At 59.9% G+C, this 112,046-nt stretch carries 105 protein-coding genes and 1 tRNA gene (1 of these 106 running past the window's edge); 60 read left to right on the forward strand and 46 right to left on the reverse strand.

The genetic code is table 11. From position 1 onward, the window contains the following. Positions 1-188: 188 nt before the first annotated feature. On the reverse strand, positions 189-329 hold the full coding sequence (locus tag ACQRA4_RS04540) for an IS1/IS1595 family N-terminal zinc-binding domain-containing protein (protein ID WP_427821904.1): 141 nt from the start codon (positions 327-329) through the stop codon (positions 189-191). 119 nt (positions 330-448) lie between these two features. Here ACQRA4_RS04540 and ACQRA4_RS04545 point away from each other — a divergent pair, with 119 nt between their 5' ends. Next, positions 449-682, forward strand: a complete 234-nt coding sequence (locus ACQRA4_RS04545; protein ID WP_427821905.1) for a hypothetical protein — start codon at positions 449-451, stop codon at positions 680-682. Here the strand turns inward: ACQRA4_RS04545 and ACQRA4_RS04550 are convergent. Beyond that, positions 679-1,059, reverse strand: a complete 381-nt coding sequence (locus ACQRA4_RS04550) for a hypothetical protein (RefSeq protein ID WP_427821906.1) — start codon at positions 1,057-1,059, stop codon at positions 679-681. The two genes, ACQRA4_RS04545 and ACQRA4_RS04550, sit on opposite strands and share 4 nt — an antisense overlap. Between ACQRA4_RS04550 and ACQRA4_RS04555 the strand changes: the two genes are divergently transcribed. Next, on the forward strand, positions 1,046-1,330 hold the full coding sequence (locus ACQRA4_RS04555) for a hypothetical protein (protein WP_427821907.1): 285 nt from the start codon (positions 1,046-1,048) through the stop codon (positions 1,328-1,330). The two genes, ACQRA4_RS04550 and ACQRA4_RS04555, sit on opposite strands and share 14 nt — an antisense overlap. 531 nt (positions 1,331-1,861) lie before the next feature. On the opposite strand, the gene ACQRA4_RS04560 is transcribed toward ACQRA4_RS04555, so the two are convergent. From ACQRA4_RS04560 to ACQRA4_RS04585, 6 genes are all read right to left on the reverse strand, one after another. Continuing rightward, the gene (locus tag ACQRA4_RS04560) at positions 1,862-2,632 is read right to left on the reverse strand and encodes an energy-coupling factor ABC transporter ATP-binding protein (protein WP_427821908.1); all 771 of its coding nucleotides are present in this window, start codon (positions 2,630-2,632) and stop codon (positions 1,862-1,864) included. Next, the gene (gene cbiQ / locus ACQRA4_RS04565; RefSeq protein WP_427821909.1) at positions 2,625-3,386 is read right to left on the reverse strand and encodes a cobalt ECF transporter T component CbiQ; all 762 of its coding nucleotides are present in this window, start codon (positions 3,384-3,386) and stop codon (positions 2,625-2,627) included. The genes ACQRA4_RS04560 and cbiQ overlap by 8 nt, the downstream gene beginning before the upstream one ends. An 87-nt stretch (positions 3,387-3,473) precedes the next feature. Beyond that, positions 3,474-4,124 (reverse strand): cobalamin biosynthesis protein CbiL, encoded by a 651-nt coding sequence (locus ACQRA4_RS04570; protein ID WP_427821910.1) that lies wholly within the window; start codon positions 4,122-4,124, stop codon positions 3,474-3,476. A 27-nt stretch (positions 4,125-4,151) separates the two neighbouring features. Next, positions 4,152-4,763: a cobalt transporter CbiM gene (cbiM, locus tag ACQRA4_RS04575; protein ID WP_427821911.1), complete on the reverse strand. Its 612-nt coding sequence runs from the start codon at positions 4,761-4,763 to the stop codon at positions 4,152-4,154. Between the two features lie 75 nt (positions 4,764-4,838). After that, positions 4,839-5,609: a DUF4198 domain-containing protein gene (locus ACQRA4_RS04580; protein WP_427821912.1), complete on the reverse strand. Its 771-nt coding sequence runs from the start codon at positions 5,607-5,609 to the stop codon at positions 4,839-4,841. Between the two features lie 315 nt (positions 5,610-5,924). Beyond that, a complete protein-coding gene (locus tag ACQRA4_RS04585; protein ID WP_427821913.1) occupies positions 5,925-6,380 on the reverse strand; it encodes a hypothetical protein in 456 nt (151 codons plus the stop codon). A gap of 634 nt (positions 6,381-7,014) precedes the next feature. Here ACQRA4_RS04585 and ACQRA4_RS04590 point away from each other — a divergent pair. Next, entirely contained in the window at positions 7,015-7,272 is a 258-nt protein-coding gene (locus ACQRA4_RS04590; RefSeq protein ID WP_427822033.1) for a hypothetical protein, read from the forward strand. A 251-nt stretch (positions 7,273-7,523) separates the two neighbouring features. On the opposite strand, the gene ACQRA4_RS04595 is transcribed toward ACQRA4_RS04590, so the two are convergent. From ACQRA4_RS04595 to ACQRA4_RS04605, 3 genes are all read right to left on the reverse strand, one after another. Further along, a complete protein-coding gene (locus tag ACQRA4_RS04595; protein WP_427821914.1) occupies positions 7,524-8,381 on the reverse strand; it encodes a DUF3298 domain-containing protein in 858 nt (285 codons plus the stop codon). 46 nt (positions 8,382-8,427) lie between these two features. Next, on the reverse strand, positions 8,428-9,270 hold the full coding sequence (locus ACQRA4_RS04600; RefSeq protein ID WP_427821915.1) for a DUF3298 domain-containing protein: 843 nt from the start codon (positions 9,268-9,270) through the stop codon (positions 8,428-8,430). 229 nt (positions 9,271-9,499) lie between these two features. Next, positions 9,500-10,720: a sodium:calcium antiporter gene (locus ACQRA4_RS04605; protein WP_427821916.1), complete on the reverse strand. Its 1,221-nt coding sequence runs from the start codon at positions 10,718-10,720 to the stop codon at positions 9,500-9,502. A 367-nt stretch (positions 10,721-11,087) separates the two neighbouring features. On the opposite strand from ACQRA4_RS04605, the gene ACQRA4_RS04610 reads away from it, so the two are divergent. Genes ACQRA4_RS04610 through ACQRA4_RS04620 form a run of 3 tightly spaced genes read left to right on the forward strand, consistent with a single transcriptional unit; the run spans position 11,088 to position 13,207 of the window. Next, positions 11,088-12,113: a YIP1 family protein gene (locus tag ACQRA4_RS04610; RefSeq protein WP_427821917.1), complete on the forward strand. Its 1,026-nt coding sequence runs from the start codon at positions 11,088-11,090 to the stop codon at positions 12,111-12,113. 9 nt (positions 12,114-12,122) lie between these two features. Beyond that, positions 12,123-12,467 (forward strand): hypothetical protein, encoded by a 345-nt coding sequence (locus ACQRA4_RS04615; protein ID WP_427821918.1) that lies wholly within the window; start codon positions 12,123-12,125, stop codon positions 12,465-12,467. After that, a complete protein-coding gene (locus ACQRA4_RS04620; protein WP_427821919.1) occupies positions 12,464-13,207 on the forward strand; it encodes a hypothetical protein in 744 nt (247 codons plus the stop codon). Before ACQRA4_RS04615 ends, ACQRA4_RS04620 begins: the two co-directional genes overlap by 4 nt. Positions 13,208-13,534: 327 nt before the next feature. Here ACQRA4_RS04620 and ACQRA4_RS04625 read toward each other — a convergent pair whose 3' ends face one another. From ACQRA4_RS04625 to ACQRA4_RS04645, 5 genes are all read right to left on the reverse strand, one after another. Further along, entirely contained in the window at positions 13,535-15,547 is a 2,013-nt protein-coding gene (locus ACQRA4_RS04625; RefSeq protein ID WP_427821920.1) for a DUF2207 domain-containing protein, read from the reverse strand. Positions 15,548-15,633: 86 nt separating this feature from the next. Then, entirely contained in the window at positions 15,634-16,083 is a 450-nt protein-coding gene (locus tag ACQRA4_RS04630) for a lysozyme inhibitor LprI family protein (RefSeq protein WP_427821921.1), read from the reverse strand. 2 nt (positions 16,084-16,085) lie between these two features. Continuing rightward, positions 16,086-17,036, reverse strand: a complete 951-nt coding sequence (locus ACQRA4_RS04635) for a tetratricopeptide repeat protein (protein ID WP_427821922.1) — start codon at positions 17,034-17,036, stop codon at positions 16,086-16,088. 68 nt (positions 17,037-17,104) lie between these two features. Beyond that, a complete protein-coding gene (locus tag ACQRA4_RS04640) occupies positions 17,105-17,824 on the reverse strand; it encodes a M949_RS01915 family surface polysaccharide biosynthesis protein (RefSeq protein ID WP_427821923.1) in 720 nt (239 codons plus the stop codon). A 33-nt stretch (positions 17,825-17,857) separates the two neighbouring features. Continuing rightward, entirely contained in the window at positions 17,858-18,295 is a 438-nt protein-coding gene (locus tag ACQRA4_RS04645) for a DUF805 domain-containing protein (protein WP_427821924.1), read from the reverse strand. 623 nt (positions 18,296-18,918) lie between these two features. Between ACQRA4_RS04645 and ACQRA4_RS04650 the strand changes: the two genes are divergently transcribed. From ACQRA4_RS04650 to ACQRA4_RS04705, 12 genes are all read left to right on the forward strand, one after another. Next, complete coding sequence (locus ACQRA4_RS04650) at positions 18,919-20,124, forward strand: extracellular solute-binding protein (RefSeq protein WP_427821925.1); 1,206 nt, start codon at positions 18,919-18,921, stop codon at positions 20,122-20,124. A 96-nt stretch (positions 20,125-20,220) separates the two neighbouring features. Continuing rightward, the gene (locus tag ACQRA4_RS04655) at positions 20,221-21,753 is read left to right on the forward strand and encodes a helix-turn-helix domain-containing protein (RefSeq protein ID WP_427821926.1); all 1,533 of its coding nucleotides are present in this window, start codon (positions 20,221-20,223) and stop codon (positions 21,751-21,753) included. 209 nt (positions 21,754-21,962) lie between these two features. Next, positions 21,963-22,811, forward strand: a complete 849-nt coding sequence (locus ACQRA4_RS04660) for a hypothetical protein (protein ID WP_427821927.1) — start codon at positions 21,963-21,965, stop codon at positions 22,809-22,811. A 51-nt stretch (positions 22,812-22,862) separates the two neighbouring features. Next, entirely contained in the window at positions 22,863-23,969 is a 1,107-nt protein-coding gene (locus ACQRA4_RS04665) for a hypothetical protein (protein WP_427821928.1), read from the forward strand. 89 nt (positions 23,970-24,058) lie between these two features. Beyond that, on the forward strand, positions 24,059-24,973 hold the full coding sequence (locus tag ACQRA4_RS04670; protein WP_427821929.1) for a hypothetical protein: 915 nt from the start codon (positions 24,059-24,061) through the stop codon (positions 24,971-24,973). A 103-nt stretch (positions 24,974-25,076) separates the two neighbouring features. Next, positions 25,077-25,544: a hypothetical protein gene (locus tag ACQRA4_RS04675; protein ID WP_427821930.1), complete on the forward strand. Its 468-nt coding sequence runs from the start codon at positions 25,077-25,079 to the stop codon at positions 25,542-25,544. 35 nt (positions 25,545-25,579) lie between these two features. Continuing rightward, a complete protein-coding gene (locus ACQRA4_RS04680) occupies positions 25,580-26,233 on the forward strand; it encodes a hypothetical protein (RefSeq protein WP_427821931.1) in 654 nt (217 codons plus the stop codon). 590 nt (positions 26,234-26,823) lie between these two features. After that, positions 26,824-28,449 (forward strand): bifunctional metallophosphatase/5'-nucleotidase, encoded by a 1,626-nt coding sequence (locus ACQRA4_RS04685; RefSeq protein ID WP_427821932.1) that lies wholly within the window; start codon positions 26,824-26,826, stop codon positions 28,447-28,449. A gap of 70 nt (positions 28,450-28,519) precedes the next feature. Beyond that, positions 28,520-29,773 (forward strand): TMEM43 family protein, encoded by a 1,254-nt coding sequence (locus tag ACQRA4_RS04690; RefSeq protein WP_427821933.1) that lies wholly within the window; start codon positions 28,520-28,522, stop codon positions 29,771-29,773. Positions 29,774-29,796: 23 nt separating this feature from the next. Further along, positions 29,797-30,039 carry a hypothetical protein gene (locus ACQRA4_RS04695; protein ID WP_427821934.1) on the forward strand — a complete coding sequence of 81 codons (243 nt, stop codon included), beginning with the start codon at positions 29,797-29,799 and terminating at the stop codon, positions 30,037-30,039. 163 nt (positions 30,040-30,202) lie between these two features. Further along, complete coding sequence (locus tag ACQRA4_RS04700) at positions 30,203-31,567, forward strand: hypothetical protein (protein ID WP_427821935.1); 1,365 nt, start codon at positions 30,203-30,205, stop codon at positions 31,565-31,567. A gap of 67 nt (positions 31,568-31,634) precedes the next feature. Continuing rightward, positions 31,635-32,195 (forward strand): LemA family protein, encoded by a 561-nt coding sequence (locus ACQRA4_RS04705; RefSeq protein ID WP_427821936.1) that lies wholly within the window; start codon positions 31,635-31,637, stop codon positions 32,193-32,195. Between the two features lie 11 nt (positions 32,196-32,206). On the opposite strand, the gene ACQRA4_RS04710 is transcribed toward ACQRA4_RS04705, so the two are convergent. Next, complete coding sequence (locus tag ACQRA4_RS04710) at positions 32,207-32,551, reverse strand: hypothetical protein (RefSeq protein WP_427821937.1); 345 nt, start codon at positions 32,549-32,551, stop codon at positions 32,207-32,209. Between the two features lie 212 nt (positions 32,552-32,763). Here ACQRA4_RS04710 and ACQRA4_RS04715 point away from each other — a divergent pair, with 212 nt between their 5' ends. Further along, entirely contained in the window at positions 32,764-33,609 is an 846-nt protein-coding gene (locus ACQRA4_RS04715; RefSeq protein ID WP_427821938.1) for a hypothetical protein, read from the forward strand. 132 nt (positions 33,610-33,741) lie between these two features. Here the strand turns inward: ACQRA4_RS04715 and ACQRA4_RS04720 are convergent, their stop codons facing one another. After that, positions 33,742-34,269, reverse strand: coding sequence for a hypothetical protein (locus tag ACQRA4_RS04720; protein ID WP_427821939.1), 528 nt, complete (start codon positions 34,267-34,269; stop codon positions 33,742-33,744). Positions 34,270-34,508: 239 nt separating this feature from the next. Continuing rightward, positions 34,509-35,204: a DUF6935 domain-containing protein gene (locus ACQRA4_RS04725; RefSeq protein WP_427821940.1), complete on the reverse strand. Its 696-nt coding sequence runs from the start codon at positions 35,202-35,204 to the stop codon at positions 34,509-34,511. 64 nt (positions 35,205-35,268) lie between these two features. On the opposite strand from ACQRA4_RS04725, the gene ACQRA4_RS04730 reads away from it, so the two are divergent. The 6 genes from ACQRA4_RS04730 to ACQRA4_RS04755 all read left to right on the forward strand — a co-directional run bounded on the left by ACQRA4_RS04730 (position 35,269) and on the right by ACQRA4_RS04755 (position 42,207). Then, entirely contained in the window at positions 35,269-35,493 is a 225-nt protein-coding gene (locus ACQRA4_RS04730) for a hypothetical protein (protein WP_427821941.1), read from the forward strand. Positions 35,494-35,557: 64 nt separating this feature from the next. After that, positions 35,558-36,664, forward strand: coding sequence for a nucleoside hydrolase (locus tag ACQRA4_RS04735; RefSeq protein WP_427821942.1), 1,107 nt, complete (start codon positions 35,558-35,560; stop codon positions 36,662-36,664). Positions 36,665-36,874: 210 nt separating this feature from the next. Beyond that, the gene (locus tag ACQRA4_RS04740) at positions 36,875-38,206 is read left to right on the forward strand and encodes a hypothetical protein (protein WP_427821943.1); all 1,332 of its coding nucleotides are present in this window, start codon (positions 36,875-36,877) and stop codon (positions 38,204-38,206) included. A 194-nt stretch (positions 38,207-38,400) separates the two neighbouring features. Then, positions 38,401-39,774, forward strand: coding sequence for a hypothetical protein (locus ACQRA4_RS04745; RefSeq protein WP_427821944.1), 1,374 nt, complete (start codon positions 38,401-38,403; stop codon positions 39,772-39,774). Between the two features lie 47 nt (positions 39,775-39,821). Next, positions 39,822-40,427, forward strand: a complete 606-nt coding sequence (locus ACQRA4_RS04750) for a hypothetical protein (protein WP_427821945.1) — start codon at positions 39,822-39,824, stop codon at positions 40,425-40,427. A gap of 124 nt (positions 40,428-40,551) precedes the next feature. Next, positions 40,552-42,207 carry a hypothetical protein gene (locus tag ACQRA4_RS04755; protein WP_427821946.1) on the forward strand — a complete coding sequence of 552 codons (1,656 nt, stop codon included), beginning with the start codon at positions 40,552-40,554 and terminating at the stop codon, positions 42,205-42,207. Between the two features lie 106 nt (positions 42,208-42,313). On the opposite strand, the gene ACQRA4_RS04760 is transcribed toward ACQRA4_RS04755, so the two are convergent. Continuing rightward, positions 42,314-43,906, reverse strand: coding sequence for a hypothetical protein (locus tag ACQRA4_RS04760; RefSeq protein WP_427821947.1), 1,593 nt, complete (start codon positions 43,904-43,906; stop codon positions 42,314-42,316). 453 nt (positions 43,907-44,359) lie between these two features. Here ACQRA4_RS04760 and ACQRA4_RS04765 point away from each other — a divergent pair, with 453 nt between their 5' ends. From ACQRA4_RS04765 to ACQRA4_RS04775, 3 genes are all read left to right on the forward strand, one after another. Then, positions 44,360-44,515 carry a hypothetical protein gene (locus ACQRA4_RS04765; RefSeq protein ID WP_427821948.1) on the forward strand — a complete coding sequence of 52 codons (156 nt, stop codon included), beginning with the start codon at positions 44,360-44,362 and terminating at the stop codon, positions 44,513-44,515. Positions 44,516-45,298: 783 nt separating this feature from the next. Then, on the forward strand, positions 45,299-46,126 hold the full coding sequence (locus tag ACQRA4_RS04770; protein WP_427821949.1) for a HEAT repeat domain-containing protein: 828 nt from the start codon (positions 45,299-45,301) through the stop codon (positions 46,124-46,126). A gap of 653 nt (positions 46,127-46,779) precedes the next feature. Further along, positions 46,780-47,649 (forward strand): hypothetical protein, encoded by an 870-nt coding sequence (locus ACQRA4_RS04775; RefSeq protein ID WP_427821950.1) that lies wholly within the window; start codon positions 46,780-46,782, stop codon positions 47,647-47,649. A gap of 175 nt (positions 47,650-47,824) precedes the next feature. Here the strand turns inward: ACQRA4_RS04775 and ACQRA4_RS04780 are convergent, their stop codons facing one another. Then, positions 47,825-49,090 carry a hypothetical protein gene (locus ACQRA4_RS04780; protein WP_427821951.1) on the reverse strand — a complete coding sequence of 422 codons (1,266 nt, stop codon included), beginning with the start codon at positions 49,088-49,090 and terminating at the stop codon, positions 47,825-47,827. A gap of 226 nt (positions 49,091-49,316) precedes the next feature. On the opposite strand from ACQRA4_RS04780, the gene ACQRA4_RS04785 reads away from it, so the two are divergent. The 4 genes from ACQRA4_RS04785 (at position 49,317) to ACQRA4_RS04800 (ending at position 52,320) form a co-directional block, all read left to right on the forward strand. Then, entirely contained in the window at positions 49,317-49,607 is a 291-nt protein-coding gene (locus ACQRA4_RS04785; protein ID WP_427821952.1) for a hypothetical protein, read from the forward strand. 37 nt (positions 49,608-49,644) lie between these two features. Continuing rightward, positions 49,645-50,520 carry a hypothetical protein gene (locus ACQRA4_RS04790; RefSeq protein ID WP_427821953.1) on the forward strand — a complete coding sequence of 292 codons (876 nt, stop codon included), beginning with the start codon at positions 49,645-49,647 and terminating at the stop codon, positions 50,518-50,520. A gap of 264 nt (positions 50,521-50,784) precedes the next feature. Then, entirely contained in the window at positions 50,785-51,330 is a 546-nt protein-coding gene (locus ACQRA4_RS04795) for a hypothetical protein (protein WP_427821954.1), read from the forward strand. 54 nt (positions 51,331-51,384) lie between these two features. After that, positions 51,385-52,320: a hypothetical protein gene (locus ACQRA4_RS04800; protein WP_427821955.1), complete on the forward strand. Its 936-nt coding sequence runs from the start codon at positions 51,385-51,387 to the stop codon at positions 52,318-52,320. A gap of 310 nt (positions 52,321-52,630) precedes the next feature. Here the strand turns inward: ACQRA4_RS04800 and ACQRA4_RS04805 are convergent, their stop codons facing one another. The 5 genes from ACQRA4_RS04805 to ACQRA4_RS04825 all read right to left on the reverse strand — a co-directional run bounded on the left by ACQRA4_RS04805 (position 52,631) and on the right by ACQRA4_RS04825 (position 55,390). After that, positions 52,631-52,870 (reverse strand): Arm DNA-binding domain-containing protein, encoded by a 240-nt coding sequence (locus tag ACQRA4_RS04805; protein WP_427821956.1) that lies wholly within the window; start codon positions 52,868-52,870, stop codon positions 52,631-52,633. 49 nt (positions 52,871-52,919) lie between these two features. Beyond that, a tRNA-Ile gene (locus ACQRA4_RS04810) sits at positions 52,920-52,995 on the reverse strand. Positions 52,996-53,116: 121 nt separating this feature from the next. Continuing rightward, on the reverse strand, positions 53,117-54,280 hold the full coding sequence (locus ACQRA4_RS04815) for a SufB/SufD family protein (RefSeq protein ID WP_427821957.1): 1,164 nt from the start codon (positions 54,278-54,280) through the stop codon (positions 53,117-53,119). Next, entirely contained in the window at positions 54,277-55,071 is a 795-nt protein-coding gene (locus tag ACQRA4_RS04820; RefSeq protein WP_427821958.1) for an ABC transporter ATP-binding protein, read from the reverse strand. The genes ACQRA4_RS04815 and ACQRA4_RS04820 overlap by 4 nt, the downstream gene beginning before the upstream one ends. Then, the gene (locus ACQRA4_RS04825; RefSeq protein ID WP_427821959.1) at positions 55,064-55,390 is read right to left on the reverse strand and encodes a hypothetical protein; all 327 of its coding nucleotides are present in this window, start codon (positions 55,388-55,390) and stop codon (positions 55,064-55,066) included. The genes ACQRA4_RS04820 and ACQRA4_RS04825 overlap by 8 nt, the downstream gene beginning before the upstream one ends. A gap of 458 nt (positions 55,391-55,848) precedes the next feature. On the opposite strand from ACQRA4_RS04825, the gene rfaD reads away from it, so the two are divergent. The 9 genes from rfaD to ACQRA4_RS04870 all read left to right on the forward strand — a co-directional run bounded on the left by rfaD (position 55,849) and on the right by ACQRA4_RS04870 (position 69,125). Then, positions 55,849-56,820: an ADP-glyceromanno-heptose 6-epimerase gene (gene rfaD / locus ACQRA4_RS04830; RefSeq protein WP_427821960.1), complete on the forward strand. Its 972-nt coding sequence runs from the start codon at positions 55,849-55,851 to the stop codon at positions 56,818-56,820. 259 nt (positions 56,821-57,079) lie between these two features. Further along, positions 57,080-57,475 (forward strand): NirD/YgiW/YdeI family stress tolerance protein, encoded by a 396-nt coding sequence (locus ACQRA4_RS04835; protein WP_427821961.1) that lies wholly within the window; start codon positions 57,080-57,082, stop codon positions 57,473-57,475. A 56-nt stretch (positions 57,476-57,531) separates the two neighbouring features. Continuing rightward, positions 57,532-57,891 carry a NirD/YgiW/YdeI family stress tolerance protein gene (locus tag ACQRA4_RS04840; protein ID WP_427821962.1) on the forward strand — a complete coding sequence of 120 codons (360 nt, stop codon included), beginning with the start codon at positions 57,532-57,534 and terminating at the stop codon, positions 57,889-57,891. A gap of 27 nt (positions 57,892-57,918) precedes the next feature. After that, positions 57,919-58,650, forward strand: coding sequence for a response regulator transcription factor (locus tag ACQRA4_RS04845; RefSeq protein WP_427821963.1), 732 nt, complete (start codon positions 57,919-57,921; stop codon positions 58,648-58,650). Continuing rightward, the gene (locus tag ACQRA4_RS04850; protein WP_427821964.1) at positions 58,647-60,068 is read left to right on the forward strand and encodes a sensor histidine kinase; all 1,422 of its coding nucleotides are present in this window, start codon (positions 58,647-58,649) and stop codon (positions 60,066-60,068) included. Before ACQRA4_RS04845 ends, ACQRA4_RS04850 begins: the two co-directional genes overlap by 4 nt. Then, positions 60,065-61,267 (forward strand): MdtA/MuxA family multidrug efflux RND transporter periplasmic adaptor subunit, encoded by a 1,203-nt coding sequence (locus ACQRA4_RS04855; protein WP_427821965.1) that lies wholly within the window; start codon positions 60,065-60,067, stop codon positions 61,265-61,267. The genes ACQRA4_RS04850 and ACQRA4_RS04855 overlap by 4 nt, the downstream gene beginning before the upstream one ends. 153 nt (positions 61,268-61,420) lie before the next feature. Next, positions 61,421-64,537, forward strand: a complete 3,117-nt coding sequence (locus ACQRA4_RS04860; protein WP_427821966.1) for an MdtB/MuxB family multidrug efflux RND transporter permease subunit — start codon at positions 61,421-61,423, stop codon at positions 64,535-64,537. Further along, positions 64,534-67,782: an efflux RND transporter permease subunit gene (locus tag ACQRA4_RS04865; RefSeq protein WP_427821967.1), complete on the forward strand. Its 3,249-nt coding sequence runs from the start codon at positions 64,534-64,536 to the stop codon at positions 67,780-67,782. The genes ACQRA4_RS04860 and ACQRA4_RS04865 overlap by 4 nt, the downstream gene beginning before the upstream one ends. A 71-nt stretch (positions 67,783-67,853) precedes the next feature. Continuing rightward, positions 67,854-69,125: a diaminopropionate ammonia-lyase gene (locus ACQRA4_RS04870; RefSeq protein WP_427821968.1), complete on the forward strand. Its 1,272-nt coding sequence runs from the start codon at positions 67,854-67,856 to the stop codon at positions 69,123-69,125. A 77-nt stretch (positions 69,126-69,202) separates the two neighbouring features. On the opposite strand, the gene ACQRA4_RS04875 is transcribed toward ACQRA4_RS04870, so the two are convergent. The 4 genes from ACQRA4_RS04875 to ACQRA4_RS04890 form a co-directional block, all read right to left on the reverse strand. Continuing rightward, positions 69,203-69,490: an HMA2 domain-containing protein gene (locus ACQRA4_RS04875; RefSeq protein ID WP_427821969.1), complete on the reverse strand. Its 288-nt coding sequence runs from the start codon at positions 69,488-69,490 to the stop codon at positions 69,203-69,205. Then, on the reverse strand, positions 69,487-71,619 hold the full coding sequence (locus ACQRA4_RS04880; protein ID WP_427821970.1) for a heavy metal translocating P-type ATPase: 2,133 nt from the start codon (positions 71,617-71,619) through the stop codon (positions 69,487-69,489). Before ACQRA4_RS04880 ends, ACQRA4_RS04875 begins: the two co-directional genes overlap by 4 nt. Positions 71,620-71,742: 123 nt before the next feature. Next, on the reverse strand, positions 71,743-72,012 hold the full coding sequence (locus ACQRA4_RS04885; RefSeq protein WP_427821971.1) for a hypothetical protein: 270 nt from the start codon (positions 72,010-72,012) through the stop codon (positions 71,743-71,745). Between the two features lie 374 nt (positions 72,013-72,386). Further along, the gene (locus tag ACQRA4_RS04890) at positions 72,387-72,635 is read right to left on the reverse strand and encodes a FeoA family protein (RefSeq protein ID WP_427821972.1); all 249 of its coding nucleotides are present in this window, start codon (positions 72,633-72,635) and stop codon (positions 72,387-72,389) included. 239 nt (positions 72,636-72,874) lie between these two features. Between ACQRA4_RS04890 and ACQRA4_RS04895 the strand changes: the two genes are divergently transcribed. Beyond that, a complete protein-coding gene (locus ACQRA4_RS04895) occupies positions 72,875-73,345 on the forward strand; it encodes a hypothetical protein (RefSeq protein ID WP_427821973.1) in 471 nt (156 codons plus the stop codon). Positions 73,346-73,519: 174 nt separating this feature from the next. Here ACQRA4_RS04895 and ACQRA4_RS04900 read toward each other — a convergent pair whose 3' ends face one another. From ACQRA4_RS04900 to ACQRA4_RS04910, 3 genes are all read right to left on the reverse strand, one after another. Next, positions 73,520-74,146: a Maf family nucleotide pyrophosphatase gene (locus tag ACQRA4_RS04900; protein WP_427822034.1), complete on the reverse strand. Its 627-nt coding sequence runs from the start codon at positions 74,144-74,146 to the stop codon at positions 73,520-73,522. A 67-nt stretch (positions 74,147-74,213) separates the two neighbouring features. Next, positions 74,214-74,774 carry a phosphodiesterase gene (yfcE, locus tag ACQRA4_RS04905; RefSeq protein ID WP_427821974.1) on the reverse strand — a complete coding sequence of 187 codons (561 nt, stop codon included), beginning with the start codon at positions 74,772-74,774 and terminating at the stop codon, positions 74,214-74,216. After that, the gene (locus ACQRA4_RS04910) at positions 74,774-74,980 is read right to left on the reverse strand and encodes a Trm112 family protein (RefSeq protein WP_427821975.1); all 207 of its coding nucleotides are present in this window, start codon (positions 74,978-74,980) and stop codon (positions 74,774-74,776) included. Before ACQRA4_RS04910 ends, yfcE begins: the two co-directional genes overlap by 1 nt. A gap of 276 nt (positions 74,981-75,256) precedes the next feature. Between ACQRA4_RS04910 and ACQRA4_RS04915 the strand changes: the two genes are divergently transcribed. Together ACQRA4_RS04915 and ACQRA4_RS04920 are read left to right on the forward strand one after the other, a co-directional pair. Further along, complete coding sequence (locus ACQRA4_RS04915) at positions 75,257-76,114, forward strand: PHP domain-containing protein (protein ID WP_427821976.1); 858 nt, start codon at positions 75,257-75,259, stop codon at positions 76,112-76,114. A gap of 131 nt (positions 76,115-76,245) precedes the next feature. After that, entirely contained in the window at positions 76,246-77,289 is a 1,044-nt protein-coding gene (locus ACQRA4_RS04920) for a glycoside hydrolase family 3 N-terminal domain-containing protein (protein ID WP_427821977.1), read from the forward strand. Between the two features lie 76 nt (positions 77,290-77,365). Here ACQRA4_RS04920 and secA read toward each other — a convergent pair whose 3' ends face one another. Further along, complete coding sequence (gene secA / locus ACQRA4_RS04925; RefSeq protein ID WP_427821978.1) at positions 77,366-79,930, reverse strand: preprotein translocase subunit SecA; 2,565 nt, start codon at positions 79,928-79,930, stop codon at positions 77,366-77,368. A gap of 252 nt (positions 79,931-80,182) precedes the next feature. Next, positions 80,183-80,548, reverse strand: coding sequence for a molybdenum cofactor biosynthesis protein MoaE (locus tag ACQRA4_RS04930; protein ID WP_427821979.1), 366 nt, complete (start codon positions 80,546-80,548; stop codon positions 80,183-80,185). Positions 80,549-80,624: 76 nt separating this feature from the next. On the opposite strand from ACQRA4_RS04930, the gene ACQRA4_RS04935 reads away from it, so the two are divergent. Further along, on the forward strand, positions 80,625-83,375 hold the full coding sequence (locus tag ACQRA4_RS04935; protein WP_427821980.1) for a hypothetical protein: 2,751 nt from the start codon (positions 80,625-80,627) through the stop codon (positions 83,373-83,375). A 73-nt stretch (positions 83,376-83,448) separates the two neighbouring features. Next, positions 83,449-83,793, forward strand: coding sequence for a DVU0772 family protein (locus ACQRA4_RS04940; protein WP_427821981.1), 345 nt, complete (start codon positions 83,449-83,451; stop codon positions 83,791-83,793). Between the two features lie 309 nt (positions 83,794-84,102). On the opposite strand, the gene ACQRA4_RS04945 is transcribed toward ACQRA4_RS04940, so the two are convergent. The 10 genes from ACQRA4_RS04945 to ACQRA4_RS04990 all read right to left on the reverse strand — a co-directional run bounded on the left by ACQRA4_RS04945 (position 84,103) and on the right by ACQRA4_RS04990 (position 94,725). Beyond that, positions 84,103-86,142, reverse strand: coding sequence for a methyl-accepting chemotaxis protein (locus ACQRA4_RS04945; RefSeq protein WP_427821982.1), 2,040 nt, complete (start codon positions 86,140-86,142; stop codon positions 84,103-84,105). Between the two features lie 334 nt (positions 86,143-86,476). Further along, positions 86,477-87,481 carry an ABC transporter ATP-binding protein gene (locus tag ACQRA4_RS04950; protein ID WP_427821983.1) on the reverse strand — a complete coding sequence of 335 codons (1,005 nt, stop codon included), beginning with the start codon at positions 87,479-87,481 and terminating at the stop codon, positions 86,477-86,479. 105 nt (positions 87,482-87,586) lie between these two features. Then, positions 87,587-88,462: an MlaA family lipoprotein gene (locus ACQRA4_RS04955; protein ID WP_427821984.1), complete on the reverse strand. Its 876-nt coding sequence runs from the start codon at positions 88,460-88,462 to the stop codon at positions 87,587-87,589. Then, positions 88,452-89,108 carry an ABC transporter substrate-binding protein gene (locus ACQRA4_RS04960; RefSeq protein ID WP_427821985.1) on the reverse strand — a complete coding sequence of 219 codons (657 nt, stop codon included), beginning with the start codon at positions 89,106-89,108 and terminating at the stop codon, positions 88,452-88,454. The genes ACQRA4_RS04955 and ACQRA4_RS04960 overlap by 11 nt, the downstream gene beginning before the upstream one ends. 1 nt (position 89,109) lies before the next feature. After that, positions 89,110-89,559, reverse strand: a complete 450-nt coding sequence (mlaD, locus tag ACQRA4_RS04965; RefSeq protein ID WP_427821986.1) for an outer membrane lipid asymmetry maintenance protein MlaD — start codon at positions 89,557-89,559, stop codon at positions 89,110-89,112. Positions 89,560-89,655: 96 nt separating this feature from the next. Next, complete coding sequence (locus ACQRA4_RS04970) at positions 89,656-90,471, reverse strand: ABC transporter ATP-binding protein (protein WP_427821987.1); 816 nt, start codon at positions 90,469-90,471, stop codon at positions 89,656-89,658. An 8-nt stretch (positions 90,472-90,479) separates the two neighbouring features. Next, a complete protein-coding gene (locus tag ACQRA4_RS04975; RefSeq protein ID WP_427822035.1) occupies positions 90,480-91,277 on the reverse strand; it encodes an MlaE family ABC transporter permease in 798 nt (265 codons plus the stop codon). Between the two features lie 14 nt (positions 91,278-91,291). Further along, the gene (locus ACQRA4_RS04980; RefSeq protein WP_427821988.1) at positions 91,292-92,083 is read right to left on the reverse strand and encodes an SPOR domain-containing protein; all 792 of its coding nucleotides are present in this window, start codon (positions 92,081-92,083) and stop codon (positions 91,292-91,294) included. A 5-nt stretch (positions 92,084-92,088) separates the two neighbouring features. After that, the gene (argS, locus tag ACQRA4_RS04985; protein ID WP_427821989.1) at positions 92,089-93,744 is read right to left on the reverse strand and encodes an arginine--tRNA ligase; all 1,656 of its coding nucleotides are present in this window, start codon (positions 93,742-93,744) and stop codon (positions 92,089-92,091) included. A 36-nt stretch (positions 93,745-93,780) separates the two neighbouring features. Next, positions 93,781-94,725 carry an ACP S-malonyltransferase gene (locus ACQRA4_RS04990; RefSeq protein ID WP_427821990.1) on the reverse strand — a complete coding sequence of 315 codons (945 nt, stop codon included), beginning with the start codon at positions 94,723-94,725 and terminating at the stop codon, positions 93,781-93,783. A 147-nt stretch (positions 94,726-94,872) separates the two neighbouring features. On the opposite strand from ACQRA4_RS04990, the gene ACQRA4_RS04995 reads away from it, so the two are divergent. After that, positions 94,873-95,592, forward strand: coding sequence for a 16S rRNA (guanine(527)-N(7))-methyltransferase RsmG (locus ACQRA4_RS04995; protein WP_427821991.1), 720 nt, complete (start codon positions 94,873-94,875; stop codon positions 95,590-95,592). Then, the gene (locus ACQRA4_RS05000; RefSeq protein WP_427821992.1) at positions 95,580-97,820 is read left to right on the forward strand and encodes an STT3 domain-containing protein; all 2,241 of its coding nucleotides are present in this window, start codon (positions 95,580-95,582) and stop codon (positions 97,818-97,820) included. The genes ACQRA4_RS04995 and ACQRA4_RS05000 overlap by 13 nt, the downstream gene beginning before the upstream one ends. A 184-nt stretch (positions 97,821-98,004) precedes the next feature. Here ACQRA4_RS05000 and ACQRA4_RS05005 read toward each other — a convergent pair whose 3' ends face one another. Continuing rightward, complete coding sequence (locus ACQRA4_RS05005; protein ID WP_427821993.1) at positions 98,005-98,478, reverse strand: 23S rRNA (pseudouridine(1915)-N(3))-methyltransferase RlmH; 474 nt, start codon at positions 98,476-98,478, stop codon at positions 98,005-98,007. On the opposite strand from ACQRA4_RS05005, the gene ACQRA4_RS05010 reads away from it, so the two are divergent. From ACQRA4_RS05010 to ACQRA4_RS05065, 12 genes are all read left to right on the forward strand, one after another. Continuing rightward, positions 98,477-99,169, forward strand: a complete 693-nt coding sequence (locus ACQRA4_RS05010; protein WP_427821994.1) for an L-threonylcarbamoyladenylate synthase — start codon at positions 98,477-98,479, stop codon at positions 99,167-99,169. The two genes, ACQRA4_RS05005 and ACQRA4_RS05010, sit on opposite strands and share 2 nt — an antisense overlap. 107 nt (positions 99,170-99,276) lie before the next feature. Then, a complete protein-coding gene (locus ACQRA4_RS05015; RefSeq protein ID WP_427821995.1) occupies positions 99,277-100,722 on the forward strand; it encodes a TolC family protein in 1,446 nt (481 codons plus the stop codon). 63 nt (positions 100,723-100,785) lie between these two features. Further along, entirely contained in the window at positions 100,786-102,444 is a 1,659-nt protein-coding gene (locus ACQRA4_RS05020) for a ribonuclease J (protein ID WP_427821996.1), read from the forward strand. 97 nt (positions 102,445-102,541) lie between these two features. After that, positions 102,542-102,802: a hypothetical protein gene (locus ACQRA4_RS05025; protein ID WP_427821997.1), complete on the forward strand. Its 261-nt coding sequence runs from the start codon at positions 102,542-102,544 to the stop codon at positions 102,800-102,802. Between the two features lie 558 nt (positions 102,803-103,360). After that, on the forward strand, positions 103,361-104,557 hold the full coding sequence (gene hflK / locus ACQRA4_RS05030) for an FtsH protease activity modulator HflK (protein ID WP_427821998.1): 1,197 nt from the start codon (positions 103,361-103,363) through the stop codon (positions 104,555-104,557). A gap of 1 nt (position 104,558) precedes the next feature. Next, positions 104,559-105,407, forward strand: a complete 849-nt coding sequence (gene hflC / locus ACQRA4_RS05035; protein WP_427821999.1) for a protease modulator HflC — start codon at positions 104,559-104,561, stop codon at positions 105,405-105,407. 33 nt (positions 105,408-105,440) lie between these two features. Continuing rightward, positions 105,441-106,133, forward strand: coding sequence for a LexA family transcriptional regulator (locus ACQRA4_RS05040; RefSeq protein WP_427822000.1), 693 nt, complete (start codon positions 105,441-105,443; stop codon positions 106,131-106,133). A 3-nt stretch (positions 106,134-106,136) separates the two neighbouring features. Next, complete coding sequence (locus ACQRA4_RS05045) at positions 106,137-107,315, forward strand: lytic murein transglycosylase (protein WP_427822001.1); 1,179 nt, start codon at positions 106,137-106,139, stop codon at positions 107,313-107,315. A 4-nt stretch (positions 107,316-107,319) separates the two neighbouring features. Next, positions 107,320-108,570, forward strand: a complete 1,251-nt coding sequence (locus tag ACQRA4_RS05050) for a beta-ketoacyl-[acyl-carrier-protein] synthase family protein (protein WP_427822002.1) — start codon at positions 107,320-107,322, stop codon at positions 108,568-108,570. Between the two features lie 106 nt (positions 108,571-108,676). Then, complete coding sequence (locus tag ACQRA4_RS05055) at positions 108,677-110,311, forward strand: class I adenylate-forming enzyme family protein (protein WP_427822003.1); 1,635 nt, start codon at positions 108,677-108,679, stop codon at positions 110,309-110,311. 433 nt (positions 110,312-110,744) lie between these two features. Further along, positions 110,745-111,404: an HD domain-containing protein gene (locus ACQRA4_RS05060; RefSeq protein ID WP_427822004.1), complete on the forward strand. Its 660-nt coding sequence runs from the start codon at positions 110,745-110,747 to the stop codon at positions 111,402-111,404. Continuing rightward, positions 111,367-112,046 carry the 5' portion of a D-alanine--D-alanine ligase family protein gene (locus ACQRA4_RS05065; RefSeq protein WP_427822005.1) on the forward strand. The gene runs 232 nt beyond the window's last position, so 680 of the gene's 912 nt are visible here — the first part of the coding sequence; it begins with the start codon at positions 111,367-111,369; the stop codon falls past the right edge of the window. The genes ACQRA4_RS05060 and ACQRA4_RS05065 overlap by 38 nt, the downstream gene beginning before the upstream one ends.

The following is a 112,046-nucleotide window of genomic DNA, read 5'->3' on the forward strand; positions in this document are numbered from 1 at the left end:
TTTGTCTTTTTGAATGCAAATAGTGCGGCATCTCATCAAGTTCCATAATGACAGCTTTTCCGAGAGAAGATTTTTCATAAATTTTTCAGCGAAATCCCGCGCCAAACGCATGACAGTCGATGCTGCGACTCCATAAACGCGTGCTATGGAATTAAATGAAAGTCATAAAGTATAAATCAGTATGGCCATTATCTTTTCCGTTGCAGGTCGTCCCCTGGGAGTTCACCGGTAAATTGAAAATCGCAGTTTTCGCAGCGAAATCTCTGACGATTCAGCGGTCTTCCATTTTTTACAATTCGCTCTGACGCACATTTGGGACGGCATTGCATGAAAAACTCCTTAACTGGATAATTTCTGTTTGTATTTTTTAATGGGGTCTGAGCCTAAAGCCGTCTTGCGAACCGCCGATGAAAACTGTAGTTTAGGGTCTACAGAAGGAGGCCGCGCTATGGAATACAACAGCGTCAAGCCAGTAAACATCACGGAAAACGTGCTGACCATGCTGGGGCGGAAAATGGGCAGCGGGCGGGATCTTACCCTGTCGGAGCGGCTGATGGCCATGACCGCCACGGCGCAGAGCACCAGCGATCGTTACGGCCCAGGTCCGGGGGATATGGTGTTGCAGCCGCCAGACCTGCCCGAAACCGTCAAGGGGGTGCTGGCCAATTACATCGGCGTTTAGGGGCGAACCACGCTGCCGGGCATGTGGCGGCCCGCGCAATGCCGCAATAATCCGCCCAAAACGGTCTTTTCCGCGCTGGCCGCGGCGGCGTGCGATTTTTGTCGGTCATGTGCCTGAACGCGTTCCCTCCAAAAGTCGCCATGTTCTTGCCGGCACGAAAAGTCTTGTTTTTCAGGGTTGTTGCGACGGCAGCCGCCTTTCGTTTCGAGCCGCGGGGGAAATTTTTCGCGTCGGCGGATGAAAAACAATCCAACATTTTTTAATGAAGGCTGAGTCCAGGCCGGCGAGGTTTGGCCGCCAGCGTCACGCGGGTTTAACTGCGCGGCCAAGACATGCGCCCAACGTGTCCATTGCGAGGAAGTCTTGAACGAATCCATCGACGATCTTACTGTAGAGTATGAGGAAAACGGCCAGATTCTGATCAAGGAACTGGACAAGGTGGTGTTGAGCAAGGGCGCGTGGACCACTATTCTGTTTCGCTATCAGCAGTGGCGGCCGGAAAGCGACGACTACGGCCCGGATAGGTATGTGATCCGGCGTTATAAAAAGTCGGGGGGCGAATACCGCCAGCAGTCCAAATTCACCATTTCCAGCGCTGACCAGGCCCGCAAGATTGTGGACGCCCTGTTGGCCTGGATTGAAAAATAAGCGCAGTCCACGTCCGCTCCGTCTGTTCGCGGCAAGCTTCACGGGCTTGCCGCGAACAGACGCTTGCATTCCGGGCCCGCCCTGACGCGATTTTGCCCGTCCGCCCGACGCGGGCCGCGCTTTGGGGCACGGGCGCGGCCCCGGCATTGCCGGGTTTGCCAGTATCTTTATTGGCTCATGACCAGCAGAGGGCTTGGTCTCTGAACATTTTGAGAACGAGCCTGCAAATTTTCTCTTGCCGGTGGTTCCCGGAGCCCGCGTTCTTTCATATGGAAATAAAAGGTATGCCTGCGCAGCCCCGGCAGCGCGAGCCGCGCTTAGGCAAAGGCGCGGAAGCTTTCATTCCGTTGATATGAGACTGCTTGTCGGGAAATTCATCAGGCGTCTTTTTATTGGTCTTCAATCTTATCGTCGCCCGGAGGCGAATTTTCGCGCCGCGCCACGTCCGCCCGCGCTTCACCGCGGCGGAACAAGGGCGGTTTCGCCATCTGCCGGCATATTTCGCATAAATGAAGGCTTTGGCCGGTCGGCTTATGTCTGCCATACCCCGTGCTCGTGAGGCTCGTTGCCCAGCGGGTGGGCGTGCATGTGGGCATGGGCGAAGGAGGGGGCGCAAGAGGTGGGGCGACCGTCCAGAATGGTCAGATATTCCGTGGAGGTTCGGGCCAGAAAGTCCCAGTCGTGGGAGATGGTGATCCGGGCCGTGGAAAGCCCGCGCAAAATATCAATGAGTCGCTGGCGCGCCTCGTTGTCCAGACCGTTGGTGGGTTCGTCCAGCAGCAGGGCTTCCGGCCGCATGGCCAGCACTGTGGCCAGGGAGATCAGTTTTTTTTCGCCGCCGGACAGACGGTGGGTGAGGCGTTGCTCAAAACCCGCGAGCCCGAGGGCTTTCAGGGTTTCCACAGCGCGCTGGCGCGCTTCGTCAGGCGTAAGGCCCAGATTGAGCGGGCCGAAGGCCACATCTTCCAGCACGGTAGGGAAAAAAAGCTGGTCTTCGGCGTGCTGGAGCACAAAACCCACCTTGCAACGCAGTTCACGGAAGTCTTTTTCACGGTGCAGGATACGCCCGTGAAAGCGGATCAGCCCCCGCCGGGGGCGAACCAGTCCTGTGACGCAGCGGAAAAAGGTGGTTTTTCCGCTGCCGTTGGGGCCGTACAGCCCCACTTTCTGGGCCGGAAAAAGAGCGAAATTCACATCGCGCAGCACAGTTTGCGGCTTGCCGTCGCGGGCATAGGCGAAGTCAACATGCTCCAGACTGAAAATGGCTTCTCCGTCGGTGCGGGAAATGGCGCGTTCAGACATGCGGGCCTCCTTTCCACTCCATCCAGACGATGCCCGCCAGGCAGAGCAGCAGGCTCAGGGCAAAGAGCGCATCCACAGGCCGGGCGCGAAAGACGGCCACCGAGCGGAAGCGGCCCTCAAAGCCGCGCAGCAGCATGGCTTCGCGCACGCGCAGCGAGCGTTCGTACGCGCGCACCAGAAGCAGGCCCAGCAGTGAGGCCAGGGTTCTGTATGTGTGCATATCGGTGCGCGGTCTGAAGCCGCGCAGGCGCGCGGCCACATTGAGCGTCTGCCATTCCGAGGCAAGCACATGCACATAGCGGCCCGTGAACAGAAAAAGAAAGACAAGCTTGCGGGGACAGCGCAGCCGCTCCAGCGCGTGCCCCACGGTGGGCGAATCCATGCTGGCCACCAGGGCCAGAAAGACGCAAACAAGGGCGTTGGATTTGATGCTCACCAGCAAGGACAGACGCACCCCCTCGGCGCTGACGGCAAATATGCCCCACTGCGCCAGAACCGTGCCTGGCGTGCTCCAGGGCGTCACGCACCAGAGAAAGAGAATGAACATGTTCACCGCCGCCAGACGACGCAGCAGAGGCAGGAGCGGCGGCCGCGAGATTGCCAGCAGCATGACGCCCAGGGCCAGGCCCAGCCAGCAGGCGGGCAGGCTTTTCAGCGGGGCCAGGCAGACGGCGCTCAGCGCGGCGAACGCCAGACGCACGCGGGGGTCAATGGCCTGCAAAAGCGAAGGGCGGACAAAAGGCTGCTCAAACACAAAAGGTAAGACTCTTATTCCGGTTTCAGACAAAAAGGCTCCGCCGCGCGTGCCGCGAAAGAGCGGCAGGCCGGCCCGGCACTGTCATTACCCGCGCCGCCCCTTGAAGTAAAGGCCTATGCCCGCAAGGCCCAGAATCCAGCCGATGCCGCCGATGACGTCTCTCAGGCTGGGGGCGGCGTTGACCTGAGTCGCCAGATCACGGCGAATCGGCCCAAGCTTGGCGTCCAGAGCCGCGTTGACGATGGCGCGCACCTCGTCCGGCGTGACGGAGGGGCCGGGCTGGGCCAATGCGGCGGCCGCCGGAGCGGAAGGTGCGGCGGTCGCGGGGGGGGGCGTCGCCTCCGCCATTGCCGTGGGCGCGCCCGCGCCGGAAAATTCTGAAGCGTCCATAATCCAGTCGTTCTGGTGCCCTTCGCCCGCGGCAATCTGAATGCGCAGGCCGTGACCGGCGCGCGCCGCGGGGGGGACGGGAAAGCTGAACCGCCCGTTGCCGTCGGTATGCCCTTGAAGAAGCTCCTTGCCATTTGTGAGGTCAAAAATTGTGATCAGGCCGTTTTTGACCGGCGAGCTGCGGTTGAAGCCGCACTCCACCATGATGTCGTCACCCTCCAGCCAGGCGAAAATATTGACCCTGTGCGCCAGGGTCGGAGCAGGGAGCAACAGCGTGACCAATAGGGCCAGGGCGGCAAACATGGCTGCGGGACAGCGCGGGGAAAGCGGAGCGGCATTTTTCATGGCGGGTTCCTTCAACCGCGGCGGCATTCAGGCGCGCGTGGTCTGAAGCATTTCGGGGCGTACCCGGTGGATAAAGGCCACGGTGAACATGGTGATCAGGCCCTCCGCCAGCATGACGGGCAGATGGGCCCAGAGCAGCAGTTGCGCGGCGGCCCGGAAGCCCTCGCTGGTAAAAGCCAGAGCCAGGGCGGTGAGCGCGGCGGCCAGGGCCACGCCCAGCGCGCCGCCGCAGAAAGCGGCCGCGCGAATGCCCGCCGGGCCGGGCCAGATGCGAATGATGGCCTTGTAGGCGTACCAGGCCAGCACACTGGAAAAACCCATGGTAAAGGCGTTCACGCCCAGCGCCGTGAGGCCGCCGAACTGAAAGAGCGCCGCCTGGAGCAGCAGTCCCGTCAGAATGGCGGGAAAAGCCGCCCAGCCCAGCACTACGCCCACCAGACCGTTGAGAATCAGATGGGCGCTGGAAAAGCCCACGGGGACATGGATCAGCGAGCCCACAAAAAAAGCCGCTGAAAGAATGCCCACGGTCATCAGGCGGTCGTAATCCAGCTTGCGCAGGCCGATGGCCGTGCCAGCCGCCGCCAGAACCGCGCCCGCGCCGAGTACGGCCGGGGAGAGAACGCCTTCCGCGATATGCATGCCGTTTCCTTGCGGCGGTTTCGCGCCGGGGCCGGGGAGGGGCCTTGCCGGTTCGGCGCGAAAGAGCGCCTGGTCTTACCTGGTTTGGGGCGCCGCAAATTCCAGCCAGAGCACCGCGCCCAGTTCCACGGGCTTGTCCTGACCCTCGCGGGTTATTTTTTCTTTGGCCGTATTCAGGGCCGCGAAGCCCCACCAGCCCGCCCAGGGCACGCCGTAGGAAAATACGCCGTTTTCGTCGGCCTTGACCACCTGGGTGACAAAATAGTCATTGGGCGGCACATGCCCTCTGGTCTTGTTGTAGGATTCCACCTCCACTTCCGCGCCGGGCACGGGCTTGCCGTCCAGCAGCACGCGGCCCTGAAAGACGTTGCCCGCATAGTTGCCGAACGGTCGTGTCAGAGGCACAATTTCCGTCTTCAGGCCCAGGGCTTCGTCCCAGCCTTCCTCATCGCCAAAGGCGGCCACGATGGTTTTGGCATAGTGAATGATGTAACAGTCTTCGGCGGGTTCAAAGTAGGGCGCAGGCTCCACGGCGAACTGGTAGACGCCGGGTTTCTGGATTTTGAAGGCGGCCTGCCAGGCCTTGCGCCCCATGATCGCGGCGGGTTTGAGGCTGGCCCTGAGATCTTCGGTTTTGCCGTTCAGGGTGACGGTGAACGCCTTGGGCGCGGCCATATCCATACCCTGCATTTCCATGGGATGAGAGAAGGAAATATCCAGTTTCAGGTCAGCGTCCTTTTTTTCCGTCACCGTCGCTGTGGCGGGAATGATCATGCCGAAATGCGCTTCGGCCTGCGTGACGGCACAGAGCAGCAGGGCCAGACTTGCGCAGATGATTTTCCACATAGTTTTGTCCTCTTGTGTTGGGATGGCGGCGGCTTTCCATGCGAAGCCGCCCTTGCGCGCATATGCGAAGCTATAGTAACACAAATTTAAAAAAAGTAGCAAGCGGTAATTGCGGCGACCCCGCATGCCGTGCCCGCGCGGCCGCCATTGCCCCGCCGTGGCTGAAGCGTTGAAAATGCCGTTGCCTGACGGCATCCGGCTGTTGAACCGTTGGATGTTGTTGTCGAACCGCTGAAAGAGGCGCAATCCGTTACGCGCAGGCCGGGCCGAACAGGCTTTTTTACTCCTTTGGCCGCCGGGGAAAGCGCATGAAGCCTACTGCGGGAGCAGCTTGGCGTAATCGGCGCTCTTGACGTTTTTTCTGATGAAATTCAGGGCTTCTTTCTGGTTGCCGGCCAGGGAACTGACCATGAACACGTCGTCCTGAACGGCCACCCAGGCCTGACAGGGCGTCTGCTGCTGGGTGAAGTTGAACATGTACTGGCCGTTCTTTTCCACCGGAGGTTTTTCCGCCTTGAACTGGGTGGCGAACATGCCGGCGATGGTTTTTGCGTCGGCGCCGCTGCTGGGGCCCACAACCATGGTGACGGAAACGCCGCTTGTGTTTTTGGCAAAGACGGCGCTGGTGATGCCCTGATTTTCCGTGGGCGGCATGATGACCTTCCAGTCGTCAGGCATGGCGACCGTGAAGTATTTGGTGCTCAGCTCCTCGGCCAGAGCGGGCAGGGCCAGCAGCATGATGAATGCGAAGGCCGCAAGTTTTTTCAACATGAATGTTTCTCCTGAAAATGGCGCGCCCGTGTAAAGGGCGGTTAATGCCGCGCGGCGACCGGCAAAACATGTCGCCCGCCGCCAGGGCCCCGGACGCCGGACCTGTTGCCGTTTTACCCAATGCCCGCTGAAAAAACAAGCAAGCCCTTGCGCGCGCCCGCAAAGGCCACTTTGCGCAACCCCCCGAACCGGCGGCGATGGCCACCGTCCGCCGTAGCGCCAGACGGAGAAAAATTCCCTTTCGGGTCGGCAGATGAAAAGTTTAGTGATTTTAGGCTCAGACCTCATCAAAAATGCGTTATGGCTTTTGCTTGTCGGTACAAAGGGCTACTTTTTCGCTCGCCGCCCGAAGCGGAGCGAAGGGACAAGCCTCCCAAAAACAGGAATTTTTTGCGCCGGCAAGAAGATGGGCCATTTTGGAGGGAGTGACCATGTTACATGACCGACAAAAATCGCACAGTGACGCGCCAACGCGAAAAAGGCCGTTTTTGACGGATAGGAACACCCCTGACCAACGGCGCATTAAAAGGGTCTGGACTCCAGGCGTTTTCAAAGCGGGATGTTTCAAGGCCGCGGTGTCCTTCAGAAAGGCGCGCTCTTGTGGAGCCGGTGCAAAACTGCTATCTTGCCTCTCATGAAAGAGCTTGACCCGCATACCATCCGCCCCTGCCTTGCCTGCGGGGGCACCAATGCCCACCTGGAATCCATGTTGCCGCCGGGCCGGCGGCAGGAAGTCTGGCGCGTTGTCTGCGCCTGCGGCCAGACCTCGCAGCAGTGGTCCGTCTCTCAGGGCGCGGCCATTCGCGCCTGGAACCGCAACCTGGCCCAGGAAAACGGTCCGGGTTTTCTGAGCAAGGAAAGCGCGACGCCGCAAAGGAACCTCAAGCGCTGATTCCGCCTGTTTTTTCCCGATGTTTCCGCTCGCTTCTCTCCGCTAGGCGGCCTGTACAGAGCATTTTCATATGAAATCGCCAGGCTCGGCCCATGGCAAAACGATGTCCGCGAACAGCGGAATTGTTTCAGGCGTAAAGGCGCAGGGCAAACATTGGGCGAATCTGCATCGGCCCCGCCGCGAGGCGGCCCCGCAACGCCGCCGGCCAGAAGAAGGCGGCTTTGCGGCGGGTAAAGTAATGCGCTCTGACTCTAGCGGTTCCAGAGGACAAGCAGAGGGCGGGCCTGAAGCAGCTCTTCCAGGGGCATGTCAACCTTTTGCGCGCCGGCGGTTCCGGGGGCGACCTGATAGGGCTGAAAGTTGATGCGGATGCCGTCGGGCGTGAGCGTCAGGCTGGAAAAATTCTCCACCAGGGGGGCGGTGCCGTCCTTGAGGGTCTGGGTCAGATAGCCGCCGCCAAAACGGCGCGTCAGTCGCTGACGGGACCAGGCCGACATCAGGTTGAGGGCGGTTTCCGGCGCTTCAAACATATCCACCAGGCCGAGCCGCTGCCCTGTGAGCAGGCTGTAATTGAGCGTCATGATGTCCAGATTGCCCGCGCCGCCGGTGTAGTTCCAGAGTTCAAAGGTGATGCTCACCGCCGCGCCGGACGGTCGCGACACGCTGTAGGCCCCCAGCAGCTCAAAGGCCGGGCGCGCGTTGTCCCGGATGTCGGGCAGGCCGAATGCGCTGATATCCAGATGCTCCTCAAAAGCGTTGGCGATGCCCGTGACCCATTGGCGGATATCCGCATCAATGTCATTATTGCCCACCGAGGGGTAATTGATGCTGATTTCGGCCTTGTCTTCCCGCTTTGCCGGAGCGTCCGGCAGGGGCCGCTGAAGCAGATGGTCAATGACCCCCGATTGTCGCGAACCGGAAATTTCAGCCGTGGCCGCCTCTTTGTCGGCGGGGGAAGCGGCCATGCCCCCTGGCCTGTCAGCCGGCGGCAGGGCGGCGTCGGCAAGCGCGCCCTCCAGCGCGTCAAAAGCGTCCGGCAGGGGCCGGGCCGTGGCCGGCGACAGCCAGAAAAACAGCGCCGCCAGAAGACAACAGAATACGCGAGGCATGGACAATGACCTCATCACAGGCATGGCCCGACCGAAAGGGGGCATGTCATTGGTTGGAAGCGGGGGCATGCGGCCAGATCAGGGCTTCGGGCCCGGCGGCGGCCAGCTCCGCCAGGGGCATGTCCACACGTTGCGGCCCGGCGGACCAGGGCGCGACCTGATAGGGCTGGAATTCGATGCGCAGCCCTTGCGGCGTCAGGGTCAGATTGGCGAAATTGCGCAGTTCCGGGGCCACGCCGTCGCGGATCATGTCTTCATCCGCATCTTCACCCAGCGTGCGGGCAAGCTCTTTCCGTGACCATGCGGACATGAGCTGCAGGGCTTTTTCCGGATTTTTGAACATGTCCGCCAGGCTCAGACGCCGCCCCGCGCGCAGGTCGTAGTTCAGGCAGGTGATTTCCAGATTGCCGTGAGCGCCGCCGCTATAGCTGTAGACATTGAAGGTGAGGCTGACCACGCCCTCGGATGGGCGCGAAAGCTCAAACAGGCCGGTAAGATCCCACATGCCGTAGCTGGCGGGCTTTTCTCCGTCCGGCTCTTCGGCGGCCCTGCCCACCTCCTCTTCGTAAGCGTCGGCCACGCCTGTGACCCAGTGGCGAATGTCCGCATCCACCACGGCATGGCGCAGAACCGGGTAGTACAGGCTGAGCGCCGGTTTGCCGTCGCCGCCGCGCTGGATGCGCTCATTGATCACATCGGGATAAACCGTTTGCTCAGGAGCGCTGTTTTCCTCGTCCGGCACGACGGAATCAGCCGGGGCCGGCGTTGCTTCGGCCGCCGCGCGCGCGGACGGAGACGCCGCAAGCCAGGCGCAGGCCAGCAGCGCGGCCAGCAGCCACCCCGCCAGGCTCGGCGGGATGGCCGTTATATTGATAGAAACACGGGGCATGACATATCCTCTCGAGAACGTTCTGGCCTTCGCCGGCCGCTGAAACGGGCGCAACGCGACTTTGAGGAGATATGTTCTCAAAGTCAATCCACGCTACTGTCTACTTGCAAAAGCAGGCGCTACAAAACCCGCAAGGGTTTTGCGGCGGCGTGGTCGGGTTCATTTGCGAAAAACCACGCCAACGACCCCGCAAAAATTCTTCGCGGAATTCCGCGCGGAATTTTTGCGATCAGACCCTGAAACCCAGACGCAACCGCCAGACCTTGCGCCAGTTTTTGAGCAGCAGCGCCGCGGCCAGGGCCAGATAGGTCTGGGCGTAAAAGTGATGCAGACGCAACGGGTCATGGGGCAGGCCCAGCATGGCCTCCAACTGCGCGTCATACAGGGGCGAGAGCAGTTGGGCCGTAAAGAGCAGCAGAAGCCAGAAGGCCTCGCGCACATGCAGGCGCAGATCCAGCAGCAGGGCCACCGCAAAGATCGACTGCCCGGCGGTCAGTAATATTTCCTGAAACTGGTGGCTGTCAAGATTTATGGAGGGCGAAAGCCCGCCGGAGGAAACCGCGTATACGCCGGGGATCATGCCCACCAGCAGCGTCCACTGATTGAGCTTGGAGGAGAGCAGGCTGCCCAGGGCCAGACCGGCGTTGCCCCGAAAGGCGAACATCAGGGCCACGATAAATTCCGGGGCTTCCGAGGCGATGGGCGCGAGCCATTGCACCAGCAAAAATTCGTTGACGCCCAGCAGCTTGCCGCTGGCCACCAGGCTTTCGCTGAATGGCTCGGCATTGCAGAGAATCACCAGGGCCGCGAAAAGAAATATGCCGATCACGGCGCGCAGCCGCGATCTCTTGGGCAGAAGGGCCAGCGCGGCGGCCGGGCCTTCGGGTTCCTCCTCCTCACAGGGACGGCGGGCGATGATCCAGATGTACCAGGCGTAAATGCACAGAAAAACCACGCCATCCAGCCAGGTCAGCGAGCCCTTGAGCGGAATCAGCAGGGCATAAAGGGTGGCCATGCCGAGAAAGAGCACATCCGTGCGCTTGTCGTCGGGCAGGGCCACGGCCGAGTGGTAGCGCCCGGCGAAAATCAGCACGATGACCGACCAGCCCACGCCGATAAGCAGCCGGTTGGCCCCGGTCATGTTGGCAATGGCGTAATGGGAGTAGGCGCTTTCCGGGTGCTGGCCCGCCATCCAGGTGAAGTACATGTCCACCGCGTATTCCGGCAGCACCGCAATAAAGGCCACCACGGCCACGGCCACGGCCTGGGGGATGTCCATCTGGGCCACCTCGCAGGCCCAGGTCAGCAGGAAGGAGGCTCCCAGAATGGCCAGGCCTGAAAGCAGGGCCACCCAGATGGGCGAAATGTCCGGGTGCGCGAACCTCAGGGCCAGGCCCGGCACGGTGAGCAGCGCCGCCAGAAGATAAGGGCGCAGGGCGCGAAGCGACATGGCGTCTCCTTGGGCAAAAGATGCGCGGCGCGCGGGCGCGGCGTCGCAAGACAAAAGCGGTTCTGAAACAAAAAAAGACCCTGGCATTGCTGCCAAGGTCTCACTGATCGGCATGGCCGACGGCGATACCAGGCCCGAAAGGCCATGCTGTTGATACCGCCCAGGTTTCCAGGAACCTAGTTACTCCCCTTGAGTGACGGCACTATAGCCATGACCGCCGGGCCTGTCAAGCCGGTTCGGGGCGGGCTTGCCAGCGGAACCGCCAGCGGCTAATAAAGAGAGGGCCCGGCCGCCGTCAGCGGTCGGGGCGTGCATGAGACGCGCCGGACCGGCTTCAGCGGGCCGGTCGCCGCGAGAGGAGCCAACAGTGAATATTATCTGCCCGCGGTGCGGCTTCAGCCGAGAGCTGCCCGCCGACCGCCTGCCCGCCCGCGCGGTTATCGCCACCTGCCCCAAATGCGCCTGCCGCTTCCGCTTTTCGGCCGAGGCGGGCATGCTGGAAATTCTTGATGCGCCGCCCGCGCGAGCCGCCGCGCCCGGACAGGACGACCCCCCGCCGCCCGGCGCCGTTGTGCCGGGGCGCGACCCGGAACATGCGGCGGCCGAAACCGCCAGCGCCGCAAAAAGCGACAGCGCGCGGCGGGCCGGGGCCGCGCAGGGCCAGCCGGAGCATTCAGGGCCGGAAGAAGAGGACATCCGCCGGACGGCCAGCCGGGCATACGCCCGTGAAGCCGCCCGCCTGGAGGCGGAGACGGTGCGGGACAGCGGGAGCCGCACAGGGGCCAACCCCTGGGAAGCGGCTCCCGGAGGCGACGGCTGGCTGGCCGCCTTTTATCAGACGGCCATGCGGGTCATGTTCGCCGCGCCGCGTTTTTTCGGCGCGCTCAATCCAGAAGCCCCGCACCTGCGGGCCCTGAGCTTTTACCTGATTGTCTGCGTTCTGCAGACGGTGGTGGAACGCTTCTGGGGCGGCATGTTTCTGTCTATCATGGCCCCCAGCGCGGCCACGGACCCGCAGTTGGAAAAAATGCTGGCCCTGCTGGCCCCGCAAACCAATCTGGCCATGACCCTGCTGCTGCGCACGGCGTTGCTGGTTCTGCAACTCTATGTTTTCAGCGCGCTGATCCACCTGGCCTACCGTTTCGTCGCGCCGGGCCGGGCCAGCTTTCCTCTGCTGTTTCAGGTCATGGCCTACAGTTCGGCCCCGGCGCTGCTCTGCGTCATTCCGGGCTTGGGTTCTCTGGCCGGCATGATCTGGGGGCTGGCCTGCATGGCGGTGGGCTGCCGCGCGGCCCTGCGCCTGAACTGGCCGCAAACCCTGCTGGGTTTTGTGCCTGTCTGCCTGGTGACGGCGCCCATGCTCCTGCAACTGCTTTCCGCGGTTCAATCCTGAGGTTGTGGCATGGCCCGGTTCTGGCGGCGGCTTCGCCTTCTCTGGCATGAATTTCGCAAACGTCGAAAATATGGCGCAATGATACGGCCCGAGGGCATTCGTTCCCAGGCTGAAGAACTGGGCCATCTGGCGGAGCTTGCCGGCAGAAGCGTGCCCCTGGCCGGGCTGGAGGCGCGCCGTCTGGCGGAACTGGCGCAGGCCATGACGCATCTTGTGGAGATGACCCGCAGCGCTGACTTCTGCCGCCTGTCGGCTGACAGACGGCTCGCCCTGCGGGACAACCTGCGCGAAGCGCGGGAAAAACTGCTCGCCTCCCTGCAAAAGGCGGGCCTAGCCTCGGAGAAGCCGCAATGAAGTTCTTGCCCTGGCGGAGCCGCGCGCTGCTGTCGGCCCTGTTTCTGATGCCGCTTTTCGCGCTTGCCGCCGGGTGCGCCACCAGCCCGGACGACAGCCGCTCCTCCATATCGCTGGCCGGAGATTTCAGCACGCCCATCCAGATTCAGATAGACAATTTCGTGCGCCGACAGCCCCCCGCCGTCTATGTATCCCCGCGCGGCAGGCTGAATCACCGCCCGCGCGCGCTTTTCGCGCCCCTGCGCGCCGTGCAGCAGATCAGCAATGCCGTGAGCTTCAGTGACATGCTCTCGCGTCAGGTCTGGCAGATATGGCTTTCGCTCAATGCTTTTGAAGCGCTGGAATACGCGCCCGAGGCCGGGCCCTATGAGCGCTCGCGCGCCCTGGCTCTGGCCCGGCGGCACGGCGCGGAACTGCTGGTGGGCGGCTATATCAACCATTATATGGACGGCGGTTCCGGCGGTGAAAGTTCCCTCTCGCTGTCTCTTGAAATTTATGATGTGAAAACCGGCGTCCAGCTCTGGTCTTTGGCGCAGGGCGGCTTGATGGAAGCCCGTCAGGTGCATGATTTTTATCTTTTCTCCATCAAGGAGCGCAACCCCGCTGACCCGTCGGGCCTCATCGCGCGCTCCCTGGCCTGGGATATGGGGCGGGTGGTGCTGGCCTGGGTGGATCCGACCGCCGCGCGCAAGAGCGAACCCTCCATGCTGGACAGCGTCTTCGGTCGAAAAGCCTTCTAAAGTCAGACCCTGTTAATACGCTGTCGGTTAAGGGGATTGCTGGTTGTATTCCGCCGCAATTATCCGTCAAAAACGGCCTTTTTCGCGCTGGCCGCGTCACTGTGCTGTCATGTCTCCTTGCGGGCGTCAAATTCCACCATAATTCTTGCCATCCTAACCGAACAAACTCAAATGGGATTGAGCGTTGTTTGGTATGGAGAAATCAGGCTGGGCACTGGCCGAATTATATACTTTCCCCTTTCTCAAAAAATTAAAGCGGATAGTGTTTGGGTGGGAAGGAGGCATGCAGGGGGACGAAGAGCGGTCTCTTTATCTACCTGACGCCTCTTACCATCCTCCGCCGCCGCCTCCGCCTGAGCCTCCGCCCGATGATCCGCCGGAATAGCCGGAGTCTGAACCGGAACCGGAGCTGCCGCTGCTGCTGAAAAAGCCTGATGTTGCGGCGGCATACTGTGAGGCCGCCGAGCTGATGGCGCTGGTTAGGTCAGAAGGCATGCTTATGGTTTTTATGATTGTGGTATAAGTAACGAAGTTAAAGCCGCCAGCCAGTTCTTCATCCTTCTCCATCCAGTCCGGCACATAGTCCAGATGACTTAGAAGCGGCTCGAATCTTTTCTGCCATGCGTCCGCGCACCCCAGCGCTGCGGCATAAGGAAGTATTTCCTCATACTTCTCAACGGTATCTTCAGGAGCGTTGATTTTTGCCAGCCTGTTCTTTTCCGCTGTGCGGATGTACATCTCAAGTCCGCGTATCATGGCGTCCATCTTGTTGCCCTTGTCTGTGAGTTTGACACAGGTCTTGAATCCGCTCCGGATCGCGAGCAGAATGGACACGCTGAAACAAGTATAAAAGACCATATCTCCATCAACAAGGACATACAGGACAAAGGCCAAAACAAAAATCATGCAAAGGGAAGTCGCCATGGCCGCGATGCGCCTGAATCCACTGAATGAAGCGCGGGACTTTCTGAACCCGTAACCGAACAGCACGGCTAAAGCGACAACGCCGCCAGGAACAGCCAGCATCGTTTCTGCGGAATAATATGCGTCTATGACCAGACCAGGATAAAAAATGCCCTTGTTCATTGCCAGATAGAGCAATCCGACTCCCAGTATGGCGCTGATGATGCCCGGTATCCTCGAAAACTTCCACATGGGTTCCAATGTATCTTCGTATTTTCCCTGCAACCTCAGGTAGCTTTTAAGAAGAACTCCCTTTTCTTCGTTATCATTCTTGTCTTTCTTGCGCTCCTTGTCCTTGCGCATATCAATGACAGCTGATGAGCCACGGAGAGTGAACAGGGCAAAGCTGACGTAATCAAGACCGTTCCGTACCCATTCGGCGAGAGGGCGGGAACGTTTCTTCTGAGCGGGATCGGTTTTGGTGAGAAGGATGGTTTTTTTGTCGCGCAGGGACATGTTCAGATAGCCGTTGACGGCGGCCCACAAAATATCCGCCTGAAGCAATAGCGCCGTAAAGCCGCGCTTTCTGAGGCAGGCGACAGCGCCGGGGGACATGCCGTCAGGAGCGGAGAAAAGCGGAATGACCGTGGTTTTTTTGCGGTGTGTCCAGACACAACTCAGCAGCAGAAAAACAAGCAGCTGTACAAGAGGAATGCCGAACAGTATGGGGAGCCTGTTCGCGCCCATGATGTTGGCAAGCGTTTCCGGGGGCTGTGGTATGAGCCCTTTTTCCCAGCCGACAACGACGGTAAGCCCTTCTCCGACGTCAAAGGGTCGCGTTGTTTCAAAGGAGGACGGGCCGGTCATCCGGTACTCTGCGCCGTTCACGCCTCTTTTGCCGGTATATGCCCCGGTCATGAGCGGCGCGCCGCCTTTGGGAAGCGCTAAAGAAAATGAGGCGTGGTCAATGGGGAACTCCCAGAAATTGCCGGTCACGTTGTAGTAAATCTCGTCGTGGTCCTCCAGAAAGCGCACATGACCCGTGGTTTTGTACACCAGCTCATAGGTATGTTTTCCCAGCGGGGCCATGACGTTGGGATTGCCGATGGCCACGCCGACCGTAAAGCCCTGATCGCTTTCCTTGTAAGGCACTGCTTTGCCGTCCAGGGTTGCGGACAGGACCTCAAAACCGTAATGGCGCAGTCCGTCTTCACCCACGCGCTCCTTGACGGGGTATAGTCTGTAAATGCCGTGCCGGATGGCTTCCTGCTCGATGTTGACGACAATGCGCTCCGTCACCACCAGAGAGGCGTCTTCTTCCAGTCTGGCGGAGACGGCATAATCGAGAATGCGCTCGTCAGCCAACGCAACGTCCGCGCGGGAGAGCAAAAACACAAGAGGCAAAAGCCATAGCGCTGTGAGGCAAAATCGCTTCATCGTTCTTCCCCCGTGACTTAAAACGTGGATCCCCAGGCTGGGGCCCCTCGTTGCTTTTTGCGAACTCATGGATGTCTGCGGGCCTTTTATTCGCTGTCTTCCGAAACGACATTGCGGTTGACAATGCGCAGGAAGGCGATGCGTTCCACAAAGAGGCGCAGTTTTGCACTGATGGACATGGTGATATACATCGTTCCGCCTTCGCCGAATCCATCCGCCGCTTTTTCGGTGAACAGCTCCGTGAACTTCAGCCATGAGCGCTGATCGTTACGCAGCGCTTCGGCAAGGCCGGCATCTTTCATCTTGAGATTACGGATGGTTTCCTTATAGGCGGCGTTCAGAAGGTCGTCGGCCTTTTCCATACTTTGCGTCAAAAGATCGCTGGCCTCAGATGTTGAAAGGGAAGCCGTCCTTTCAAAGCATTGCTCCATGAGCGCGCGGGCCTGTTTTTCATAGGCCGGCAAGGGATTTTCCCCGGCAACGGCAAAAGCTGGCAGCGCCAGCAGCAGAACAAGTGCGGACAATGCAAGACGCATGCTTACTTCCCCCGTGCTTTTTTAAGGATTTTTCCGGAATCGGGCACATAAAAGTTCATTACGGAACACTCGCTTGTGTGGATATCCAAAGACCGCTCGCTGGTAAATTTCAGCGTTACAGCGTCACCCTCATCTAATCCCGCAAATTCCTGACAGTCGCCATTTCCAATGATTACATCAATTTCTTCTCCATTGGCATTTCTGATTAAAAAGCCATAGGCGTCGGCGCTTCTGGGGTAGGTATACCGCAGGAAAGCGCCAGTAAGCTGGCGTGTGCCTGGCAATTTGCCCACATGGCAAACTGGCGGCGGGGCAGATGTTGTTCCTGCTGATACGGATTGCCCCATTTGTTTTAATTTGGATACGGCGCTTTCGCGTCCATGTTTCGCCGCCTTGCGGTACCAGAGCATGGCTGTTGCGCGCCGCTCATCGGGATCTGTCAGATTAAAGCCCTCCGCTATATCGGGACGCAAAATACTGTCCCCCACATCTTCATATCCCAGGGGCAAACCCGTGGCTGCCGCTTTTAAATAACAGTCAAAAGCAATATGCTCATCCTTTTTAACGCCAATGCCATCGCGGTAACAGTCGCCCAAATTGTGCAAGGCAAGTCCGTTGTTGGCTTTTGCCGCGACAGAGTACCAGTACACGGCCTGCTTCACGTCAACAGGCAGGCCGCGTCGCCCTTTTTCGTACCAGACGCCCAGCCTGTTCGCGGCGGGGGGATCTCCCGCTTCGGCTTTTGCGCGGGTTTCCGCCAGTTCTTTGTCTTCCCGCCTGGAGGGGGCCTGTTTTGTTCGCAAGGCTTCAGGGACGGCGCCGGCCAATAGCCACATCTCACCGCCGCTTTTTGAATCCGACGAGATCGGTTCCATCGAAACGGCCTGAACAGGATGGCATAGAAGCAGTGCGGCCAGTAAACCGGGGCACAGAAAGGTTTGACGCTTCTTCACATGAACTCCTTCAGCGTTTGAAAAAATTTGAAAAATGCGGCGTGACGCATTGTATGGAGGTCGGCCGCTTATCTGGTTCGGTATTCCAGCCACAGCCTGTCCGCGTGGTCGCGGAACACAGCCGGACCATTGATAAAAGCGGCATCCATCTTGCCTGTGCCTCCAAGACTTTCCTCCCCCGGCATACGAATCAGTGTTGTGCCGCGCATGGCATACTTTTGGCCGCCTTCATACATGATGATTTTCATGTTCGCCGGGCTGACATCGCCATGGCAGGCGAGTTGATAGCCTGTCCAGACTTCGGCCACGCCATTGTTGTCGAGATCAGTGACGTGCAAGGCTTCAGGAATAAAAGCGGCTGTCAGGGATGTTTCGCAGTCGCGCACGCCATCCGTGATTTGCCAGACAGGCTGGGCGTTCGCCTGATCTGCGCGGAAACGGCGGGCATACAACCGCTTGCTGAGGCCGGTTGTGCCATATTGATCAAGTTTTTGCTTGCGCACCCCGGTTTCCGCAAGCAGGATCACGTTGTCGCCTGTGGCGTCCGCATAGCGGAGCGCTTTGACAAGCCTTCCCTTGATGGAGGGGAAATTCTGGAGACAAGTTTCGGCGCTTATGTCCCAAGCCTCAATGCGGCCCTGCTCCAGCGGGAGCCGGGGGGGTGCAATAACCGGCGTATTTTCCCCGCCGCAAACCGGATTTGCCCGCGCGAAGCAGCAAAAGGACAGCATCATGCCGAAAACCATAAGCTGTTTTAACATGGCCTGCTCCCTGGTAAATACCGTCATGGCGTTATCGCGTGAACGTTGCCGCTCTCTTCTCTATGGCGCTTGGCGAGCCGCGAGAGGCACGTCACCGTATTTGTTGGGTGTCTGCTGTGAGCGGAGACAGAAAAAAATGCACAAGGGGAGAATGCCCACAAGGGTAAGACTGGCCAGCAGCCACCATCCGCTGCGCCCCGTATCGTGCAGTCTGCGCGCTCCAACGGTCAGTCCGGGAAGGAACAGCGCAAGCTGGAACAGGGCGGAAAGCGGTTCTCCATATTCACCGGCGTTCATGAAAACCGCGTTGACAGCGGTACTGACCAGTGAGGAAAAGAGCGTGAACCACCAGTATTCCGCCCGTGTGGCCCGTCCTCGAAACGTCGCAGCGTTTTTCAGGCAACTGGCGATGGCTTCCGTGAAGCTCATCCGGCGTTGACGGAAAACGGGCAGCGCCGTCCCGGGAGGCAGAGATTCTGCTCGCGCATCATGCGTCATGGCATGTTTCCTCCAAGGCGCCGTTGATGTATTCCGCGAATACATCAGCTCCATGCCCAAAGAGCCGTTCGCCTCTTTGGGAAAGGCGCGCCGGGTCATGCAGTTAATGGGAAAAGCACATTCCCCCTATTCACGACTTGCGGGCGGCCTTGCCCTGCACCACCCTCAACTGAAAACTGATGGCTTATGATGGCAGGGAAAATGAAAGGAGGCTTCATCCCCGTGATGATTTTGCCAGAACATAGCGAAAAAACGAAAAAATTCATCTTTGTGATGACATCAGGTTTTCCGGGTCAGGTTGACTCGACACGATTTCGGGAATAATTAGGGAGCGCTGAGAATACGGAAACAGCCTGTTTTGCCGGGAGAGCCTTGTGTATGGCTAGCGTGCACACGAGTTTGGTCGCGTCGGATGATATGGCTTCGTATCCCCTCTTTCATTTTTTAAAAATAAAGTTTTTCCCATATGTTATAAAAAAATATGCGGAATGAAGTCCCTGCTTGCTTTGTGGGTGGGAGCTTTCTGTTTACTGTTGACGGCCTGTTCCGATTCTCCGCTGGATCCCGCCCATCCTGTCACCTTGAGTCTGTGGCATGTGTATGGGGCGCACTCGTATTCTCCCATGAATGAGCTGGTGGAAAGGTTTAACCGAACCGTCGGGAAAGAACGCGGCATTATTATTGAAGTGACCGCTGTATCCAACACCAGCGCCATACATGAAGCGCTGGTGGCTGCCGCGCATCTGCAGCCTGGAGCCGGCGATTTGCCGGATCTTTTTACCTGCTATCCAAAGACGCTGAGCGCCATGGGCAGCGAGAAAGCGCTTGACTGGGGAAAATGGTTCAGCGAGGAGGAGCTGGGCGTCTTTGCCCCCCAGTTTCTGGAGGAAGGGTATGTGGACGGCGCGCTACGCCTTTTCCCCCTGCTCAAGTCAACCAATCTTCTTTACGTCAACGCCACCATATTTGACGAGTTCAGCAGAGATACCGGCATCACCTATGCCGATTTGAGCACATGGGAAGGCGTGTTTCGCGCATCGGAACGCTATCACCGGTGGTCTGGCGGCAAAACATTCTTCATGTACGACGAGTGGCTGCATTACGCCATGCTCAATGTGGAGTCATTGGGGGAAAGATTTTTCGATGGCGACCGCATCCGCTGGGATAGCCCCGCCTTCATAAAGGTCTGGAATGCCCTGGCGCGGGCCGGGCTCAAGGGGGAGATATGCCCCATGCCGGGATACGCCACCACAGCCATGATAATGGGCGAAGCCGTGTGCGGCTTTGAATCTTCGGCGTCTATCCTGTATTTCACCGATACCATTACCCTGCCGGACAATTCCATCATGCCCTTGCGTCTCGCCATTTTGCCTGTGCCTTTATTTGAAGGGGCAAAACCTGTGGTTCTTCAACGCGGTTCAGGTCTGGGGGCGCTCAAATCCACACCGGAGCGGGAATACGCCGCAGCGGTATTCTGCAAATGGCTGACTTCTCCAGAGGTCAACCTTCCCTTTGCCGTTCAATGCGGCTACATGCCTGTCAGAAAGGACTCTTTCAAGCGAATCATGGAGGGAAAGACGCCCCCCTACCCTGATGAGAGGTACCGCGAACAGTACCAGGTTCTTCAGAAAATTTATGCGAACTCAACTTTTTATGTTCCACCTGTTTTTAAAACGTATGATCCCATGGAACGCGGTTTTTCCGCCGTTGTGCGCGATATGTTCAAAAAGTCCAATGTGGTTGGCGTCGGTAAACCGGTGTCGCAGGAAGCCATTGACCAGACGCGTACGGAAATAGCCCGGCGTGTCACAGCCTTGCAGGATAAGTAGTTGTTTTTGCGCGCGGCTCCCTTGTTTTTTTCACGGCTCAGAAAGGGCAGATTCTCTTTACAGGGGCGTCTGCTGTGGTATTTTTCAGCACTGAGCGTGATTCTTTTTACCGCGATGCTGTTGCTGCTTTTCTGGTTTGGCTGGGTTCCCTTTCCTCAAAGGGCTCTCGGCAAAATTTTTGACGACTACCTTATCCGCTATGAGCGTAAACTTTCAGAGCATATAAGCCATTCAGCCGCGCAGGGCATTCATCTTGCCGCAATGCTGACGGATATGATTGAGCGGACGCTGCATGCAAGAAACTGTTCATTCGCTGCCGTTTCCGACAATCCAGAGCTTATCAGAACGCTGGAGAACAACTCTATCTATCTCTTGAAAGATACGTTGTTGCGCTCAAGGTGCAGCGGCAGTTTTATCATTCTTGACGCTACGGTGAACAGCGCCCTGCGTCAGTCCAGAGAGTCACGCTGCGGTGTTTATCTGAAAGCCAGCAATATTACCGTGTCAAATCCCGTGTTGCCGCAAATTTTTTACCTTCGCGGCCTGTCCGAGCTGGCTCTGAAATACCAGCTTGAATTTCATAACAAGTGGGACCTGGAATATGATATGGCGCAACTTCCAGACTATGCCGCTCTTTTGCGAAGCGCCGCCGCTTCGCCGGAATCCAGGTCATTTTTTCTGACAAAATCCTTTTTTATCCGTGGCACTCACGACAAGGTCATATTGCTTTGTGTGCCGCTCCGCGGCCGTGACGGGGAGGTGTATGGCCTGTGCGGTCTGGAAATAAGCGACATATTGTACCGGCTGACCTACCGGATGCCGCAGCACGACTTGCCGGACATGGTGATGGGCTTCGCTCAGCAAAGCGGGCATGGGGACGGCGCGACCCTGCATGCGGGCACGGGGCTTATGAACGGCCCCGCAACAAATCTGTTTGCCAGCCCTGTTGCCATGAGCGCCACAGGCATGACGCACTATAAACGCTATCAAAGCGGAACGCTGGATTTCGCCGGTAACGAGAGAACATTGCGTATTGCGCCACTCTCTCTGCCGGGGCAGGACGGCAAGTGGGTTGTGACGGTGCTGCTGCCCTGGGAAAAAGCCCAGATTTTCTGTTTGAAAAAATATATTTTTCTTGGTCTTTTTCTGGCCTTGTTTCTGGGCATTGCATTGGGGGCTTCTCTCTTTCTGACGCGGTGTTGTGTGGCCCCCGTGCTTCTTGGCATAAAAAATGCCCGCACGAACGGTGTTGCCACCACCAATGTTCGGGAACTGGATGAACTCCTTGAATTTTTGGAAGCAAAGGAACAATCGCTCCTGCGGCAACAGGAGGAGAATGCGCGTTCCCTCGGCCACATTCAGGAAAAAAGTGATTTACAGGCGGATATTACCGCCTACCGCACTTTTATAGAGCAGATTTCCACCCTGTCCAAGGCGGAACGCCTGGTTTTCGCGCTCTATATCAAGGGGCAGAAAGCCAATGAAATCGCCGCGAATCTTCACCTGTCCATCAATACCATACGCACGCACAACAGAAACATCTATGCCAAGCTCAATGTGTCTTCCTACAAGGAACTGATGGTTTATATACGCATGATGACCGCCGAAGACAGGGAAACATTTGTCTGACGCGGGGATATTCCCTCCCGGCCTGCTGTTCCCCTGGTCTCCGCTGTGAATGGCGCGCTGATTTTTCCCTCATCTCTTTGATGAAATTTTCAGAATTCAGGAAAAACTTTCTCGCCTCATCCTGAAGATGATGCTTCTTCCGTTTTTTTGACGCAAAAATTCTGCATGGCGTTCGTCATCCTCCCTGAGACAAAAATGCCGGAGTGATCATGAAACATTTTTCCATGCGCATCATCCTTGCCCTGCTTCTTGCTTTTTCCATCCCCGCTCATGCCGAAGGACTGCGATACCCTGGTCATCGACAGGGATGTGAAGGGGGGGATATCGCCTGCAATGCCCCGGAGCTGCATGCCCACATCCAGGGAAAGGATGCCGTCTCCCCAACGGGACGAGATATTTCTGCGAATGCCTATCTGTATCTTTACAAGAACAATCAACCCTTTGCCAGTATGCGTGTTTATGACGATCAATGCCATATCGCCACAAAACGCATCGGCAATGCGGACTGGTACAGCGTGAGATCCCGGCTGAACAAATCCGGACAGGAGAGGAGCGCCATGTCTCTGGTTTCTCCGAATGGACTTGTCTTGAACATCTTTGACGACAGTCGGGTGAGCGTTATTACAATCGACAACGAAAAAGATTGCCTTTTTTTGCAATGGACATCGGAATACGAGGAAGAACCGGGCAAGCGCAAGGAATATTCGCATGATGCCCTGGTCGGGAAAAACTTCATACGTCTCCGGGATGTGGAAGGGCTGGAAACAGCGTTTGACTGGAGTGAACTGCGTGCTGTGACGGCGAAGTATGAGGGTGGAGACATCGTGGACAACACTACCTGTCGGCTGTTTTTTGAGACGCGGAACGGAAGACGGCTGACTATACTTGCGTTGGGCGGAGGCTGGCTTGACTGGCTGGAAGGCAACAGGAACAACCTGCTGACCATAACCTATGGCACATGTCATTATGACAGGGAAATGGATTCCGGGAGCGGACTTTTTCTCTACAATGCCATCCCGCAAGACAGGGGGCGGCAACACCGGGAAGAGGGTGTATGAAAAGCGTGTCCATCAAGTCTTGTAACTTCATTATTTTCATAAGGATTCCATATGAAGCTCAGAGCACTGTGTTGCGGCGTCATGGCGGCGGCATTCCTGATCATGACTCTTTCCATTGGCGCGCGTGCCGAACAGAAGGAAGCCGTAAAGAAATTAAACGGCGACTATGCGCAAACATATAATGACATACTTGATCAGCTCTGCGATATTATTTCCATCGCATCATCAAATCCAGATTCACCGCCCGAGATGGAAGGTCTTGTCGGCGTGCTGGAAAGCTGTAAAACCGAAAATCCGGCCGAAACTTTCAAGCGTATTGGCTATGCCGTGCGGGATATCAATGCGGACGGCGCACCGGAGCTTGTCATCGGGGAAATTGAGGAAAGAAAAGGCGCTGCATGCTTTGGGCACACTCTGTACGCCGTCTATGCCCAGTCGAGGAGCAAAATATACTGTGTTGTGGAGGGGTGGGCCAGAAACAGCTTTCAGCTGATGGATGACGGCGGCTTTTTCAACCAGGGCTCCGCGGGCGCCATGTATTCCATTTTTGGAAGATATATTCTTCCTCCCCATAAAAATGCTGTCGCATGCAGTGATTTTTATTTTACCTATGAAAAGGACGAGACTCTTCAAATGGCTTATTACTACAACACTTCAGGGCAATTTGACAAAGCTGTTTCCCGGCAGATTGCAGAGGCGGCATACTATACCGCCCTCGCCGCGTATGGCGGGCGTGTTCAAAGGCTCCGTTTGATTCCGCTCGCCGCCCACGCGTCCCCCGTCCGTATCAGCCTCCCGTCCATTTCCGCGCAATGGGCCGAAGCGCTGGACCAAAACACGCCCCATCATGAGTTTATCGCCGACAAAACGGAAGCGCAGGTCAAAATCGCGTTTTCATCCCCAGCCGGCGTGAAAAATTTCAAGGTGTTGAAATTGAGCGTCACGGATGTGGATGATAACGGAAAGGCCACTTTCTCGACAAAGGAACTTTACACCCTCCCCGCTCTCACGCCGGAACGCCCTCTGGTGCTGGGGATGGCGTTTTATGGAAGCACGCCGCATTACGGAATTTCCTTTCTTGATGAAAAGGGCGAGCGCAAAAGATTCTTCATCAATAAGAGCGGCGAGGATGGCTCCATCCTGCTGGAAGCCTTCTGACGCCGCCCCCATGGGCGCGCCATGCCAAAAGGCGCATACTCTCCTGTGCAATGAGCAAACCGCGAAAATTTTACTGGAGGCGTCCGCTTATGAAAAAAATTTTTCTTTTGTGCCTGGCCCTGTTTTTTTGCGGCGGATCCAACCTGTGCCTGGCGGGGGAATACGTCAACGGGCGCTATGGCTTCGCCGTCAACTGGATGGACCCGGCGATTGGAGCCTTCACTGTGACGGAATCCGAGAATGGAGACGGCGTCACCGTGACGGACCCCACGCGCGTCGAGAGCGGTATGGAACTGCGCGCCTGGGGCAGCAGGGGATGGAGCGTCATGGGAATGGATTTTGAAAGCGGCCTGCGGGAAGCGTGCGGCAGGTTCAGCCATATAGATCTGAAGCGCGTCAACAGGGAAGAGGGCTGGTTTATTCTTTCCGGTACCGCAGAAAATGCCGTCCTGCATGTCAAGGGATATTACACGCCGGAAACGGTATGCCTGCTTTCCCTCCGCTACAGTCAGGAACAGCGGGAGATTTTTGATGATGCGTTTGCGCCGGGGGTGGTGCGTTCGTTTCGCAAATTAAGCGCAACCGGAGCGCCCGCTTTTCCGCCTTCCGGCATGCGCCTGTTGCGGGTCGGCCTTGAAGACGACGCCGCTGATGAACATGGCTGCCATTCCTTTTTGTTTACGGCCGAAGAAAACCTGAATTTTCTCATCCGCGAGGCCGAGTGGGATGACAAGGCATGTACCCTTAACCCGGGTGAAATCATAAGGAAAGTTGCCCTGAAAGAGGGCGAGGCCTGCCGGGTGCGCTTTCTGGTCCCCGAGGGCGTCCCGCAGATCATGATATGCGCTGATGAGATTTGCGACGCGCCGACATTCAGCGGCATGGATGGTTCGCTTGTCCTGGGGCCCGGCTTTGTGCGGGCCTCCCCCGACGATCCTCACGCGCCGGTGATGGCGGATATTCATTATATTTACGGAAGCGAGGGCATCAGGGAAGTGAAGTAGTCCCGTTTTTCATGCTGAAAGCGGGAAAAGCCGCTCTGGCGTCGGAGAAACAGGGCGGAACTTCTCCGGAGGGACTGCGCAACAAATGATGGAGGCCATTGCTGTGAAAAAAATGACGCAAAATCTGTTGACCCTGGCGATAATGGGATGCGTGCTGTTCTGGGGGCCGGGCCTGGCTGTGGCGGATCAGAAAAATGAGAGCACTTCTGTGGAGCAGGAGGAAAATGCCTCCATTCAAACCCCCGGCGACAGGCTGACTGGCATTGAGCTGCTTCTCGTACACAATGCCGTGGCGGCATTGTGGGGGAAGGGCAATATCACCGAACCGGGGCGGGAGGTAAATTGGGACGCGCTGTCCTCGCCTGAGCATGTGTTTGTGGAGCTTATTGAACTGTTTTGGCACAATAAAGCCTGGGTGTTTGAGGGGCTGGTGCGCCGCATGGCTTCCAGAAAAGACGGCATTGAGGTCATTGCGGCCAAGGAGCTTTTCAGTATGCGGTTTCATAAACTGTCGAATGGCAATTTTCACATTGATGAACTGGAGTTCAAGCCGCAGCCCAATCTGGAGTGAGGGACGTTATGAAAAAACTTCTTTTTGTTCTGTGTGTGGGCATGGTCGCCTTTTTGTTCGGCATTTCCTCTTCCCGGGCGGACTCCGGGGATAAAGCCGGTCTTTCCCTTCGCGATGAACTCAGCCTGGAGCATGTTATGCTCATGCTTTGGGATATGGGGTATACTTCTCCCCGCAAAATGGATTCCGCTGACTTGTGCCGTAGCACCATGACATATATGATGCATGGCCAATCAGAACTTGGAGAAAGCCGGGATGAAAACAATCCCGGCAATACGCATTTCACCAATATTCCTGACCGCTATTTCTTGTTTTTTCCGAAAAAGGCAGTGGAACAGACCGCACTGAATATCTTTGGCGGCTTTATGGATGGCAATACTTTGCCTGACGGGTATTTTTGCGGTTCCAATGGCTATTATATAGATATGGAAGCCACAGAGAAAGACAGGTTCATGATGCATGAGGGCGATATCTGGCTGCCAAGCTACGCGGAAATAAGCTCCGCGCACAGGGAAGCCAACGGAACCTGCATCATCAATGGCAGGCTGCGCCGGTTCAAAATGCTGGATGATTCCGCGGAGCGGGAAGAAATTCTCTGGGCAGCGGCGACCTTCATGGCGCGCTTTTCCCCCACCGAGAACGGCTGGAAGCTCGAAGCCTTCGTCATTACAGAAGAAGCCATGGGCTAATGGACGGCGCAAAGATATTCCTGTCAGGGAGAAGCCGCTTAATCCCTGCTTCAGGAACAGCCAGTTTACTGATGTTTGAAAAAATTGCTCAGGCGGGGAACAGGCATACCGTTTCGGCGTGCGCGAGTCCCTTTGTCAAACATTTCTGAGAAGCCCCTTCCCGAGAGGAAGGTTCTCCCGTAACCGAACCGGATAATCCCATTGAGGGCGTTACGCTGTCGGACAGTTTTTCGGGCTGTTCATGCGGGTACGCCCTCTTATAGTTATGTGCTCTGGCATCAGGGGGCGTACCTCTGACAACAGTAAAGCGGGAAATGCGCGTTGGGGAAAGCCTGCCGCACGCGGATGAAGATCTTTGAGGTTGATTATATTTATATAATAAAATTAATTAGTTATCTTATTATTTTGGAGTTTTTCATCTTTGAGATGATGCCTTTCAAGGGGAATCCTTCTTCATTTTCTGAATGAAAAAACAAATTTTACTCCGCGGGATGATTACAGACGCCGTGCTTCTGTCTACGCTGACCTTGAAATGCTGCCAGTATGCGGGCTTTCATGTCAGGGCGAAATTTTTTGGAGAGGGGGCGCATATGAAAAAGCGGGGGATGATGGGAAAGTGGAGTTTGCCGCTGGCTTTTTTGGGCATGCTCCTCCTGCTGCAGGGCTGCTCAGTCAGGCCGCTTCCCCAGCGGGACTCCGGCGAAGGCCTTGAACTGACGGTTCTGCACACCAACGATATCCATTCACACATCGCGGGTGTGGACAAATACGGAAACGCCTGCTTTGAGGAACCCGGCTGCCGGGGAGGCATGGGGCGCATCGCGGCCGCCATACGATCCGCCAAGACGAAAAACGATAATGTCATTGCGCTGGACGCGGGCGATCAGTTTCAGGGAACGCTGTTTTACAGCGTGAACAAGTGGCCCATGCTCGCTGAAGTTGACGCGCATATGCCCTATGACGCCATGACGTTGGGAAACCATGAATTTGATGAAGGCTGCGCGGATGCCGGGGCTTTCACCAGAAGCGTGCCCTTTCCGGTTTTGGCGGCCAATCTGGCCCCGAAACAGGAATGCCCGATGCGGCATGGCCGGACAAAACCCTATATCATTCGGAGGATACGAGGGGTTCCGGTGGGCATTATAGGCATTGCCAATGATGAAGTTGTGGAACTGGCGGCCGCCTGTCCGTTCACCGGCTTTGAAAAGGCGGAAAACGCTTTGTCGCGGGCGGTAAAGGAACTGGAAGGGCAGGGCGTGCGCCACATCATAGCGCTCACCCATCTCGGCTTGCCGGAAGATCGCCGTCTGGCCCGCGCCGTGGAAGGCATTGACGTGATTGTGGGCGGGCATACGCACAGTTTTCTGGGGCCCGGCTCCGAAGAAGGGCCGTACCCGATTGTGGAGCGCTCGCCGGAGGGAAACCCCGTTCTTGTGGTCACGGCAAAGCGGGCCGCCGTGTATCTTGGCGAACTGCATGTCGCGTTCGATACGTCCGGCGTTCCTGTGCGCTGGAGCGGCGGCCCCGTGGAACTTGCGCCTGACGCGCCGTCTGATCCCCGGATAAGCCCCTTGATTGCAAAATTTGCAGGCACGCTTGAGGAATATCGTCGCAGTGTTGTGGGCAGTCATAATCTCAGCCTGCCGGATGGGATGGATGCGTGCCGCGCAGGAGAGTGCCTGGGCGGCATGGTCATGGCAGACGCCATGCTGGCGTATGGCCGTCCCTATGGGGCCGCCATTGCCCTGTGCAACGGCGGTGGAATACGAGCCGCCCTCCCGGCGGGCAAGATAACGCGCGGCGATTTGCTGAGCATGCTGCCCTTTGGCGGCTCTGTGGTCGTGCGCAAGCTTGACGGCAAGCAAGTTCTGGAAGCGCTGGAACATGGCGTTTCGCAGGAAGGCGCCAAAGGCCCCAGGCTGCTTCAGGCGGCGGGCCTGCGTTATGTGGTGAACCCGGCGGGCCGCCCCGGTGGGCGGGTCAAGGAAGTCATGGTTGCGGATGCAATGGGAAAGAGCAGGCCCCTTGACGCGTCGGCTTCCTATCTCGTTGTTCTGCCTGATTTTCTGGCGCGCGGTGGGGATGGATACGCCATGTTTGCGAAAAGCGCCGTCGTTCCGTCCCCGGAACCGCTGGATGTTGATATTGTGGAATCCTGGATACGAAAGCATTCTCCGCTTCCCATGCCGGAAACAGGACGTATTGTGTACCGATGAACAAGGAGGGATATGCCGACTGTTTTACCCATTCAACAGGAATGCTCGTAAATAAAAAGGAGACGTCATTATGGCCGATAACTACACGGAAGTAACGAATACAAGCTGGTTTTCGCGTCTTGGAAATTCCTTTGGGGGGATAGGCGCGGGCATTGTTCTGATCGCTCTTGCCACTTTTCTGCTGTACTGGAATGAGGGGCGCGCCGTACGCACGGGCGACGCCATTGCCGAAGCGCAGATGCAAACAGTGGAGCTTCCCGGCGTCGGCGCGCTTGATCCTTCCTATGACGGCAAACTTGTTCATGCAACGGGGCGCGCTGTCACGGAAGATTCCCTCACCGACTCCATGTTCGGCATAACGGCGAAAGCCATCAGGCTGCGCCGCAAGGTGGAATATTACCAGTGGGTGGAAAGCTCCAAGCAGGAAACGCGCAAGAAGCTTGGCGGCGGTGAGGAAACCGTCACCACTTACAGCTACCAGATGAAGTGGGTGGGGCAGCCGGTTGACTCGCAGAGTTTCAAGCGGGTGGAGGGCCATGAAAACATGACCCGCATTCAGGCGGAAAACGAGGATCAGTATGCCGCGAACGTCACGTTCGGGGCATACAGGCTGCCGGATTTCCTCATCCGGTCCATCAGCGGGGAAAAGGCGATCACCCCCAATCTCAATGATGATCAGCGGTCGGAAATTCAAAAGGCCTTCTTTTCCAGAGCGCCCATACCCGACACGGTGAATGAGGCTCCTGAAAGCGGTGTGGAAAAAGTGACGCGCGGCCCGAACAGCATGGTTCATAACCAGGGCAATTTCCTTTACATCGGGCGTCGCCCCAACAGTCCGCAGGTCGGAGATGTCCGTATTTCCTTTTTTGAAGTGCCGCCGGCGGAAGTGTCCATCATCGCCAAAATCAGCGGCGATACCTTTGCGCCTTTCCGCGCTTCCAATGGCGAAAGGTTTTACAAGCTGGGCATGGGCGCGCAGGAACAGGCCGTCATGTTTGACGATGCCAAAAGTTCCAACAGTATTATGACCTGGATACTGCGCATCGCGGGCATCCTGTTGTGCGTTGCTGGCATACGGATGATCGTGGCGCCTCTTCAGGTCATTGCCGATGTGATCCCTCTGTTGGGCAGCATCGTGGGGGCGGGCGCCGGCCTGGTAGCGATGCTTCTTGGCTGCGCCTGGTCTTTTGTCGTCATCGCCATCGCATGGATTCGTTTCCGGCCTCTGCTCGGCGCATGTCTGCTTGGAGCGGCTGTGGCCCTGATCTGTTTCCTTTTTGTCCGGGGAAGGAGGCGCAAGGCTTCCGCTTCCGTCCAGGCATGAAACCATTAACAGGGAGTATGAACATGAAATCAGTAGTATCCATCTGTTTCCTGGCAGGCGTCTTGCTTTTGGGGACGGCGTCCGGCTCTTTCGCCCAGAAATACACGGTCTACTGCACCAACGGCAAGACAGAGGTTGATACCCGCACGCCACAGCAAATGAAATCGGCCAGGGGGGGCAACACATATGTGCTTGCCACCTTTGATTATAAGCTTGACGCAGACAAGTTTGCAAAGAAGCTGAATGGCCAGTGCCCCAAAAAATAGCCGTGTTATTGTCAAATTTCCATCAATTTGATCTGTCAGGAGAAGCGTGATGTATGGAAAAATAATACCAATGGCGCTTATCGCGTTTGGTCTCATGTTTGGTCAGGCGAACGCGGCGCCGTCTGTCAAGGTTTCGGGCAACAATGTTCAGATCAAGGAAGGCGTGGCGGACGCAGATGTTGCGCAGCTCCAGTCCGTCAAGAATGCGGCGACTGTGAAAGCCGAAAAAATCACGGACGCGGATCTGGAGAAAATCTGTTCGGCCATGCCCACCATGACGAAGCTTGAAATTTCTGACAGCAAGGCGCTGACGAATATAGCGCCCATAGCCGGACTTTCCCATCTGAAAGGCCTGAAAATAGGGGCCAAGCAGGTTAAGGACTTTAGCCCTCTGGCCAAGTTGACAAACCTGGAAAGCATAGATGTGAGCTCCGACGCCATGGGGCCTGATCTCACGTGGTTGAGCGGATTCACGAATCTGAAGACCCTCAGGGTATATGGCGGCAGCAATCTGACGTCGTTCAAGGGGCTTCCCGCGCTTGCCTCTCTTTCCAGCATCAGGCTTGGCGGGGCCTCACCCGCGGATTTGTCTCCGCTGCTGGGCATGACCGGTCTGAAGACGGTGGATCTCACCGGGTGCACCATTGCCGATCTGACGCCTTTGACGAAGCTGCCCAAAATGGAAGACCTCAATCTGTACGGCGCGCGCGTCAAGGATTTTTCGCCTCTTGCCGGCTGCCCCGCTCTGAAAAAACTCACCTACTATGCCGTGGAGGATGCGGATTTCAGCACGCTGGGCAAACTGACCCAGGTGGTGGAGCTCAAGGGCGGGCTGACCAAGCTGGATAACATCTCCTGGGTCGCGGAGCTGCCCAATCTGAAGAAATTCGACGTTTTCGCCGAATATGTGACGGATTACAGCCCGCTGACCAAAACCACCATTGAATCGTTCCAGATATGGAACATGCGGGCGCCGGTCGGCGATCTCGCCTCCGTGGGCCAGATGAAGTCGTTAAAGGAGCTGAAGCTGTGGAGCGCGGATGGCGCCACCAACTCCGCGAGCCTGAGTGGCCTTGGGAATCTGGAAAAGTTCACCATCACCACCGACTACAACAAGAAAAGCGGCGAACCCTTTGACTTTGCGGCTGCCTCCGGCTGGTCGAAGGTTAAGGAAATTGATGTGACCGGCGCCAAACTTGTCCATACCGACGGCCTGGCTTCGGCGGCCGCGCTGCAAAAGCTCACGCTGTCCAGGATCAAGGGGGATGAGCCGATCAGCCTGAAATTTGCGGGCAAGCTTGGAGCGCTGAAGACGCTCAGCCTTACGGAATGCAAAGTGAGCGACATGGATGCTCTTGCCTCGTGCGGCAGTCTGGAAACGGTCACGCTCAGCAAGGTGGAAGGCGTGAGCAGCCTCGCGGCTCTGAAGAAGCTGCCCTCTCTCAAGCGGCTTAACATCAGCAAGGGCGCCTTTGCCGACACCGAGCTGGAAGGCTTTGCCTCCGGCGTGAAGATCACCCAGCGCTAGCGCGTTTCACACCGGAACCGGAGGTTTTCTCCGGTTCCGGTGATAATACTGTTCCTCAGGAGCTGTTATGATAGTTGCAGCCGTTATTGTGGGCATAGTGGTCATCATCGGCCTTTACCTGATGGTCTTTTATAACGGACTTGTCAGGGGAAGAAACCTGGTGGAAGAAGCCTGGAGCGGCATCAGCGTGCAGCTCAAGCGCCGGCATGATCTTATTCCCGCTCTTGTCAATACCGTCAAGGGTTATGCCGCGCATGAAAAGGAGGTTCTTCGCCAGATTACCGAGGCCAGGGCGCAGGCCGTACATGCCTCGCCCGGCAATGTGGAAGCGGTGATGAAGGCCGAAAACGGCCTCAGCCAGGCGCTTCGCTCTCTTTTCGCCGTTGCGGAAAATTACCCCCAGCTCAATGCCAGTGAAAACTTCCTGCAGCTTCAGGAGCAACTGGCGACGCTGGAAGATGAGATTCAGATGGCTCGCCGTTACTATAACGGCACGGCCAGAGATCAGAACGACCGCGTTCTTCAGTTCCCCGGAAATCTGATTGCGGGAAATTTTGGCTTCAGCAAGGTAACATTTTTTGAACTGGATGATGAATCGGAACGCGCTGTTCCCCAAGTGAATTTTTAGGTATGCCGCGTTCACTTCACATCTGTTTTGCATGCCTGGCGAATCCGTTTCTGATGGCAGGGCATGCTGCGGCCACACCCCCCATAGATGTTTTGCAGTTCAACGCGCGCATTGCCAGCAGCGATGAGGATGCCATACGCGTTGTTGAGGATATTCTCATCAATGCCCCCACCTCCGGCACGAACAGGGGCTTCTTTCGGGATATTCCCGTCAAGTCCTCTTCTGTTTTTTAATGACCCCGACGCCGGCGCCGGCATGGTCGGCGGGTTGACCAGAAACGGCGTTGACTCCCGCTGGGGAGAGGCCAGAAAAGAAAAGGACAACTGCTGGGCAGGCCGTGATTTTCGTATCCGCATAACAGAGAATCGCTAACATTGGCATGTTGACATATGCTGTGGATAGGAAATGAAATTTTCTATCCACAGCAGCATATTCTCGCCAGTATTATGGAGAACAAGCCATGCGAAGAATGTTTATGATTTGTTGTTCCGTAACAGTATTGTTTTTTTTGCCCGTATTTTCTTGGGGAGCGGACAGGGAAGAGCTTGCTCCGGGGTATGACCGCTGCATGGAATCCGCAACTGGCGCTTCTGACATGCTTCAGTGCGGCAAGAATGCGTATCTTTACTGGGAAGAAAAACTTACGGAAAGCTATAAAAATTTGTGGGCGATCTGCAATGCCCTGGAAGGCCATTCATCTGAACAATGCCGGGAACATATCGCAAAAATAGAGAAAAGCGGTCAGGAATATCGCGAACAGGGAATGGATTTGATCCATCTGTTCTATGGCGAGGGCGATGACGTTCAGATGGCGCGGCTGGAGGCCCAGCGATTTAATATCGTGGCCGCTCAAAAACAGGCCAGCGCCATGGGCTCTCTGGCCTGTCCGGCATTGGATAATGCGCGGGCCATATTCGAGCGGCAGACGCTTTTGTGGGAACGCGGCATCGTGAAAAACTTTGATGTTCTGAGTGATGATATCCTGGATTCCGCGGTTTTGGGCGTGTACAACACGGGCGTCACACCGCTGGATGCCGGCTGTTATCTGCGCCGGGATGCCAATCCTGAGCTTTTCAAGGCCTCCAAACAAAATTTTGATTTGGCCCTGCACGCTGCCACCGCCGCTGACATTGCCACCTATTTTTTCGGGCGGCCAGCGCCGTTGCGCAACGTTACCGGGGAATATCTTTATGGCAATCAGGCCGATGGGCCGGTTATGTGCAGAGGAAAGATGACGGGGGTAAGCGCGGCGGCAAGCGGTATCGCCGTGCGGGGAGCCATTTTTTGCATGGAGGACCCTGTTTCGGAAAAAGAAACGCGCAATGCGGATATGGAAATACTGCTGGAAAAGAATGCGAAGGCTCCCCTTGGCTGGATCGTACACTCTGTTCATACCCATCCGGCCGGGGAATGAACGCGAAGCGGGTTTGCCATCAGTCTGAAAAACAGCTGATTTATTCACAGAATAAATCAGCTGTTCCTTAACCGGGGCTATATAAATTTAATCTTTCACAATTTTTTTGATTTTGATAAATTGTCTGTAATTTCAAAGATCAACTTTTAAATCGCCAGTTATTGTGCATCTTGAGCCTTCAGGGCATATGCTTAATATCCTTTTATAAATATATTCATTTCCTTCATATTCGTTTTGAATGCTATGAACAAATGTTATTGTATCAGAACTATCATTGATAGATAATAAATAATAGTCAGATTGTGTTCCAAAGTGTTCTATTTTGCATTTAATATAGCCTGTCATCTCAACATTTTTATAAAGTTTTATGCCAGTATCAGGGGTAGAAACAGCCCTGCTATTTGAATTGGTGATTTGTTTTGTTTCTTTAACGATATTTTTAATATTAACAAATTTTATAAAAGATTGCCGTTCTCTGGTTTCCAGATTGCCTGTAATGGTACAGCGGGAACCGGCGGGGCAGATTTTTAATATTTTTTCATAGTTCTCTTTGTTCTTATCGCTATCAGCAATAATATCCACAAGCTCTACCTGCTGTGTGTTGTCTGTAAGAGATAAACGATAAAATTCTGATCTATTATTATATTTTTCAGTTCGCATTTGATATAACCAGTTAAACTGATATTATCGTAATAATGTATATCATAATTGGGTACAGCACAGGCAATTTGTGGTAGAAAACAAAATATGGACAGCAAAAACAAATTTATAACAAAATAATTAATTTTTTTCATGTTAATTTTCTCATTTTTAAAAGAAGGTCTCAATTAAAAATTGTTCGAAATTTTCATTTTTTTGCAGTCATGCTCCCCTGTTTTGCGGGGGGCATGACTGCATGCCTAATATGCGTTGTCATAATCCGCATCATGGCTGTGTTCCGCGCGCGCGTCGCGTGGCGCGCGCACATCCAGATAGGTATCCGCGTTATTGATGACGTACCAGAGGCCGTCCTCATACTGCTTGACCCAGACTACGCGCTGCCTGTCCGAGCCTGACGAAATCAAAAATATCCGCATATAGTCCATTTCTTGAGATCGCTTGGTGAAGGCCAGCTGATAGTTCTGCGGCGACATACTGTATCCGTTTTCTGGGCTTGTGCCGGCGGCAAAGCTTCTGAAAATATAGTGAAATGAGGGATCCTTCATGCGCCCTATAAAGGTGACGTAGCGCCGGTTGTTTTCCAGGTTGACATCGGAATGCATGATATAGCGCAGCATTTTTGAAGCTTCCGCCCGGCGTTGCGGCTCAAGATAGCAGAAAACCGCGTCAAAATACATTTTGACAGCCCCTTCCGGGCTTGTGGCGGCGGACTTGCAGCGCGATTTGAACTCGGAAAAGGTTTGCGGAAGCCCTGTGGGAAAGTTCTGAGAAAGTCTTGCCGTGGATGATGCGGATGTTGCCGCTTCACTCAAAAGCGTCCGCCCAAGATCATAGAGTTGTGATGAACCCGAAGGATAGCGTGTATTTGATGGCACACACGCGGCAACCGGCAACAGGGAAAGCAGGGCGGTGCAGGTGAAGAGACGTCTTTTCATGCGGTTGTTCCTCCCATGACAAGTTTGATTTTCCGGTGTGGATGAAGGGGATGGAGCGTCGTATATGGGTGTTTTTCTAGCACAGACGCGTCTTCCACAGCATCATTCCGGTAATGAATTGTTTGAAAATCATCCCGAAGATGATGCCAGCGACAGGCCGCTTCAGCTACAAATGTCAGTGCATGCCGTCAGCCATGGCGTGACGGGAAGGCGAAAGAATGGCCGGGCATGCGCGCTCGGACGAGTCGCGGCATTTCTGTCGGGCATGTCGCTCTATGGCGGGGGATGAATTCATCATGGCCGGAAAAGCCATGGTGCAACGCGGCACTTTTCTGATTCAAGGAGGGAGGTCTATGGCTGCGCACTGGATGAAACGACTGATGGCCGGGTGTCTGGCGGGCATGATTTTTCTGTTTTCGGCGGGCGCTGGCGCTGCCGAGCGGAAAGAAAAAGTCATTCTTGATACCGATATGGTGGAAATGTTTGATGACGGCGTCGCTCTGCTTATGCTGGCGAAGTCGCCCAAGGTTGATTTGCTGGGGGTAACCTGCGTCACCGGCAACAGCTGGATGCAGGAAGGCGTTGCCTGTTCCCTCCGCCAGATGGAGCTGGCCGGCCTGAAGCATATCCCGGTTTATGAGGGAATGCGCTACCCCATTCGTCCGAATCGGCATACGCTGTTCGCCCTGGAGCGCCGGCAGTTCGGCATGGGACATGACGCGTGGCTCGGTTCGCTCAATCTTCCCGAACCCGCTTCATGGGAGGCGGCCTACCGCAAGCTGTACAAGGACGAACCCGCGCTCAGGCCCGCCGCGCAGCACGCGGTCAATTTCATTATTGATACGGTCAGGGCCAATCCCAACGAAGTCACCATCGCCGCCATTGGCCCGTGCAGCAATCTGGCCGCCGCCATACGCATGGCTCCGGACATCATACCGCTCATCAAACGTGTGATCTACATGGGCGGTTCTTTCTTTCAGCAGGGCAATGTGACCCCCTCCGCCGAGTTCAACTGGTGGATTGACCCCGAAGCGGCCCAAATCATGGTGCGGGCTCCCATCAGGGAGCAGATCGTTTTTGGTCTTGACGTCTGCGAGAAAGTGGTCTTTCGCAAGGCGCATTACGACCGGCTGCTGCGCAGCATCGGCGACAACAGCCTGTCCTCCATGCTGCGCGGCACCTTTGTCGGGCAGAGTTTTGAAAAGAACGCCGCATTCACGCATTTTGTCTGGGACGTTCTGGTTGCCGCGGCCATCATTGAGCCCGACATTATCACGGCAGAGCGCGCCTGCGCCATTGATGTGAATACCCAGTACGGGCTTTCCTACGGACAGTCCCTGGCCTACCCCAAAACCGCGCCCGAAGGTTGCCAGAAGGCGAGAATTGTCATGAGCGTCGATTCGGAACGCTTCTGGAATATGGTCAATGACAGGCAGTACTGGACAGTTCCGCAGAAGTAGGGGCGGCACGGCGCAAAATTTTTCGCCGTGCCGGCGGGGGCATATGACAACTGGGGGATGGCCCGCCTGAGCGGCGGGCCATCCAGGCTCAAGGGAAAATCTGATGACGCCCGATCCTTCCCGTCTCATCAATATGCTCAAAGGCTCGCGGGGCGTTACGCGCGGAGGCGGAACTTACACGAATTGGAGTTGTGAATGATGAGCTTGATAGTGTCCGCGTTGTTGTCCCTGTTCATTCCTTCCCAGGCATTGGCGGCGGCAGGCGAGGCCCCTTCCGCCGCGCCCGCCATAAGCTATTTTCAGTACTGGGTGAAATATGGAGACAAGGCCGCCCGCCCTGCTGAATACAGGGAACTCTCCTTTGAGCTGACGCGCAGCAGCATGAGTGTTTTTGTCCCTGCCCCCGGCGTCAACTTCTGCGGCCCTGTCGACAAATCCGTACACGAAGAGCTTTCGTTACTGGTAGCAGGGCTGGATTTGCGGGACTGGAAAGGCGTTCTCCCTGAAAACTCGTCCAAGGATGTCTTTGACCTGCTTCGTGAGAATGACGGAACAAAGTGCGTCTGGGCGTTGAGACTTGTTTTTATGGACGATCCCCGGGGAAATACCCCGGCACGCATCAGATTGTCCGGCATGGATGACGGTCGCAGCCCCAAACGGCTGCGGGCCGAAGCCGCACTGACGCGTTTTTTTGCCGCGCAAGGCGAATTGGCTCGGGCTGCAACTCCGCGCCTGATTGAGAATGTGGAATACCGCGCAGGGTCGGGAAAAAACGGGGTCCGGTATGGCCTTTATGCCCAAGACGGCAGGGTCATCCTGAATCGCACGCGACAGGGCGAACGGATATCGGAATACGTCAATGTGGGCGTCCTCTCCCGTCTTGATGCGTTGATACAAAACTATGAACTGGACAAGTGGCATGGCTTCAAAGGAGCGAATTTTGATTCGCGTGTGGCATCCGCCTTCGATGCGCGGCTGAAATTTGATACGCTGCAGGAGATCAACGCCAGAGGCAATACAGACCGGACGGGAGGGACGCCGCCGCATTTCGCCGAGGTGGACGCCGCGTTGCGCAAATTGCTGGACGATGCCCTTGGGGGCGATGCCGCTGGAACGCCCAATACCGAAAATCTGGGCAATCTGCGGGAATTTTCCTTTTCCACAGGCGAAATGTCAGCGGATTCGATGTTCAGCTATGAAATATATCGTCGGCGGGATGCCGCAGGGCCGCGCATGGTTCTGCGCCGCAAGCGCGGCATAGGTGGGGAACCGAAAGAGGCCATTCTGGACAAATCTTCCCTGGATGGCCTGGAAGCGTGTATCCGGGAACTGAATCTGTCGGCCTGGAACGGATTTCGGGGCAAGGCCAGATTCGTGCTTGACGGCGGGAGCTTCGGTCTGCGCATTGGCTATGCGGACGGCACGGTCATAGAGGCTTCCGGATCGAATGCCTTTCCGCCGGAATATGGCAAACGCACGGAAGCCCTTTTCCTGTATCTGGACGGGCTGCTTGACCAGCCCGGCAGCGTGGAGCCGCGATGAGGGGCGGATTGCTGCGGCTGAAGGAAGGAGAGCTGATGAAAAAAACAATAGCGTTTTGCGCCTGCTGTTTGGGCCATGCAGACGCCGTTGTGCGCCTATGCCTCCCCGGAAAGCGTATGTTCCGGGAGACTTGTGGAAAGTGGAGTCAGGGCGTGTACACACTGAGGCGGGATTAGCGCGAATTGGAGTTGTGAATGATGAGGTTGATACTATCAGCGTTGCTGACGTTGCTCACTCCTTCCCTGGCATTGGCCGCGGAAGGCGAGGCCGCTCCCGCCGCGCCCGCCATACGCTATTTTCAATACTGGGTGGAATATGGGGACAAGGCCGCCCGCCCGGGGGAATATCAGTCGTTCTCCGTTGAACTGAGTAGCGGCAGGCTGAACGTGTTTGGCCCCGCACGCGGCGTCAAGTTTGGCGGCCCTGTCGATGAATCCGTCTTACGGGAGCTTTCGACGCTGGTGGCCGGTCTGGATTTGCGCGGCTGGGAAGGCGCCCTCCCTGAAAACGCATCCAAGGATGCCTTTGATTTGCGCCGTGAGCATGGCGAAAAAAACTGTGTCTGGATGATGACAATCGTTTTCAGGGAAGACGAGTCGGGGAATGCCCCCGAAAGACTCAAATTGGCCGGCATGGATGACGGCCGCGCTTCCAAACGCTTGCAGGCCGAAGCCGCCCTGACGCATTTTTTTGTCGCGCAGGCCGAGCGGGCCCGGGCCGTGACTCCGCGCCATATCAAGCAGATGGGATACAGTGCAATGTCGGGAGAAAACGCTATATGGTATGGACTTTCCGCCGATGAAGGCAAGATCAGGCTGCAGCGTAGTCTGTGGAGAGCGCAAGGCGAATGCATGTCCGAATCGGAATACGTCAATGTGGACATCCTCTCCCGCCTTGATGCGTTGATAGAAAACTATGAACTGGACAAGTGGCATGGCTTCAAAGGAGCGAATTTTGATTCGCGTGTGGCATCAGCTTTCAATATGCAGTTGGAATTTGATACGCTGCAGGAGATTAACGCCAGCGGCAATACGGATAGATCGGGAGGGACGCCGCCGCACTTTGCCGAGGTGGACGCCGCGTTGCGCAAATTGCTGGACGATGCCCTTGGGGGCGATGCCGCTGGAACGCACGATGCCGAAAATCTGGGCCCCATACGGGAATTTTCTTTTTCCACAGGCGGCATGTCAATGGATTCTTTTATCCGCTACGAAATATACCGCCGACGGGATGCCGGGGGGCCGCGCATGGTTCTGCGCCGCCAGCGAGGCGTGCACGGGGAACCGGAAGAGGCCATTCTGGACAAATCCACCCTCGAGGACCTGGCGGCGTTTATTCGGGAGCTGAATCTGTCGGCCTGGAATGGATTCAACAGAAGCGCCAGAGATGTGCTGGATGGCGCAGGGTTCGGGCTGCGCATTGGCTATGCGGACGGCATGGTCATAGAGGCTTCCGGAAATAATGCCTGGCCTTCGGAATATGGCAAACGCACGAAAGCTCTCTTCCAGTATCTGGATGGATTGCTTGAGCCGAAGGCACGGTGGAAAAAGGGATCGGGTTCCCTGTGACGGCAGACAGAACGGTCGGATCGTTGCGGCTGAAGGAAGGAGCGCTGATGAAAAAAACGATAGCATGTTGTGCCCTGCTGCTTTGGGCCATGCAGGCGCCGTTGTGCGCCCAGGCCTCCCCGGAGGCGGAAGAGGCGAAAGCAGGAACCGATCAGGGGGAGGGAGAACTGTCCTTGCAGGAACTCAAGGGCGGCCTGCAGGAAGCTTTCGGCGGCATGGTGGGCGTCATGGGCGCCATCATGGGCGGGCTTTCTTCCGGCTTGCGGGAAGGAGCGAAGGATGCCCAGGCCCAACTGGACGGGGCGGACGGCGTGACGCTGATTCGGAATGCGGAGGAACTGGCCAGCGCTGTCAACGTCAGCGTCCTGTCCGCGGAAAAGCAGGCGGAGAAAAGCTGGCGCATTTTTCTGGCGTTCAGGAATCAGCGTGATTTTCCCGTGCGCCTGACCGGTCTTACCCAGAAGCAGAATGTGCTGCTGCAGGATGCGGAAGGCTTTGTTTACGAGCCCGCCGCCGGAGAGAACGCGCAGAGAGTGATAACCATTCCGGCTCAGGCCGCGGTTAAGGTTCCGTTTGATTTTGCGCGGGTTGACGCTGTGCCTCGTTCCATACGCCTGTATGGAAAAGATATACCTTTTCCTGAAGGGCTGTGAGCGTGTGCGGGAGAGAGGCAAACGCCACCGCCGAAAAATTTTTCCACTGGCGCGGGGAAGATAGTTTCACGCTTTCCCGCCGGATGACGCGACAGCGGCGCGAAGCTGTGGCAAGGGAGGGAGCATGCCTTCATTCTGGAAGATCATTGTTGCTGTTTTGATGGTTCTTGGCTGGGCGGCTGTTGCTCAGGCCGTTCCCGTTGTTCATCTGCAACCGGCTGCCCCTTCCGATGTCGCCTGCGACGGGGCTGTGGATGAAGCCGCCATGCTGAACACGGTTCAGCGCTGGATCAGGGAATGCAATACCGAACTGTCCGCCATTGGCAATAGCGATGAAAAACAAATCATACAGTCTTTGCTGGACATGGATGAGAGGCCTCTGGCCGCGCTGTGGAACTCTAATGTCAAGGCGGAAATAGAAACGCTTGTGGAGCCTGTGCTGGAACGTTGGCTCAATGTCAGGACAAGGGGAAAGAATCCCGCCGACCAAAAGGTTTTGGCCATGCTCGGTCATTTCGGTTTTATTCCCGACAGTGACGAAGGCGTGGCATATCTGCGCTTGAACTATGCCTTTTTTTACAAGCGCGTTCACTTCAGCCCGGAAGGCAGGGCTTTTGTGGATGTGCTTGTTTCCCAGCCGCTTTGCAAAGAGGAGTTGGGCGGTGAGGATTACTATATGGTTTGGTCTCAGAGCCATATGGCTGACTGGGCTGTCCAACTGGAGCATTTTCTGCGCGGCAATGCGGGAAGCCCGTATGCGCCTGATGCCCTGAAACGCTATCGGGCCATCATGAACCTTATGTTATTCCAGAATCTTCCCCCTCGCGGACAGGATGGAGTCATGGACCGGTGGGATTGGTGGAAGACGGAGATGCTGGGAGATATCGTAAAAACACATCGCGGTACGCTGACGGGAAGTCTGGTCGAGGAATTTATTGCCGGCGTTGACGCCAATGGCCGGAAAGAACCCAAAGACCTGAAGCCGCGCCTTGCCGCCCGCATCAATGCCGCCTTGGCGCCGGGAAAGGTCGAAAAGGCGGCGGAACAGAACGCCGCCGCAAGGGTTCGGTATTATGAAGGCAAAGGGTCCATCAACGGCAGGATTCCTGTTGCCGTCTGGTTTGACAGCAAAGATGGGCTTGTCTCCGGGGAAATCGTCTATACCAAAACGAAAGCCCGGACCCCCATCCGCCTTCTCGGCCGGAGAGAGAAGGACGGTTCCTACCGTCTGTTTGAAATGCTGCCCAATGGGAATATTGCCGGCACTATTACAGGCGTTCTTGTCAATGGCGTTCTGTCGGGAACATGGATCGGTCGCCCGAAGATCATAGTAAAAAATGAAGCCGATTATCAGTATGAAGAGGGTAAAAAGTATTCTATTACTGTCAGTGCTGTTGAAAGAACGCATGCGCCCTATACATGGGAATTTGAAGCTGGTAAAGCCTCTGGAATATATGCGTACAGCCGTGGCGATAACTGCGATAGCGGCACGGTTAATTTGCGGATTAATACTGACGGAACGGTTCGTTATCGGATTATAGGGCTTACCGGAGAGCCATTCTACAGAACAGCCTGTTTTCCTGAAGATGCCCTGTCCGATGAAACCGCCGCGGCAAAACTTAATGGCAATCGCATTCTCATTGAAGAAGATAAGGATTGTGCCATAGAATTGCTGTTGTACAGCGATTTTCTTGTTTCCCGATATGTCGACGGCAGGGACTGCCGGTTCCGTGTGGGAAACGGAGCGACCGCGGAAGGCGTGTTTCTCAGGAAACATTGAAACGCTCCGCGGCGCAATCTTATGAGGGGCCGGGGGATGAGCTTCCCCCGGCCCCCGATTCAGTCTGACCATGCGCTCCGTTTCGCGGCGCTTGCGCCGCTTCTGCCTATAAGCCCTTGAAATACACGTCCACATAGTCAACAACATGAGATTGACAGTTCGCCATTTCCTGAAGACGCCAGTATTTGCGGTTTTTCGTTACTTTGAAGGTAAATGTTCCATTGCGGGGACAAATTTCTCCTCCATAGATATAGCTTACTCGGGTGACTAGTTCTCCTGTGACTAAAAAAGTTTTGTCGTCAATAACTTCTACATCGCCATTCAGTGTCACATAGTCGTCTTTGTATTTCTGCTTTGCATCAATGCGCAGCATGCCGTCTTTGCTGGAAACTGTTGCTGTTCCCATAGGACCTTCTATCCATTGCAAAGAAAACATGTGTTTGCCAAGCAGTTTTTTTTCTGCTGCTGTTGTTTTGGGAACAAAGAGCTTGTTCAGATTTTCTGAAATTGCCTTTTGAATTGCAGGGGAGAGCTTATTGCCGTTGGCTCTGACTTTTTCAATAAATTTTGTGATCAGAGCCGCTGTTGCCGTGCCTTGGTTTTCTTGAGCAACGTTTTGCAGTGCCTCCATCCAGTCTTCAGTCATTTTGCCATTGTTATGAGAAGGGAAAGCGGGCGTATTAGGTAAATCACTGAGCAGAATATAGTTTACAAACTCAAGGTAGCGTTTTTTGCCTTCACTGCTATAAAATTTGTCATTTGCTACTGTTTTCAGATACTTTTCCCACTCAATTGCCCATGTTCCCATTTCTTTTACTGAATGGCGACAGCCGCCGTCAGAGAACAGTATTTGCGGCTGTGTATCCAATAACAGAAGAAAATCAGTATAGGCACGAATATCAAGACTGATTTTTTTGCGCAAAAGAACTAAATCTGCCATGAGACAAGGGTAGCCCTCGATACTTTTCGGCATCAGTCCATACTTTGCCAGCACATTCATGATTTTTTGGTCATCGGCGCTCAATTTGTTTTCGGATCCGCCATATTGGCTTTCTTGCCAGCGTTCCAGGAGAGGCGTTACACTTCCTTCCACTTCGGCGCTGCCTGCAAAAGGTTTATCGTTAGTCCAGGTGATCACTTCTTTTGCCGCTTTGGCTGAATCCATTTCTGCATATTTGCCAAGGACAGCATTGCAGTTTTGCGCCCATTTGGTCAAGGCAGCTTTCAGTTTGGCTTCGTCTACAGCCCCGTTGCTGGCGAGATCAGCATCTTGCGGCATGGGTAAAAGGTGTACATGCTCCGATGTTGCTCCGGCTGTATCAGCTGCGGGAGCTTCGTCTCTTTTCAGGGCTGTTCCCATTTCATCCGCCACCTCCATCACGTCCGCGGCGCTGATGTACACCGGGTCGCCGGGGGTTCTGTAAGCGAGATGAGCATAGATCAAGCCTTCTCCGGGATATGTCTCAAGCTGCCACACGATGAGCCATTGCGGATCGGAATTTTCCTCTGGCGTTTTCTGCACAATCGAGCCCTTTTTGATGGTATCCAGCACTTTGGACCCCTTGTCAGGTTTCGAAAATACAGGGGTATCGCGGACAACCTGCCAATAGGTCCAATAGGTGGAATTGGCGGCGTGGGCCGTGCCCGCGCACAAGGCCATGGCTAAGGCGCAACATGCGGCAAGCCAGAATTTTTTCATGATATGCCTCCGTTTCTTAACATTGCTTGGATTTCGCCTGGGGAGAGGATTTCGACACCGCAAAAATATGTCACCTCCAGTTACGCGGCTCATAGCGAAAAAAACGGGACAAGGCGTCATTCCCATGATGATTTCCCTAAGGCGCATCGGAAAAAAAAGGAAAATTCATCCCCGGAATGAAGCGAATCTCTGCAATCTGTGGTAGACTTGGTTCCCGGAGTGGGGCTTCCGCGCCCCCCTGGTGAAGCGGCGATACGGTGGCGGAATGCGTTCCGCCGGTTTGCGGATGGCCCGGCATCGCGGCTTCCGGGGAGCACGCCTTCCCTTTGGAATATGGCAAATGCCGGAAAGCCCGCGTTCAGTATCGGGCTGGATTGTCGACCGGTTCCCGGCAGCGGGGCATCTGTGAAAGAGAGGCATTTTCTTCGCATCATACAGCATAAGGAGTCAAGAATGAGAAAAGAGCTGTTCATTGTCAGCCTGTTCTTTCTGGGGATTATCGGCTGGTGCGGAAATGCTGGCGCAAATTCGCAACGAGATGACAACAGAGCGAAAATGACCGCGTTCAGGGAAACCATATTCCTGCCAGGGAATACTGCTTCAATATGATGGAACTGAATATGACATCCGGGGGCATATACCAGCGGTCAACAGAATCATGGCATGTTCCACAGTTGGGAAATATATTGTTGTTGATGGTCATGTCGGACAGAGGACAGGCGTATAGCTTATTTTCAATACTGCAATAAAAAATTTGAAAAAGAGATTGACGGCACCAATCTCGTTTGGCGTGCTGGCGATATTAGCGCCGCCATCTATTCATCAGGTTCAGATATATGCGCCTATAATGGCGAAATTCTTGCCAGTATGGATTTACCGGGAAACGCCTTCATCAGGGATATTGATTTTGCAGATAATTATGCAGGGATTAAAGTCACTATTTTTGAGTTGCTAGATAAAACGCAAACTATTCTTGTGCCAATATATGACGGAGATAAATGATGTTATTAAATTATATTTGATACTGGATATAAGTACATAATAATTTTGTAGAAGGCAAGTTTAATATGATTTGGAGCCTTTTATGAAAAGATTGATGTGTACTCTTCCAGTCGGGGTATTTTGGGTGGCTACAATGCCAGTCTATGCGGCCTCCAGCAACGAGGCAGATCGCCAGATTTCCTTTGCCGAGCATTACCTGAAGGAATTTGAAAAGGAAGTTGCCCGACAGAAGGGCGGACAAAAAAACGTTATCGCTATCAGAAGGTTGCGCTGGAAAGAGTGCAGTCATTGGTGCGGTCTTATCCGGACAGCGCCAAGGTAAAGGCTATGCATGCGCGCGCTCGCACCGCGCTTATGAAAAGCTACGGCAATTAATGGAGGAGTTCGTGGATGGTCAGGCGCTCGACAAACAGTATCCTCAAAGAAATTGAAGAAGAACGGGAAAGACGGGCCGCGCTGACGCGCGACGATCTGGAGCGGGAATACGAGGCAGTGCGGCTGAGCGGGTATGATATTGGCCTTGTTCTAACGTTTCAGGCGCATCTGAAAGACAGCATGCAAATAGCGTATCACTATGAGGTGGTGCTGAAAGAATGGAAAAGGGAGGGGATGGACCCTGATGATTTCGAGCACAGTTTTGCGGCTCGGAGAAAAGAAGGGCGGGACTTTCTTTTTCCCCTTCTGGATGAAAGGGGAGAATTTGAGTCCGTTCATATTGCCTATTTGATTGCACAGAGTTTTTGCCGCGAAAAGTTCTGTGAGGAGGAGCCGGAGCGTGAAAGGTTGACACCGTATCTGCTCAGGTACGCCGCGCTTTCTGAGCCAGTATTGCGCCGGAAAGCCATTATTGCCTTGGGCTGGGTCTATGCGCCGGGCAGATTTCAGGAGGAACTGGCCTGTCTATGTGATCATTTGCTCAAAGATGAGGATGTCTTGTGCCGGGCATGGTCCGCGTCGGCGCTGATGCAGCTTTTTTTTCATGGCGCGCCGGCGGAGGCTATCAGGGAATGCGCTCTGCCGTCTTTACGACTGTGTCTGGAAAAGGAAAAGGACGATTTCGTCGTTGGCGTGGCAATCGAGAGCTTTCAGGAGCTGTGGGGCGTGAAGCTTCGGCTGAGTCAGGTCGCCGTTGAACGCCGGGATCATGACGTCATCGAAAAAGCGCGAAAGCGCGCGTTGAAATATGTGAACCGCAGTTTCGGTGTGGATAGACCCTGAAAATCCTGAAGAATAATCTCATGCCTGCAGAGTGGCCCTAGCAATGCGCTGCTGGTAGGGGGGCTGGTTGGGTTCCGCCACAATTACAATTATCCATCAAAAACAGCCTTTTTCGCGCTAACCACGTCACTGGGCGATTTTTGTCGGTCACGTACATGTCAATAAATTTGACATGTAATACATTGATATGATTTATGCAAAAATAAACTTGCAAAAAATACTCCGGCAATTACCCTAAGAAAATTGTGATATTACCGGGTGTCATTGGATGATATTGGATGATTGGTCGAATTGCTATTATTAATAATATTATATAGTCAATAAATACAATATGGGCGCTATTTTGTGCAAAAAACACAGGATAATTGTTTATTTATGTACATTACTTTATCTGTCTGTATCATTTATGCTATTAATGGTGGTGTAAGAGGTAACTTTGGAACTCTGCTAGAACCTATAGTTAGCAACAGCGAGCTTTCCTATGCAGATGTCAGTTTTGTCTTTGCAATAAGTCAGCTTATCTTCGGTCTGCTTCAACCAGTATTTGGCATTCTAGCTCTCAGAACATCCGAACGTTTTGTGTTGGTTTGCGGCTTCTGCTCATGGGTAGCGGCTTCCTACTCACGCCGTTTTGCCATGCCATGTGATCCTTGATGCTGTCTCTGGGGCTATTGCTACCGGCAGGCACAGCCGCCCTTTCCTTTGGTCTCTTACTCAGCATTGCGGCAGGACAGGTACCGCTATTTCCGGATTTCTCAATGCCAGCAGTGGGTTGGGCACCACGGTTCTTGCACCAGTTTTGCAGGGAATGCTTACCGTTGGCGGCATATTGGGGGCCATGTTTTTTTTTGGGAATACCCTCACTGATGCTGTTGCCACTTGCTTTCTGGCTGTGCCGCCACAAGACAAATTCACCCCGCATGGCTCCCGTTGTACGGGAATCTGGAAGAAGTATAATTTTTTCCGCACTGGGCCACCGCAACTATATTTTTCTGATACTTGCTTTTTTTACTTGCGGTTTTCATATGTCCATACTGGAAACGCATTTTTTCAATCAGCTTTTGACGTTTGGTTTCAGCCGTGAAACGGCTGCGATTTTATTTTCCGTGTATGGACTATTGACAATGGTTGGTTCTGCCCTTTCCGGGCTATTGTGTTGTCGTATTTCAATGAAAAATCTCCTTGGCAGCATCTACGCTGTGCGTATTATTTTGGCGATTATGCTCATTATTATGCCAAAAATGATGATCTTTATCATTACTTTTATCATTATTCTTGGGTTAACTAGTGATTCGACAGTTTCTCCGACAGCTGGTCTTATTCTTAAAGACTTTGGTGTTGCTAAACTCCCTACACTCTTTGGCCTAGCTTTTCTCACACATCAGATTGGATGCTTCAGTAGTGCATGGATTGGGGGAATACTTGTTAAAACTACAGGTGTATTTGAGTATCTCTGGCTATGTGATGCAGTATTAAGCGCAATGGCATCTACAGTAAGCTACCTTGTTCGTGAAAAGTATTGAACACTCCACCGGCTTTAGCCGGTGGAGTGTTCAAACCCCGAAAAATGGGGTGTGTCCATGTACCTTCTCAAATTTGGTTGGACGACAAAATAACATTTTATTGAGTAATAACAATATGTTTTGTGTATATTTTGATGATATTCGACACTATGAGGCGTTGTACATGAGCACTCCCTCATATACTATTTTCGGGAATATTTACCTGATATATATCTATTACATGTCCTCCTGCTCCTTGGCGTCCCTGCGAAGTTGTCACGATTTTTTTCCCATCCGGGCTTACCGCCAGCCCAACGCCATATGGTGAAACAGCAATTTGATCGATTATTTTCCATTGCTCAAGATCAATCATGGATAATCTGGAATCAAGATTACTGACAGCATAAATATATTTGCCGTCAGGAGATAAAGAAATGGTTCTTGCGCCCTTGCCTACAAAAATAGTTTCAGGATTTGCATTTATAATTTTTGTTGTTGAAGCCAAAAGATCATCCAACACCTTAGGGAGATCGATTCTGCTAATGTAACCGCTTGCATTGGAAGATACATACATCGTTGATCCATATCGAACAAGATGCCGAGGCGTTGCCGGTATTCCCGTCAATATTCCAATTCTTTCTCCGGTATGGATATCGAATACGGAAATATTTCCAGTACGCATGCGCCCCACGAGTAAATACTGTGAATTTGGGCTGAAAACAGCGCCACGCAGGCAATGTCCGCAGTTGGAGTCTCTATTCCCGCATATATTTTCGAGATTGAGCTTTTTTTCATCAACAAGCTGTCGCGTATAATGAAAATCACCTGGATTATCTGAATTTATGTCTATAAGACAGATTGTATTATCTCCCCAGTTGATTACAGCCATCGTGCTGCCGTCAGGAGAAAGCGCCAGCATTTTGGGAACAGTTCCCGTTGGCATAATTCTTACCGGCAAATATGTGGCTGTATCTATGATAACAACTGCGGAAGGCGACGTGCCTTTTGTGTCCCAGCTTCTTCTATAATAAGTTGTCCATAAATATTTGCCATTATGGGAAAGAACGGATTCCACAGGTTTTCCAGAGAAGCAATTTGTTTTTCCATTTTTTGGTATTGTGAAGTAGGGATAATCAAATACGCGATCTCCATTTTGAAAAAGTGGAGAGTCCTCTTCTGAAAAACTGTGTTGAATTATTTGCAATTCCTCGAAAGAATCGCTGTCGAAAACAACTGTTCTCATGCCTTCAAGAGAATTGATGAAGAATTTTGTCCCGTCCAGTGAAAATATAACTGATTTTGGAGATGAAATATTGGGGCCACGAAGGCTTTTCACATGCTTAAGATACTTGTGAAATTCAAGCTTGGGCTGGGTTGAATCACAAAGCCCGTGAGTTTTAAAATAGGGAGAAAAAAGCAGGCAGGCGCCGCACATGATCCAAAGGGCAAGATGTTTAAACATGGATCTGTCCTAATGTTTATTGTATTAACCGAATGAGTTGGCTGTGTTATTTTTTATGATTATCTCAATTGCAGTGGAGGCGCCCGGCCCTTCTTCAAATGTTCCATTTATTCCTCACCTGGTTCGTCCGTGAGGCTGGCGCGCGTCGTTTCGCCAGGGGTGCCGCAGACTGTAGGCATGGGCCATATCATTCGGGCCGTATCCAGCACCCAGGCATCGGCGGCGGGTGGACAACCTGCCAAAAGGCGGCGTGGGCCGCGCCAGCGCACAAGAGCATGCCCAAGGCACAACAAGAGGCGAACCAGAAATTTTTTATGAGCTATCACCTTTCCGTAACATCGCACGCTGTCAGGAGAGAGGATTTCGACACCGCAAAAATATGCCCCCTCTGTTTATGCGGGGCATAGCGAAAAAGCCGGAACAAGACATCATCCCCGTGATGATTTCCCTGATCTGGGATGGAAAAACGAAAAAATTCATCACCGTAATGAAGCGATTTTTTTCAAACCGTGTTTGAGTGGCGCATCAGTTTTCATCCACCTGGAGGAGAAGCCATGAAAAAAAGCGCCTTCTTTGTATTCCTTCTTGTTCTGACGCTGGGAGTCACCCCGGCTTTTGCCTTGACCGATAATGAATATCGAATCCTGGTTTCCACATCTCAGGCTTTCAAAGAGGCGGACGAGGAGCTGGGCAAAGTATGGAAAGAAGTCTATGGAGGCCTTTCCGAAAAAGACCAAAAATTTATAATGAAGTCGCAACAGTATTGGATCAAAGAATGGCGGGATACAGTTGTGAAAAGGCTCATGAAGCAGGGGATGAGCAAGACCGATGCCTACACGAAAGTAACCAAAGACCGGATTAATATGCTTCGTATCTATCAACATAACAGCAAGCTGAGCGAAGAAGATAAAGCTGCCGGCCGAGTGGGGTGGCCAGATTACTACTTTGAAGAGTGGCATCAAGAGCAGCTCAGGCAATTCAAGGCCATATTCGACAGCAGCGTATTCTTCGATATGGAAGCATTAATGCGCGCGGCCAATATTGAAAATAAAAATGGAAAAAAACAAAACGTGGCTGAAGATGACCCGGATAGCCCTCATTATGCGGATGGCAAGATGTCATTCGATGGAGGATTTACCTTCTATTTGATCGAGGATAATCCTTTTTATGTTGTCATTGATAAAAAAGGCTACAAGGCGGCAGGGTTGCAGGTTGATGATAATATTGATGACTATTCACTGTTTAAATTGAATTTGGGCATGTCTTTCATGGGCTGGAATGATATGTATAAAGATGAGTCCAGACATGAGTATCAATGGATATTGGAGAGAGAGGTGGACGGAGCGAAAAGGCCTGTTCAACGCTTTTCCGTCACAGCAGAAAATGGAAAAATCAAAAGCGTCAGCTGGGGTACATTCGTGATCGATTAGCGTGAAATCTGGAATCGGGAAAAGCATTATTGGGGGTGTGATGATTGTGGGGTGGGCGGCTGTAGCCCTGACCGCTCGCGTTGATCTTCTGAAACCGGCTGTAGCCCCCGAATATGCGGGCGGGTTTTTGCCCCGCGAACAACTGGGCATACGCCATGATGAAGCTCTCTTCCCGTATCTGACGGGCTGCTTGAGCAACCCAATGAAGTGGGACAGCCTTAAAAGAGGAACTTGCCTCATATCAGACAGCATAAGGAAACAAAAATGAACAAGAAATTGTTTATACTCAGCCTGTTGTTTCTGGGGAGTATCGGCCTGTGTGGAAATGCCGGTGCAAATCCTCAAGGTGAGAGAAACATAGTGCAGATGACCGCGTCAGGGAAATCATATTCTTGTGAGGGAGTATTGTTCAAATATGGAGAAAATGATTATAATATCAGAGATATCGTCCCTGCAATCAATAGCATCATGGCATGTTCAGCAGTTGGTAAATATATTGTTGTTGATGGACATGTTAACCCTATGTGGGGAGTGTACCTTATTTTCAATACTGAAACAAAAAGATTTGAAAAAGGGTTAGAAGGCGCCAATCTTATTTGGCGTGATGATGATATCAGCACCGCAGTATATTCATCAATTTCAAATATATACTCCTACGACGGTAAAATACTCGCCAATATTGATATTCCTGATAACGCTTTTATCAGGGAACTTTCATTTTCTGAAAATAATGCATATATTAATGTTATAGTTGAATTTCCAGACAAGACGCAAACAATCCTTGTCCCCATACATGGCGAAGCGAAATGAAGCTTCCGGATTTTTGCTCAACACGGCATTTGAAGCATAAGGCGAGAACATGTCATGTCCATGAAACATCTGCGACTTGCCGTACTTTTCGGCCTGTTGGCCGCAGGCCTGTTCTGTCTTCCCCCAACCCGGCCTGCTTTCGCCTCGGAAGTCCCTGAAGCTGCCCCCGAACCTCTTGAGCCCGGTTCCGAAGACGCCAGCTTCGCCTTTGACTGCGTTCTTTTGGGCGGCTTCATCAAGGGGCATTGGGTCAATGCCCACGATCATCAGAACAATCCCCTCTACTACCGATACCGCATCTGGGGCGGGCATGACTGGCGCGTCTTTTCCTTCAACGGGAGCGAGAGCATGGGCATAGTTTGCGCCATACATGGCGACCATGAGGGCGAATTCGAGGGAACGGAGCATGAGCCGCCCGGTCTGCCGATTTTCGATATCCAGACGCCGGAAGGCGTTCTGAAGTTCGGCTCCGCCCGGCTGGCCACGAATTGCGCGTGGAATCCCGCGCCGCGTCAGGCCACGGCCCTGCCCACGGACGACGCAGCCAGCCTCGCCCTGGTGCAAGGTTGGCTGCGACAAAAGGCCTTACCCGCTGCGGAAGCCCGCATAGCTCAGGCCTTCCGGGTGGACCTGGAGGGCGACGGCCAGACCGAACTGCTGGTCTGCGCCCAGAACATCCTCGCGCCCGACAGCGCGGAAGCGGCTCCGGCGCAGGCAACAAGGGGCCGGTATTCCGTCATCCTGCTGGGCAAGGGCACGCGGGATTCAGGCAGGGCGCAGGCGTTGCCCCTGATCCACTTCCTTGCCCCGGATGATGGCAAGCAAGCCCCGCGCCTGCACAAGCTCTGCCACTTTGCCGACCTCAACGGTGACGGAATTTTGGAAATCATCGTCGAAGAACGACAGGGGAAAGGCCTGCGCTATGCGGTATACACTCCGCAGGGAGAACGCGTGCTCAGTGTGCCGGGCCATGCCGCCGGCAAACCGTGATTTCGCCGTATACATCCATGAAAACACAAAGGAGAAGACCATGAAAAAATACTGGTCACGAGCTGTAACACCTTTTTCTGTCGCTCGCTGAATATTTCGACCGCCTCCATTACATTGAAAATCCGGTCAAAGCTGCCAGTGATATGACTGCATTCCGTGCGACGGATATTAGCTCAGCGGATTATTTTTTGTCCAAAGGCGTATGCCCATGCCCAAGAGCATCCACAAAATTTAGGGGTTATTTTTAGGGGTAAAAAATACCCTGATTAAAGATAACTTACTGATTACACAAGATAAAATCTGAAAACAATCATTCTCCTGAAAAATCGCCAGGGCCTGACGCGAGAGCGGCACGATATGAATTTGCTTCATCTTCATCTGTTCCGCCCTGCCGCCGCGCCTGGCTGGGGTCAATATGCTCCCGCAGCTTTTTGGCGTCTTCCCGCTTTTCCCGCGCTTCGCGCGGGCTCACGGAAGGATACGGCCCAAGGGAAATGAGCTTCTGCCTGCCCGCGAAGCGGTACGCCAGCCGCCATGACTTTAGAAACAAAGTCCGCCAAGGTGTCGCGAACCTCGGCGGACTCTGGCGGAACGTGTATTGGTGGGCCCACCAGGACTTGAACCTGGGACCTGCCGGTTATGAGCCGGAGGCTCTGCCAACTGAGCTATAGGCCCAAGGGCATTTGTATAGCCGCAAGCGGGCGTGCCGGTCAAGACTGTCCTGACTGTCCGGCGTCAGGCGACCCCGGCAGGTCTGGACGGTCAGCGCCGAACCGTGTTCCCTCCCGCGCCGTTCTTACATGGCGTGGCCTGTCTCCAGCAGTGAAATCTGCTCGTCCATGGCTTTTTTCAACGGCGCGGGCAGGCCCATGATTTCCACATTGAGAAAGCCCCGCACAATGGTGGAGGCCGCTTCGTCCTCATCCAGGCCGCGCGCCATGAGGTATTCGATTTCCTCCTGGGCGATCTTGCCCACGGCGGCTTCGTGCGAAAGCTCCACCCCGTCCTGGTTGCTGTTCAGCTCGGGGATGGCGTGAATGCGCCCGCCGCCCATGATCAGGCCCTTGCATTCCAGATGGCCCTTGGCCGGGGCCGCCGCCGCGCCGATGTAGCCCCGGTTGATCACCGTGCCGCCCGTGGTCAGCACGCGCGAGATGACCTCGCCGCGCGTGTCCGGGGCATTGAGTTCAATGCGGTTGCCGCAATCCACATATGAGCCCGATGGGGCCACAATGACGGAATTGAAGCGGGCCACCGCGCCGGAGCCGGTCAATTCCATGAGAGGGTACATTTGCAGATCGCCCACGGGCTTGAGCAAAATATAGTTGTTCTGGAAAACGCCCCCGGCTTCCACCCGCCCGGCCGAGCGCGGCCGCACCGTGGTGCTCTCCCCCCAGTTGTGAATCATGGTGAAGGTCAGTTTGCCGCCCTTTTCCACATAATATTCCGTAATGCCCAGATGGGCGGCGTCGCGCGCCTCATGGGCCGTGGCGCAGCCGCCCAGAATGTGCAGCTCCGCCTCTTCTTCCACCACCACGATATTGTGAATGCTCTGGCCCGCGCCGTGCCCCTTGATGAACATGCAGGACTGCACGGGCTCGGTCAGTTTGACGCCCCTGCGCGCCCGCACGAAGTAGCCTCCGTTCAGATGGTCGTGCGCCATGCGGGTGAAGTCGTCCTTGTTCGGATTGAGCAGTTGCCAGTAATATCGCGGCAGTCCGTCGTATTTTTTGAGAGCGGCGCGAATGTCCATGAGATCCAGACCGTCCCGGCGGGTCTGGCAATGCACGCCCGTGTGGTTGAGCTGCATGAAAGCGCCGCTGACCTGACGGTCACTGACGTCAATGCCCGCCAGCACCAGGCGCTGGCGATCCTCGGCGGGCAGGCGGGTCAGGTCGTCGATGGGCGCGGCGTTTTCGCCGCCGCTGAAGGAAAAGCGGGAGAGATCCACAGTGCTCATAAAAGAGGCGCCTCCGCGATTTTGCCGTACATGTCCCCGGCCAGGCAGCGCAGACATTCCTGATAGCCGTGGTTGGCGATGTGATCGAGAATTTCGCGCGGCCGGGCCTCACAGCAGAGCTTACCGTGATACATGACCTGGCCCCGGTGCGCATTGACATATTCCAGAATATGGCCGGTGTGGGTGATGATCAGCCCGCTGGTGGAACGCCGGCGTTCCCTTTCGCGCAGGGTGGCGCTACAGGCGTCGGGCATGCCGTCCAGCAGGCGTCGCACGGTTTTGCCCACCAGGGCCATGTTTTCCAGATCCACGCCGGATTCCGGCTCGTCAAAAAGCAGCATATCCGGCCGCTGGGCCATGAGTTGCAAGAGCTCCGAGCGCTTGATTTCCCCGCCTGAAAAACCCGCGTTGACATCGCGCTCCAGAAACTGGTCAAAATGCACTGTGCCGGCCATGGCCGGAATGTCCATCGGTCGCCCCCGGCCGCAGAGCTCCACCAGTTTGCCCGTGGGCAGGCCGTGGATGGTGGGCGGGCGCTGAAAGGACATGCCGATGCCCAGGCGGGCCCGCTCGTGCATGGGCGCGCGCGTAATATCCCTGCCTTTGAAGATGATTTGCCCCTGAGTGACCTCATAGCCGGAAACGCCCATCAGCGTCATCAGCAGGGTGGTCTTGCCCGACCCGTTGGGGCCGAAAAGAATGAAGGTTTCGCCGGCCCTGATGCTCAGGTCAATGCCCTTGAGCACCGGCGCGCCCTTGACCGAGACGTGCAGATCATGGATTTCAAGCATCGCTGTCCCCGTTTTCTCCAAGGTATTCCAGCACGTCGTAGTGCACATGATCCAGAATGTGGGTCAGGCGCGAGACGCATTCATCGCCCACGGCCCGGCCCAGCAGGCTGACGATAAAGGCCGCGCGCTTGGCGTTGACCAGGGCCGTGTAGCCAGGGTCCGCGCTGTAGGGAATGGCCCGGACAGCCTCGCTGAACGCCGTGAGTTCCTCTTCGGTGACGTTTTTGACGGGCTGGGGCTCATTGTCAAGAAAGACCACGCCGTCCCGCAGCTCCAACATGACCGCCTTGCCGCGCATGTAGGCGATGCACACTTCCATATGATACCCCTTGTAATGGCAATTGAAAGATGATGGCAAACTTGGCCCGCGCTGTCCAGCCCGGCGTCGAAATATGCCGCGCGCGGCGCGGGGAGGCCCGACCGGAGGCTTGCGGGCCACGCCGGCTTTGGCTAGAGTCGGGCCCTATTGATACGCTGTTGGTCAGGGGGCGCTGCTGGTTGTGTTCCGCCACAATTTCCGTCAAAAACGGCCTTTTTCGCGCTGGCCGCGTCACTGGGCAATTTGTGTCGGTCATGTACATGGGTACGCCCCCTTTAAAAATCGCCCATTTCCTTGTCAGCGCAAAAGTTCCCGTTTTTTGGAATTGTTGTGGCGACAGCCCCGCCCTTCGCTCCGCTTCAGGCGGCGAGCGGAAGAGTCTTCCTTTTTACCCACAACAAAAACCGTAGCGTATGTTTTAATGAGCTTTGAGCCTGGCATGGTTTTACGGAGGCTTTATGCATGTGATCACCGGCGGCGCGGGCTTTATCGGCAGCGCCCTGCTCTGGCAGCTCAACCGTATGGATCTGGACGACATCGTGGTGGTGGACAACCTGGCCAGCACCGAGAAATGGCGCAATCTGCTCAAACGCCGTTATGTGGATTATCTGCACCGTGATCGTTTCTACGACATGCTGCGGCGCGACGCGCTGCCCTGGAAGGTTTCGGCAGTGGTTCATCTGGGGGCCTGCTCTTCCACCACCGAGCGCGACGCGGATTTCCTGATGGAAAACAATTTCCATTACAGCCGTGATCTCTGCCGTTACGCGCTGGACAAGGGCGCGCGCTTCATCAACGCCAGTTCGGCGGCCACCTACGGCGACGGCTCTCTGGGCTTCAGCGACGATCCGGCCCTGATACCCCGGCTGGCGCCTCTGAACATGTACGGCTATTCCAAACAGCTCTTTGACCTCTGGCTGCTGCGCGAAAAGCTGTGCGGCGACGTGGTCAGCCTGAAGTTTTTCAATGTTTACGGGCCCAACGAATACCACAAGGGCGCCATGCAAAGCGTGGTGGTCAAGGCGCACCGCCAGATTCGCGAGTGCGGACGGCTGGCGCTTTTCAAATCCGTTGTGCCGGGCCTGGCCGACGGCGAACAGAAGCGCGATTTTGTCTACGTCAAGGACTGCACGGCCCTGATGGCCTGGCTGCTGGAACGCGGAGACGTCAACGGCATCCATAACGTGGGCACGGGCGCGGCCCGCAGCTTCAACGAACTGGGCCGGGCCGTTTTTGCCGCCCTGGGGCGGGAGTGCCGCATCGACTATGTGGATATGCCCGAAAGCCTGCACGGCAAGTACCAGAATTACACCCGAGCCGACATGGCCTGGCTGGCCCGCGTGGACTGCCCCCTGGGCTTCACCCCGCTGGAGGAGGGCGTGGCCGACTATGTGCGCAATTATCTGGAAAAAGAGGATTTTTACCTTTAAAGAGCGCATTCGCAAGAATTTTCAGAACTCACTTGAGGCTGCTGGCAAAGCTCAACAGTCCCTGAAATCGGGAGCGGGTCGCGGCTTTGCCGCACGCCGCCGGCCGGCGCGCTGACGCTTTGCTGACGCCTTTCGGCGCAGGATGGCTTCATGAACGGCGCTGGATGTTGCCGCAAATATGGCCGTACTCCGGTCTGCGCTGGAGGCGCCGTGCGTTATCCGCTTTCTCTAAAAAATAAAACACATTATGGAGGACAACATGCGTTATCTGCTTCCCCTGTTCATGCTGGCTGTGCTGTCGGTTCCCGCCCATGCCGCTTTTGAAGGCCCCGGCGCCGCCGGCGCGGGAGCCTATGGCGGCGGTTTTCAGGGGCCCACCACCGGCGTGCAGGCCGATACGGTGAAGAAAGCCCAGAGCTGCTGGGATGACGCCCCTGTGGTGCTGACCGGCCACATTGTTTCCCGCATGGCCGGCAGCGACGACAAATATCTGTTCAGGGACGCCACGGGCGAAATCATTGTGGACATTGATTATGAAGTTTTCGCGGGGCGCAACGTCACGCCTCAGACTACCGTGCGCCTTTCCGGAGAGGTGGACAAGGACATGCTGAAGCCCACCAAGATTGACGTGAAGGTTCTGGAAATTCTGAAGTAAGCAAGGGCCGAAGCCGGGGCGGCTTCCACCGCTCCGGCCGGGCCCGGAGTATGCCCATGCGTGTGTTGTTGCTGCTGTTATTGTGCGGTATGGCGTTTCCGGCGAATGCGGCGCGGGCCGCCGGTTTCGAGGGGCCGGGCGTCTCGCCCGCGGTGACCCGCGCCGCGGATGTGCTCACCGCCATGGACGACGCCCCCTGCGTGCTGGAAGGGCATATTCTGGAAAGGATTCCCTTTCGCAAAAACAGGTATGTGTTCAGCGACGAGAGCGGCCAGGTGGTGGTGGAGATTGAAAACGAGTCTTTTGGCCACCTCACCGTCACGCCCCGCGACCGGGTTCGCCTCATGGGCCAGGTGGACTGGAGCAGCAAGCGTCCCAATGAAGTGGAAGTGGACGCTCTGGCCATCATTGAGTAAGCTGCCGGCGTGAACCGCAGGAGCGCCATGCCTGTTTCCCTTCTGCTTATTGAGGACAATGAGGACATCCTCGCCAATCTGTACGCCTATCTGGAACCGCTGGGCTATGAGCTGGACTGCGCCCGGCATGGCCGTGCCGGGCTGGAGATGGCCGCGCGCGGCTGTTTTGACTGCATAGTGCTGGATATCATGCTGCCCGGCCTGGACGGCGTGAGCCTGTGCCGCAAGCTGCGCGAAGAGTACCGCAGCGCCGTGCCCGTGCTGATGCTGACGGCGCGCGACACCGTGGCCGACCGGGTGCGAGGGCTGGAGGCCGGCGCGGATGATTATCTGGTCAAACCCTTTGCCCTCAGGGAACTGGAGGCGCGCATCCGTGCCCTGCTGCGGCGGGGCCGCCTGACCGCTGACGGCGGTTCGGCCGGCAAGACCGGCCTGGCGGCGGAAGCGGGCGTCTGGACTTTTGCCGATCTCAGCCTGAACATGGCGCAGCACAGGGCCGTGCGCCAGGGCCGCGAGCTGCGGCTGAGCCCGTCGGGCTTTCGCATTCTGGCGGAGCTGATCCGCGTGGCGCCGGGCCTGGTTCGGCGCGAGACTCTGGAGCATTTGCTCTGGGGCGATGAAGCGCCTGCGGGCAGCGCCCTGCGCACCCATATTCACGAATTGCGGCGTGAGCTGGACAAGCCTTTTGCCGTGCCCTTGCTGCAAACCGTGCCCCATGTGGGCTATCGCCTGAACGCCGCGCCGGAGGATGCGGCGTGAAACAGCGCGGCAGCATCCGCAGGCGCATGCTGGCGGCCTTTGCGTTGCTGGCGCTTGGCCTGGGGATGACGCTGGGCCTGGCGGGCCTGTTGTCCTACGACCGTCTGGGCGCGTACCTGGTGGGCTGGCACGCCCGGCCCGTCATGGAAGCGCTGATGGAGGCCGAGCGGCGCGCCTGGGAGGCCGAAGACCGTGGCCGCGGCAATCTCTATTACGGCGAAGACCTGGCCGCGGCCATGCACTGGCGCTTTCTGGTGGGCAAGCAGGTTCCACCCGCCTGGGAGGGTCTGCCCGACGGCCTGCATTTCTTCAAGGGCATGGAAGAGTTCGTGCTTCTGGTTCGGCGCGACGGCGTGACCTACGCCCTGAACGGCCCTACCGGCCTGTTCCAGGCCATGAAGGCGCGCCTGGGCGGGCTGCTGCTGGCCTGCGCCCTGGCCGGACTGGTTGTGGCCGTGCTGCTGGCCGTGCTGCTTTCCCGCAGGCTCACCCGCCCTCTCAGCCGCCTGACCGATGCCGTGGAAGGCCGCGACCGGCGCGAGCCCGGCGCGTTCACGCCCCTGCCGCCGGATCTTGTGAATCAGGACGATGAAGTGGGCGTGCTGGCCCGCGCTCTGGCCGCGCGGGAGGCCGAGCTTCAGGATTTTGTGCGGCGGGAAAGCCTTTTCACCGGCGATGTGAGTCATGAACTGCGCACGCCGCTTACCATCATGCAGGGCGGTCTGGAACTTCTGGAATTGCGGCTGGCCTCCCTGCCCGGCGCGGCGGGCGCGGAGCTGGCTCCGCTGCTGGAGCGCCTCACGCGCACCACGGCGCGCATGGCCGACACGGCGCGCACGCTGCTGTTGCTGGCGCGGCGGCCTGAGGCTCTGGAGCGCGAAGCGCTGGATATGGGCGCGGTATTGCGCGCCCTGATCGGGGAAGACGCGCGGAGCGGGTTGTTGCGCCTGGTCGCAGCGGAGGCGGACGGACAGGAGGCGGCGTGCCCCGCGCAAGCGGGCGGCCCCGTTCTGCTTTGCGCCGAGATGGCGGCCGGGGTGTGGAGCCTGGGCCAGAAGGAACTGGCGGCCATTGTCTTCAAGAATTTGCTGGACAACGCCCGTCGCTATACGGAAAATGGCCGCGTTTATCTGCGTTTGACGCCGGGCATGCTGGAAGTGCGCAATGGCGGCCGCATTCCCGATGAGCTGGATATTTTCGCGCGCGGGGTGCGCGGCCCGGCCCGGCAGAGAGAGGGGGGGGCCGCTTCCGCCGATTCGGCGGCCCCGGCGGGCAGCGGTCTGGGGCTTTCCCTGGCTTTGCGGGCCTGCGAACATCTGGGCTGGCGGCTGGAGCGCCATAGGCCCGCAGTGGAGGCGGAAACCGTGTTCCGCGTGTTGTTTCCCCCGGTTCCCGCCACGGAAGGAGATGAAGCGTGAAGGCATGGGCGCAACGGAATACGGGCCGTCGCCGTATCCATATCTGGCTGGCGCTGTTGCTGGTGTCGCTGTTGACTGGCTGGCGTCTGTTTTTCGCGGGCGGCCCGGCCCGGCCGGCATTGAGCATGGACGCGCCGCCCGTGCGCGTGGCCACGGCCCTGGCGCAGAATGTGCCGCACTTTCTCAACGGCCTGGGCACGGTAACGCCGTCCAGCGATGTGCTGGTCAAAAGCCGGGTGGACGGCCAGCTGATCCGTCTGCACTTTCAGGAAGGCCAGCGCGTCAGGGCCGGCGACCTGCTGGCGGAAATTGATCCCCGCCCCTTTCAGGCGGCTCTGGACGAGGCCCAGGGCAATCTCGCCAGGGATCAGGCCCAGCTGGACAACGCCCGCCGCGACCTGACGCGTTACGCCAAACTGGCCAGGGGCGACTTTATCGCGGCCCAGCAGTACGAAACCCAGCGCGCTCTGGTGCGGCAGTATGAGGGCACGGTGGAGGCGGACAAGGCCGCTGTAGATTCGGCCCGCCTGCAACTGGAGTACAGCCGCGTCACCGCGCCGGTGGCCGGGCGGCTCGGCCTGCGCAATGTGGATGAGGGCAATCAGGTCAAAAGCGCGGACAGCGGCGGGCTGGTGCGGATCACCGAGGTCAGCCCCTGTGACGTGCTCTTCACCCTGCCCGAAAGTCAGGTGCCGCTGGTGACGCAGGCGCTGCGCCGGCGAGAGCAGGATGCCTCCCTGCCTTTCCCGCCCGTGCAGGCCTGGGACAGGGAACAAAAGCGCCTGCTGGCCGTGGGCGTCCTGCTGTCTCTGGATAACCAGATCGACGCGGCCACGGGCACGGTCAGGCTCAAGGCGCGCTTTCCCAATCAGGATGACGCGCTGTACCCCAACCAGTTCGTCAACGCCCGGCTGATGGTTCGCATGCTCAGGGACGCCGTGACCATTCCGGCCTCGGCGGTGCAGCTGGGGTCGCGCGGTTCCTACGTCTATGTGATCGACAAGGACGACAGGGGCGACGCCATCGCCCATGTGCGCGAGGTGACGCCGGGCATCGGCACGGACAGTCTTACAGTCGTGGACAAGGGCCTGAAGGCCGGGGAAGTGGTGGTGGTGGACGGCCTGGACCGGCTGCGCGACGGCATCAGGGTCAGGGTGGCGGCGACGGTGGAGACGCCCGGGGCGGAGCCGGTGGAGTAGCCTCCGGCCGTCGCCGGCCGGTTTTCAGGGGCCTGCCGTCGGATGGCGCGGTGGAAACAATCCGCAGCGGTCCGGCGCAGCCGTCGGGGCGGCGACGTCTGAACCCTCAGTCGCAAGCCCGCTCTCGTTTTGAGCGGGCATGGTGCATACAGCATGAATCTTTCCCGCATATTCATTCTCCGCCCCATTGCCACCTCCCTGCTGATGGCGGCCCTGCTGCTTTCGGGCCTGCTGGCCTATCGTTCCCTGCCGGTGGCGGCCCTGCCGCAGATCGACTATCCCACCATTCAGGTGCAGACGCTCTATCCGGGCGCGTCGCCGGACGTCATGGCGGCGGTGGTCACGGCCCCGCTGGAGCGCCAGTTCGGCATCATGCCCGGCCTGGTGCAGATGAGTTCCCTGTCTTCAGCCGGGGCCTCGGTCATCACCCTGCAATTTGATCTTTCCATCGCCCTGGATGTGGCCGAACAGGAGGTTCAGGCGGCCATCAACGCGGCGGACAACCTGCTGCCCAACGATCTGCCCAACCCGCCGGTCTACAACAAGGTCAACCCGGCTGACCCGCCCATCGTCACCCTGGCCGTGACCAGCGACGCCATGCCCCTGACCCGCCTGGAAGACCTGGTGGACACCCGCATGGCGCAGAAAATCTCGCAACTGCCGGGCGTTGGCCTGGTGACGCTTTCCGGCGGGCAGCGCCCGGCCGTGCGCGTGCAGGTCAACCCCAAGGCGCTGGCCGGGGCCGGGCTGACCCTGGCGGACGTGCGCTCGGCCATTGCCTCGGCCAACGTCAATGACGCCAAGGGCAGCTTTGACGGGCCGGAGCGGGCCAGCACCATTGACGCCAACGACCAGCTTGCCTCGGCGCGGGAATATGCCCGAACCATCATTGGCTACAAGGATGGAGCGCCCCTGCGCCTTGCGGATGTGGCCGACGTGCTGGAAGGCGCTGAAAACGCGCGCCTGGCCGCCTATGTGGCCGCCGCGGGCGCGGACGGCAAGGATTCCTTCCGTCCGGCCATTGTGCTTTCGGTGCAGCGCCAGCCCGGGGCCAACGTCATCAGTGTGGCCGACAGCGTGACCCGCCTGCTGCCCGCGCTGCAGCAGACCCTGCCCGGCAATGTGCAGGTGCGCGTGGTCACGGATCGCACCGCCACCATCCGCGCCACGGTGCACGATGTGCAACTGGAACTGCTGCTGGCCGTGGCCCTGGTCATCTGGGTCATCTGGCTTTTTCTGCGCAATGTGGAGGCCACCATCATCCCGGCCCTGGCCGTGCCCCTGTCTCTGGTGGGTTCGCTGGGGGTCATGCATCTGGCCGGCTTTTCCCTGAACAATCTCACGCTCATGGCCCTGGTCATCGCCACCGGCTTTGTGGTGGATGACGCCATTGTGGTCATTGAGAACATTTCGCGCTACCTGGAACAGGGCGAGCGCCCTCTTGAGGCCGCGCTCAAGGGCGCGGGGCAGATCGGCTTTACCATCATCTCGCTGACCATCTCTCTGGTGGCGGTGCTTATTCCGCTGCTGTTCATGGGCGATGTGGCCGGGCGGCTGTTCCGCGAATTTGCCGTGACCCTGGCCGTGACCATATTGATTTCGGCGGTGATTTCGCTCACGCTCACGCCCATGCTCTGCGCGGTCATGCTGCGGCCCGAACGCCATGCCAGAGAGAAGGAGGCAGGCCGTTTTTTCAGCCGTCTGCTGCTCTGGTACGAGCGCCGGCTGGACTGGGTTTTTGCCCATCAGCGCCTGACCCTGGGCGTGGCCCTGGGCGTCCTGGCGCTTGCCGCGCTGCTGTATGTCATGGTTCCCAAGGGTTTTTTCCCGGTGCAGGACACGGGCGTGATTCAGGGCATTGCCGAGGCCCCGCAGGATACCTCCTTCGCGGCCATGGCCGGACGCCAGCGCCAACTGGCGGACATGATTCTGAAAGACCCGGCCGTGGAAAGCGTGGCCTTCTTTGTGGGTGTGGACGGCATCAACCAGAGCATGGGAACCTCGCGCCTCACTGTGGCGCTCAAGCCGCTTGCCGGGCGCGACGCCCGCGCCCCGGCCATTGCCAAACGGCTCATGGCGCGCGCCGCGCGCCTGCCGGGGCTGACCCTGTACATGCAGCCCGTGCAGGATCTGACCATTGAGGACCGTGTTTCGCGCACCCAGTATCAGTTCACCGTGGAAGCCCTGAGCCGCGAGCAGTTGCAGCTCTGGGCGCCGCGCATGGTGCGGGCCCTGTCCGAACGGCCGGAACTGGAGCATGTGACCAGCGACCTCCAGACGCCGGGGCGCATGGCCTGGCTGAACATCAACCGCGACGCGGCCGGGCGGCTGGGCGTCAGCATGGCGGATATAGACAACGCCCTGTATGACGCCCTGGGCCAGCGCCTGATTTCCACCATTTTCACCCAGACCAACCAGTACAAGGTGGTGCTGGAGGTGGCCCCGCGCTTTCGCCTGGGCCCGGCGGCCATTGAGAACATTCATGTGCGCGGCGCCACGGGCGACCCCGTGCCCTTGACCAGCATCGCCACGCTGGAGGAACGCCCGGTTCAGCTTTCCATCGCGCGCCAGGGCCAGTTCCCGGTGTCGACCATTTCTTTCAATGTGGCCCGCGGCTCCTCGCTGGGCGCGGCCGTGAGCGCGGTGCTGGCGGCGGAGAAAGAGCTGGGCCTGCCTCCGGCCCTGCGCACGCAGTTTCAGGGAGCGGCCCAGGCCTTTCTGTCATCCACGGACAATCAGATATGGCTGATTCTGGCGGCCATCGTGACCATGTATATTGTGCTGGGCGTGCTTTATGAAAGCTATATTCACCCGGTGACCATTCTCTCAACGCTGCCCTCGGCCGGGGTGGGGGCCTTGCTGGCCCTGCTGCTGGCGGGTATGGATCTGGGGGTGGTGGGCATCATCGGCATCATACTGCTCATCGGCATTGTCAAGAAAAACGCCATCATGATGATCGACTTCGCTCTGGAGGCCGAACGGAAGGAGGGCAAGCCGCCGCTGGCCGCCATCCGCCAGGCCTGCCTGCTGCGCCTGCGGCCCATCCTGATGACCACCCTGGCCGCCCTGCTGGGGGCATTGCCCCTGATGATCGGCTGGGGCATGGGCGCGGAGCTGCGGCGGCCCCTGGGCGTGACCATGGTGGGCGGTCTGATTGTGAGCCAGGTGCTGACGCTTTTCACCACGCCGGTCATCTATCTCTGGTTTGACCGCATGAGTCTGCGCCTGCGGCGCAAACCCGCGCCGCGCGCGGCGGAGGAGGGCGCATGAGCGCGCCCGGCGACGAGGGCGGGGCGGCGGCGGAAAAGCGCCGCCGTTTCGGGCGGGAGTTTATTCCGCTGAATATTTCCGCGCCCTTTATCCGGCGGCCCGTGGCCACCACGCTGCTGACCATCGCCATTGCCCTGGCCGGCATGGTGTCCTTCGGTCTGCTGCCCGTGGCCCCGCTGCCCGAAATGGACTTCCCCGTGGTGGTGGTGCGCGCGCGCATGCCCGGCGCCAGCCCGGAAACCATGGCCGCCACCGTGGCCACGCCGCTGGAGCGGGCTCTGGGACGCATCGCCGGGGTTACGGAGATGACCTCTTCCAGCAGTCTGGGCTCCAGCAACGTGACCTTGCAGTTTGACCTGAACCGGGACATAGACGGCGCGGCCCGCGACGTGCAGGGGGCCATCAACGCGGCCCGCTCAACCCTGCCCACCATGCCTTCCAATCCCTCCTACCGCAAGGTCAACCCATCGGGCGCGCCCATCATGATTTTGTCCATCACCTCGGATGTGCTGACCCGCGCCCAGCTGTACGACGCGGCCTCCACGGTGCTGGCCCAGAAAATTTCGCAGATTCCCGGCGTGGGCGAAGTCACCGTGGGCGGCGGGGCGCTGCCCGCCGTGCGGGTGCGGCTGATCCCCGACGCCCTGAACCGCGCGGGCATAAGCACGGAGGACGTGCGCGCGGCTCTGGCCTCGGCCAACGCCTTTCTGCCCAAGGGCATGCTGGAGAACGACGGCAACTTCTGGCTGGTGGGCGCCAACGACCAGCTCTTGAATGCTGACGGCTACAAGCCGCTGATCGTGGCCCGGAAGGAGGGCGGGGTCATCCGCCTCTCGGATGTGGCCCGGGTGGAAGACTCTTCGCAGGATGTGCGCAACATGGCCGTGGCCAACGGCAGGCCGGCCATCCTGCTGATTGTCTTTCGCTCGCCCGGCGCCAACATCATTGAAACCGTGGATAGGGTCAAGGCCATGATGCCGCAATTGCGCTCCTGGCTGCCGGAAAGCGCGGATCTGACGTTGCGCATGGACCGCTCCCTGACCATCCGCGCTTCTCTGCGCGAGGTGGAAAAAAGCCTCATGCTGGCTATGGGGCTGGTGGTGCTGGTGACCTTTCTGTTCCTGCGCAACGTCAGGGCCACCGCCATTCCGGCAGTGGCCGCGCCGGTTTCGCTTGTGGCCACCTTCGCGGTCATGTACCTTTGCGGCTACAGCCTGGACAATCTGTCGCTCATGGCGCTCACCGTGTCCACGGGTTTTGTGGTGGATGACGCCATTGTGGTGCTGGAAAATATCGTCCGCCGGCTTGAAATGGGCGAAAGCCCGTTGCGCGCCGCCCTGCGGGGCGCGCGCGAGGTGGGCTTTACCGTCATATCCATTTCCCTGTCGCTGGTGGCCGTGTTCACGCCCATTCTGTTCATGGGCGGTATTGTGGGGCGTCTGTTCCGGGAATTTTCCGTGGTGCTGACCGCGGCGGTGCTGGTGTCCATGCTGGTTTCCCTGACCACCACGCCCATGATGTGCGCCAAACTGCTGCGACCGCTCGACGCGGATACGGCCCGGCGCAAGGAGCGCCCGCCGCGATTCCGCGCGGCTTTTCCGAACCGGCTGCGGCGGTGGCGCGCGCGGGCGGGCGCGGCCTGGGGCGATCTGCTGGCGGGCATGCAGCGCGGCTATGCCGCCAGTCTGGCTGTGGTGCTGCGCCATCCGCGTCTGACCATCCTCGCGCTGCTGCTGGTCATGGCGGGCAATGTCTGGCTGTATGTCGTGATTCCCAAAGGCTTTTTCCCCCAGCAGGACACCGGGGTGATCATGGGCGGCATCCGGGCGGACCAGAGCGCCTCTTTTCAGGCCATGCGGGTCAAGCTGGAAAAACTGGTCAACGTGATCCGCGCGGATCCGGCCGTGGAGCAGGTTTCGGCCCATATCTCCGGCGGGCGCGGCGGGGGAGGGGTGTTCATCTCTCTCAAGCCTCTGAAAGAGCGCGGCATCAGCGCGCAGGCGGTCATCGGCCGGCTGCGCGGCAAGCTGTCCTCCGAGCCGGGTTTGCAGATTTTTCTGCAACCGGCCCAGGATATCATGATGGGCGGGCGCAGCGCGCGTTCCCAGTATCAGTACACCTTGCAGGCGGACAACCTGGATGAACTGCGCACCTGGGGCCGCCGCCTGCAGGCGGCGCTGGCCGAGCTTCCCCTGTTCAGGGATGTGGACAGCGACATTGAAGAGCGCGGCCTCCAGACCATGATCACGGTCAACCGCGACGCCCTGGCCCGTCTGGGATTGAGCATGCGCGACGTGGACGCGGCCCTGAACAACGCTTTCGGCCAGCGCCAGGTTTCCACCATCTATCAGGACAAAAACCAGTACCGCGTGGTGCTGGAGTACACTCCAGACTGGCTGGAAGGCGCGCAGGCTCTGGACAAGGTGCGCCTGCCCGGCAGGGACGGTCTGGCGCCCCTGCTCAGCGTGGCCAGCGTGGGCCCGGCCTTTGCGCCCCTTTCCGTGGCGCATCAGGGCCAGTTCGCCGCCGTGACCATTGCCTTCAACCTGGCGCGGGGGGCCGCGCTTTCCGAGGCGCAGGCGGCCATCGCCGAGGCCAGGGTCAGAATAGGCATGCCTTCCTCCATTGTGGGCAGCTTTCAGGGCACGGCCAAGATGTTCAGCGATACCATGAGCGGCCAGGTTATCCTCATTCTGGCCGCATTGGCCGCGTTATATATCGTGCTGGGCGTTCTTTACGAAAGTCTGATCCACCCCCTGACCATCCTCTCCACCCTGCCGTCGGCGGGCGGCGGGGCTCTGCTTTCCCTGATGCTGTTCAAGATGGAGTTCAGCGTCATAGCGCTCATCGGCGTGCTGCTGCTGGCGGGCATTGTCAAGAAAAACGCCATCATGCTCATTGATTTTGCCCTGGACGCCTCCCGCCTGCGCCGCCTGCCGCCGGACAAGGCCATTTACGAAGCCTGCCTGCTGCGCTTCCGGCCCATTATGATGACCACGGCGGCGGCCATCCTCGGCGCGGCGCCCCTGGCGCTGGGCCGAGGCGACGGCGCGGAGATACGTCAGCCGTTGGGCATCACCATTGTGGGCGGCCTGCTGGTCAGCCAGTTGCTGACCCTCTACACCACGCCTGTGGTGTACCTTTGTCTGGACCGCGCCCGTCTGCGCGCGCGGCGTTTCTGGTGGCGGCTGCGTTACGGCGACGCCAGGGCCGCGCGTCTGACCGCGCTCAGCCGTCGGGCATGACGGCAGCCGGGCGGGCAGAGCCCGGCGTATTTTGAGGCATGGCCGGCCAAAACAGGGCAGGATTGCGGCATATGAGAAGTGTGGAACTGGTTTTCAACGCCCGCCGCGCCGTTCAGGCCTCCCACAGCCTGGGGCCGGACGTCTTGGCGGCGCTTGCCCCCTTCAGCCCCGTGCGGGCGCGGCTGGTTCGTCGTTTTCACGCCGCCCTGCCGGCATACGCCCCCACTCCCCTGCACAGTCTGGACGCTCTGGCCGCCAGGCTTGGTCTGGGCCGCGTTTTTGTCAAGGACGAGTCCCGCCGTTTCGGCCTGAAAGCCTTCAAGGCGCTGGGCGCGTCCTGGGCTGTGGCCCGCCTGCTTGCCCGGCGTCTGGGGTTGCCGTCGGACAGCGTCGGGCCAGCGCTTCTGAGTGCGCTCCGAACGCCGGAGGCGCGGAAAAGAGTGGGGGAAATGACGCTGGTTACGGCCACGGACGGCAATCACGGGCGCGGTCTGGCCTGGGCCGCCCGCCTGTTCGGGCTGCCTGCCGTGGTCTTCATGCCCAGGGGCTCGGCCGAAGCCAGGGCCGAGGCTGTCCGCGCCCTGGGCGCGCGCTGTGAGATTACCGACCTGTCCTATGATGACGCGGTGCGCCACGCCGCCGCATACGCGCGGGCCACGGGCGGCGTGCTGACGCAGGATACGGCCTGGGCGGGCTATGAGGAAATTCCGCGCTGGATCATGCAGGGCTATACAAGTCTGGCTCTGGAGTCGCTGGAGCAGATGCGGGCGTTGGGCGGTCGCGGGCCCACGCATATCTTTCTTCAGGCGGGCGTGGGTTCCTTTGCCGCCGCCGTGCTGGGCTTTTTTGCGACCGAGGCGGCCGAAGCGGGCCACGCCGCGCCCCTGGTCGTCAGTGTGGAGCCGCACAACGCCGATTGCGTTTTTCGTTCCGTGCGGGCCGGGGACGGACGCGCCAGGCCCGTGCGCGGAGCGTTGCGCACCATGATGGCCGGGCTGGCCTGCGGCGAGGTCAGCACGCTGGCCTGGAAGATTCTGCGGGAAGGCCTTTTCGCCGCGGCGGCCTGCCCGGACGGTGTGGCGGCCCACGGCATGCGCCTGCTGGCCGCGCCCCTGCCCGGCGATCCGGCGCTGGTTTCCGGCGAATCGGGCGCCGTGGGCGCGGGCCTGCTGGACTATCTGGCCAACGCGCCCGAAGCGGTCGTCCTGCGTGACGCCCTGGGGCTGAACGGCCATGCCGTGGTGCTGCTTGTCAGCACCGAGGGCGACACCGCGCCTGAAATCCATCGGCAGGTGGTTCGGGAGGGGGTCTGCCCCTTTGCTTTCAGGGGGCAGACCACATAAAAAGCATTGAGTGGTCTTCATCTGCCGCGCATTCATGGGGCCTGACTCCAAAACAGCGCCTGACCCCCGGGCGTCGCTCAGCAGTCCGGCGCTTGCGCCGGGCGGCCCGCCTGTACCGCGTCCAGATAGGCGGCCCAGGCTTCCCCCACGGCAAAAAGCCGTTCACGGGGCAGACGCGCGCTGTCGTAAAGAATAAGCGCAGAGCCGCTCAGGGTATTGCACTCCAGAGACAGCACGCCGTCAATGGCCGGGAGTTTCGCTTTCAGCACGGCGGACACATCCTCCCGCCGCAGGGCGGGATGACGAATGCGCACCCGACCGTCTGAAAAGCTGCGCACATATTTGAGCAGACGCAGCCCGCTCACGGCCTGCCCCCCATGCCCGGGGCCTCAGGCTTTGGCGCCGGAAGGTGCGGGCGCATGGCGTTGAGCGACACCCCCAGGGTGGTCAGATTGTGCAGCAGGGCCGAAAGGCCGGGCGCAAGCGCCATGAACAGCCCGCCGGCCAGAAAGAGACTGTTCAGCGCCAAGGTGGCCGCAAAATTCATGTGGATGCGGCGCAACGTGCCTTCAGCCAACTGCCGGGCCTTAATGATGCCGCCCAGGTCGGCCCTGGTCAGCAGCACATTGGCCACCTCCCGCGCCAGGTCTGTGCCGTCGATCATGGCCACGCCCACATGCGAGGCCGAAAGGGCCGGGGCGTCGTTGATGCCGTCGCCGACCATGAGCACCTTGCAGCCGCTGTCGGTCAGTTCGCGCACCACGTCGGCCTTTTCCGTGGGCAATATCTGGGCGCGAAATTCCGTGATGCCCGCCCGCGCGGCCACGGCCCGCGCCGTGCGCTCGTCGTCGCCCGTGAGCATCAGCACACGCTTGAAGCCCATGCCGCGCAAGGCTTTCACCACCGCGGCGGCTTCCGGCCGCAGGGGGTCTTCGATGGCCAGAACGCCGGCCAGCGCGCCGTCTTCGGCCAGATAAAGCAGGGAGCGGCCCATGGCCGCCTGGCGGGCGATGTCCGCCTCCAGCGGTGAAACGTCCACGCCTTCGTCGTGCTCGATATAGTGGCGGCTGCCCACCCGCAGCTTCTTGCCGTGCAGGGATGAAGCCACGCCGTGGGCCACCACGTATTCCACCTGGGCGTGCTCCTCCTCATGCTGGAGGTTCTCCTCCTGGGCCTTGCGCACCACGGCGCGGGCCACGGGATGGGGAAAGTGCTCTTCCAGGCAGGCCATGACCCGCAGCGCCTCGTCGCGCTGATAGCCCCTGGCGGGAATAACTTCCACCACTCTGGGGCTGGCGTTGGTCAGGGTGCCGGTCTTGTCGAAGATCAGGGTGTCCGCTTCGCACAGGGCCTCCAGATAACGACCGCCCTTGATGACTATGCCGTGCCGCGCGCCTTCGCGCATGGAGGCCAGCACGGCCAGGGGCGTGGCCAGCTTGAGGGCGCAGGAATAATCCACCAGCAGTACCGAGGCGGCGCGCATGGGATTGCGCGTGATCAGCCAGACCAGCCCCGCCAGCGCGAAGGTGAAGGGCACGGCCAGGTCGGCCAGACGCTCGGTCTTGCCCTGAATGCCGGCCTTGAGCGCTTCGGACTGTTCAATGAAGCTGACCACCTGGCGCAGGCGGGTGCCGTCGCCCACCTGGCTGACCCGGATCACCAGCCGCCCTTCCTCCACCACTGTGCCCGCGAACACCGCCGCGCCTTTGGCGCGCGGCACGCCCAGCGGCTCGCCGGTCATGGAGGATTGGTTGACCAGCGCGCAGCCCTCCTCCACAATGCCGTCCACCGGTATGGAGCCGCCGTCGCGCACCACCACGAGATCGCCTTTCTGAACCTGCCCCAGCGGCGCGGACACTTCCATGCCGTCTTTTCCGAGCAGCCAGACGTTGTCCACATTCAGGGTCAGGCTTTCGGTCAGGCTGTCCAGAGAGCGGCGGCGCGTCCAGTATTCCAGGGTTTCGCCCAGGCCCAGCAGCAGGGTCAGCACGCTGACCGTGCGAAAGTCGCGCATGAGAAGCGAGGCGGTGATGGCCGCCGCGTCCAGCACCTCCACATTGAGCCTGCCGCGCAGCAGGGACGCGACGCCCTTGAGCAGAAAGGGCATGGCCGACATGACGCTGCTGACCATGCGCCAGACGCGCGGCAGCAGAGGGCGGATGACAAAAAAGCGGAACAGCGGCAGCAGGCCGCCCGTGGCCGGTTTCTCAGGCAAAAGCTCTGAAATGACGCCTGGCGTGCGCGGAACCGGCTTTTCCCCCTGGACGGCCAGCAGGCGCAGGGCCGCAAGGCGGCTTTGGCTGTCGGCGTAAAAGAAAAGGACACTGCCCACGCGGGGATTGACGCGCACGCCGCTGACGCCGGGCAAATCTTCAAGGCTGCGGGCCAGATCGGCGGTCGCGGACAACGCCAGGGGGCGATGGGCGCGCACGCGCATTCTGCCGTCGACGGCACTGTTGAGCCCCTGAAGTTCATGAATGATGCAAAAGGACATGCGCGCTCCTCTCTAGAAAGCTGAAAAAAAGCCTGAAACGGCTCGGCAAAAAACAGCGCCCGGCCTTGCGGCATCCGCGATAAAGCCGCAAGACCGGGCAAAAACGGGACGGGCGGCTCCGGCTCAGGCCTGGGCCTGCCCCTCCCCTTCGGGGGTTTGGGCCGCCTTGCGCTTGTCTGAAGCCTGGCGGGCTTCGGCGGCGAGGTCTTCCATATCTTCCTTGAAGGCTTCCACCTTGCTCATCAGGGCGTCCTTCACGTCAATGCCCCGGCTGATGAGGTCGGCGGCCACGGGTTTGAGGTTCAGCTTGCCCCGGCTTACGGCCACGGCGCCCAGCGCGCCGAGGGCTATGCCGCTCAGGAAAAACAGTCCGAATTTAAGTCCGTTGTTCATGTCGTCTCCCTTTGCTTGCGGGGCGTTCCTCGCGGGGGCGGCCCCGAAATTAGGACAATATTTGAGTCTTTTCCCCGTCCGCGCGTGAATATGGCGAAAGGGCAACGGGGACAAGATTGTCCGTGACGTCAAATGGCGCAGGCCCGGTGGGCATCTCCACAGCAAAAACGGTCTGCCGGCGGCGAAGGCTGACAGCCGCCTCAAAGCTTACGCGCTTTAGAGTGTTTTGCATTTGAAGTTGCGCTTTCAAAAGCTGCGGCGCATTTCCCCGCAGAGCGGGACGTGTTTGAAAACGCGGTTTTCAGACACGTCCGGCGCGTGCCTCCGCTCTCGCGACCGCCGGAAGTTCATGCCTTTTTCAAAGGCGATGCGCTCTAGTGGGCCGGCCCGGAGATATCAACCTTGATGTGATCCGCTTCGCTGTTGCGCAGGGAAATGGTCACCCCGGACAGGCGCAGGGCCACCGGGTCTTTCAGCGGCGCGCGGCCCACCACGGAAACGGTGGCCCCGGGAATCAGCCCCATGTCGCGAATGCGCCGGTTCATTTCGCCGCAAGCTTCCACGGCGGCGATTTTACCCTGCTGGCCCACATCCATTTTGCGGAGACTGATGATCTGACTCATGCGCGCTTCCTCTTGTCGGCAGCATATGCCGGTTGGTTGTGATGGCGTCTGACAGCCGGGCCGGCGCGGCGCTCCGCGGCGCGGAGAGTTTCCGCGCGCCGTTTGGGGGTCGGCCTCGACGGGCGCCGCGCCGGAATATGAATCCCGGCTGAAAAAAGCTTGCACCAGATTGAATTATAGGTCAAGAAAAAAGAAAGTCGTTTTCAATAAAGGGATAACCTTTACACACAGGAGAAAGTATGCCGTCATATCTCACGCATGCGATGGAAGGTCGGGCGCGCCTGCGCCATCCGGCCCTGGCCGCGTCCGCCGGGCGGGACAGGGCGCTGGCCGCGTTGAGCGGCGCGGAGGGCGTGCTGGAGGCGCGCCCCGGCGTCGGCTCCATTTTGCTGATTCTGGCTCCAGGCGCGGACTTGGGGCGCATTTGCGGGATACTTGAAAACGCTCTGCCGGCATTGCGTCAGGCCGGGCGCGCTTCGGCGGACGTTCCGGCATTGGCTCCCCTTTCCTTTCTCTCCGGCTTTTCACATGGCAAAACCCGCCTCAAGGGGCTGAGCCCGCGCAAACTGGAGGCGCGCGCCCTGCTGGCCGCGTGCGGGCTGAGCATCGCGCTGGGTTTCGCTGGCGGCAAAAACGCCCACGCGCTGGCTGGAACGGTCTTTGGCCTGCTGGCCGCGCGACATGTCTGGACGCGGCGCAAGGCCCTGTAAGCAAGAAGCGCGCGGCGGTGCAAAGGCGTTTTTGCAGCGTTTGCGGGAGAGGCTGAACAGGGCCGGCCTTTACATGCCGGCCCATGCGGATGCTGGCGCGCCCGGTACGCCGTTTTGTCTTTTGGCGCGGGTTCGGCGCAAGGGCATTGCACGGGCGGAAAAGAAAAAACGGATTCAGCCGGCCGGGAAGATCAGGCCGCGCTTCAGCAGTATCCGGGCCAGCGGCGTCACCGGCAGGCCGACCACCGTGCTCCAGGAGCCTTCCACCCGTTCCGCCAGAAAGGCCCCCTGGCCCTGAATGGCGTATGCCCCGGCCTTGTCGTCAGGCTCGCGGGTACGGGCATAGGCCGCCAGCACCGGGCGCGGCCAGGCGTGAAAAAACACTCGGCTCATGTCGCTGAACAGCTCGCAGGGGCCGCCGGGCCACCCCAAAGGCGGCAGCAAGCAGACCGCGCTGATGACATCATGCTCCCGGCCCGCGAGGCGGGTCAGCATCTCCAGGGCGTGGGCCTCATGGCGCGGTTTGCCAAGAATGTCGCCCTCCAGAGCCACCACTGTATCCGCCGCCAGAATCAGAGCGCGGGCGCGGGTCGCGGGGTCGAGGCGGCGTTCCGCCGCCAGGGCCTTGGCGTGCGCCGCGCGGCGGGTATAGGCGTCGGGCTGTTCGTTGACTTCGGGGCGTGGTTCCACGCCTGCGGGAGGGGCCGCCACAAAGGGCAGGCCCCATTCCTCCAGAAATTGCCGCCGCCGGGGCGAGGCCGAGGCCAGGATCAGCTTCAGGCCCGGCGCAAGCCGGAACAGGGGGGCAAACTGTGGACGAAAATCCGCATCCGGCACAGACGCGGGAGTGAGCGGCGCGGCCACGGGCTTACGCCCCGCCCGGCTGATGGCGCAGAATCTCGCGGCCCTGCGTGTCCAGCACGCGAAAGACGCCATCTTCGTACAGGCCGTAACTGCGGGGCGAACCACCCTTGGGCAGAGACAGGGAGCCGGGATTCCAGAAATGCAGGCCGTCCAGGGTTTCGCCGCGCGGCACATGGGTATGCCCGCGCAGGATCGCCGCGCCGCGCGGCATGCCCGGCAGAGGAGGGCGCTCGGGCAGATGGTGCCCGTGGCTGGCGAAAATGCGCAGGCCGTCGGCGTCAATCCAGGCGTTTTCCGTCACCGGAAAGGGCAGCAGGGCCAGATCCACCTCGGCGTCGCAATTGCCGCGCACCGCCACGATGGGGCAGGGCAGGGCGTTGAGGTCGGCCATTTCCTTGAGGACTGTGGGCGTATTGTAGCTTTCGGGCAGAGGATTGCGCGGGCCGTGGTAGACCAGATCGCCCAGTAGCGCCAGCAGGTCGGGGCGCAGCGCGCGAGCCCTGGCCAGCAGAAAGCGCAGGCTTTCCAGCGAGCCGTGCAGGTCGGAGGCAATGAGCAGGCGCATCAGGGCCGCTCCCCTTTATCCCATTCAGCGCGAGGCACGGCCTCTTCCACCAGCATAACCGGGATTTCGTCGCGCACGGGGTAGACCACCTGACAGGTCTGACAGGCAAAGCCCGCGGTTTGTCCGCCGCGGCTCAGGGCTTCCAGAGAACCCAGGCAACGCGGGCAGGCCAGAATTTGCAGTAACTCTTCGGTATTCATGGGCATGACGCATTCCTCGCTGAAAGATTAGCGGCGCAGCATACCCCGATGCGCTCCGGCCTTCAAGGGGAGGCGCGGCGGCCATGCCGGAGGTCGCGCTTGCTTTTTTCAGACACTGGCTTACGCTGACTGACGGGCCTTGCGCAATGAAGCGCCCGCAGGGCCGGACGCGGGTCGGACGCGGAAAGCGCCGTGTGCGCAGACGCATGGCGCGCGGCGCGTGCGCTTCATAAGCCCGTCCGAACCATGGACGCGAAGCGCATTGCGAAAACGGCGTTCCCCATGAAACTCATTGATCTGCATACCCATACGCTGGCTTCGGACGGCACGGACAGCCCCGCGGCTCTGATGGAAAAGGCCCATGCGGCGGGCCTGGCCGCCGTGGCCGTGACCGACCACGACACCGTGGCCGGTCTGGACGAAGCCGAGGAAAGCGGGCGGAAGCTGGGTATCAGGGTGATCCGCGGCTGTGAGCTTTCCACCCATACCGAATACGGCGAGGTGCACATTCTGGGGCTCTGGCTGCCGCGCGATATCGCCCCGCTTGAGGAGCGGCTCGGCTACCTGCGCCGGAAGCGCTGTGAACGGAACAGGGGTATGGTGGAAAAGCTGCGCGCCCTGGGGATGGACATCAGTCTGGAGGAAGTGCGCGCCACGGCCACGGGGAGCGTGGGGCGACCGCATATTGCGGCCGTACTGGCGGCCAAGGGCTATGCGCGCGACGTGGGGCAGGCCTTTCGTGACTATCTGGGCGCTGGCGGCAAAGCCTATCTGCCCAAGGAGGCGCTGGCGCCGGACGTGGCCGTGCGATTGCTGGCCGGCCTGGGGGCCACGGTGTGCCTGGCCCATCCCCTTTTGCAGAAATACCCCGCGCCCTGGCTGGAAGGGCTGGTGAAAAAGCTCTCCGGCTACGGGCTTGCTGCCATTGAAGCCTGGCACAGCGAGCATTCGCAGGCAGATACGCGCCTTTGCGTGGAATGGGCCCGGCGCTTCGGTCTGGGGCTCAGCGGCGGTTCCGACTACCACGGGGCCAACAAGCCCGGCATTCATCTGGGCGTGGGCCGCGGCGGTCTGCGGGTGCCGCTCGACGTGCTGGAAAAACTGGAGGCGCGGCGTCGCGCGCGCGGCCTGCCATGCTGACGCCCCGCCGCCCGGGGCCGTGGTTCCGCCTGTGCCTTCTGTGGGCGTGCTGCTGTCTGGGGGCGATGCTTCATCCGTCATGCTCCGGTCACGCGGCATCGCCTTCACCCGCGCGCCCTTCCCTTGATGTCATGCTCGGCTCCATGCTCATGCTGGGTTTTCGCGGCGCGGAGCTTGCGCCGGACGATCCCTTTCTGGCCGCGGTGCGCGCGGGCAGGGTGGGCCATGTATTGCTGTTTGACCGTGATATTCCCGGCGGCGGGGAGCGCAACATCCGTTCCCCCGACCAGCTCCGCCGTCTGACGGCCGCGCTGCGCGCCGCCGCCCCTGGCCCCATGTTTATCGCCGTGGATCAGGAAGGCGGCCGCGTCCGGCGGCTCAAGCCGCAACGGGGTTTTATGGATCTGCCTTCGGCGCGCGGCATGGGGCGGGAGAGTCCGGCGGCCACCAGGGCGCTGGCCGCGCGGCTGGGCGCGGAACTGGCCGGTCTGGGCATTTCCGTGGACCTTGCGCCCGTGGCGGATGTGGACAGTAATCCAGACAATCCGGCCATCGGCGGGCTGGAGCGCAGCTTCAGCCCGGACCCGGAGCGGACGGCGCGGCATGCCCTGGCTTTCGGGCAGGGCCTGGCGGGGGCCGGGGTCATTCCCGTGCTCAAGCATTTTCCCGGCCAGGGCGGCGCGCGGCAGGATTCGCATCTGGGCCTTACCGACATCAGCCGCTGCTGGGAGGGCGGCAGTGATCTGCTGCCCTATGCGGAGGCATTTCGCCAGGGCTGGCCGGGCATGGTCATGGTGGGGCATCTCTACCATGCGGGGCTTGATGCCGAGCACCCGGCCACGCTGTCGAGAGTGGTGGTCACCGGTCTGCTGCGCCAGGGCCTGGGCTGGCGGGGCGTGGTCATCAGCGACGACATGCAGATGAAGGCCATCACTGAGCGTTATAGCCTGGAGCAGGCCATGTGGCTGGCCGTACAGGCCGGGGTGGACATTCTGATTTTTGGCAATAACTTGCGCTGGGAGCCTGATCTGCCCGAAAAAGCGCATGCGACGCTGCGCCGCCTGGTGGACAGCGGCAAAATTTCGCCGGAGCGCATCCGCGCCTCGTGGGAACGAATATGCGCGCTGCATGCGGCCCGCGCGCGTCAGGGCGGCGTCGCCGGGTCGCGGCGGTAAGAAAAGCGGTGGGGTGGCGTTTCAAACCCGCGCCATGGCATGCAGCGCGCGAAATGCCGCCACTACGCCATTGGGCTCAGACCTCCCGGCCGCAGCATTTCTTGTATTTCTTGCCGCTGCCGCAGGGGCAGGGGTCGTTGCGGCCCACGCGCGGGGCGGCCTTGGCCGGCGTGGCCCTGGCGGGCCGGCTCTCTTCCTCGCCGCCGCCGGAATAGGACAGGCCCGCCGTTTCCTCACGGTGGCGGAACTCCAGGGCGCGGGCCGCTTTTTCCGCCTCGGCGCGGGCCTGCTCTTCCTCAGGGCTGACCCGCTGCACGCGCACGCGGGTCAGCGAGCGGAACACGCTTTCACGAATCTGGAAGAGCATGTCCTGGAACATGTCGAAGCCCTCGCGCTTGTACTCCAGCTTGGGGTCGCGCTGGCCGTAGCCGCGCAGGCCGATGCCGTCACGCAGGGCGTCCATGTTGCGCAAATGTTCCTTCCAGCAGCGGTCCAGCTCTTCCAGCAGGAAGTAACGCTGGATGTCCTTGTAGCTTTCGCCGGCGGCGGCCTTCAGTTCGTCCAGAATGCCGCGCGCCAGCGTTTCGCATTCTTCCCGTGCGGGCAGGGGGGCGTTTTCGGGCAGCGCGCGATCCAGGTTGAAAACCTCGCGCAGCCGCGCCATGACGGCCCGGCGCGCCTCTGGCAGGTCATCGGGCGCTGCATTGTCCAGCGGGCCATAGGCGTCGTCCAGCACATCGCTCATAAATTCGTTGAGCACCGGCTCCAGGTCTTCCTCAATCATCAGTTCGCGGCGCAGGGTATAGATGACCTCGCGCTGCTGGTTCATGACGTTGTCATAATCCAGCAGGGTTTTGCGTATCTCGAAGTGGTGGGCCTCCACCCGCTTCTGGGCGCTTTCCACCGCGCGGGTGACCATGGCGTTTTCAATGGCCTCGCCGTCGCGCAGGCCCAGTTTTTCCATCAGGCCCTTGATCCGGTCAGAGCCGAACAGGCGCATCAGATCATCTTCCAGAGAGAGATAAAAGCGGGAAGAGCCAGGGTCGCCCTGACGGCCCGAACGACCGCGCAACTGGTTGTCGATGCGGCGGCTCTCGTGCCGCTCGGTGCCCAGAATGTGCAGGCCGCCCAGCTCCACCACGCCTTCGCCCAGCACAATATCCGTACCGCGCCCGGCCATGTTGGTGGCGATGGTCACTTTGCCCTTCTGGCCCGCCTGGGCCACGATTTCGGCTTCCTTCGCGTGCTGCTTGGCATTGAGCACGTTATGCGGAATGCCCAGCCTGGTCAGGCGCTGGGAGAGCATTTCTGAAGTCTCAATGGAAATGGTGCCCACCAGTACGGGCTGTTCCTTCTGGTGCAGCTCGGCGATGGCCGCCGTGATGGCGTCGAATTTTTCTTTGCGGCTGCGGAAGATCAGGTCTGGATAATCCTTGCGGATCATGGGCCTGTTGGGCGGGATGGAGATGACTTCCAGATTGTATATCTGCTGAAATTCCACGGCTTCGGTGTCCGCCGTGCCGGTCATGCCCGAAAGTTTGTCGTAGAGACGGAAGTAGTTTTGAAAGGTGATGGAGGCCAGGGTCTGGTTTTCCGCGGCGATGGTGACGTGTTCCTTGGCTTCCAGGGCCTGGTGCAGGCCGTCGGAGTAGCGGCGTCCGGCCATGAGGCGGCCCGTGAATTCATCCACAATGACCACCTGGTCGTCCTGCACAATGTAATCCACATCGCGCTTGAAAACCTGATGGGCCTTGAGAGATTGCAGCACATGGTGCTGGGCCGTGATGTTGGCCGGGTCAAAGAGGTTGTCCAGCTTGAGCAGTTCTTCGCAGCGAAGCACGCCCGCGTCCGTAAGCATGGCGGTGCGGGCTTTTTCGTCAATGGTGTAGTGCTCGGGCGTGAGCTGGCGCACGATGTCGTCCACCGTGCGGTACATGCCCACGGATTCTTCCGACGCGCCGGAGATGATCAGCGGCGTGCGGGCTTCGTCAATGAGAATGGAGTCCACTTCGTCCACAATGGCGAAGTTGTGGCCGCGCTGCACAAGCTGGTCGGCATAGAATTTCATGTTGTCGCGCAGGTAGTCGAAGCCGAATTCATTGTTGGTGCCGTAGGTGATGTCCGCGTTGTAGGCGACCTTGCGCTCGGCGTCATCCAGACCGTGCACGATGACGCCGGTGCTCAGGCCGAGAAAGGAATACAGCTTGCCCATCCAGGCCGCGTCGCGTGAGGCCAGATAGTCGTTGACCGTGACCACATGCACGCCCTTGCCGGCCAGCGCGTTGAGCACCACGGCCAGGGTGGCCACCAGGGTTTTGCCTTCGCCGGTCTTCATTTCGGCGATTTTGCCCTTGTGCAGAACCATGCCGCCGATCAGCTGCACGTCATAATGGCGCATGCCCAGCACACGGCGCGAGGCCTCGCGCACCAGGGCGAAAACTTCGGGCAGCAGTGCGTCCAGACTCTTGCCGCCCTCCCGCACGTCTTTTTTGTATTGCGCAATGCGGGCGGCGAAGGCCGCGTCCTCCAGTTGCCGCATTTCGGGCTCCAGGGCATTGATGCGCTGCACCTGGGGGCGAAGACGGCGCAGATAGCGCTCGTTCTTGCTGCCGAATATTTTTTTGAAAAGAAAACCGAACATGAATGCTCCTCTGCTTCACACGCCGGGCCGCGGGCGGCTCCGGCCGGGTATTCCGGTACGGGTGATGACGGCGGGCGTTTCGCGCTGCCGTGGCATCTCATAAAAATAAGTCATTATGTCATGCTTGGCAATGCGGCGCGCCTTGCGGAACACAACCGGCGGCGCCCCTGACCAGCAGCGTATTGACAGGGCCTGACTCTAATAGCTAGGCCCTGGCGGCCGATAAGACAGAGAGGAGAAAGAGGCCCGGCCTCAGAGCTCAAACTGCTCCTGCTTGATGACGGCTTCGGCCTTGATGCGGTCCAGCAGCTCGGCGAAGGTCGCTTTGACGTTCTCGCGGATGTCACCGGCCACCACCAGAAAGAGCAGGTCGTCGCCGGGCTTGAGCAGGCCCTCTTCCGCCTGGGCCACAATGGCGAAAATGCCGGGGCGCTGTTCCATCTCACGACAGATTGCGCGCATTTTCACGGGGTCGTGGCTGACGCGCACGGCGCTGACCGGCGTATGGCCCTTGCGGGACCAGCCGCGCGCCACGCCGTTGTGCACGAGCACCATGCCCACATGATCGGTGAAGCCGGGGCGGGCTTTGAGTTCCTGAAGAGTTTTGTTAATATCCATAAGAACCGCCTTGGTTGAAAGGGTATGGGCCTGATCAGCATATACGCGGGCCTTCCGCTCATAAAGGACTTTATTGATGGCGCAGTTATCGCAGCTTCTGTCCCGCCTGCCCGAGGGCAAGGATGTGCACATGAGCACCATGGGCCATGTGCTCTGGGTCTGCTGGCACAACAACCTTGACCCGGCGGTAAGCCAGACCCTGCTCAACTACGGCGGCATGCTGGTGGGCGAGGAGCGCGAACAGGCCCTCTGGTTCTTTTTTACCGACGATGTTTTTCTGGCCCTGGCCCGGCTTATGGTCTGGGGCAATTTCAATGAGCTGGCCGTCAGCATTGAGCTTTTTCCGGGCCGTCTGCAACTGAGCAGCAAGCGCACGGCCAGTCTTTCCCTGGACGGAGCGCTGCAGGCCCAGCAAATGCTGGTGCGGGACAACCTGGAGGTGTGGGTGCACCCCAAAAGCCGGGAAGGGCGGAGCTCACTGCCCGGCATTTCCTTTGAAAGCCGTTCGCCCCGCCAGGGCATGGCCTCTGTGGACTGGGCCACGCCGGTGGTGGACGTGCGCATGCCGTATTCCTCCACCCAGGCCTGGTTCGCCATTCTGCACCCTTTGGGCAGTCCGCTGGACAAGGCCTTTCAGAATGGCTGGAGCGCCATGTTCAAGCGCATCGAGGAGCTGCTGCAAAAGCACAAGATCAAGTCCATCGTGCACGGCCCCTTTGTCATGATATCCGTGGACAATCTGCTGATGCTGCGCACCTTTCTGCGCGACTATCTGCACAGTTTCGACAAAGAGAACAACGAGCCCGGCGCCTGCTGGCCCTGCGTCTGCGTGGTGGCCGACCGCAACAATCTCAATTTCAATACGGAGTTGCCCAAAAAAATCGGCCTGCAATGGGACAATCTGATGCCGGATTTCCCCTACATGAGCTACCGCAACGCCTACTTGCTGGGCGACGGTTTTACCGTGCGGGATTTGCGCTTTACCGGCGACCAGACCAGCATGGACAGCTGGTGCAATGTGCTGCTGGATGAAAACAGCATCAGCGCCCGTTCCATCCCCCTGCTTATGGCCGGGCAGCTTACGGCGGGCGGCTCCGGGGCGGAGGGCTGCTTTTATTGCGGCATTCCCAGCCACACGGCGTCGGAGTGCCCCACGCGCGCCTATTTCCCCAGCCGGCCGGAAATCTGGGAAGAAGTGGCGGGCCTGGACCTGGAGAAAATCAATGACGCCTTCCGGCGCATTGAAATGGTGCTGGAGCAAAAGGGGACGGACGGTTACGAGGAATTGCTGGAGGGCAAGGACGACACGGCCCTGCTGATGCAGGCCGTGCTGGATATCAACGGGCCGAGCCAGTTGCGCAATGTGCCCCGGCACTGGCTCTATCGCCTGCGCGAACCGGACCCGGAAGAGGAAAAACCCACCCGTGACGACAGCCCGGCCTGGGATTTGCTGGATCAGCTGTCCAGAGCCGCGCCCGACGAGCTGTCTGATCTGGAAAAGAAGGTGGCCCAGTGCATCACGCGCCACCAGCGCGACCCGCGCCTGCGCATGGTGAAGGCCTTTCTGCTCATCCAGAGGAATGATTTCAGCCATGCCGCGACATGCTTTCGCGAAGCGGCCAGCCTGACCCCGGCCCCCACGCTCCAGGCCTGGAACGAGTATCTTCAGGCCCGGCTTTCGGAAGAACAGGGCCAGTACGGCACGGCCATCGAGCAATATGACCGGGTCTGGCGGGTCATGCCCCAGTGGCGTGACGTGCAGTACCGGGGCATTGTCTGCCGGGTCAAGATGGGCTTCGCCGAACAGGTGCTGGAACAGATCACCAGGCTGGTTCGCGAAGAACCCTCCTATTTCAACCGCGTGCTTATTGACCCGGCCCTGGAGCGCGGACGGCTGCTGATACTCTCCTCGTTGTATGATCTCTGGGCCGAAGCCAAGAAGAACGCCGAGGATGAGCGGATCAAAATCAATGCTATGGAGGCGCGGCTCAACGACTGGTTTTCGCCGGATCATCCCGTGCAGCTGAATCTTGGGCGCAAGATACGCACGCTGGAGGAACTGAGCAACATCAACAACTATCTGGCTTTTCTTCAGGTGGTGGAGCAACGCCCGCTGCTGGAAAAAGAGCTGGGAGAGAGCATCGAGCACGAAGTGGAAGAGCTGAGAAACCACTACAAATACTATCTGGATGTGCTTCAGGAAATCCGCGACGAAGCCTCCTGGTTTCCCTTTCCTTCGGCGTTGCGCGATTTCAGCAGCGATTTCAATGAAAGCGCGGGCATCATCAACTGGGCCTTTGCCTGCAATTTTAATGAGGCGGAGATCTTCAAGCGCGCCCAGTCCACCATGCCCAGAATCAATGAATTGCTGCGCAATCTGAAAAAACGTCTCAAGTTCCTGCGCATGGTGCGCGACAGCACGCTTTTCGGCCTGACTATGGTCAAGACGTTCATCTGGGTGGAAATTGTGGGGCTGCTGCTCTGCTTTCTCGGCGTGCCCGTGGTGGTCTTCTGGGGCGAGAGCCTGCACCTGGGCTGGCTCAAAAATCTGCTGGGCGAAAACCAGTGGTCCATACAAAGGGTGCTGGCGGTTATTGTCACCATTATCGCCATTGGCATCGGGGCGTTGCGCACGACGCTGATTTTTGACCGCAAGCGGGAAAAACTCCTGGAACAGGCCCGTGAGCAGCGTGAAAAGGCCCAGCAGATGCGGCTGGATCGCATTCGCAAACAGCGCGCGGTCGAGGCGGAAAAGGCCCGCCGCGCGCAGCAGGCCGTGAACGAGCGCGAAATGCAGCGCCAGCTCAAGGAGCGCAACAAAAGCTGAACGCCGGCGAGAGGCTTGTCAGATTTATCAATGAAAATTATTGATAAAGAGACATTCGCCGCAGGAGGTGGACATGCCGACTCTGAAGGATTTCGCGCTCTTTGACATAGACTGGAATCTCACGCCGGAACACGCGGTCACCATGTATCTGGAATGGGGCAATAACGACTGGCACGCCGAGTATCCGCCGGTGCGCTCCAAAGAGGATGTGGCCCATTATTTCGTGGTGGACAGCTGGCAGGATCCTCCGGTGGTGCGCCTTGTGCGGCGCAATTCCGAGCGGGCCGACGACCTGATCAGCGTGCCGCTGCCGGACGAGCTGTTGCCGGATTACCGGCAGGCCCACGGCATGTGGCGGGGCATCAGCGAACCCACGCCCAAAATCAAGGCCTGGCTGAAAAGCGAGCTGGGGCAGTAGAGCATTTTCACATAGCAAGTGTTCCGCCGGCAGCGAGAGCTGACCGATGCCGCGCTTTGGCCGCGGGCAAGGCTGCGGGCCGCCCCTGACGCATGACGCAAAGAAAGGGCTGTCGCTTTTCGCAGCCATGCGGGCCCGTGTTGCAACACGGCTTCGTCGTGGAGGGTTCAGGCAGGCGGCGCATGCTGAAGCGGGTGAACTCTGACTTTGGAAACAGTCAAAGCTCACCCGCTTCAGCAACTTTTGCGAACGATTCCGCAAAGATTCCGCGCAGGGTTCTACGCGAAATCTTTGCGGTCAGACACGGGGTCAGGCATTTTTCATTTCGCCAATCAGCTCCGTAAGCTCCTGCGTCTGGTTGGCCAGCTCGGACACGGCCTTGGCCGCTTCGGCCATGGCGTCGGCGATCTGCTTGCTCATATCGTTGCATTCGATAATGGAGTGGTTGATCTCCTCGCTGGCGGCGGACTGCTCTTCACTGGCGGTGGCGATGGCGTTGACCTGATCGGCAGTGGCTTCCGCCGTGGCCACGATTTCTTCCAGGGCGTGACCGGACTCATTGGCGAACTGCGTGGCCTCCTCAATCTGGCTCACGGCATTGTCCACCGAAGCGGTGCTCTTGGCGGTGCTTTCCTGAATGGCCCTGATGGCGTTGCCCACATCGTTGGTGGAGGCCATGGTTTTTTCGGCCAGCTTGCGCACCTCGTCAGCCACCACGGCAAAACCGCGTCCGGCTTCGCCGGCGCGGGCGGCCTCAATGGCGGCGTTGAGGGCCAGCAGGTTTGTCTGATCCGCGATATCCGAGATGACGCCCATGATTTGGTCAATGGAGCGGGCGTGCTCATTGAGCTGGCTCATGTCTTCCTTGAGTTCCAGCGAAACCTGATGCACGGATTCGATACGCCGCAGAGAGCGTTCCACCACCTGGGCGCCCGCTTCGGCTTTTTCCTTGGTTTCGGCTGAAGCCGAAGAGGCGGAAGAGGCGTTGCGGGCCACTTCCTGCACGGTGGCGTTCATCTCGTTCATGGCCGTGGCGGCCTCGGAAAGGCGCTGGGCGGCCTCGCCCGCGCCCCGGTCGGACTGCTCAACCTGGGCGGAAAGCTCGGTGGAGGCGGAGGAAAGCACATTGCCCATCTCCTCCAGTCTATTGGCCACGGTCAGAATGGCCTGCGCCTTGGCCTGGGCTTCCTGCCCGGCCGCCTCTGCCTTGCGCATGGCCTCCTGTGCCTTGGCCGTGGCTTCTCCGGCGTTTTTGGACTCCAGCTCGGCCTTTCGGATGTTGGACTCCAGCGCGGCCACCATTTCCACAATGGCGGCATAGACGCCCTGCTTTTTGCCGCCGTCATCCACATTGTAGTCGCCATTCACCACACGGCGGGCAACGGCGTTCAGTTCGGCCGGGTCCTTGCCCAGCTGGCGCATCACGTTGCGGGAAATGAAGAAGGTGATGACAATGCCGCAGAGCAACGCCACAACGCAGAGAACGATGGTAATGAAGTTGGCGTCGTCATTGCTCTTTTGTACCTGTTGCACGCCAAATGCGGACAACGCTGTGCTATCGGCCTCAATCTTCTTGAACTGCTGGCCCATATCTCGCATATCCGCGCCTCTCTGACGCATAAAGTCCACATATGCCTGGGCGACGGGGACATATTGGGCCGCCGCCTGAACAACAACGCCCATCGCGGCCTTGTTGTCGGGCGCACGGAAGCGTTGTTCCTGCTCAATCATGGCGGCCTGCATATTCTTCAGGGAGTCTGAGGCGGAGTCAAGCTCTTCCGGCGTGGAGCTCAGGGAGAGGCTGCGGAGCACGGCCTGCAGTCTGTTGAATTCAATGCGCAGATCCCACACCTTTTTCTGGTCGTCGACTCTGGTCTGGTCAACGCCGCTGGCAAGCATGACGCCGTGGATTACCTTTTCCATCGAGTCAAAGGCATTGGTCAGCGCCACGCGGGCCTCATCGGCCCGGGTCAGCAGACCGTCGCCGGTCTGCTTGTCGTTGATGCATTTCTGCAATAACGGCAGGCTGGTTTCCAAATCCTTGATGCAGACTTCCATCTTCTGCCTGTTTTCGGGGTTTACCATCAGGGGAAGACACAGTTCGAGCTGCTTTTTGGCTTCGGCAAACTGCTCGACAGCGTGCTTTGCAAAGCTGCCGTCCCCGTAAACGACAAAACGCAGATAGGCGTTCTGCGTATTCAGCAGCGCAGTCTTGCTGTTTTCGATATATGCGGCCTCACGGGAAAAAAGGCTCATTTTGCCACTCAAATAGTAGGAAGCCCCACCCAGCGTCAACGTCATCAAAAGAATCAGTGAAAAACCCAGCATCAGTTTTGTCTGCAGCTTCATGACATCCTCCAGCTTTCCTCTCGGTTTAAGGCGGCGTATCCGCGTACGCGTTCCGGCTCAACTTCCGTGATTCCGCGCCGGCGGCGCGGCAAGGCAGAAAACAGCTTTGCCGTTGCCGGTACGGCGCTGGCCGGTAGCTGACGCCGGGCTGGCGTCATGCCGTGGAAAATTCACTATCGCGCCACAACCGACCGCATTTTTCCTCTCCAGTGCGAATGCGCGTCTCATTTGGTATCGGCCGAAAATACGGACACTTTAGTGTTGGTTCTGTTTTTCAAGGGCTTCTCTCAGCTTGCCGCGCCGCGCGCTCCGGCGGCCTCGCCTGGCGCAAGGCTCAGGCCAGCCAGCAGGCCGCTGCGTGCGCGCCCCGCGCAACGGCGGGCGGCATGTGGTCCATGCATCGCGGCAGGGCTTGCGGGCAGCGGGGTTGAAAGGGGCAGCCCGCCGGCATGTGCTGGAGGGAGGGCACGCTGCCCTGAATGGCGGGCAGGCGCGTCAGCCGCATGGAACTGCGGCCGGGCGCGGAGCGCATCAGGCCCCTGGTGTAAGGGTGGCGCGGGTTGGCAAAAAGCTCGCGCGCCGGGGCGCATTCCACCAGATGACCGGCATACATGACGCCCACCATGTCCGCCACCTGGGCCACCACGCCCAGGTCGTGGGTAATGAGCAGCACGGCCATGCCGCGCTCGCGGCTCAGGCCCAGAATCAGACGCAGAATCTGCCCCTGGATGGTGGCGTCCAGAGCGGTGGTTGGCTCGTCGGCCAGCAGCAGTTCGGGCCGGCAGGCCAGCGCCATGGCGATCATCACGCGCTGGCGCATGCCGCCGGAAAGCTGGTGGGGGTAGTCGTCATAGCGACTGTGCGGCGAGGGAATGCCCACATCAGCGAAAAGGCGCTCCGTCTCCCGGCGGGCCTCGGCGCGGCCCATGCCAAGATGCAGACGCAGCGGCTCGGCCGCCTGCTCGCCCACACGCAGAACAGGGTTGAGAGAAGTCATGGGCTCCTGAAAAACCATGCCGACGCGCCGCCCCCTGATGCCGCGCAGCTTTTTTTCCGGCAGGCTGAGCAGGTCGTCGCCGTTCAGCAGCGCCCGGCCCTCAAGCACGGCATGTTCCGGCGTGAGGCGCAGAACGGCGCGGGCCGTGAGACTTTTGCCGCAGCCCGATTCGCCCACCAGGCAGGTAACGGCGGCACGCGGCAGGTCAAGGCTGACCTTGCGCACGGCCGGCAGCAGGCGGCCCGCCAAGGGAAAAAGGACGGAAAGCTCTTCCAGACGAAGCAGGGGGGCGGCGCCCGCGGGCGTGGAGGCGGTATGGCGCATGGGCGGCTTTTCAGGCATCGCTTTTTCCCTCAGGCACGAAAAACAGCCGAAGCGGGGGAACGCCCGCCGGTCGCGCATACGGGCCGCCGCCGCGCCGCCTGACGCCGCGCGAAAAGGCGGCGGTCAGTGCTGAACCTGAGCGTTGCGGAAGTTGACATACGCCTCGCGCATGGCGATATAGGGGTCCACCGCGGCGTTGTTCAGGTCTTCATACAGGGGCAGCACATCACCCAGCGCATTGAAACGCAGGGCCATTTCCGAGCTGGTGGCCAGCTCCCAGGGGTAGACGTAGAAAAACGGGTCAGTAAAACAGTCTCCCGCGCGGCCTATGCTGTCGCGCGCGGAACTGGGGCCGATAAAGGGCCAGATCACGTAAAAGCCGTGGCCGATGCCCCAGCGCCCAAGGGTCTGGCCGAAATCTTCGCCGGAGGGGTCTACGGGCACAATGGTTTTCTTGCCCTTGGCCACATCCGCGAAACCCAGCGATGTGATTGTGTTGATGAAAAAGCGCCCGAACTCCACCCCGGCCTCCATGAAGCGGAACTGGAGGATGTTGTTTATAAAGCGCATGGGAAAGAGCGCGTTGGAGAAGAAGTTTTTCAGACCGCTGCGAATCTGGCGGGGCGTTATGAAAACCCAGGCGTCATACGCGGGTTTGGCGATATAGAGATAAAAAATGTCGTTGAAGTGGAACCAGAAGCGGTTCCAGGGCTCCAGCGGGTCAGCTATGCTGGCCGCCGGGGCGGCGTCATAGTCGTCCAGATTGTCGGACTGCTGCATCTGACCGTAGGGGTGTACGGTGATGGCACCCGGCGTCAGAACCGGGCTGGCCCCGTAAACGGTGGAAGGCGCGCGGGTCGCGTCCGCCTGGGCGGCCGACGCGACGGCGGGCAGGACCCAGACCAGGAAGAGCAGCAGACAGCAGGCCGGGGCCAGATGCCCGCCGCCCGTGGAGCGGACGAATGAACCGAAGCGGAAGGGGCGTGCGCTATTTGACATTTTGCTGACGTACTTCCTGGGCTTTGGCGCGCACGCGGGCAATGAGCTGATCCGGGCTGGCGCTGTTCAGAATGTCCTGAAACTGGGTGCGGTAGTTCTTGACCAGGCTGATGTTTTCGATCAGCACGTCATAGACGCGCCAGTTGCCGTCCTTGGGCAGCATGCGGTAGGAGACGGGCACTTTTTTGCCGTCCTTCATGGTGATGAGGGTGCGCACCTCCGTGCGGTCGCCCGCGGCGGAGGAAACTTCTCCGGTGTAGACCACCTGTTCGCCATTGTAGCCGTCAATCTTGTTCACATAGGTGCTGATCAGCAGATCCGCGAAGGCGTCGCTGAAGTCCTTCTGCTGCCGGGGCGCGAAGGCGCGCCAGCGCGGGCCCACCGTGCGCGAGGAAAATTCCTTGAAGTCAAAAATATGCAGCACTTCGTCTTCAATCTGCTGGCGCAGGGGGCCGCGTGTGGTCGGGTTGACGTAGTCGGGATTTTTGATGCAGGCGAGAATGCGGTTGGTGGCGGTTTCCAGCGCCTGGCGGGCGGGCGAGGCAGCCGCCTGGGCGGCCTGGGCCGGGGCGGAAAAGACGGCCAGGCCCAGCGCCAGGGCGCAGAACATGGCAAAAATGCGCGCGCATGCGAAAAGGCGGGGCATATCATACACCTCCGAAAGCGTATTTGCCGAGCAGCGATTCCAGGTCTACCGGAGATTCCGTCTCCGTGATGATGCCGCCGGGCGCGAGTATTGTTTCCGAGCCGCCTCTGGAGAGGCTGACATACTTGTCGCCGATCAGGCCGCTGGTCTTGATGGAAGCGATGCTGTCGTCGGAAAGGCGCAAGTCTTTGTCCAGGCGCAATCGCACCACAGCCTGGCTGTGCACGGGGTCGGGGTCAAGGCTGATGGACACCACCCGGCCCACGGGCACGCCCGCCAGCTCCACATCCGCGCCCACCCGCAGACCCGATGCGGAATCAAAGCGGGCGGCAAGCTCAAAGCCCTGATTCACAAAAAGTTCCATGCGGCCCAGCTTGATGGTCAGGTAGGCCACGCATACCAGGCCCAGCAGCACAAAGATGCCCACAGCGGTTTCGCGGATGCTGTTCATGCGTTTTCAGACTCCAGACCGCCGGTATGGCGGAATATTGCGCTTTTCAGTATATGTGCCCGGCCGCAAAGTTTCAAGCCCGCCGGTCCCGCCCTGTCAGGACGCCAGCCATCTGTCCAGAGCCGCGCGCACGGTCGGGTCCGGCGGCTGGTGCAGGGCCAGGCGCTGATCCCCGGCTTCGCGCCGGAGAAACTGGCGCAAGTAGGGGTCGGGGCTGGCCTCCAGCTCGGCCGGACCGCCGGCGAATGCCGCGCCGCCGTCGCGCAGCACCAGCACATAGTCGGCAATGGCGCGCAGGCTCGCCAGATCATGGCTGACCACCACCAGCGTCATGTCGGGGTATTGCCCGTGCATGGAGCGCAGCAGTTCATCCATGCGGGCGGCGGTGATGGGATCCAGCCCTGAGGTGGGTTCGTCGCAGAGCAGCACACGCGGTTCGGCGATGATGGCCCTGGCCAGGCCCGCGCGCTTGCGCATGCCGCCGGACAACTGGTTGGGGTAAAAGTCGGCAAAGTCCTCCAGCCCAACCATGCGCAGCACGCGCAGGGCCGCTTCGCGAATCAGGGCCTTGGGCAGGCGCAGATGCTCGCTCAGGGGCAGGGCCACATTCTGGGCCAGAGAAAGGGCGCCCAGCAGCGCGCCATCCTGAAAAAGCACGCCCATGCGGCGGCGCATGCGGCGAAATTCCGCGCGGTTCAGCGTGAAAAGATTCCGGTCGCCGATGAACACGTCGCCGGACAAAGGCCGTGAAAGGCCGATGATATGTCGCAGCAGGGTGGACTTGCCGCAGCCCGAACCGCCCAGAATGACGGAAACCTTGCCCCCCGGCAGGACGGCGTTGACATCCCGCAGAACCACATGTTCGCCGTAACCCACGCTCAGGGCGCGAAATTCAATGTCCCAGGCCCGCATAATTCCACCTACAGTAAAAAGGAGGTCAGCACATAGTCCGCCGCCAGAATCAGCACGCAGGAAATGACCACCGCCGAGGTGGTGGCGTTGCCCACGGCTTCGGGGCCCACGCTGTCGCGGCGCAGATGGGTGTAATACCCCTGGCGGCAGCAGACCGTGGTGACCAGCAGGCCGAAAACCACAGATTTGACAAAGCCGCCGGCCACGTCGGTCATGGTGACGGAACTGGCGATGCGGTAAAAGTAGGCCCCCTCGTTGATGCCCAGCATGAGCACGCCGGTAAGGTAGCCGCCGAGGATGCCGATAACGTCGAAAATGGCCGTGAGCAGGGGAAAGGAGAGCAGAGCGGCCAGCAGACGCGGGCTGACCAGGTAGGCCATGGAGTTGATGTCCATGACATCCAGGGCGTCAATCTGATCCGTGATGCGCATGACCCCGATTTCCGCGGCTATGGACGAACCCGCCCGCCCGGTGAGCATGATGGCCGTGAGCACCGGCCCCAGTTCGCGGATCAGGGTCAGGGATACGGCCGAGCCCAGCATGCCCACGGAGCCGAACTGGACCAAAGTGTAATAGCCCTGAAGGCCCAGCACCATGCCGCAAAAGACGCCGATCAGCAGAATCACGAACAGGGATTTGTGGCCGATCACATATATCTGCTGCAGAGTGCGCGGAAAAATTCTGGCGCTGGTGAATATCTGACGCAGCCCCTCCAGCATGAACAGGGTCATGCCGCCCACGGCGTCGATGCCGCGCAGGCAGGGACGGCCCAGAAGGCGCAGGAAGCTTGATCCGGTGTTGCGCATGTTCACGGTCGGCCTCAGCGTCCGGCTTTCCGGGCTTTGCCGGAAACCGCCTTTTTGGAAACCAGAACGGGTTTGCCCAGTTTCATGCGTTGCAGCTCCTCGCGCAGATTGGCGGCATCCGGTTCAGTGCCGCGCAGAAGAACCAGCACCAGCAGCACCTTGCCGCTCTTTTGCTGACGGGTGCGCAGACCCTTGCCCTCCAGCCGCGCGCGCAGCTTGTCCGCGTCGGCCTTGTCTCTGAAGGCGGCCGCCTGGTAGATGAAATCAAACAGGGCTTCGGCCCGCGGCGCTTGCTGCGGCGTCTGGGGCCTGGCCGCCTGGGCCGGCGCGCGTTGCCCCCGCGTCGCGGCGTCCGTTCCCGGCGCGGGCGTGTTCGCCTCCGGGCGGATGCCCCAGGCGGCCAGGCCCGCGCCCTGAGGGCGGCTGAAAGGATAGGCGGGCGGCGTTTGCGCGGGTGGGGCGGAAATTTCAGGCCGTTCCGGGCCGGCGGCGTCCGCCGGGGGGGGCTCCGCCGGCGTCGGCTGGCCGGCGGGAACCCCCGCGGACGGTACGGCGGCCAGCTCGGCGGCCAGACCGGCGACGGCCTGGGGCGTCGGCTCCTCATGGGCCATGCCGGTCATCTGTTCCACGCGTTTTTCAGGGTTCTGACCGCGCCCGACCATGAAGCCCATGAAAAACGCCCAGCCCACGACGGCAATCAGCGCCAGACCCAGGGTGGCCACGGCCACGCGGGACAGGTTGATGCTGAAGCCGCGCGGTTCGTCGGCGGCTGCCCTCTGAAAGCTTTTCCGCAATGGACGGGGCATAGGCGCTACATGCTCTCCGGCGCGCTGACGCCCAGAACGTCCAGGCCGTTGCGCAGCACCTGGGCCACGGCGCGCAGCAGGGCCAGCCGGGCCAGAGCGCGCGGCCGGTCGTCGGCCAGCAGCACCTGATGTTTGGCGTAATAACTGTGCAGCAGACCCGCCAGTTCGCTCAGGTAATGGCTCACATGATGGGCCGCCAGGGCCTGGGCGGCCGCTGTCAGCATGTCCCCAAAGGCGGCGGCCTTGCGCAGCAGGGCCAGGTCTTCTGGCGTGTCCAGACCGGCCAGCATGGCCTCGTTCACCGCGGCCGGCAGGCTGACGCCGCGCTCGTCCGCGCGACGCAGCACGGCGCAGATGCGGGCGTGGGCGTACTGCACATAATAGACCGGGTTGTCCAGGCTGCGCTGTTTGGCCAGTTCCAGATCGAAATCCAGAGGGCTGTCGCTCTTGCGCGAGAGAAACATGAAACGCGCCGCGTCCACGCCCACTTCGCGCAGCACGTCGGCCAGGGTTTCAAACGTGCCCGCGCGGGTGGACATGCTTACGGGCTTGCCGTCCCGCAGCAGGTTGACCAGTTGGATCAGAACCACCTCAAAACTGTCGCGCGGCTGGCCCATGGCCGTGACGGCCGCGCGCATGCGCGGCACGTAGCCGTGATGATCCGCGCCCCAGACATCAATGAGGCGGTCGTAGCCGCGCTCGAACTTGTCGTGGTGATAGGCGATGTCTGTGGCGAAGTAGGTCAGGCTGCCGTCGGATTTTTTCAGCACGCGATCCTTGTCGTCGCCCAGCCGTTCCGTGGCGAACCAGTAGGCGTTCTCTTTTTCATAGGTGTAGCCGGAACGGTTCAGGGCGCTGAAGGCCGCGTCCACCGCGCCGCCCTCCACCAGGGTTTTTTCCGAAAACCAGCGTTGGTGTTCCACCCGGAATTCCTGAAGGTCAGTCTTGATGCCGGTCAGAATGTCGTTCATGGCCCGCTGGTAACAGCGTTCCCGCCCTTCGGCTTCGGGCAGGTCAGGCAGGCGGGGATCGGCGTTCAGCATTTCGCGCGCGATGTCAATGATGTACTCGCCCCGGTAGTAATCCTCAGGCCAGTTTACCGGCCGCCCGGCCAGTTCCTGCACGCGCAGCCAGACGGAAAGGCCCAGCAGGCGCATCTGGCGGCCCGCATCATTGATGTAATATTCCGTATCCACGGCGTAGCCGGCCTTGCGCAGCAGGCGGGCCAGGCTGTCGCCCACGGCCGCGCCGCGACCGTGCCCCACATGCAGGGGGCCGGTGGGATTGGCCGAGACATATTCCAGCAGCACCTTGCGGCCCGCGCCCGCCGCGCCAGAGCCGTAGGCCGCGCCGGCGGCCTCCACATCCAGCACGGTGCGCCGCCAGAAGGACGGGCTGAACGTCACATTGCAGAAGCCCGGCCCGGCGGCCTCGGCCTTTTCCATATCCGGGCAGCGTTCCAGCAGCCGGGCGGCGAATTTCCGCGCCAGATCGCGGGGATTGCATTTGGCCTCCCTGGCCAGCAGCATGGCCGCGTTGGTGGAGAAATCGCCATGTTTTGGGTCGCGCGAGGGCTCAATGACGGTTTTGGCCGGCCATGCCAGGCCCTCTTCTTCCATAATGGCCGCAAGGGCCGTGCGCAGTGTTTCGGTGGCGCGCATAGCTGTGTCGTATCCTTGGAGAATGGTGCGGAAAATTTACAGGTTGAAAGCCCGGATGTCGTCCAGGCTGCTGACCTGCTCCACGCGTGTGTCCGCCGCATCGGCGTCGATGCCGCTCAGGCAGGGGGCGACCATCTTGCCCAGCACCGCCTTGGGGCCCAGCTCCAGCCAGAAGCGCGCGCCGTCCGCATACTGATTGCGCACGGTTTCAATCCAGCGCACTGGCGAAACCATCTGTCGCAGCAGGCTTTCCCTGGCGCTTTCGCCGTCGCGAACCGCCCTGCCGTGCAGATTGCAATAGACCGGAAAGCGCGGCTTTTGCCAGACGGCCTTGCGCAGCAGGGGGGCCAGCTCGCGGTTGGCCTCTTCCATCATGGGGCTGTGAAACGCGCCGCTGACCTTGAGCTCAATGCCGCGTCCCTTGCGCTCCCTGGCTTTGCGGCAGGCCAGGGCCACGGCGTTTTTCGCGCCGCTGACCACCAGCTGGGCCGGGGTGTTGTAATTGGCGGTGAGCAGCATTTCGCCGCTCTCGGCGGCGGCCTCGGCCACTATTTCAGCCACGCGGGTCTCGTCCAGCTTGAGCAGGGCGGCCATGCCCCCCTTGCCCTGAGGGTCGGCTTCAGCCATCAGGCGGCCGCGCAGGGCGGTGATTTCCAGCGCGTTTTCCGGCGCGAGCACGCCCGCCGCCGCCAGGGCGCTGAATTCGCCCAGGCTGTGCCCGGCCGCGCCGCGCGGGCTGGCGCGCCCGGCCATTTCCCGCCACAGGTTGCAGTTGACCACAGTCAGGGCCGGTTGCAGGGCGCGGGTGTCGCTCATGGCGGCCTCGTCGCCCTCCCAGTAAATTTCGCGCAGGGGCAGGCCGCTGACGCGTTCGGCCAGTTTCCAGAGGTTCATGGCCTCCGGCGAGGCTTCGGCCAGGTCGCGGCCCATGCCGGACTCTTGTGAGCCCTGGCCGGGAAAAAGCAGAACGGGTTGGATCATACGCGGCATCTCCGGCAGGAGGGTGAACGGGCAACATCTGTCGAATTGCTTTTTTTACGTTATCGGCGCGGGGCTTGCAAGTCCCGCTTGCGGGGGATATGACAGAAAGCCCGGCGCGTCCGCCGGAAAAATGCGGAGACAGCGAGCATGCAAGAGCAGCGGACGGTGGACAGAAAGGATTTGGCCGCACTGGCGGCGGCTTCAGGCATTGACGTGCCCCCGGAGGCTCTGGAGCCGTTGGCCGTCTATCTGGAAATGCTGTGCCAGTGGAACGCGGCCATGAATCTGGTGGGCGCGCGCTCCTGGCGGGATATTCTGACCCGGCTGGCGGCCGACAGCTTCCATCTGGCCTCCTTTCTGGAGGAGCTGCCCCTGCCGGAACAGCCATTGACCTGGGATCTCGGCTCCGGCGCGGGCCTGCCGGGCGTTCCGTTGCGCATGGTCTGGACCAGGGGCGAGTATTACATGGTGGAGGCGCGCGAAAAACGCGCCCTTTTTCTGTCCAGCGCCCTGGCCCGTCTGCGCCTGCCCTCCACCCACGTTTTTCGCGGTTCGGTGGAGCACTTTTTTCAGGGGCAGTATTACCCGGCGGACTGCATTGTGAGCCGGGCCTTCATGCCCTGGCCCGAGCTGCTTGAGCTGACGCGCCCCCGGCTGCGGCCCGAGGGCGCTCTGGTGATTCTGGCGCTGACCCCCGCGCCCGACCGCCTGCCCGCGCCCTGGCGGCTGACCGCCACGCGTTCCTATGTGGCGGCCGGAAGCGGGCGCTGGTTCTGGGCGTTGAGCCCCTCAGGCGGCGCAAAGGCAAGCGCCGGCCGAAGCGCGCGGGGCGGCCCCGCCGGGGATGACGGGCCATGCCCGGCATAAGCCCGACGCCGCGTTACTGGCTGCGCGGCCTGTTCTGGGGGCTGCTGACGCTGGGGCTGGCCTTCGGCCTGCGCATGCTGGAGTGGCCCTGCTGGCAGAATCCAGAGTACCGCCTGGGCAGCGAATGGCTGCTGGCCACCCACGACGCCTATCATTGGGTGGCCGCCGCCGAGGGCTTCGGCCTGGATGTGAATCACCCCATGGCCGAGATGCTGCGGCTCATGGCTCAGGCCCTGCGCACCTATCCGGCGGCCGTGGCCTTCTGGTTTCCGGCTGTGCTGGCCAGCCTGGTGGCGGTGATCGTTTTTGCCTGGGTCTGGGCTCTGGGCAGTATGGAAGCGGGCGTGGCCGCCGGGCTGATCGCCTCCCTGGCGCCGGGTTTTCTGGCCCGCACCCTGCTGGGCTATTACGACACCGATCTGGTGACGCTTTTTTTCCCCCTGCTGATGACCTTGGCCCCGGCCTGCTGGGCCATGCGCCACATGCTGCTGCCCCGGATGATATTGCGGCGGCTGGCGCTGGCTTCCGGCCTGAAGGCGGCGCAACGCCTCTGGGGCGTGCGCGGCGCGGGCGACGAACGCCTGGAGCGTCTGGGCAATCCTCTGCTCTGGCCGTGGGTGCTGCTGCTGGGCGCGTCTGGGGTCATTTCCTGGTGGACTCAGGAATGGCATTCGGTCTTTCCCTACCTGATCCGCTATAATGTGCTGCTGCTGGGGCTGATGGGCCTGGTCATGGCTCCGCGCGGACGGCGCGGCCTGTTGCTGCTGGGCGGGCTGGCCTACGCCCTGCCCACGCTGATCGGCCCGGCGGGTTTCGGCTTCAGCCTGGTTCTGCTGCTGGCGGGCCGCCGGGCGGGCCGCGGCCTGCGCCAGATGCTCTGCCGCCCGCAGACGCTGGCCCTGCTCTGGCTGGGGGTGGCGGCGCTGCTGCTGCGGGGGGAAATTCTGACCACCCTGATCAACCACGCCAACGCCTACCTCAAGCACAGCGGCGATGTGCGCAGCACAGGCGAGGGCCTCAGCCTGGCTTATCCCTCGGTGGCTCAATCCATCATTGAGGTGCAGGATTTGAGCTTCGCGGCGCTCCTCTCTTACTTCCATCCCTGGATGGAGGCGGCCATCGCGGGCCTGGCGGGCTTTGTTCTGGTGCTTTTCCGCCGGCCAGGCGCGCTTTTTCTGCTGCCCCTGGCGGCTCTGGGCCTGCTCAGCACCAAGCTGGGGGGGCGCATGGTCATGTTCGGCGCGCCGGTGGCGGCCGTGGGCCTGACGCTGCCCCTGTTCTGGCTGCTGCAACGCCTGTTGCGCGCGAACCTGCGCGGGGCCGTGGCGGGGGCGGCCACATCCTGCATTCTGCTGACGCTGCTGGCGCTTCCCTTTGCCGACATGATCCAGGCCATTTCGCAGGGGCCCATCATTAACCGCCGCCACGCCGAAGCCCTGACCCGCGCGCGCACCATGACGCCCGAAGACGCCAGGCTCTGGCTCTGGTGGGATTGGGGCTACGCGGCCCATCACTTCGCGCGGCGTTCGACCATTGCGGACGGCGCGCAGCACGCCGGGCCCTCGCTTTATCTGCCGGCGGCGGTCTTTGCCACGGACAACGCGCGCTTCGCCCGGCAGCTGATCCGCTACACGGCCAGAATGGGCAATGAACCGGGCCGCGTGTTTGAAGGGCTGGACGGCCAGGCGGCGCAAGCCCTCATGGACAGGCTGCGCTCGCCGGAAACCCCGCTGGTGGAGGCCAGTGGGCGGCTTTTTGTGGTGGTCAGCTTTGAGATGCTGCGTCTGGGCTTCTGGATCAGCAATTTCGGCAACTGGAATTTCGTGACCCGCCAGGGCGAGGGCGGCGCGCTGTCCATTGTGCCGCAAGCCCTGGCCTACCGTCTGGACAGTGGCGAAGTGCGCCTTGAGGACAGCCCCAGCAGCATTTACGCCTCGTCCATCAGCGTGTTTGAAGAAACCGGCGTGACCCGCCGCAATTATGTGCAGGAATGGTTTGACGCCCATCCCAGGGCAACGGCCGAGGAACAGCGGGCTTTTCTGGCCGGACGGCGGAACGTGAACTTCCTTTTCAACCGGATCACGGATGAAAAGCTGGCCGTGGACGAGGGCCTGTACAACTCGCTGATGGTTCAGTTGCTGGTGGGCGATCCGGGGGACGCGCGCTTTTCTCCCTATTTCAAACTGGTCTACGACAATGTTTTTGCCAGGATTTATGAAGTCCTGTGAAATGTTCTTTCAAGGGATTGGCGTTCCAGAGCATTCCGCTTTTGAAAGTTGCAATTTCAAAAGCGCCGTCGTCACATCGGAGCGACCGCCATTCACTTGCGGAGTTAGGCTCCGCTGGAGGCGTGAAACCCGCGGGGCAGAACAAGGAATCCTGGCTGGAAGATATTTTCAAATGAAAAATGCTCTAGTGATGGTAGGGCGCCCCGCGCAGGATGCATTCGGCGCGGTAGAGCTGCTCCAGCAGAAGCGCGCGGGCCATTTCGTGCGGAAAAGTCATGGGCGAAAGGCTGATCAGACGAAAGGCGCGACCGCGCACGGCCTCGTCCAGGCCGTAGGCGCCGCCTATGATGAAGCAGGCGCGGCCACGCGCCTCGTGATCCAGTTGCCGCAGCAGGTCGGCCAGTTGTGGCGAGGTCAGCCCCGCGCCGCGCTCGTCCAGCACCAGAGGCACGTCCCGCGGGTCCAGCGCGTCAAGGATGCGGCGGCCTTCCAGCGCGTTGCGCCGGTTTGGCGGCAGGGCCGCGTCGCCGTCCCGCACCTCCGCGCATTCCAGACGCCGCCAGCGCGTGAGCCGCGCCAGATAGTGGGCGGCGGCGTCTTTCCAGAACGGCGTTTTCAGCCGCCCCACGCTGACCAGCCGCAAAGGTTTGCCTGTCATGTCCCATGCTCCCTGCCGCGTGCTTGATTGCGCCGCCGCGGCCCGCTGCCTGCGCCGTGGCGGCGTGGTGATTTTTCCCACCGAAACGTTTTACGGTCTGGGCTGTCTGGCCGCCGACGCGGCGGCCGTGACCCGTATCTATCAGCTCAAGCGGCGGCCCGTCCAGCGGCCTTTGCCGCTGCTGGCCGCCGATGCGTATCAGGCCGGGGCAGTGGTTCGGCTGGAGGCCGCGCCGCCGGAACTGATCGGGCGTTTCTGGCCCGGGCCGCTGAGTCTGCTGCTTCCGGCCCGGCCCGGCCTTCCCGCCCCTCTGGTCGGCGCCGGGGCCGGAGCGGGCGAAACGGCGGGGAAGGCGGCGCTGCGCGTATCGTCGCATCCTCTGGCCGTCCGCCTGGCGCGTCTGGCCGGAGGCGCGCTGACCGCCAGCAGCGCCAATCTGAGTGGCCGCGCCCCGGCCCGGCGGCTGGAAGAGCTGGACCCGGAACTGCTGGCCGCGCTGGCGGCGCTGGGCGACCTGGGCGGCCTGCTGCCCGCCGCTGGTGACGCGGAGCAGCCATCGGGCGGCGCGCCCTCCACTCTGGCAGAAATTCTGCCGCCCGGCCCGGACGGACGGCCGCGCCTGCGCCTGCTGCGGGTCGGGGCCGTCAGCGCGCGGGCTCTGGCGCAAGCGGGTTTTGTTCGCGTGGACTGAATGTTGCCGGGCCGAAAAGCCTCGGTTTTTAGAGGCGGCCCTGCGGGTTGGCGCAAAGTCTGTGTTGCCAATGCCGCGCCTGTATGTGTATGCTATGCGGCATGCGCATGCTTGTTTGTTTGCGCCGCGCTTCCGCGCGCCGTCGGCTCGTCGGCGCCTGGCTGCTCGGCCTTGTCTGCTTTTCCGGCGCGCTGTCTTTGAGCGCGGCTGAGGCCGCGCCCCGCGCCGGCGACATGAAGTCTCCTCCCGCGCCCTTGTACGCCGGGGAACGCGCCCTGAACGTCAGAGACGCGCACCTGGGGCTGCCCGCTGCCGTCAGCATGCGGGAAGCCGTGCGGCACGCCCTGAAGTTCAACCCCAGCCTGGGCGCGCAGGAATCTCAGAGCCGCTCCTCGGAAGAGGGGCGCAAGTCGGCGCGCGGGGCCTTTGGCCCCAAGCTGGGCATGAGCTATACGGCGGTCAAGCAGGAAAAAAAAACCTCGCCCGCCAGCACGCGCCCGCCAGAGCTGGGAACCTACAGCTGGGCTGTGGAAATCTCGCAGCCGGTTTTTCAGGGCTTCAGGCTGCTGGCCGCCTATCAGAAGGCCGCGCTTCAGGCCGACAGCGACAAGGCCGCCCTGCGCAATGCCGAACTGGCCATGACCGAGCAGGTTCAGACCTATTTTCTCAATTATCTGCGCGCTGAAGAAAATGTGCGCAGTGAACGCGACGCCCTGGCCCGCTTGCGTGACCAGTTGCGCATCACCAACGCCTTTTATGATGTGGGCCTGCGACCGCGTCTGGATGTGCTTCAGGCCGAGGTCAACGTGAGCCAGGCGGAAAACCTGCTGATCCAGGCGGAAAACAATCGCGACACCTTCCTGGCCATGCTCAATACCCTGCTGGGCCTGCCGGCCACGGCCAGGGCCAATTACACGGGCAGGCTGGCTCATGTGCCGTTCCGGCGTTCGCTGGAGCAGTGCCTGGAAGCGGCCTACCGCCAGCGGCCTGACCTGTACATGGCGGCCAGGTCCGTGGAAATCGCGGGCAAGGATCAGCGCATGGTTCAGAGCGAGTATTACCCGCAGGTGGAGGCTTATTACAACATCAATCAGACCGGCAACACCCCGGATCTGCAAAAATCCGGCGACCGCGGGTCGCGCGGCTCCACCTGGGAGGTGGGGGCCAGGGCCACCTGGAACGCCTTTCAGTGGGGCGCCACCTATTACGCCGACAAGCAGGCGGGCTGGCTGGTGACCAAGATGCGCTACGAAGAGGAAAATCTGAAACTCAATGTGGGCTATGACATCAAGTCCAAGCTGCTGGCCGTGCATGAGGCCGAAAAGCGCATTTCCGTTGCGGAAAAGGGCGTGGAGCAGGCCAGGGAGGCCTACAGCGTGGCCCTGGCCCGCTATCAGGAACAGGTGGGCACCAATTTCGACGTGCTGGACGCCTCTTCCAAGCTGACCACGGCCCAGGCCTCGCTGACCGGCGCCAAGGCCGACTACCTCACGGCCCTGGCCCAGATTTATGTGGCGATGGGCGAATTTCACCCCGACCTGATGCAGCGCTGATCCATATCGGCACATACGGAACGCGCCCCGTTTGCGGCGCGCCAAGAACAGACGACGACAGGCATGAACAAACCCTATCTCAGCATAACCCCCCTGGGGGGACTCGGCGAAATCGGACTCAACTGCCAGCTCTGGGAGACAGAAGGCGGTGTGGTCATGGTTGACTGCGGGCTGATGTTCCCGGACGACGCCCATCTGGGCGTGGACGTGGTTATTCCGCATTTCGGCGCGGTGAGCGCCGTCAGGGACAGGCTGCTGGGCATTGTGCTCACCCACGGGCATGAGGATCACATCGGCGCGTTGCCCTGGCTGGTGCCGCAGCTCAAGGGCACGCGCGTTTTCGGCTCGCGTTTTACCCTGGCCCTGGTGGAACACAAGCTGCGCGAGCATGAAGCGCTGGACTGGGTGGAGCTTTGCCCTGTGGACGCCGGTACGGCGCTGCCCCTGGGCGACCTGACCTTTCACTTTTTCCCGGTCTGCCACTCCATCCCCGAAGGCTTTGGCCTGGGCGTGGAAACGCCGGTGGGCCGGGTGGTGCACAGCGGCGACTTCAAGATTGACCCCCACCCTCTGGGCGGTTCGGGCACGGATTTGCGGCTGTTCCGGGATTTCGCCGGGCCGGGGGGCGCGCGTCTGCTGCTTTCGGACTCCACCAACGTCATGCGCGAGGGGCATTCGCTCACCGAGAGGGAGGTCAAGGAGTCTCTGGGCAAGGTGTTCGATTCAGCCCGGGGCCGCATCGTCATTACGCTTTTTTCCAGCCATATCCAGCGCATCCAGGAAGTTTTCGACCTGGCCCGGGAGCGCGGGCGCACGGTGGTCATCAGCGGCAAATCGCTGGCCAATAATATAGAAATGGCGCGGGATCTGGGCTTCGCCAGGCTGCCGCCCTCCTTCTTCAACGCCCACAACGGCGTGCCGGATTTGCCGGACGACCAGCTGGTGCTGGTGGTCACCGGCGCGCAGGGCGAGCCCCTTTCGGCTCTGTCGCGCATGGTTCTGGGCGGTCATCGTCAGCTCTGCATCCGCAAGGGCGATACCGTTGTCATGAGTTCGCGCATGATTCCGGGCAACGCCAAGGCCATTTCCCGCCTGATCAATGAGATGTACCGCCTTGGCGCGGAAGTGCTCTATGAAAGCGTGCACGCCATTCACGCTTCGGGCCACGCCCACAGCGAGGAATTGCGCGAAATGCTGCTGGCCGTGCGGCCAGAACATTTCGTGCCGGTGCATGGCGAGTATCAGCATCTGGTCAAGCACGGCCGTCTGGCCGAAAGCTGCGGCGTGGCCCCGGAAAAGGTTATCATCCTGGAGGACGGCCGCCCGCTGACCATGCTGCCCGACGCTTTCCGCCTGGAAGAGCGCATGCCCGTGGAATGTACCCTGGTGGACGGCAAGGGCGTGGGCGACGTGGGGTCCGCCGTGCTCAAGGAGCGGCGCATCCTGGGCGACGAGGGCATGGTCATCGTGGTGCTGGTGCTGGATTCTGAAACGGGCAGCGTGCTGCACGGGCCGGAAATGATTTCCAAGGGTTTTGTCTTTGAGCAGTATTACAGCCATGTGCTGGAAGACGCCAAATGCCTGGTGCTGGATGAGATCGAGGCGGCCCGGCCCGGTCAGCTTACCCGCATGCAGGAGGGCATCCGTTCTTCCCTGCGGCGCTTCTTCCGTCGCGTCCTGGAGCGCGACCCGGTGGTGGTGCCGATCATCAGCCAGGTCTGAGCCGGACGAAATGCCGGATGAGCCGGCATGATTCTTGCTTTTGCCGTGGGCGGGGCTTCGGGCTGAAAAATGTGCAGCCCGGCTCCGGGAGGCAGTCATGGCAAGACAAATGATCGTCAACAATACGCCGTATGCCCTGTTGAGCGCCGTACTGCTGGCGTGCGCCTGTTTTTTTGCCGTCATGCTCTGGCAGGGCGAAAGCGCGCTGATGCCGTACGCGGAACAGGAAGCATACACGCCCAGTTTCTCAGTGCGGGCCCAGGTGGTGAGCGTGATGCGCGTCATCCCGCTGGCGGGCGTTTCACTGCGCAGCCCCTGTGTGGAACCCGGCGCGGAATTTTCGGACATGGCGCGGTAGAGCTTTTTCAGTCTGAAAGGCTCTGCCGGCGCGTATGGCGCTGAGCGATTCTGTCCGTTGTTCCGTGCCCGCGTGGCGTGACGCGCGTGCGCCGGCTTTTGTCGGGGCTTCCCGCTGTCGCGGCTGGCGTCTGACTGCAAAAATGCTGCGCGGAGTTTTGCAGGTTTGCGCGCGAAAAGCGCGTTTTTTCACATGAATCCGCATACGCCGCAATGGCTGTCGCCTTTTGCTTCAGGCGTTATCCGCTCTTTTCTTCCATCCCTGACGGCGGTTCCCTGGAAACCTCCGGGTAATTCTGCGAATAAATCGGCTTCATGCCTCAAGAGGCTTTTGTCGCCTGGGGGAAGGCGCGCCAAGCCGTCCATTGAGCGGTAACGGCGAATTTTTCGCGTTCATGAGTTGCGGGCCTTGCCCGTGAGGGCGCTCCCGGCGCATGCCGCACGCCGTCTTGACCAAGGCGCATTCGTGTCCTATTTATAAACACTACTCTCACCGTTGCGAGTGTTCATGGGCTTCTGCGGTCGCCCGTACTTCTGAAACGAAGGTGTTGCCTCCATCATGAATTGGGATTGGGACAAATTACAGGAAAAACGGCAGCGGCAGCATGGGCAGAATCCGCCCCCCAGGCCTCCCCACAGTCAGGACAGCGACGAAGCCGAACGCGAGCGGCCGCGCGCGCGGCGCACGCCCTTCGGCAATGGCGGCGGGCCGGACAGCCCCTTCAAGCGCCTTTCGCAGATGCGCGCGCCCAACGGTCGCCTGTTGCTGCTGGCGCTTCCGGCGGTGCTGGTTCTCTGGCTGCTGTCGGGCATCTATATTGTCAACCCCGATGAACAGGGCGTGGTGCTGCGCTTCGGTCAGTATAACCGTACGGAAGGCCCCGGCCCGCACTATGCCTGGCCCGCGCCCGTTGAAACGGTTTACAAGCCGCAGGTCACCCAGGTGTTGCGCAGCGAGGTGGGCTTCCGCTCCGTGGGGCAGTCCACGACCTTTCAGCAGGGACAGGTGCGCACCATTCCCGAAGAAGCCTCCATGCTCACGGGCGATGAAAACATCGTCAATGTGCAGTTCAGCGTGCAGTACAAGATCAGCGATCCCGTGCAATATCTTTTCAATGTCAGCGCGCCCACGGCCCTGGTGCGCAACGCCGCCGAAGCTGCCATGCGCGAGGTCATCGGCAACAGCCAGATTGATTCGGCCATCACCGACGGCAAGCTGAAGATACAGAGCGAGGCCACCCAGTTGCTGCAGCAGATACTCAACCGCTATGGCGCTGGCATTCAGGTGCTGGCGGTGCAACTGCAGGACGTGCACCCGCCGCAGGAAGTCATTGACGCCTTCAAGGATGTGGCCAGCGCCCGTGAGGACAAAAGCCGGATCATCAACGAAGCCGAGGCCTACCGTAACGAACTGCTGCCCAGGGCCAGGGGGCAGGCCGCGGCCATGCTCAACCAGGCCCAGGCCTACAGCGCCACCCGCATACGCAACGCCGAGGGCGAGGCGGCGCGCTTTGACGCCCTGCGCCTGGAATATGAGAAGGCCCCCACGGTCACCAGGCAGCGGCTGTATTATGAAACTATGGAAGAAATTCTGGCCGGAGCGGGTGAAAAAGTGCTGATGGACGGCGCCGCCGCCTCCCGCGTGCTGCCCTATCTGCCCTTGCCCGGCCTGAGCGCCCCGCAGACGCCCAGGGATTTCAAAAGCCCCCAGGCCGACCGGAACATTCAGAATCCGAAGCCCGTGGAGAAAAACTGACATGCGCAACAATCCGCTGCTTCTGATTGTTCTGGCCCTTGTGGTTCTGGCCTTGGGAAGCCAGTGCTTCTTTACCGTGCACCAGACCCAGAAGGCCCTTGTGCTGCAACTGGGCGAGCCGCTTTCGGAAGTATACGGCCCCGGCCTGCATTTCAAGCTGCCTTTCATTCAGAATGTGGTCTATTTTGACTCCCGCGTGCTGGATTATGAAGCTCGTTCGCGCGAGGCCTTTACTGTGGACAAGAAGGCCATTGTGCTGGACAACTATGCCCGTTGGAAAATCATCAATCCGCTTCAATTTTACCGCACCATGAGGAGCATCCCAGGCGCGCAGGCACGCCTGGACGACGTGGTGTATTCCCAGTTGCGGGCGCTGGTGGGCGCGTATACCCTCACCGAGGTGGTTTCCTCGCACCGCGCGGCCATCATGAAGGAAGTGACCGACAAGGTCTCGGAGCTGATGAAGCCCTATGGCGTTGAGGTGCTGGATGTGCGCATCAAGCGCACGGATCTGCCGGCGGAAAACCAGCGCGCCATTTTCGGCCGCATGCGCGCCGAGCGTGAGCGGCAGGCCAAGCAATACCGGTCGGAGGGCGAGGAGGAATCCACGCGCATCCGTTCCGACGCCGACCGCCAGCGCTCCGTTATTGTGGCCGAAGCCGCCCGTGAAGCGCAGGTCGAGCGCGGCAGGGGCGACGCCCAGGCCGCGGGCGCTTATGCCAGGGCCTATAGCAAATCGCCGGAATTTTATGCCTACCAGCGTTGGCTGGAGGCCATGCGCAAATCCTTCAGAGACAACAGCAGAATGGTGCTTTCCAACGAAGCGCCCCTGCTCAATCTGCAACACTGATAACGCGGCTCCTCCGCGTTATGGAGCATCCCCATGCCTGTTTTTGAGGAAATATACGAACGCATCAAACTGGCGACCAGCAGCCGCACCCAGGTGGAACTGGCTGAAGTGCTGGATATCCGGCAGTCAAGCATTTCGGACGCCAAGCGGCGCAATTCCGTGCCTGGCGACTGGTATATGAAGCTTTTTGAGAAATACGGGCTCAACCCCGACTGGCTCAAGTGGGGCATCGGCCCCATGTATCTGCGCACCGAGCAGGGCTACATGCCGCAGGACGCCCCGGCTTCCCTGGCTGAAAACACCGCCTGCTACGGCGATGCCTTGGCAAAAAGTTTCATGTGTACGGAATATGACATGCAGTGCGTCTACAGCGACAATGCCCCCCGGCCTGAGCTGACGGCGGCGGGCAAAATCTCGCTGCCGTTTTCTCTGGGGCGCGAGGGGCTGTTGGCGTTGCGCATGCGCGGAACCAACATGAGCCCGCTTATCCTGCCCGGAGCACGCCTGGGCGTGGACACGCTGGACGTCAGCGTGCTTTCAGGGCGCATTTACGCCCTGTTCGCCCCCAATGAGGGGCTGATGCTGCGCCGGGTGTTCCTCAACGGTACGCAGGACGGCTATCTGCTGCGTTCCGAAGCGTCGGATTTTCCAGAAACTTCACTGACGCCCGATCTGCTTTCCAAGCGTCTGCTGGGAAGGGTCGTCTGGATTCTTCAGGAGCTTTAAGCCATGTCCTGTTGGCGGCGGTGGCGTCAAAGCGGGCATTTTCGCCGGATATTGGGGCCGCGCTGTTTTCTGCTGACCCTCTGTTTTCTGCTTGCCGCCTGCGGCGGCGCGCGGACGGCTCCCGCGTCGTCCGCCGCAGGCGGCGCAAGCGCCCGCCTGGCGGAACGTGACCTGCCGCCCCAAACCGCGGGCGTTTCCGTTGCGACGCCTTCAGCCCCTGCCGCATCCGCCGGGCAGTCCGCGATTGCCCCCATGACCTCCGCCGGGCCGACGACCGAGGCGGCGCGCAGCGACGAAAATCAGACCGGCGTGGGGGCGGTGGCTCCGGCCTGGCGGCCGCTGGCCGAGCGTCTGGCCGCTGACGGCCTGTCCGGGCCACGGGTGGACGCGCTGCTGGTCACGCTGGCCGCCACGCCCAGTCAATCGCCCATGGGCCGGAAAATGCGCGAGCTGTACATGCGGCGCTTTTTCCCCAAACCTCCTTCGGGCAAGCCCGTTCCACGCTATTACAAGGGCGTGGTGACGCAAAAGAACGCCCAGCTTTGCCGGGACTTTATCGCGGCCAATGACCGGAGTTTCGCCCTTGCAAAAGCCCGCTACGGCGTGCCGCCGGCCATTGCCGCGTCCCTGCTTTTTGTGGAGACGCGGCTGGGCAAGGTGCTGGCCGATGTGCCGGAAAACGCCTTTTATACCCTGGCCAGCATGTCCGTAAGCCGACAGCCGCAAGACATCAGCGACTGGCTGCCGCGCATGCCCGGCTATGAACAGCATCTGGACTGGTTTGCCGAAACCATGCCCAAACGCGCGGACTGGGCCTATAATGAAGCGCGCGCCCTGGTGCGGCATCTCTTGCGCGACAACGCCGACCCGCGTTCTTTGCCCGGCTCCATTTACGGGGCCGTGGGCCTCTGCCAGTTCATGCCTTCCAATATCGCCGTTTACGGCGCGGACGGCGACGGCGACGGCAGGGTGGATTTGTTCAGCGTGCCGGACGCGGTGGCCAGTCTGGCCAGTTATCTGGCCAAACACGGCTGGAAAGAGGGAATTTCACGAGTCCGTCAGCACAAGCTGCTGATGGCCTACAATCATTCGCAGACCTACGCCAACACTATTCTGGCCCTGAGCGATCTGGTGGCGCAGCCCCCGCTTCCGCCTTCCCAGGGCGCGGCGGCCAAAAGGTAGCTGTATGAAAGACACGGCGCTGGTGATTACCGGCATGGGCGCGGTTACCCCCATCGGTATCGGCGTGCCCGCATACTGGGCAAATCTGATCGGGGGCGCGTGCGGCGTTGCGCCTATCACGCATTTTGACGCCTCGGACCTGCCCGTGCGCATTGCCGCCGAAATCCGGGGGTTTGATCCCGCCGCTCTCATCCCCCGCCATGTGGCGCGGAGCACCTCGCCCTTCATGCAGTACGCCTTTGTGGCGGCGGAAGAGGCCCTGCGTGACGGCGGCCTTGACGCAAAAGCCGTGGCCGCCGAAGCGGATCGCGTGGGTGTGGTCATGGGCACGGCCATGGACGGCGTCACCACTGTGGCGCGCGTCCAGGATGCGTTCCGGGCCAGCGCCACTCATAAGGTCAGCCCGTATTTCGTGCCTATGGTCATCGGCAATACGGCGGCGGCGCAGGCGGCCATCACATACGGCATGCGCGGCCCGAGCCTGACGCTGAACACGGCTTGCTCCGCTGGCGGCGACGCGCTAATGACGGCGGCCATGCTGCTGCTTGCCGGCGAGGCCGACGCCGTGCTGGTCATGGGCGGCGAAAGCATTTTATGCCCCACTGTGGTTTCCAGCCTGGCGCAGGCCAAGGCGCTTTCGCGCCGCAACGACGAGCCGCTCGCCGCCTGTCGCCCCTTTGACCGCGACCGGGATGGTTTTGTCATCGGCGAGGGGGGCGGCGCCCTGCTGATTGAAACCGAAGCGCATGCCCTGGCGCGCGGCGCTGAGGTCAAGGCCGCGCTTGCGGGCTGGGGCAACACCATTGACGGCCATCACATCACCGCGCCGGAACCGCGGGGGGCGGGCGCGGCGGCCTGCATGCGCGCGGCCCTGCGCCGGGCCGGGCTGCGCCCGGAAGACATTGGCTACATCAACGCGCACGGCACATCCACCATTCTGGGCGACCGGGCCGAAACACTGGCGATCAAGAGCGTGTTCGGCGGCGTGGAGAGCGCGCCGCCGGTCAGTTCCACCAAGGGGGCCACGGGTCATCTGATGGGCGCGGGCGGGCTCACCGAAGTCATCGCCTGCATTCAGGCCATCCGTCATGGCATGCTGCCGCCCACCCTGAATTATTCCGCGCCCGATCCGCTTTGCGATCTGGACTATGTGCCCGATGGGGCGCGTCACGCCGCCGTGCGCGCGGCCATGTCCAATTCGCTGGGTTTTGGCGGGCAGAACTCCAGCATTATCGTGACCCGCTATGCGGCCTAGAACAATTTCTTCTTGAAATTGCCCCGGCAGCCGCGCAGGGCGTAAGCGCAATCCGCTTTCGCCCGAGAGGCGAGGCGGGCGCTTCAAACGATCAGGGAGACACGTTGTGGACTTTACCTACGATGCCGCCATGTTCAGGGATACCTTCGAGCATGAGTTCACCTGGCTGAACGGTTTTCTGCGCAATGTGGGGCGCTTTGCGCAATCTCCGGCCCTGCATTCCCCGGCCGACGGGCGGCGCTGGACCTATCGGGAACTCAATGCGGACGCCAACCGTCTGGCCCACGCGCTGACGGCCGACGGCATCGGCAGGAACAGCGTGATCATGTACATGCTGCTGAACAGCCCGGAGTTCGCGTTCTGCTATCTGGCGGGGCACAAGACCGGAGCCGTCGGCTGCCCGGTCAATTACCGGCTGGCGCCGGGCGAACTGGCGCTGGTCATTGACGACAGCAAGCCGACGGTATTTTTTTATGATGCCGACTTTGCGGAAACCGCGCGCCAGGCGCTGGATTTCGCCCGGCACAAGCCCCGCCGCGTGGTCGTGGCGGGCGGGGGCGCTCCTGCCAGGTCTGAGGATACGCCCTATGACGACTATGTGCGCGGCATGCCGGAAACTGACCCCGTCCGTCCAGACAGGCCGCACATTTATGATGAAACTGTCCGCCTTTATACGTCGGGCGCCACCAACCGGGCCAAGGCTGTGCCCATCAACAACATCAATGAAGTGCTTTCGGCCCATGACGTGATGATGCATTTTCCGCTCAACGCCACGGACAGAACCATGAACATGACGCCCTGGTTTCACCGCGGCGGTCTGCATTCCGGCGGCCTTACGCCCACGCTCTACGCCGGGGGCGAGGTGGTCATCCTGCGCGAGTTCAACCCCCGTCGCTGTCTGGCTTTCGCCCAGGAACAGCGGGTCACCTTTCTTATCGGCGTGCCCTCCATCATCGCCCTGCTGGCGCGCGCCCAGGAACGCGCCCCGGCGGACCTCAGCGCCCTGCGCGGCATAGTGACAATGGGCAGCCCCTTTGAAAAAAGCGCCTGCGAAAAATACCGCGAGCTGTTCACGCCCAATATTTTCAACGGCTACGGCACCACGGAAACCTTTTGGAATACCTTTTTGCGCCCCTACAATCTGCCGGCAATGGCGGGCAGCGCCGGGCAGGCCTGCACGGACGACGAAGTGCGCGTGATCAAAATCAGGGAGGACGGGCGCGCCGAACCCACGGAACTGGCGGCCAAGGACAACGCCGAGGTGGGCGAGATCATCGTCAAATCCCCGGCCAAATCCGCCTGCTGCTATGTGAACAATGCGGAAATGACCGCGCGCAAGTTTTACAAGGGCTATCATTACACCGGCGATCTGGGCACCTGGGATGAAAATGAATGCGTCACCGTGGTGAGCCGCAAGGACGACATGATCATCTGCGCGGGCGAAAACATTTATCCCGCCCAGATCGAGGCCGTGCTCAATGAACACCCCAAGGTGGCGGAAAGCGCGGTGGTGGGCAGGCCGGACCGTCTGCACGGCCAGTGCGTGGCCGCCTATGTGCTGCCGTCGGACGACAGCCTGACCGTGGAGGAACTGAAAGCCCACTGCGCGGCGCATCCCATGCTGCCGTCGTACAAGCAGCCCAGATTCTACACCCTTGTCAAGGAACTTCCGCACACGGCCACGGGCAAGCTGCTGCATTACAAATTGCGTGAGCGGGCCGCGGATGACGCGCGCGACTGAGCGCGACGCTTTTTGAATGCCGCGGGCCGTTGCCGCTCTCAAGTTTCCGCGCTGCGGGCCGATAGACAGTTTTAGAGCGCAGCGCGCTCCGCTCGCCGCGCCCTTTCCGGCAGGGCATCCCCTGCGGAATTGCGCCTGATTCCGACCGTCTGTGGGGATAGCGCGGCGATGCGCGCCGGTTCGTGTCGTGATCGGCGTCCGGTTCACTTCCCGTTGGGCCGCCCCGGCTTTCGGCTTGTCCGGCATCCGGGGCGGCTTGGAGGCATGATCAAGCGGTTCCGCCTGTACGGGCGGGGCCGCTTTTTCGCCGTGACGCGCTTTGCCGGAATGGCGGCAAGGCTTGTCGCCGGTCATGACTGCATTTCATGCCGCATCCCGCCACGCCCGCGAAGGGCGTCTTGCCTTCCCGTTCCGCCGGTGGCATACTTGCAGGATGAACAGTTTTGACTCCGCGCCCGGCGCGGCGAAGCCTTTCCGCCATCCTCTGTCCGGCCTGCCGGAGCTTCCGGGGCTGGCGACGGCGGCTTCCGTTCCGCCGCCGGACGACGAGGCCTGCTTCGCCCTTTGGCGCAAGTATGACATGTTGCCCAATGTGCGGCGACATTCGCGGCTTGTGGCCCATATCGCCACCCTTCTGGCCCGGCGCGCGGCTGAAAAGGGCTTTGCGGTTCATGTGCCGGAAGTGCGCGCCAGCGCCCTGCTGCACGATATCGCCAAAACCTATTGCCTGCGGCATGGCGGCAGCCATGCGCAGTTGGGCGGCGCGTGGGCCGTGGCAGAAACCCGCAACTACGCGCTGGCGCAGGGCGTCATGCTGCATGTGCATTGGCCCTGGCCCGTGCCGGAAGGGGCGGGAATCTGCGCCTTGCCGTTTTTTGTGATCTATGCCGATAAACGGGTCAGGCACGATGCCTGCGTTTCCCTTAAGGATCGTTACGAGGATCTGCTCACGCGCTACGGCTGCAATGAAGCCGCGCGCGCGGGCATTCGGAGTTCCTACGAACAGGGAAAAAATATTGAAAGCGCCTTGTCGGCGCAGTTGGGATGGGCGTTGCATGAAGATTCTTTTGATTGCGGGCGGCTGGTCCAGTGAGCGGGAAATTTCGCTGAGTGGCGCGCGCGGCATGGCCGAAGCCCTGCGCGCGCTGGGCCACAGCGTGACTTTTTTTGATTTGCTGACAGAATTTGACAACCTGCTGCCCCAGGCCCGCGAGCATGATTTCGCCCTCATCAATCTGCACGGCGCGCCGGGCGAGGACGGTCTGGTGCAGGCCATGCTTGACCGGGTGGGCTGCCCCTATCAGGGGGCGGGGCCGGCGGGTTCCTTTCTGGCCCTGAACAAGGCGGCGGCCAAGCAGATTTTCCGGTATGCGGGCCTGCCCACCGCCGACTGGGAGTTTCTGCCGTCAGCGCCGCCCGCTGACTGGCAGCCGCGCCTGCCGTATCCGCTCTTTGTCAAAAGCAATACCGGCGGTTCTTCGTTGCGTCTGGGCCGGGCGCGCGACCGCGCCGAGCTGGACAGGCTGCTGGCCGTGATTTTTGCCGCCGGGGACGAGGCCCTTATGGAACCGGAACTCAAGGGCCGTGAAGTTACCTGCGGCATCCTGGGGGATGAAGCCCTGCCGCCCATTCTTATTGAACCTGTGGCCGGCGATTTTTTTGATTACGAAAGCAAGTACGCCAAGGGCGGCGCGCGCGAGATATGCCCCGCGCCCATCGCGCCGGAGCTGACGGC

Source organism: Desulfovibrio sp. SGI.169, assembly GCF_050313595.1.
In the GTDB taxonomy this organism is placed as follows: domain Bacteria; phylum Desulfobacterota; class Desulfovibrionia; order Desulfovibrionales; family Desulfovibrionaceae; genus Desulfovibrio.

What these genes read in the sequence shown, in the direction of transcription:
- ACQRA4_RS04540 (WP_427821904.1), bottom strand. Translation starts at nt 329, where the DNA reads ATGCAATGCCGTCCCAAATGTGCGTCAGAGCGAATTGTAAAAAATGGA.
- ACQRA4_RS04545 (WP_427821905.1), top strand. Translation starts at nt 449, where the DNA reads ATGGAATACAACAGCGTCAAGCCAGTAAACATCACGGAAAACGTGCTG.
- ACQRA4_RS04550 (WP_427821906.1), bottom strand. Translation starts at nt 1,059, where the DNA reads ATGGATTCGTTCAAGACTTCCTCGCAATGGACACGTTGGGCGCATGTC.
- ACQRA4_RS04560 (WP_427821908.1), bottom strand. Translation starts at nt 2,632, where the DNA reads ATGTCTGAACGCGCCATTTCCCGCACCGACGGAGAAGCCATTTTCAGT.
- ACQRA4_RS04570 (WP_427821910.1), bottom strand. Translation starts at nt 4,124, where the DNA reads ATGAAAAATGCCGCTCCGCTTTCCCCGCGCTGTCCCGCAGCCATGTTT.
- cbiM (WP_427821911.1), bottom strand. Translation starts at nt 4,763, where the DNA reads ATGCATATCGCGGAAGGCGTTCTCTCCCCGGCCGTACTCGGCGCGGGC.
- ACQRA4_RS04580 (WP_427821912.1), bottom strand. Translation starts at nt 5,609, where the DNA reads ATGTGGAAAATCATCTGCGCAAGTCTGGCCCTGCTGCTCTGTGCCGTC.
- ACQRA4_RS04585 (WP_427821913.1), bottom strand. Translation starts at nt 6,380, where the DNA reads ATGTTGAAAAAACTTGCGGCCTTCGCATTCATCATGCTGCTGGCCCTG.
- ACQRA4_RS04590 (WP_427822033.1), top strand. Translation starts at nt 7,015, where the DNA reads ATGAAAGAGCTTGACCCGCATACCATCCGCCCCTGCCTTGCCTGCGGG.
- ACQRA4_RS04595 (WP_427821914.1), bottom strand. Translation starts at nt 8,381, where the DNA reads ATGCCTCGCGTATTCTGTTGTCTTCTGGCGGCGCTGTTTTTCTGGCTG.
- ACQRA4_RS04600 (WP_427821915.1), bottom strand. Translation starts at nt 9,270, where the DNA reads ATGCCCCGTGTTTCTATCAATATAACGGCCATCCCGCCGAGCCTGGCG.
- ACQRA4_RS04605 (WP_427821916.1), bottom strand. Translation starts at nt 10,720, where the DNA reads ATGTCGCTTCGCGCCCTGCGCCCTTATCTTCTGGCGGCGCTGCTCACC.
- ACQRA4_RS04615 (WP_427821918.1), top strand. Translation starts at nt 12,123, where the DNA reads ATGGCCCGGTTCTGGCGGCGGCTTCGCCTTCTCTGGCATGAATTTCGC.
- ACQRA4_RS04620 (WP_427821919.1), top strand. Translation starts at nt 12,464, where the DNA reads ATGAAGTTCTTGCCCTGGCGGAGCCGCGCGCTGCTGTCGGCCCTGTTT.
- ACQRA4_RS04625 (WP_427821920.1), bottom strand. Translation starts at nt 15,547, where the DNA reads ATGAAGCGATTTTGCCTCACAGCGCTATGGCTTTTGCCTCTTGTGTTT.
- ACQRA4_RS04630 (WP_427821921.1), bottom strand. Translation starts at nt 16,083, where the DNA reads ATGCGTCTTGCATTGTCCGCACTTGTTCTGCTGCTGGCGCTGCCAGCT.
- ACQRA4_RS04640 (WP_427821923.1), bottom strand. Translation starts at nt 17,824, where the DNA reads ATGACGGTATTTACCAGGGAGCAGGCCATGTTAAAACAGCTTATGGTT.
- ACQRA4_RS04645 (WP_427821924.1), bottom strand. Translation starts at nt 18,295, where the DNA reads ATGACGCATGATGCGCGAGCAGAATCTCTGCCTCCCGGGACGGCGCTG.
- ACQRA4_RS04650 (WP_427821925.1), top strand. Translation starts at nt 18,919, where the DNA reads ATGAATGAGCTGGTGGAAAGGTTTAACCGAACCGTCGGGAAAGAACGC.
- ACQRA4_RS04660 (WP_427821927.1), top strand. Translation starts at nt 21,963, where the DNA reads ATGAAACATTTTTCCATGCGCATCATCCTTGCCCTGCTTCTTGCTTTT.
- ACQRA4_RS04665 (WP_427821928.1), top strand. Translation starts at nt 22,863, where the DNA reads ATGAAGCTCAGAGCACTGTGTTGCGGCGTCATGGCGGCGGCATTCCTG.
- ACQRA4_RS04670 (WP_427821929.1), top strand. Translation starts at nt 24,059, where the DNA reads ATGAAAAAAATTTTTCTTTTGTGCCTGGCCCTGTTTTTTTGCGGCGGA.
- ACQRA4_RS04685 (WP_427821932.1), top strand. Translation starts at nt 26,824, where the DNA reads ATGAAAAAGCGGGGGATGATGGGAAAGTGGAGTTTGCCGCTGGCTTTT.
- ACQRA4_RS04690 (WP_427821933.1), top strand. Translation starts at nt 28,520, where the DNA reads ATGGCCGATAACTACACGGAAGTAACGAATACAAGCTGGTTTTCGCGT.
- ACQRA4_RS04695 (WP_427821934.1), top strand. Translation starts at nt 29,797, where the DNA reads ATGAAATCAGTAGTATCCATCTGTTTCCTGGCAGGCGTCTTGCTTTTG.
- ACQRA4_RS04705 (WP_427821936.1), top strand. Translation starts at nt 31,635, where the DNA reads ATGATAGTTGCAGCCGTTATTGTGGGCATAGTGGTCATCATCGGCCTT.
- ACQRA4_RS04710 (WP_427821937.1), bottom strand. Translation starts at nt 32,551, where the DNA reads ATGCGGATACGAAAATCACGGCCTGCCCAGCAGTTGTCCTTTTCTTTT.
- ACQRA4_RS04715 (WP_427821938.1), top strand. Translation starts at nt 32,764, where the DNA reads ATGGAATCCGCAACTGGCGCTTCTGACATGCTTCAGTGCGGCAAGAAT.
- ACQRA4_RS04720 (WP_427821939.1), bottom strand. Translation starts at nt 34,269, where the DNA reads ATGCGAACTGAAAAATATAATAATAGATCAGAATTTTATCGTTTATCT.
- ACQRA4_RS04725 (WP_427821940.1), bottom strand. Translation starts at nt 35,204, where the DNA reads ATGAAAAGACGTCTCTTCACCTGCACCGCCCTGCTTTCCCTGTTGCCG.
- ACQRA4_RS04730 (WP_427821941.1), top strand. Translation starts at nt 35,269, where the DNA reads ATGGGTGTTTTTCTAGCACAGACGCGTCTTCCACAGCATCATTCCGGT.
- ACQRA4_RS04735 (WP_427821942.1), top strand. Translation starts at nt 35,558, where the DNA reads ATGGCTGCGCACTGGATGAAACGACTGATGGCCGGGTGTCTGGCGGGC.
- ACQRA4_RS04745 (WP_427821944.1), top strand. Translation starts at nt 38,401, where the DNA reads ATGATGAGGTTGATACTATCAGCGTTGCTGACGTTGCTCACTCCTTCC.
- ACQRA4_RS04750 (WP_427821945.1), top strand. Translation starts at nt 39,822, where the DNA reads ATGAAAAAAACGATAGCATGTTGTGCCCTGCTGCTTTGGGCCATGCAG.
- ACQRA4_RS04755 (WP_427821946.1), top strand. Translation starts at nt 40,552, where the DNA reads ATGCCTTCATTCTGGAAGATCATTGTTGCTGTTTTGATGGTTCTTGGC.
- ACQRA4_RS04760 (WP_427821947.1), bottom strand. Translation starts at nt 43,906, where the DNA reads ATGAAAAAATTCTGGCTTGCCGCATGTTGCGCCTTAGCCATGGCCTTG.
- ACQRA4_RS04765 (WP_427821948.1), top strand. Translation starts at nt 44,360, where the DNA reads ATGAGAAAAGAGCTGTTCATTGTCAGCCTGTTCTTTCTGGGGATTATC.
- ACQRA4_RS04770 (WP_427821949.1), top strand. Translation starts at nt 45,299, where the DNA reads ATGGTCAGGCGCTCGACAAACAGTATCCTCAAAGAAATTGAAGAAGAA.
- ACQRA4_RS04775 (WP_427821950.1), top strand. Translation starts at nt 46,780, where the DNA reads ATGCTGTCTCTGGGGCTATTGCTACCGGCAGGCACAGCCGCCCTTTCC.
- ACQRA4_RS04780 (WP_427821951.1), bottom strand. Translation starts at nt 49,090, where the DNA reads ATGTTTAAACATCTTGCCCTTTGGATCATGTGCGGCGCCTGCCTGCTT.
- ACQRA4_RS04790 (WP_427821953.1), top strand. Translation starts at nt 49,645, where the DNA reads ATGAAAAAAAGCGCCTTCTTTGTATTCCTTCTTGTTCTGACGCTGGGA.
- ACQRA4_RS04795 (WP_427821954.1), top strand. Translation starts at nt 50,785, where the DNA reads ATGAACAAGAAATTGTTTATACTCAGCCTGTTGTTTCTGGGGAGTATC.
- ACQRA4_RS04800 (WP_427821955.1), top strand. Translation starts at nt 51,385, where the DNA reads ATGTCCATGAAACATCTGCGACTTGCCGTACTTTTCGGCCTGTTGGCC.
- ACQRA4_RS04815 (WP_427821957.1), bottom strand. Translation starts at nt 54,280, where the DNA reads ATGAGCACTGTGGATCTCTCCCGCTTTTCCTTCAGCGGCGGCGAAAAC.
- ACQRA4_RS04820 (WP_427821958.1), bottom strand. Translation starts at nt 55,071, where the DNA reads ATGCTTGAAATCCATGATCTGCACGTCTCGGTCAAGGGCGCGCCGGTG.
- ACQRA4_RS04825 (WP_427821959.1), bottom strand. Translation starts at nt 55,390, where the DNA reads ATGGAAGTGTGCATCGCCTACATGCGCGGCAAGGCGGTCATGTTGGAG.
- rfaD (WP_427821960.1), top strand. Translation starts at nt 55,849, where the DNA reads ATGCATGTGATCACCGGCGGCGCGGGCTTTATCGGCAGCGCCCTGCTC.
- ACQRA4_RS04835 (WP_427821961.1), top strand. Translation starts at nt 57,080, where the DNA reads ATGCGTTATCTGCTTCCCCTGTTCATGCTGGCTGTGCTGTCGGTTCCC.
- ACQRA4_RS04840 (WP_427821962.1), top strand. Translation starts at nt 57,532, where the DNA reads ATGCGTGTGTTGTTGCTGCTGTTATTGTGCGGTATGGCGTTTCCGGCG.
- ACQRA4_RS04845 (WP_427821963.1), top strand. Translation starts at nt 57,919, where the DNA reads ATGCCTGTTTCCCTTCTGCTTATTGAGGACAATGAGGACATCCTCGCC.
- ACQRA4_RS04860 (WP_427821966.1), top strand. Translation starts at nt 61,421, where the DNA reads ATGAATCTTTCCCGCATATTCATTCTCCGCCCCATTGCCACCTCCCTG.
- ACQRA4_RS04865 (WP_427821967.1), top strand. Translation starts at nt 64,534, where the DNA reads ATGAGCGCGCCCGGCGACGAGGGCGGGGCGGCGGCGGAAAAGCGCCGC.
- ACQRA4_RS04870 (WP_427821968.1), top strand. Translation starts at nt 67,854, where the DNA reads ATGAGAAGTGTGGAACTGGTTTTCAACGCCCGCCGCGCCGTTCAGGCC.
- ACQRA4_RS04880 (WP_427821970.1), bottom strand. Translation starts at nt 71,619, where the DNA reads ATGTCCTTTTGCATCATTCATGAACTTCAGGGGCTCAACAGTGCCGTC.
- ACQRA4_RS04885 (WP_427821971.1), bottom strand. Translation starts at nt 72,012, where the DNA reads ATGAACAACGGACTTAAATTCGGACTGTTTTTCCTGAGCGGCATAGCC.
- ACQRA4_RS04890 (WP_427821972.1), bottom strand. Translation starts at nt 72,635, where the DNA reads ATGAGTCAGATCATCAGTCTCCGCAAAATGGATGTGGGCCAGCAGGGT.
- ACQRA4_RS04895 (WP_427821973.1), top strand. Translation starts at nt 72,875, where the DNA reads ATGCCGTCATATCTCACGCATGCGATGGAAGGTCGGGCGCGCCTGCGC.
- yfcE (WP_427821974.1), bottom strand. Translation starts at nt 74,774, where the DNA reads ATGCGCCTGCTCATTGCCTCCGACCTGCACGGCTCGCTGGAAAGCCTG.
- ACQRA4_RS04910 (WP_427821975.1), bottom strand. Translation starts at nt 74,980, where the DNA reads ATGCCCATGAATACCGAAGAGTTACTGCAAATTCTGGCCTGCCCGCGT.
- ACQRA4_RS04915 (WP_427821976.1), top strand. Translation starts at nt 75,257, where the DNA reads ATGAAACTCATTGATCTGCATACCCATACGCTGGCTTCGGACGGCACG.
- ACQRA4_RS04920 (WP_427821977.1), top strand. Translation starts at nt 76,246, where the DNA reads ATGCTCGGCTCCATGCTCATGCTGGGTTTTCGCGGCGCGGAGCTTGCG.
- secA (WP_427821978.1), bottom strand. Translation starts at nt 79,930, where the DNA reads ATGTTCGGTTTTCTTTTCAAAAAAATATTCGGCAGCAAGAACGAGCGC.
- ACQRA4_RS04930 (WP_427821979.1), bottom strand. Translation starts at nt 80,548, where the DNA reads ATGGATATTAACAAAACTCTTCAGGAACTCAAAGCCCGCCCCGGCTTC.
- ACQRA4_RS04935 (WP_427821980.1), top strand. Translation starts at nt 80,625, where the DNA reads ATGGCGCAGTTATCGCAGCTTCTGTCCCGCCTGCCCGAGGGCAAGGAT.
- ACQRA4_RS04940 (WP_427821981.1), top strand. Translation starts at nt 83,449, where the DNA reads ATGCCGACTCTGAAGGATTTCGCGCTCTTTGACATAGACTGGAATCTC.
- ACQRA4_RS04945 (WP_427821982.1), bottom strand. Translation starts at nt 86,142, where the DNA reads ATGAAGCTGCAGACAAAACTGATGCTGGGTTTTTCACTGATTCTTTTG.
- ACQRA4_RS04950 (WP_427821983.1), bottom strand. Translation starts at nt 87,481, where the DNA reads ATGCCTGAAAAGCCGCCCATGCGCCATACCGCCTCCACGCCCGCGGGC.
- ACQRA4_RS04955 (WP_427821984.1), bottom strand. Translation starts at nt 88,462, where the DNA reads ATGTCAAATAGCGCACGCCCCTTCCGCTTCGGTTCATTCGTCCGCTCC.
- ACQRA4_RS04960 (WP_427821985.1), bottom strand. Translation starts at nt 89,108, where the DNA reads ATGCCCCGCCTTTTCGCATGCGCGCGCATTTTTGCCATGTTCTGCGCC.
- mlaD (WP_427821986.1), bottom strand. Translation starts at nt 89,559, where the DNA reads ATGAACAGCATCCGCGAAACCGCTGTGGGCATCTTTGTGCTGCTGGGC.
- ACQRA4_RS04970 (WP_427821987.1), bottom strand. Translation starts at nt 90,471, where the DNA reads ATGCGGGCCTGGGACATTGAATTTCGCGCCCTGAGCGTGGGTTACGGC.
- ACQRA4_RS04975 (WP_427822035.1), bottom strand. Translation starts at nt 91,277, where the DNA reads ATGCGCAACACCGGATCAAGCTTCCTGCGCCTTCTGGGCCGTCCCTGC.
- ACQRA4_RS04980 (WP_427821988.1), bottom strand. Translation starts at nt 92,083, where the DNA reads ATGCCCCGTCCATTGCGGAAAAGCTTTCAGAGGGCAGCCGCCGACGAA.
- argS (WP_427821989.1), bottom strand. Translation starts at nt 93,744, where the DNA reads ATGCGCGCCACCGAAACACTGCGCACGGCCCTTGCGGCCATTATGGAA.
- ACQRA4_RS04990 (WP_427821990.1), bottom strand. Translation starts at nt 94,725, where the DNA reads ATGATCCAACCCGTTCTGCTTTTTCCCGGCCAGGGCTCACAAGAGTCC.
- ACQRA4_RS04995 (WP_427821991.1), top strand. Translation starts at nt 94,873, where the DNA reads ATGCAAGAGCAGCGGACGGTGGACAGAAAGGATTTGGCCGCACTGGCG.
- ACQRA4_RS05000 (WP_427821992.1), top strand. Translation starts at nt 95,580, where the DNA reads ATGCCCGGCATAAGCCCGACGCCGCGTTACTGGCTGCGCGGCCTGTTC.
- ACQRA4_RS05010 (WP_427821994.1), top strand. Translation starts at nt 98,477, where the DNA reads ATGTCCCATGCTCCCTGCCGCGTGCTTGATTGCGCCGCCGCGGCCCGC.
- ACQRA4_RS05005 (WP_427821993.1), bottom strand. Translation starts at nt 98,478, where the DNA reads ATGACAGGCAAACCTTTGCGGCTGGTCAGCGTGGGGCGGCTGAAAACG.
- ACQRA4_RS05015 (WP_427821995.1), top strand. Translation starts at nt 99,277, where the DNA reads ATGCTTGTTTGTTTGCGCCGCGCTTCCGCGCGCCGTCGGCTCGTCGGC.
- ACQRA4_RS05020 (WP_427821996.1), top strand. Translation starts at nt 100,786, where the DNA reads ATGAACAAACCCTATCTCAGCATAACCCCCCTGGGGGGACTCGGCGAA.
- ACQRA4_RS05025 (WP_427821997.1), top strand. Translation starts at nt 102,542, where the DNA reads ATGGCAAGACAAATGATCGTCAACAATACGCCGTATGCCCTGTTGAGC.
- hflK (WP_427821998.1), top strand. Translation starts at nt 103,361, where the DNA reads ATGAATTGGGATTGGGACAAATTACAGGAAAAACGGCAGCGGCAGCAT.
- hflC (WP_427821999.1), top strand. Translation starts at nt 104,559, where the DNA reads ATGCGCAACAATCCGCTGCTTCTGATTGTTCTGGCCCTTGTGGTTCTG.
- ACQRA4_RS05040 (WP_427822000.1), top strand. Translation starts at nt 105,441, where the DNA reads ATGCCTGTTTTTGAGGAAATATACGAACGCATCAAACTGGCGACCAGC.
- ACQRA4_RS05045 (WP_427822001.1), top strand. Translation starts at nt 106,137, where the DNA reads ATGTCCTGTTGGCGGCGGTGGCGTCAAAGCGGGCATTTTCGCCGGATA.
- ACQRA4_RS05050 (WP_427822002.1), top strand. Translation starts at nt 107,320, where the DNA reads ATGAAAGACACGGCGCTGGTGATTACCGGCATGGGCGCGGTTACCCCC.
- ACQRA4_RS05060 (WP_427822004.1), top strand. Translation starts at nt 110,745, where the DNA reads ATGAACAGTTTTGACTCCGCGCCCGGCGCGGCGAAGCCTTTCCGCCAT.